107 protein-coding genes, 2 tRNA genes and 1 pseudogene (2 of these 110 running past the window's edge) are annotated in these 111,924 nt (G+C 65.1%); 48 read left to right on the forward strand and 62 right to left on the reverse strand.

The features are described from left to right. Positions 1-688, reverse strand: the start of a protein-coding gene (dnaK, locus tag Q0D31_RS06520; protein ID WP_291847185.1) for a molecular chaperone DnaK. 1,214 nt of this gene lie to the left of the window's left edge; the window shows 688 of its 1,902 coding nt (coding positions 1-688); its start codon is at positions 686-688; its stop codon lies off the left edge, out of view. A gap of 544 nt (positions 689-1,232) precedes the next feature. On the opposite strand from dnaK, the gene Q0D31_RS06525 reads away from it, so the two are divergent. Both Q0D31_RS06525 and pncA read left to right on the forward strand, forming a co-directional pair. Beyond that, a complete protein-coding gene (locus tag Q0D31_RS06525) occupies positions 1,233-2,171 on the forward strand; it encodes a hypothetical protein (protein WP_291847188.1) in 939 nt (312 codons plus the stop codon). Between the two features lie 99 nt (positions 2,172-2,270). Then, on the forward strand, positions 2,271-2,984 hold the full coding sequence (gene pncA / locus Q0D31_RS06530; RefSeq protein WP_291847189.1) for a bifunctional nicotinamidase/pyrazinamidase: 714 nt from the start codon (positions 2,271-2,273) through the stop codon (positions 2,982-2,984). A 30-nt stretch (positions 2,985-3,014) separates the two neighbouring features. On the opposite strand, the gene Q0D31_RS06535 is transcribed toward pncA, so the two are convergent. The 3 genes from Q0D31_RS06535 to hrcA form a co-directional block, all read right to left on the reverse strand. Further along, a complete protein-coding gene (locus tag Q0D31_RS06535) occupies positions 3,015-3,281 on the reverse strand; it encodes a hypothetical protein (protein ID WP_291847191.1) in 267 nt (88 codons plus the stop codon). Positions 3,282-3,360: 79 nt separating this feature from the next. Then, positions 3,361-3,963: a nucleotide exchange factor GrpE gene (gene grpE, locus Q0D31_RS06540; protein WP_291847194.1), complete on the reverse strand. Its 603-nt coding sequence runs from the start codon at positions 3,961-3,963 to the stop codon at positions 3,361-3,363. Positions 3,964-4,140: 177 nt separating this feature from the next. Next, the gene (gene hrcA, locus Q0D31_RS06545) at positions 4,141-5,229 is read right to left on the reverse strand and encodes a heat-inducible transcriptional repressor HrcA (RefSeq protein ID WP_291847197.1); all 1,089 of its coding nucleotides are present in this window, start codon (positions 5,227-5,229) and stop codon (positions 4,141-4,143) included. 158 nt (positions 5,230-5,387) lie between these two features. Here hrcA and rph point away from each other — a divergent pair, with 158 nt between their 5' ends. From rph to hemW, 3 genes are all read left to right on the forward strand, one after another. Further along, entirely contained in the window at positions 5,388-6,101 is a 714-nt protein-coding gene (rph, locus tag Q0D31_RS06550) for a ribonuclease PH (protein ID WP_291847199.1), read from the forward strand. Between the two features lie 121 nt (positions 6,102-6,222). Beyond that, positions 6,223-6,858 carry an RdgB/HAM1 family non-canonical purine NTP pyrophosphatase gene (gene rdgB, locus Q0D31_RS06555; RefSeq protein WP_291847202.1) on the forward strand — a complete coding sequence of 212 codons (636 nt, stop codon included), beginning with the start codon at positions 6,223-6,225 and terminating at the stop codon, positions 6,856-6,858. 94 nt (positions 6,859-6,952) lie between these two features. After that, on the forward strand, positions 6,953-8,074 hold the full coding sequence (gene hemW, locus Q0D31_RS06560; RefSeq protein ID WP_291848137.1) for a radical SAM family heme chaperone HemW: 1,122 nt from the start codon (positions 6,953-6,955) through the stop codon (positions 8,072-8,074). 6 nt (positions 8,075-8,080) lie between these two features. Here the strand turns inward: hemW and Q0D31_RS06565 are convergent, their stop codons facing one another. Next, positions 8,081-9,301, reverse strand: a complete 1,221-nt coding sequence (locus Q0D31_RS06565) for a penicillin-binding protein activator (RefSeq protein ID WP_291847207.1) — start codon at positions 9,299-9,301, stop codon at positions 8,081-8,083. Positions 9,302-9,495: 194 nt separating this feature from the next. Between Q0D31_RS06565 and rsmI the strand changes: the two genes are divergently transcribed. From rsmI to Q0D31_RS06600, 7 genes are all read left to right on the forward strand, one after another. Next, a complete protein-coding gene (rsmI, locus tag Q0D31_RS06570; protein WP_291847210.1) occupies positions 9,496-10,449 on the forward strand; it encodes a 16S rRNA (cytidine(1402)-2'-O)-methyltransferase in 954 nt (317 codons plus the stop codon). Then, positions 10,436-10,849, forward strand: coding sequence for a YraN family protein (locus tag Q0D31_RS06575; protein WP_291847216.1), 414 nt, complete (start codon positions 10,436-10,438; stop codon positions 10,847-10,849). The genes rsmI and Q0D31_RS06575 overlap by 14 nt, the downstream gene beginning before the upstream one ends. A gap of 35 nt (positions 10,850-10,884) precedes the next feature. Next, the gene (gshB, locus tag Q0D31_RS06580; protein ID WP_291847219.1) at positions 10,885-11,832 is read left to right on the forward strand and encodes a glutathione synthase; all 948 of its coding nucleotides are present in this window, start codon (positions 10,885-10,887) and stop codon (positions 11,830-11,832) included. A 143-nt stretch (positions 11,833-11,975) separates the two neighbouring features. After that, positions 11,976-12,971 carry an MBL fold metallo-hydrolase gene (locus Q0D31_RS06585; RefSeq protein ID WP_291847222.1) on the forward strand — a complete coding sequence of 332 codons (996 nt, stop codon included), beginning with the start codon at positions 11,976-11,978 and terminating at the stop codon, positions 12,969-12,971. Between the two features lie 131 nt (positions 12,972-13,102). Beyond that, positions 13,103-13,414, forward strand: a complete 312-nt coding sequence (locus Q0D31_RS06590; protein ID WP_291847225.1) for a hypothetical protein — start codon at positions 13,103-13,105, stop codon at positions 13,412-13,414. A 73-nt stretch (positions 13,415-13,487) separates the two neighbouring features. Then, complete coding sequence (locus Q0D31_RS06595) at positions 13,488-15,026, forward strand: YifB family Mg chelatase-like AAA ATPase (protein ID WP_291847228.1); 1,539 nt, start codon at positions 13,488-13,490, stop codon at positions 15,024-15,026. Positions 15,027-15,219: 193 nt separating this feature from the next. Beyond that, positions 15,220-17,469 (forward strand): PAS domain-containing hybrid sensor histidine kinase/response regulator, encoded by a 2,250-nt coding sequence (locus Q0D31_RS06600; protein ID WP_291847230.1) that lies wholly within the window; start codon positions 15,220-15,222, stop codon positions 17,467-17,469. 73 nt (positions 17,470-17,542) lie between these two features. On the opposite strand, the gene coaA is transcribed toward Q0D31_RS06600, so the two are convergent. The 7 genes from coaA to hisB all read right to left on the reverse strand — a co-directional run bounded on the left by coaA (position 17,543) and on the right by hisB (position 22,244). Beyond that, complete coding sequence (gene coaA, locus Q0D31_RS06605; RefSeq protein WP_291847233.1) at positions 17,543-18,499, reverse strand: type I pantothenate kinase; 957 nt, start codon at positions 18,497-18,499, stop codon at positions 17,543-17,545. 15 nt (positions 18,500-18,514) lie between these two features. Next, the gene (locus Q0D31_RS06610; RefSeq protein ID WP_291847238.1) at positions 18,515-18,838 is read right to left on the reverse strand and encodes a phosphoribosyl-ATP diphosphatase; all 324 of its coding nucleotides are present in this window, start codon (positions 18,836-18,838) and stop codon (positions 18,515-18,517) included. An 80-nt stretch (positions 18,839-18,918) separates the two neighbouring features. After that, positions 18,919-19,695, reverse strand: coding sequence for an imidazole glycerol phosphate synthase subunit HisF (hisF, locus tag Q0D31_RS06615; RefSeq protein ID WP_291847241.1), 777 nt, complete (start codon positions 19,693-19,695; stop codon positions 18,919-18,921). A gap of 10 nt (positions 19,696-19,705) precedes the next feature. Beyond that, entirely contained in the window at positions 19,706-20,455 is a 750-nt protein-coding gene (hisA, locus tag Q0D31_RS06620) for a 1-(5-phosphoribosyl)-5-[(5-phosphoribosylamino)methylideneamino]imidazole-4-carboxamide isomerase (RefSeq protein ID WP_291847244.1), read from the reverse strand. Next, positions 20,443-21,093, reverse strand: coding sequence for an imidazole glycerol phosphate synthase subunit HisH (hisH, locus tag Q0D31_RS06625; protein ID WP_291847247.1), 651 nt, complete (start codon positions 21,091-21,093; stop codon positions 20,443-20,445). The genes hisA and hisH overlap by 13 nt, the downstream gene beginning before the upstream one ends. Continuing rightward, positions 21,090-21,620 (reverse strand): DUF2628 domain-containing protein, encoded by a 531-nt coding sequence (locus Q0D31_RS06630; protein WP_291847250.1) that lies wholly within the window; start codon positions 21,618-21,620, stop codon positions 21,090-21,092. The genes hisH and Q0D31_RS06630 overlap by 4 nt, the downstream gene beginning before the upstream one ends. 30 nt (positions 21,621-21,650) lie before the next feature. Continuing rightward, positions 21,651-22,244, reverse strand: a complete 594-nt coding sequence (gene hisB, locus Q0D31_RS06635) for an imidazoleglycerol-phosphate dehydratase HisB (RefSeq protein ID WP_291847263.1) — start codon at positions 22,242-22,244, stop codon at positions 21,651-21,653. Between the two features lie 190 nt (positions 22,245-22,434). Between hisB and hslV the strand changes: the two genes are divergently transcribed. The 3 genes from hslV (at position 22,435) to Q0D31_RS06650 (ending at position 25,515) form a co-directional block, all read left to right on the forward strand. Continuing rightward, the gene (gene hslV / locus Q0D31_RS06640; RefSeq protein WP_291847270.1) at positions 22,435-22,986 is read left to right on the forward strand and encodes an ATP-dependent protease subunit HslV; all 552 of its coding nucleotides are present in this window, start codon (positions 22,435-22,437) and stop codon (positions 22,984-22,986) included. A gap of 68 nt (positions 22,987-23,054) precedes the next feature. After that, positions 23,055-24,356 (forward strand): ATP-dependent protease ATPase subunit HslU, encoded by a 1,302-nt coding sequence (gene hslU / locus Q0D31_RS06645; RefSeq protein WP_291847273.1) that lies wholly within the window; start codon positions 23,055-23,057, stop codon positions 24,354-24,356. Positions 24,357-24,390: 34 nt separating this feature from the next. Beyond that, a complete protein-coding gene (locus Q0D31_RS06650) occupies positions 24,391-25,515 on the forward strand; it encodes a hypothetical protein (protein WP_291847277.1) in 1,125 nt (374 codons plus the stop codon). Between the two features lie 4 nt (positions 25,516-25,519). Here Q0D31_RS06650 and Q0D31_RS06655 read toward each other — a convergent pair whose 3' ends face one another. The 3 genes from Q0D31_RS06655 to Q0D31_RS06665 form a co-directional block, all read right to left on the reverse strand. After that, entirely contained in the window at positions 25,520-26,110 is a 591-nt protein-coding gene (locus tag Q0D31_RS06655; RefSeq protein ID WP_291847280.1) for a Smr/MutS family protein, read from the reverse strand. Continuing rightward, positions 26,107-27,492, reverse strand: coding sequence for an MltA domain-containing protein (locus tag Q0D31_RS06660; protein WP_366518506.1), 1,386 nt, complete (start codon positions 27,490-27,492; stop codon positions 26,107-26,109). The genes Q0D31_RS06655 and Q0D31_RS06660 overlap by 4 nt, the downstream gene beginning before the upstream one ends. A 127-nt stretch (positions 27,493-27,619) precedes the next feature. Further along, a complete protein-coding gene (locus Q0D31_RS06665) occupies positions 27,620-28,324 on the reverse strand; it encodes a Tim44/TimA family putative adaptor protein (protein ID WP_291847287.1) in 705 nt (234 codons plus the stop codon). 443 nt (positions 28,325-28,767) lie between these two features. Here Q0D31_RS06665 and secB point away from each other — a divergent pair, with 443 nt between their 5' ends. After that, complete coding sequence (gene secB / locus Q0D31_RS06670; RefSeq protein WP_291847289.1) at positions 28,768-29,256, forward strand: protein-export chaperone SecB; 489 nt, start codon at positions 28,768-28,770, stop codon at positions 29,254-29,256. A gap of 35 nt (positions 29,257-29,291) precedes the next feature. Here the strand turns inward: secB and dnaQ are convergent, their stop codons facing one another. Genes dnaQ through Q0D31_RS06690 form a run of 4 tightly spaced genes read right to left on the reverse strand, consistent with a single transcriptional unit; the run spans position 29,292 to position 32,107 of the window. Further along, entirely contained in the window at positions 29,292-29,990 is a 699-nt protein-coding gene (dnaQ, locus tag Q0D31_RS06675) for a DNA polymerase III subunit epsilon (protein ID WP_291847292.1), read from the reverse strand. A gap of 31 nt (positions 29,991-30,021) precedes the next feature. Beyond that, a complete protein-coding gene (coaE, locus tag Q0D31_RS06680) occupies positions 30,022-30,621 on the reverse strand; it encodes a dephospho-CoA kinase (protein WP_291847295.1) in 600 nt (199 codons plus the stop codon). Positions 30,622-30,648: 27 nt separating this feature from the next. After that, on the reverse strand, positions 30,649-31,257 hold the full coding sequence (locus Q0D31_RS06685; protein ID WP_291847298.1) for a Maf family protein: 609 nt from the start codon (positions 31,255-31,257) through the stop codon (positions 30,649-30,651). 10 nt (positions 31,258-31,267) lie between these two features. Beyond that, the gene (locus tag Q0D31_RS06690) at positions 31,268-32,107 is read right to left on the reverse strand and encodes a pyruvate, water dikinase regulatory protein (protein WP_291847301.1); all 840 of its coding nucleotides are present in this window, start codon (positions 32,105-32,107) and stop codon (positions 31,268-31,270) included. Positions 32,108-32,562: 455 nt separating this feature from the next. Here Q0D31_RS06690 and hemJ point away from each other — a divergent pair, with 455 nt between their 5' ends. The 7 genes from hemJ to Q0D31_RS06725 all read left to right on the forward strand — a co-directional run bounded on the left by hemJ (position 32,563) and on the right by Q0D31_RS06725 (position 40,731). Further along, on the forward strand, positions 32,563-33,009 hold the full coding sequence (gene hemJ, locus Q0D31_RS06695) for a protoporphyrinogen oxidase HemJ (RefSeq protein ID WP_291847304.1): 447 nt from the start codon (positions 32,563-32,565) through the stop codon (positions 33,007-33,009). 256 nt (positions 33,010-33,265) lie between these two features. After that, positions 33,266-34,531: a transcription termination factor Rho gene (rho, locus tag Q0D31_RS06700; RefSeq protein WP_291847307.1), complete on the forward strand. Its 1,266-nt coding sequence runs from the start codon at positions 33,266-33,268 to the stop codon at positions 34,529-34,531. A gap of 225 nt (positions 34,532-34,756) precedes the next feature. Beyond that, positions 34,757-36,091, forward strand: a complete 1,335-nt coding sequence (mnmE, locus tag Q0D31_RS06705; protein ID WP_291847312.1) for a tRNA uridine-5-carboxymethylaminomethyl(34) synthesis GTPase MnmE — start codon at positions 34,757-34,759, stop codon at positions 36,089-36,091. A gap of 119 nt (positions 36,092-36,210) precedes the next feature. Next, complete coding sequence (gene mnmG, locus Q0D31_RS06710) at positions 36,211-38,088, forward strand: tRNA uridine-5-carboxymethylaminomethyl(34) synthesis enzyme MnmG (protein ID WP_291847315.1); 1,878 nt, start codon at positions 36,211-36,213, stop codon at positions 38,086-38,088. Positions 38,089-38,119: 31 nt separating this feature from the next. Next, positions 38,120-38,818: a 16S rRNA (guanine(527)-N(7))-methyltransferase RsmG gene (gene rsmG / locus Q0D31_RS06715; RefSeq protein ID WP_291848140.1), complete on the forward strand. Its 699-nt coding sequence runs from the start codon at positions 38,120-38,122 to the stop codon at positions 38,816-38,818. Further along, entirely contained in the window at positions 38,815-39,666 is an 852-nt protein-coding gene (locus Q0D31_RS06720; RefSeq protein ID WP_291847318.1) for a ParA family protein, read from the forward strand. The genes rsmG and Q0D31_RS06720 overlap by 4 nt, the downstream gene beginning before the upstream one ends. Before the next feature lie 183 nt (positions 39,667-39,849). Next, positions 39,850-40,731, forward strand: coding sequence for a ParB/RepB/Spo0J family partition protein (locus tag Q0D31_RS06725; protein ID WP_291847322.1), 882 nt, complete (start codon positions 39,850-39,852; stop codon positions 40,729-40,731). A 60-nt stretch (positions 40,732-40,791) separates the two neighbouring features. Here Q0D31_RS06725 and Q0D31_RS06730 read toward each other — a convergent pair. The 5 genes and pseudogenes from Q0D31_RS06730 to Q0D31_RS06750 form a co-directional block, all read right to left on the reverse strand. Beyond that, positions 40,792-40,884: pseudogene (locus Q0D31_RS06730) on the reverse strand (ADP-ribosylation/crystallin J1); the annotation flags it as partial. 30 nt (positions 40,885-40,914) lie between these two features. Beyond that, positions 40,915-41,943 (reverse strand): DNA polymerase III subunit delta, encoded by a 1,029-nt coding sequence (holA, locus tag Q0D31_RS06735; RefSeq protein WP_291847325.1) that lies wholly within the window; start codon positions 41,941-41,943, stop codon positions 40,915-40,917. Positions 41,944-41,949: 6 nt separating this feature from the next. Next, the gene (gene lptE / locus Q0D31_RS06740) at positions 41,950-42,501 is read right to left on the reverse strand and encodes an LPS assembly lipoprotein LptE (protein ID WP_291847329.1); all 552 of its coding nucleotides are present in this window, start codon (positions 42,499-42,501) and stop codon (positions 41,950-41,952) included. Further along, positions 42,488-45,112, reverse strand: coding sequence for a leucine--tRNA ligase (gene leuS / locus Q0D31_RS06745; RefSeq protein ID WP_291847332.1), 2,625 nt, complete (start codon positions 45,110-45,112; stop codon positions 42,488-42,490). Before leuS ends, lptE begins: the two co-directional genes overlap by 14 nt. A 136-nt stretch (positions 45,113-45,248) precedes the next feature. Next, the gene (locus tag Q0D31_RS06750; RefSeq protein ID WP_291847335.1) at positions 45,249-46,940 is read right to left on the reverse strand and encodes a diguanylate cyclase; all 1,692 of its coding nucleotides are present in this window, start codon (positions 46,938-46,940) and stop codon (positions 45,249-45,251) included. 123 nt (positions 46,941-47,063) lie between these two features. Here Q0D31_RS06750 and Q0D31_RS06755 point away from each other — a divergent pair, with 123 nt between their 5' ends. Beyond that, on the forward strand, positions 47,064-47,741 hold the full coding sequence (locus tag Q0D31_RS06755) for a YggS family pyridoxal phosphate-dependent enzyme (protein WP_291847338.1): 678 nt from the start codon (positions 47,064-47,066) through the stop codon (positions 47,739-47,741). Positions 47,742-47,745: 4 nt separating this feature from the next. On the opposite strand, the gene Q0D31_RS06760 is transcribed toward Q0D31_RS06755, so the two are convergent. Both Q0D31_RS06760 and Q0D31_RS06765 read right to left on the reverse strand, forming a co-directional pair. Beyond that, on the reverse strand, positions 47,746-48,531 hold the full coding sequence (locus Q0D31_RS06760) for a hydratase (RefSeq protein ID WP_291847340.1): 786 nt from the start codon (positions 48,529-48,531) through the stop codon (positions 47,746-47,748). Positions 48,532-48,546: 15 nt separating this feature from the next. Next, the gene (locus Q0D31_RS06765) at positions 48,547-49,116 is read right to left on the reverse strand and encodes a L,D-transpeptidase family protein (protein WP_291847342.1); all 570 of its coding nucleotides are present in this window, start codon (positions 49,114-49,116) and stop codon (positions 48,547-48,549) included. Positions 49,117-49,390: 274 nt separating this feature from the next. Between Q0D31_RS06765 and Q0D31_RS06770 the strand changes: the two genes are divergently transcribed. Together Q0D31_RS06770 and Q0D31_RS06775 are read left to right on the forward strand one after the other, a co-directional pair. Beyond that, positions 49,391-50,077 (forward strand): response regulator transcription factor, encoded by a 687-nt coding sequence (locus Q0D31_RS06770; protein ID WP_291847345.1) that lies wholly within the window; start codon positions 49,391-49,393, stop codon positions 50,075-50,077. Between the two features lie 54 nt (positions 50,078-50,131). Further along, positions 50,132-50,572, forward strand: coding sequence for a cyclic nucleotide-binding domain-containing protein (locus Q0D31_RS06775; RefSeq protein WP_291847348.1), 441 nt, complete (start codon positions 50,132-50,134; stop codon positions 50,570-50,572). Between the two features lie 6 nt (positions 50,573-50,578). Here the strand turns inward: Q0D31_RS06775 and Q0D31_RS06780 are convergent, their stop codons facing one another. From Q0D31_RS06780 to Q0D31_RS06815, 8 genes are all read right to left on the reverse strand, one after another. Next, positions 50,579-51,394: an exodeoxyribonuclease III gene (locus Q0D31_RS06780; protein ID WP_291847351.1), complete on the reverse strand. Its 816-nt coding sequence runs from the start codon at positions 51,392-51,394 to the stop codon at positions 50,579-50,581. A gap of 156 nt (positions 51,395-51,550) precedes the next feature. Further along, positions 51,551-52,360, reverse strand: coding sequence for an outer membrane lipoprotein carrier protein LolA (locus tag Q0D31_RS06785; RefSeq protein WP_291847354.1), 810 nt, complete (start codon positions 52,358-52,360; stop codon positions 51,551-51,553). A 124-nt stretch (positions 52,361-52,484) separates the two neighbouring features. Further along, complete coding sequence (locus Q0D31_RS06790) at positions 52,485-54,926, reverse strand: DNA translocase FtsK (RefSeq protein WP_291847357.1); 2,442 nt, start codon at positions 54,924-54,926, stop codon at positions 52,485-52,487. An 11-nt stretch (positions 54,927-54,937) separates the two neighbouring features. Continuing rightward, positions 54,938-56,164, reverse strand: coding sequence for an aminotransferase class I/II-fold pyridoxal phosphate-dependent enzyme (locus Q0D31_RS06795; RefSeq protein ID WP_291847360.1), 1,227 nt, complete (start codon positions 56,162-56,164; stop codon positions 54,938-54,940). Between the two features lie 316 nt (positions 56,165-56,480). Beyond that, on the reverse strand, positions 56,481-57,923 hold the full coding sequence (locus Q0D31_RS06800; protein ID WP_291847363.1) for an ammonium transporter: 1,443 nt from the start codon (positions 57,921-57,923) through the stop codon (positions 56,481-56,483). 37 nt (positions 57,924-57,960) lie between these two features. Beyond that, a complete protein-coding gene (locus Q0D31_RS06805; RefSeq protein WP_008142813.1) occupies positions 57,961-58,299 on the reverse strand; it encodes a P-II family nitrogen regulator in 339 nt (112 codons plus the stop codon). Between the two features lie 301 nt (positions 58,300-58,600). Then, positions 58,601-59,908 carry an ammonium transporter gene (locus tag Q0D31_RS06810; RefSeq protein ID WP_291847367.1) on the reverse strand — a complete coding sequence of 436 codons (1,308 nt, stop codon included), beginning with the start codon at positions 59,906-59,908 and terminating at the stop codon, positions 58,601-58,603. Between the two features lie 77 nt (positions 59,909-59,985). Continuing rightward, positions 59,986-60,324, reverse strand: a complete 339-nt coding sequence (locus Q0D31_RS06815) for a P-II family nitrogen regulator (RefSeq protein ID WP_291847370.1) — start codon at positions 60,322-60,324, stop codon at positions 59,986-59,988. Positions 60,325-60,576: 252 nt separating this feature from the next. On the opposite strand from Q0D31_RS06815, the gene Q0D31_RS06820 reads away from it, so the two are divergent. Next, entirely contained in the window at positions 60,577-61,452 is an 876-nt protein-coding gene (locus tag Q0D31_RS06820) for a DUF4339 domain-containing protein (protein WP_291847373.1), read from the forward strand. Positions 61,453-61,469: 17 nt separating this feature from the next. On the opposite strand, the gene tesB is transcribed toward Q0D31_RS06820, so the two are convergent. Beyond that, the gene (gene tesB / locus Q0D31_RS06825) at positions 61,470-62,330 is read right to left on the reverse strand and encodes an acyl-CoA thioesterase II (RefSeq protein WP_291847376.1); all 861 of its coding nucleotides are present in this window, start codon (positions 62,328-62,330) and stop codon (positions 61,470-61,472) included. Between the two features lie 215 nt (positions 62,331-62,545). Between tesB and Q0D31_RS06830 the strand changes: the two genes are divergently transcribed. Further along, on the forward strand, positions 62,546-63,766 hold the full coding sequence (locus Q0D31_RS06830) for a ubiquinone biosynthesis hydroxylase (RefSeq protein WP_291847379.1): 1,221 nt from the start codon (positions 62,546-62,548) through the stop codon (positions 63,764-63,766). 108 nt (positions 63,767-63,874) lie between these two features. On the opposite strand, the gene Q0D31_RS06835 is transcribed toward Q0D31_RS06830, so the two are convergent. The 3 genes from Q0D31_RS06835 to trxA form a co-directional block, all read right to left on the reverse strand. Continuing rightward, positions 63,875-64,072 (reverse strand): Trm112 family protein, encoded by a 198-nt coding sequence (locus Q0D31_RS06835; protein WP_291847382.1) that lies wholly within the window; start codon positions 64,070-64,072, stop codon positions 63,875-63,877. 156 nt (positions 64,073-64,228) lie between these two features. Then, complete coding sequence (locus Q0D31_RS06840; protein WP_291847384.1) at positions 64,229-64,903, reverse strand: LON peptidase substrate-binding domain-containing protein; 675 nt, start codon at positions 64,901-64,903, stop codon at positions 64,229-64,231. Between the two features lie 23 nt (positions 64,904-64,926). Next, positions 64,927-65,850, reverse strand: coding sequence for a thioredoxin (trxA, locus tag Q0D31_RS06845; RefSeq protein ID WP_291847387.1), 924 nt, complete (start codon positions 65,848-65,850; stop codon positions 64,927-64,929). A 417-nt stretch (positions 65,851-66,267) separates the two neighbouring features. Between trxA and Q0D31_RS06850 the strand changes: the two genes are divergently transcribed. The 4 genes from Q0D31_RS06850 to Q0D31_RS06865 all read left to right on the forward strand — a co-directional run bounded on the left by Q0D31_RS06850 (position 66,268) and on the right by Q0D31_RS06865 (position 71,037). After that, positions 66,268-66,342, forward strand: a tRNA-Gly gene (locus Q0D31_RS06850). A gap of 170 nt (positions 66,343-66,512) precedes the next feature. Next, on the forward strand, positions 66,513-68,843 hold the full coding sequence (locus Q0D31_RS06855) for a DUF2235 domain-containing protein (RefSeq protein ID WP_291847390.1): 2,331 nt from the start codon (positions 66,513-66,515) through the stop codon (positions 68,841-68,843). A 214-nt stretch (positions 68,844-69,057) separates the two neighbouring features. Then, a complete protein-coding gene (locus Q0D31_RS06860; RefSeq protein ID WP_291847393.1) occupies positions 69,058-70,320 on the forward strand; it encodes a PQQ-dependent sugar dehydrogenase in 1,263 nt (420 codons plus the stop codon). A 132-nt stretch (positions 70,321-70,452) separates the two neighbouring features. Then, entirely contained in the window at positions 70,453-71,037 is a 585-nt protein-coding gene (locus Q0D31_RS06865) for a c-type cytochrome (protein WP_291847396.1), read from the forward strand. A gap of 107 nt (positions 71,038-71,144) precedes the next feature. Here the strand turns inward: Q0D31_RS06865 and panE are convergent, their stop codons facing one another. The 4 genes from panE to Q0D31_RS06885 all read right to left on the reverse strand — a co-directional run bounded on the left by panE (position 71,145) and on the right by Q0D31_RS06885 (position 74,325). After that, positions 71,145-72,071, reverse strand: a complete 927-nt coding sequence (panE, locus tag Q0D31_RS06870; RefSeq protein WP_291847398.1) for a 2-dehydropantoate 2-reductase — start codon at positions 72,069-72,071, stop codon at positions 71,145-71,147. A gap of 83 nt (positions 72,072-72,154) precedes the next feature. Continuing rightward, positions 72,155-72,892, reverse strand: coding sequence for an SDR family oxidoreductase (locus Q0D31_RS06875; protein ID WP_291847399.1), 738 nt, complete (start codon positions 72,890-72,892; stop codon positions 72,155-72,157). 144 nt (positions 72,893-73,036) lie between these two features. Beyond that, positions 73,037-73,642, reverse strand: a complete 606-nt coding sequence (locus Q0D31_RS06880; protein WP_291847402.1) for a 2-hydroxychromene-2-carboxylate isomerase — start codon at positions 73,640-73,642, stop codon at positions 73,037-73,039. 89 nt (positions 73,643-73,731) lie between these two features. Then, positions 73,732-74,325 carry a DUF2239 family protein gene (locus Q0D31_RS06885; protein WP_291847404.1) on the reverse strand — a complete coding sequence of 198 codons (594 nt, stop codon included), beginning with the start codon at positions 74,323-74,325 and terminating at the stop codon, positions 73,732-73,734. Between the two features lie 159 nt (positions 74,326-74,484). On the opposite strand from Q0D31_RS06885, the gene Q0D31_RS06890 reads away from it, so the two are divergent. After that, the gene (locus Q0D31_RS06890) at positions 74,485-75,150 is read left to right on the forward strand and encodes a glutathione S-transferase (protein WP_291847407.1); all 666 of its coding nucleotides are present in this window, start codon (positions 74,485-74,487) and stop codon (positions 75,148-75,150) included. Positions 75,151-75,257: 107 nt separating this feature from the next. Here Q0D31_RS06890 and Q0D31_RS06895 read toward each other — a convergent pair whose 3' ends face one another. Both Q0D31_RS06895 and ggt read right to left on the reverse strand, forming a co-directional pair. Continuing rightward, the gene (locus tag Q0D31_RS06895; RefSeq protein ID WP_291847410.1) at positions 75,258-76,640 is read right to left on the reverse strand and encodes a serine hydrolase; all 1,383 of its coding nucleotides are present in this window, start codon (positions 76,638-76,640) and stop codon (positions 75,258-75,260) included. Between the two features lie 58 nt (positions 76,641-76,698). Beyond that, on the reverse strand, positions 76,699-78,450 hold the full coding sequence (gene ggt / locus Q0D31_RS06900) for a gamma-glutamyltransferase (protein WP_291847413.1): 1,752 nt from the start codon (positions 78,448-78,450) through the stop codon (positions 76,699-76,701). 127 nt (positions 78,451-78,577) lie between these two features. Here ggt and Q0D31_RS06905 point away from each other — a divergent pair, with 127 nt between their 5' ends. Further along, the gene (locus Q0D31_RS06905; RefSeq protein WP_291847416.1) at positions 78,578-79,957 is read left to right on the forward strand and encodes an MFS transporter; all 1,380 of its coding nucleotides are present in this window, start codon (positions 78,578-78,580) and stop codon (positions 79,955-79,957) included. A gap of 132 nt (positions 79,958-80,089) precedes the next feature. On the opposite strand, the gene purH is transcribed toward Q0D31_RS06905, so the two are convergent. The 3 genes from purH to Q0D31_RS06920 all read right to left on the reverse strand — a co-directional run bounded on the left by purH (position 80,090) and on the right by Q0D31_RS06920 (position 85,019). Further along, positions 80,090-81,685, reverse strand: a complete 1,596-nt coding sequence (purH, locus tag Q0D31_RS06910; RefSeq protein ID WP_291847420.1) for a bifunctional phosphoribosylaminoimidazolecarboxamide formyltransferase/IMP cyclohydrolase — start codon at positions 81,683-81,685, stop codon at positions 80,090-80,092. A 109-nt stretch (positions 81,686-81,794) separates the two neighbouring features. Continuing rightward, positions 81,795-83,510: a heparinase II/III family protein gene (locus tag Q0D31_RS06915; RefSeq protein WP_291847423.1), complete on the reverse strand. Its 1,716-nt coding sequence runs from the start codon at positions 83,508-83,510 to the stop codon at positions 81,795-81,797. Between the two features lie 159 nt (positions 83,511-83,669). Beyond that, positions 83,670-85,019 carry an RsmB/NOP family class I SAM-dependent RNA methyltransferase gene (locus Q0D31_RS06920; RefSeq protein ID WP_291847426.1) on the reverse strand — a complete coding sequence of 450 codons (1,350 nt, stop codon included), beginning with the start codon at positions 85,017-85,019 and terminating at the stop codon, positions 83,670-83,672. Between the two features lie 173 nt (positions 85,020-85,192). Between Q0D31_RS06920 and Q0D31_RS06925 the strand changes: the two genes are divergently transcribed. Together Q0D31_RS06925 and Q0D31_RS06930 are read left to right on the forward strand one after the other, a co-directional pair. Continuing rightward, on the forward strand, positions 85,193-85,405 hold the full coding sequence (locus Q0D31_RS06925; RefSeq protein WP_291847430.1) for a DUF1674 domain-containing protein: 213 nt from the start codon (positions 85,193-85,195) through the stop codon (positions 85,403-85,405). A gap of 142 nt (positions 85,406-85,547) precedes the next feature. After that, the gene (locus tag Q0D31_RS06930; protein ID WP_291847433.1) at positions 85,548-86,087 is read left to right on the forward strand and encodes a thermonuclease family protein; all 540 of its coding nucleotides are present in this window, start codon (positions 85,548-85,550) and stop codon (positions 86,085-86,087) included. A 40-nt stretch (positions 86,088-86,127) separates the two neighbouring features. Here Q0D31_RS06930 and Q0D31_RS06935 read toward each other — a convergent pair whose 3' ends face one another. Together Q0D31_RS06935 and acs are read right to left on the reverse strand one after the other, a co-directional pair. Next, the gene (locus Q0D31_RS06935) at positions 86,128-86,640 is read right to left on the reverse strand and encodes a L,D-transpeptidase (protein WP_291847436.1); all 513 of its coding nucleotides are present in this window, start codon (positions 86,638-86,640) and stop codon (positions 86,128-86,130) included. Positions 86,641-86,812: 172 nt separating this feature from the next. Beyond that, complete coding sequence (gene acs / locus Q0D31_RS06940; RefSeq protein WP_291847439.1) at positions 86,813-88,765, reverse strand: acetate--CoA ligase; 1,953 nt, start codon at positions 88,763-88,765, stop codon at positions 86,813-86,815. A 365-nt stretch (positions 88,766-89,130) separates the two neighbouring features. Between acs and Q0D31_RS06945 the strand changes: the two genes are divergently transcribed. Then, positions 89,131-90,282, forward strand: a complete 1,152-nt coding sequence (locus tag Q0D31_RS06945; protein ID WP_291847442.1) for a DNA topoisomerase IB — start codon at positions 89,131-89,133, stop codon at positions 90,280-90,282. A gap of 161 nt (positions 90,283-90,443) precedes the next feature. On the opposite strand, the gene Q0D31_RS06950 is transcribed toward Q0D31_RS06945, so the two are convergent. From Q0D31_RS06950 to tsaD, 3 genes are read right to left on the reverse strand one after another with little or no spacing between them, the layout of a single operon-like run. Further along, the gene (locus tag Q0D31_RS06950; RefSeq protein WP_291847445.1) at positions 90,444-90,857 is read right to left on the reverse strand and encodes an EVE domain-containing protein; all 414 of its coding nucleotides are present in this window, start codon (positions 90,855-90,857) and stop codon (positions 90,444-90,446) included. Between the two features lie 2 nt (positions 90,858-90,859). Beyond that, positions 90,860-91,840, reverse strand: a complete 981-nt coding sequence (locus tag Q0D31_RS06955) for an NAD(P)H-dependent glycerol-3-phosphate dehydrogenase (protein WP_291847448.1) — start codon at positions 91,838-91,840, stop codon at positions 90,860-90,862. 1 nt (position 91,841) lies between these two features. Continuing rightward, on the reverse strand, positions 91,842-92,915 hold the full coding sequence (tsaD, locus tag Q0D31_RS06960) for a tRNA (adenosine(37)-N6)-threonylcarbamoyltransferase complex transferase subunit TsaD (RefSeq protein WP_291848143.1): 1,074 nt from the start codon (positions 92,913-92,915) through the stop codon (positions 91,842-91,844). Between the two features lie 131 nt (positions 92,916-93,046). Here tsaD and Q0D31_RS06965 point away from each other — a divergent pair, with 131 nt between their 5' ends. The 5 genes from Q0D31_RS06965 to Q0D31_RS06985 all read left to right on the forward strand — a co-directional run bounded on the left by Q0D31_RS06965 (position 93,047) and on the right by Q0D31_RS06985 (position 97,577). Then, positions 93,047-93,784, forward strand: coding sequence for a uroporphyrinogen-III synthase (locus Q0D31_RS06965; RefSeq protein WP_291847450.1), 738 nt, complete (start codon positions 93,047-93,049; stop codon positions 93,782-93,784). Between the two features lie 127 nt (positions 93,785-93,911). After that, positions 93,912-95,090: a hypothetical protein gene (locus tag Q0D31_RS06970; protein ID WP_291847452.1), complete on the forward strand. Its 1,179-nt coding sequence runs from the start codon at positions 93,912-93,914 to the stop codon at positions 95,088-95,090. An 8-nt stretch (positions 95,091-95,098) separates the two neighbouring features. Next, positions 95,099-96,865, forward strand: a complete 1,767-nt coding sequence (locus Q0D31_RS06975) for a heme biosynthesis HemY N-terminal domain-containing protein (RefSeq protein WP_291847454.1) — start codon at positions 95,099-95,101, stop codon at positions 96,863-96,865. Positions 96,866-96,958: 93 nt separating this feature from the next. Then, positions 96,959-97,034, forward strand: a tRNA-Thr gene (locus Q0D31_RS06980). A gap of 123 nt (positions 97,035-97,157) precedes the next feature. Then, positions 97,158-97,577 carry a hypothetical protein gene (locus tag Q0D31_RS06985; protein ID WP_291847456.1) on the forward strand — a complete coding sequence of 140 codons (420 nt, stop codon included), beginning with the start codon at positions 97,158-97,160 and terminating at the stop codon, positions 97,575-97,577. 94 nt (positions 97,578-97,671) lie between these two features. On the opposite strand, the gene Q0D31_RS06990 is transcribed toward Q0D31_RS06985, so the two are convergent. Then, on the reverse strand, positions 97,672-98,700 hold the full coding sequence (locus tag Q0D31_RS06990) for a polysaccharide deacetylase family protein (RefSeq protein WP_291847459.1): 1,029 nt from the start codon (positions 98,698-98,700) through the stop codon (positions 97,672-97,674). Positions 98,701-98,920: 220 nt separating this feature from the next. Here Q0D31_RS06990 and Q0D31_RS06995 point away from each other — a divergent pair, with 220 nt between their 5' ends. Beyond that, positions 98,921-99,202, forward strand: coding sequence for a hypothetical protein (locus Q0D31_RS06995; protein ID WP_291847461.1), 282 nt, complete (start codon positions 98,921-98,923; stop codon positions 99,200-99,202). A 277-nt stretch (positions 99,203-99,479) separates the two neighbouring features. After that, positions 99,480-99,689, forward strand: a complete 210-nt coding sequence (locus Q0D31_RS07000) for a hypothetical protein (protein ID WP_291847463.1) — start codon at positions 99,480-99,482, stop codon at positions 99,687-99,689. A 99-nt stretch (positions 99,690-99,788) separates the two neighbouring features. On the opposite strand, the gene Q0D31_RS07005 is transcribed toward Q0D31_RS07000, so the two are convergent. Then, positions 99,789-100,775: a YiiX/YebB-like N1pC/P60 family cysteine hydrolase gene (locus tag Q0D31_RS07005; protein WP_291847465.1), complete on the reverse strand. Its 987-nt coding sequence runs from the start codon at positions 100,773-100,775 to the stop codon at positions 99,789-99,791. A gap of 191 nt (positions 100,776-100,966) precedes the next feature. Between Q0D31_RS07005 and Q0D31_RS07010 the strand changes: the two genes are divergently transcribed. Next, positions 100,967-102,361 carry an FAD-dependent oxidoreductase gene (locus Q0D31_RS07010; protein WP_291847467.1) on the forward strand — a complete coding sequence of 465 codons (1,395 nt, stop codon included), beginning with the start codon at positions 100,967-100,969 and terminating at the stop codon, positions 102,359-102,361. After that, on the forward strand, positions 102,361-103,029 hold the full coding sequence (locus Q0D31_RS07015) for an adenine nucleotide alpha hydrolase (protein WP_291847469.1): 669 nt from the start codon (positions 102,361-102,363) through the stop codon (positions 103,027-103,029). Before Q0D31_RS07010 ends, Q0D31_RS07015 begins: the two co-directional genes overlap by 1 nt. Here the strand turns inward: Q0D31_RS07015 and Q0D31_RS07020 are convergent. The 7 genes from Q0D31_RS07020 to infC form a co-directional block, all read right to left on the reverse strand. Continuing rightward, positions 103,026-103,796 (reverse strand): sulfite exporter TauE/SafE family protein, encoded by a 771-nt coding sequence (locus tag Q0D31_RS07020; RefSeq protein WP_291847471.1) that lies wholly within the window; start codon positions 103,794-103,796, stop codon positions 103,026-103,028. The genes Q0D31_RS07015 and Q0D31_RS07020 overlap by 4 nt on opposite strands. Positions 103,797-104,008: 212 nt before the next feature. After that, a complete protein-coding gene (pheT, locus tag Q0D31_RS07025; RefSeq protein WP_291847473.1) occupies positions 104,009-106,417 on the reverse strand; it encodes a phenylalanine--tRNA ligase subunit beta in 2,409 nt (802 codons plus the stop codon). Next, complete coding sequence (locus Q0D31_RS07030) at positions 106,414-106,848, reverse strand: DUF559 domain-containing protein (protein ID WP_291847474.1); 435 nt, start codon at positions 106,846-106,848, stop codon at positions 106,414-106,416. The genes pheT and Q0D31_RS07030 overlap by 4 nt, the downstream gene beginning before the upstream one ends. A 197-nt stretch (positions 106,849-107,045) precedes the next feature. Beyond that, positions 107,046-108,128 (reverse strand): phenylalanine--tRNA ligase subunit alpha, encoded by a 1,083-nt coding sequence (gene pheS, locus Q0D31_RS07035; RefSeq protein ID WP_291847476.1) that lies wholly within the window; start codon positions 108,126-108,128, stop codon positions 107,046-107,048. A 175-nt stretch (positions 108,129-108,303) separates the two neighbouring features. Then, positions 108,304-108,663, reverse strand: coding sequence for a 50S ribosomal protein L20 (gene rplT, locus Q0D31_RS07040; protein WP_291847478.1), 360 nt, complete (start codon positions 108,661-108,663; stop codon positions 108,304-108,306). Positions 108,664-108,741: 78 nt separating this feature from the next. Then, a complete protein-coding gene (gene rpmI / locus Q0D31_RS07045) occupies positions 108,742-108,942 on the reverse strand; it encodes a 50S ribosomal protein L35 (RefSeq protein ID WP_291710215.1) in 201 nt (66 codons plus the stop codon). 321 nt (positions 108,943-109,263) lie between these two features. After that, positions 109,264-109,803 (reverse strand): translation initiation factor IF-3, encoded by a 540-nt coding sequence (gene infC / locus Q0D31_RS07050; RefSeq protein WP_291848146.1) that lies wholly within the window; start codon positions 109,801-109,803, stop codon positions 109,264-109,266. A gap of 212 nt (positions 109,804-110,015) precedes the next feature. Here infC and Q0D31_RS07055 point away from each other — a divergent pair, with 212 nt between their 5' ends. Further along, entirely contained in the window at positions 110,016-110,810 is a 795-nt protein-coding gene (locus Q0D31_RS07055; protein ID WP_291847480.1) for an alpha/beta hydrolase, read from the forward strand. Between the two features lie 180 nt (positions 110,811-110,990). Then, positions 110,991-111,461 carry a nuclear transport factor 2 family protein gene (locus tag Q0D31_RS07060; protein WP_291847482.1) on the forward strand — a complete coding sequence of 157 codons (471 nt, stop codon included), beginning with the start codon at positions 110,991-110,993 and terminating at the stop codon, positions 111,459-111,461. A gap of 102 nt (positions 111,462-111,563) precedes the next feature. Here Q0D31_RS07060 and Q0D31_RS07065 read toward each other — a convergent pair whose 3' ends face one another. After that, positions 111,564-111,924: the 3' portion of an acyl-CoA thioesterase domain-containing protein gene (locus Q0D31_RS07065; RefSeq protein WP_291847484.1), read on the reverse strand. It continues 446 nt past the right edge of the window; only the last 361 of its 807 coding nucleotides appear in the window; its start codon lies off the right edge, out of view; the stop codon is at positions 111,564-111,566.

The following is a 111,924-nucleotide window of genomic DNA, read 5'->3' on the forward strand; positions in this document are numbered from 1 at the left end:
GCATGTCGAAATCTTCGCCGCCGAGGAAGGTGTCGCCGTTGGTGGACTTCACTTCGAACACGCCGTCGCCGATTTCAAGAATCGAGACGTCGAAGGTGCCGCCGCCGAGGTCGTACACCGCGATCGTGCCTGCCTTGGTCTTGTCGAGACCGTAGGCTAGCGCCGCTGCCGTCGGCTCGTTGATGATGCGCAGCACTTCGAGCCCTGCGATCTTGCCGGCGTCCTTGGTGGCCTGACGCTGGGCGTCGTTGAAATAAGCGGGGACGGTGATGACCGCCTGCTCGACCTTGTGGCCGAGATGGGCTTCCGCGGTCTCCTTCATCTTCTGCAGGATGAAGGCGGAGACCTGCGAGGGCGAATAAGTCTTGCCGTCGGCCTCGACCCAGGCATCGCCATTCGACGCCTTCATGATCTTGTAGGGGACGAGCTTCTTGTCCTTCTCGACCATCGGGTCGTCGTAGCGGCGGCCGATCAGGCGCTTCACCGCGAAGAACGTCCGCTCGGGATTGGTCACCGCCTGACGCTTGGCGGGCTGGCCGACGAGGCGCTCGCCGTCATCGGTGACGGCGACGATCGACGGCGTGGTGCGCATGCCCTCCGCGTTCTCGATGACTTTCGCAGTCTTGCCGTCCATTACGGCCACGCACGAATTCGTGGTGCCGAGATCGATCCCAATGACCTTTCCCATGGTCCTCATATCCTTCTTGTTGCGGCAGGTTGGCCGGGCCCTGAACGGCGCACCTGACCGAACCCCCAACGTTCAAATACTCGCGATATTGCGACGATGAGCCTCATATAGGAGGGGGGGTCGGGCCTGCAAGGACCGGGCGCAACCTTGAGGCCTGAAAAGGCTGACGTTTGAAAGATAGCGTCAGCAGGACGGGGACGGCCGTGCTTGATTCGGCGGCGTTAAGAGATCGGCAAGGGTTGGACGGCGCCAACGCGATCGCGCAGGCCCGCGGCCGGCCGCGGCGCAAAGAGCGAACCGCAACCCCCGAGGCGATTTGGGCAGACGCGGTATTTGGCCGCTGCGCGCGCCTCAAAAAAGCGCGAAGGCCGGGCGCAAATCCCCGGAAACGACGAGGTTTCGGCGCATTACCGGGCGGTCGGCGCTTGCCCCGGCCTGTTGCGCGGACCCTAGAACCGCTAAAAGCCGTCCGGCTGAAACCTCAATAGTTCGCTGCGCCGGCCGATCCGTGAACGGCCGCGATGCAAACCCGGTAGATCCGCAAATGAAGCCAGTTCGATACCTTGCCGCGTTCGCCGTCCTCGTTGCCGCCGCATCTTCCGCGTTCGCGGCCGACCCGGTCTATCCGCCGGGCGCCAGGGTCGGCATGACGCCGCTGGTCGGCCTCAACAAGGCCAAAACTTTCACGGGATTCGAGACCGAGGACCAGGGCGTCAAGGTGCTGGTGACGGACCTGCCCGCCGAGGCCTATGGCGAAGTCGCCAATGCCTTCAAGGGTAACCCCGGCGGGACCGGCGGCATCAAGCCGGAAAGCATCGAGACCGCGGCGGGGCTTGCCTACTACACCGTGGAAAGCGGCAAGGACGGCGCCAACAATGTGCGGCGCTATTCGATGATCCTGCCGGGCCCCAGCTTCTCCGGCTATGTCGCCATGCAGGTGCCGGAAAACGCCGCGCGAATCTATAACGACGAGGCGGTGCGCCGGATGTTCGCATCCGCCGTGGTCCGCAACGAGGTCCCGGTCGAGGAGCAGCTTGGATTGCTGCCGTTCAGGATCGGCGAACTTTCCGGTTTCAAGAACGTCCGCACCCTGGCGCCGGGCGCCGCCCTCATCATCGCCGACGGCGACGAAAAGACCGGGTTCGAGGTCTCGCCATTCATGATCATCGGCCTGATCGGCCAGACCGCGGCCACGCCCGACGACCGCGGCCGCTTCGCCCAGCAGATCGCGGCCACGATTCCCGGCGTGCGCGACGGCCGGATCACGATGTCCGAGCCGATGCGCATCGACGGCCAGCCCGGATACGAGACCCGGATCGACGCCACCAGCGGCAAGGACAATACGCCAGTGACCATCGTGCAGTGGCTGCGGTTCGGCGGCAAGACTTCGCTGCGCATCATCGGCTCTTCGCCGCGCGAGGAATGGCCGAAGGCATTCCCGCGCTTCCGCGCCGTGCGCGACGGGATTGCGCCGCGCTCCTGATCGCCATTTGCCAGGCCACGGCTGTAATTTCGGGCTTTCGCGCCGCCGCCGATGCCATTAGCTTTTCGCCGGTCGGGTTCACCACCGGGGAGATGCACCATGGTTACGCGCAGGCTGGTTCTGACGGGTCTCGGCGGGACGTCGATCGCCGCTTTATTCCCGAATGCAGTATGGGCTGCGCCGATCAAGCCTGATGCGGCGTCGGCGCTGCTGGTCATCGACGTCCAGAACTGTTTTCTGCCGGGCGGCAGCCTTGCCGTCAAAGACGGCGAGCAGGTCGTTCCGCTCATCAACCGCATCGCCAAGGGCTTTGCCAATGTGGTGCTGACGCAGGACTGGCATACGGCCGGCCACGTCTCCTTCGCCTCCTCGCATGCCGGCAAGAAGCCGTTCGAGACCGTCGGCCTGGCTTACGGCCAGCAGGTGCTGTGGCCCGATCACTGCGTGCAGGGCACCGAGGGCGCGGCACTGTCAAAGGATCTTTCGATCCCGCAGGCCGGGCTGATCATCCGCAAGGGTTTCCACAAGGACGTCGACAGCTATTCGGCCTTCACCGAGGCCGACGGCAAGACCACGACCGGGCTCGCCGCCTATCTGAAGGCGCGCAAGGTGAAGCGGCTGTTCCTGGCCGGGCTCGCCACCGACTTCTGCGTCGCCTGGAGCGCGCTCGACGCCCGCAAGGCCGGCTTTGAAACCTATGTGATCGAGGACGCCTGCCGCGGCATCGACACAAAGGGCTCGCTCGCCAAGGCCTGGGCCGACATGACCAAGGCCGGCGTCAAGCGGATCAAGTCGGGGGATATCGCGGTCTAGGGCGCGTTCTCTCCTGCCGGCGTTCCGGAGCTACGCCAGGTTCCTCATCAGTTTTTCGATGTAATTGTTCACGGTATCCGCAAAGCCGAGTTGGGAACCGAAATCGGCTTCTCGCGCGACTGCGTCGCGATCGGCCTGCACGACTGACCGCACGTTGCTTAGGGATTCCTTTTGCCGCGACGCTGGAGTTGCAGCCATTAGCTCATCGATGGCCTTTTCGGCCAACGGGATGCCGTCGGTTTGGCCGTCCGCGATCAGATGCCGCAAAACGGAAGCGCATTTATCGACGTGTTCCATTTCGTCAATATGAGGCTTGAGCAGAACACTTTCCAGCCCCCACGGCGGCTACCATTGAAACGGCGCCGGACAGCCCATCTCAGATTGCCGCGTCTGCCGGCGGCGCCTTCGTGCCGCCCTTGGCGATGCCGACCAGCGCCGGGCGCAGGATGCGATCGCCGATCATGAAGCCGGCCTGCACGACCTGAACCACCGTCCCCGGTGCGACGGACTCATCGGGCACCTCGTACATCGCCTGCTGGAAGTTCGGGTCGAACTTCTCGCCCGAGGGATCGAACTTCCGCACCCCGTTCTTCTCCAGCGTGTTGAGCAGCGAGCGCTCGGTCAGCTCGACGCCCTCGATGAAGGCCTTGATGCCGGGATCGGCGGCCGCCTTGGCCTCGGGTGGAATGGCGTCCAGCGCGCGCTGCAGATTGTCGGCGATATCGAGGATGTCGCGCGCAAAGCCGGTGATGCCGTAGATCTTGGAATCGGCGACCTCGCGCCGCGTGCGCTGGCGCAGGTTCTCCATTTCCGCCAGCGTCCGCAGCATCTTGTCCCGCGTCTCGGCCACCTCCTTGGTCAAGGCCTCCAGCGATCCTTCCTCGGGATCGTCAGGCATGATGTAGGGTTTTGAAACCACGGGCTCGCCGGTCTCGCCCGCTTTCGCCGCGTCGTTGGCCGGCTGGTTCGGATCGGTCATGAGGCTGCCTTCTCAAAAAATATGTCGGGTTCGATGGGGATTTGCTGGGCGGGATATCGTGCTTTGGCGGCCGAAAATCAAGCGCTACATGGCGTTTTCGAGCGAAGCGGGCGGCGGTTCGCGTGAAGAAAACGCGTCAGAACGAGGAGGTCTGGATCAGGCTTGATCGGGGGCCGATCAGCCGCCCAGCATCCGGCTGACGATCCGGGCGGCGTAGTCCACCGTCGGAATCACCCTGGCGTAGTTCAGCCGGGTCGGCCCGATGACGCCGAGAACGCCGACGATGCGGCCGCTGGCGTCGGTGTAGGGGGCGATGATGGTGGAGGAGCCGGACAACGAAAACAGCTTGTTCTCCGAGCCGATGAAGATTCGCACGCCTTCGGCGCGCTCGGCCCGGCCCAACAGATCGATCACGCCGCGCTTGGTTTCGAGGTCGTCGAACAGCGACTTGACGCGCTCGAGATCCTCCAGCGCGTGCAGATCTTCCAGCAGATTGGCGTGGCCGCGCACGATCAGCTGCCGGTCCTCGCTCTCGCCGCCGGACCAGCTGGCGATGCCGGCCGCGATCACCTTCTGCGTCAGCTGGTCGAGCTCGACGCGGCTCTGCGCCAGCGCGGTTTCCAGCTCGAGCCGGGCTTCGGCCAGCGTCCGGCCGCGAATCCGCGCATTGAGGAAATTGCCGGCTTCGGTCAGCGCCGAGGGTGGCACGCCGGGCGGCAGCGGCAACACCCGGTTCTCGACCTGGCCGTCTTCGCCGACCAGCACCACCAGCGCGCGTTCCGGCTCCAGCCGGACGAATTCGATGTGCTTGAGCCGCGAATTGGACTTGGCGGTCAGCACCACGGCGGCGGCGCGGGTCAGGCCGGAAAGCCGCGTCAGCGCCTCGCCAAGCGCCGCCTCGACCGATTGCGCCCGACCGACCGAGGCGAGCTGGGTCTGGATCTGCTCCCGCTCGGGTTCGGTGAGGTCACCGACCTGCATCAGCGCGTCGACAAAAAAGCGCAGTCCGAGTTCGGTGGGCAGCCGCCCGGCCGAGGTGTGCGGGGCGTAGATCAGCCCGAGTTGCTCGAGGTCCGACATCACGTTGCGGACCGAGGCCGGCGACAGCGGCATCGCGATCAGGCGGGAGATGTTGCGCGAACCGACGGGTTCCCCGGTCGTGAGATAGCTCTCGACGATCTGGCGAAAAATGTCGCGCGAGCGCTCGTTGAGTTGGGCCAGCCCGGCATTCGGGGCGATCAGGCCGATTGGATCGTGGTGGGCCACCGATTCCTCCTCGCAACGTCCCTAATCTGTCTATCCGGACCGCCGATGACAAGCGAGCCTTGCCGCCGGCAAATCGGGGCAAAAGCCCTTGCCGCTAGTCATTCCCCCTCCTAAAAGCACCGCAACCGGATTTTTTCCCGATTTCGAAAGGACTTCCCATGCGGCCAAGCCGCCGTGCGCCCGATCAGTTGCGCCCCGTGTCGCTGGAACGCGGCGTCGTCAAATACGCCGAAGGCTCCTGCATGGTTAAGTTTGGCGACACCCATGTGCTGGTCACCGCGACGCTGGAAGAGCGGCTGCCGCCCTGGCTCAAGGGCCAGGGCCGCGGCTGGGTCACGGCCGAATACGGCATGCTGCCGCGCGCCACGCTGGAGCGCACCCGCCGCGAGGCCGCCACCGGCAAGCAGGGCGGCCGAACCGTCGAGATTCAACGGCTGATCGGCCGGTCCTTGCGCGCCGCGGTCGACCTGCAGGCGTTCGGCGAGCGCCAGATCACGGTCGATTGCGACGTGATCCAGGCTGATGGCGGCACCCGCACCGCCGCCATCACCGGCGCCTGGGTGGCGCTGGCCGACTGCATCGGCTGGATGAAGACCCGCAACATGCTGAAGGCCAATGTGCTGCGCGACAACGTCGCGGCGATCTCCTGCGGCATCTACAACGGCACGCCGGTGCTCGACCTCGACTATGCCGAGGATTCCGAGGCCGAGACCGACGCCAATTTCGTCATGACCGGCGATGGCCGTATCATCGAGGTGCAGGGCACCGCCGAGAAGACCCCGTTCTCGGAAGCCGAGTTCCTGGCGCTGATGGCGCTGGCGCGCGCGGGCGTCGCGCGGCTGGTGGATTTGCAGAAGATGGCGGTGGCGTGATTACAGAGGTCGTGCCCGGGCTTGACCCGGGCACCCAGGACTTTCCTGATCTCACGACTTCCTTCATTTCAAGACGTGGATGGCCGGGACAGGCCCGGCCATGTCAGAGCAAGAAATTTCCATGGCTCAGCACCGTCGAATCACAGGCCGGCTGGTGATCGCGACCCACAATCCCGGCAAGCTCGCCGAGATGCGGGAGTTGCTGGCGCCGCACGGGATCGAGGCGATCTCCGCCGGCGAACTCCGCCTCGGCGAACCCGAGGAAACCGGCGACAGCTTTCGCGCCAACGCCGCGATCAAGGCGATCGCGGCGGCGAACGCCGCGCAGCTGCCGGCCTTCGCCGACGATTCCGGCCTCGTGGTCGATGCCCTGGACGGCGCGCCCGGAATCTACTCGGCGCGCTGGGCCGGCGAGGGCAAGGATTTCATGGCTGCGATGAGCCGGATCGAGCGGCTGCTGCAGGAGCGCGGCGCCACCTCGCCCACGCAGCGCAAGGCGCATTTCGTCTCGGCGCTGTGCGTCGCCTGGCCCGACGGCCATATTGAAGAGGTCGAGGCGCGCGCCGACGGAACGCTGGTCTGGCCGCCGCGCGGCAGCGCCGGATTTGGCTACGACCCGGCGTTCCTGCCCGACGGCCACGACAGGACCTTTGGCGAGATGACCTCGATCGAGAAGCACGGCCTGCCGCCGCTCGGGCTTGGCCTGTCGCACCGCGCGCGGGCTTTCGTCAAACTGGCGGAGATCTGCCTTGACTAGTGAAGAGCGCCCCCACCCTAACCTCAAGAGCGAGCTTCGCTCGTCTCGGCCCCCGCGCGCGGGGGAGGGAGAACAACAAGCCTTCGGCGTCTACCTGCACTGGCCGTTCTGCCTGTCGAAATGCCCGTATTGCGATTTCAACAGCCACGTCCGCCATGCGCCGATCGACGAGGAACGCTTCGCCCGCGCCTTTGCCCGCGAGATCGAAACCACGGCGTCGCGCGCGCCGGGCCGAACCGTCACCTCGATCTTTCTCGGCGGCGGCACGCCGTCGCTGATGCAGCCCAAAACCGTCGGCGCCGTCCTGGATGCGATCGGAAAAAACTGGCGCGTCGCCGACAACGCCGAAGTGACGCTGGAGGCCAACCCCACCAGCGTCGAGGCCACCCGGTTTCGCGGCTACCGTACCGCCGGCGTCAACCGCGTCTCGCTCGGCGTGCAGGCGCTGGATGACGGTTCGCTGAAAGCCTTGGGGCGATTGCACAGCGCGCGCGAGGCGCTGGACGCGGTCAAGATCGCGCGCACCGCGTTCGATCGCTATTCGTTCGACCTGATCTACGCCCGCCCCGACCAGACGCCACAAGCATGGGCCGATGAACTCAAGCTCGCGATTTCGGAAGCCGCCGAACATCTGTCGCTCTATCAGCTCACGATCGAGGAAGGCACGCCGTTCTTCGGCCTGCACGCCGCTGGCAGACTGAAGACGCCGGATGAAGCGCTCGCCCGCACGCTCTATGACGTGACGCAGGAAGTCTGCGCGCAGCACGGCCTGCCCGCCTACGAGATTTCCAACCACGCCCGCCCGGGCGCCGAATGCCGGCACAACCTTCTCTACTGGCGCGGCCAGGAATATGCCGGCATCGGCCCCGGCGCGCATGGAAGGCTCGACATCGACGGCACCAGGCACGCGGTCGCAACCGAGAAGCGGCCCGAGGCCTGGCTGATGCGGGTCGAGGCCAACGGCCACGGCGTGATCACCGACGACCGCCTCAACAGCGAGGAGCGCGCCGACGAATTCCTGCTGATGGGGTTGCGGCTCGCCGAGGGTATCGATCCCGACCGCTACGAAGCGCTGTCCGGCCGCGCGCTCGATCCGGAGCGGATCGCCGTGCTGCGCGAGGACGGCGCCATCGTCATCGACGCCGACGGCCGGCTGCGGGTGACGCAGGCCGGCTTTCCCGTGCTCGATGCGGTGGTGGCGGATCTTGCGGCGTAAGAGCCCCTACGCCCCAAAACTCTTCGGCGAACCCGCGACCGGCGTGCTGGCGCCGCTGGCGACCTTCATCACCGCAAGGCCGCGCTCGTTGGTGCCGTCGGCGCGGAAGCGGAACAGGCCGTCGATGCCGGCGAACCCCGAAGGGTTGGTCAGCGTTTCCGCCGCAAAGCGCTGCGCGCCCTGCTGCTTGGAGAGCGCGGCCACCAGCGCCACCGCGTCATAGGCGAGCGTCGCGGTGCGCACCGGCTCGGCGCCGAACTTGGCGCGGTAGCGGCCGGCAAAGCCGCGGTAGCCCGACGGATCCGGCGCGGCGTACATCCCGCCCTGCAGCGCCGGGCTCGCCAGCACCCGCGGATTGTCCCACAGCCCGGTGCCGAGCAGCTGGATGTTGCGCAAATTGGCGCCGGCCGCGGTCAGCGCATCCGCCGCAGCCACCACCGAATCGCCGTCGTCGGCGATGAACAGCGCGTCCGCCGAACCCAGCGCCTGCGCCACCGTCCGCGCCGGCGCGGCGCGATCGGCGCCGTATTTCTCGAAGGCCACGATCCGCCCGCCCTTGCGGCCGACCGCCTGCTTGAAGGCGGCCTCGACGACGTTGCCATAGGCGTTGTCCGGCAGCAGCGCCGCGAACGATCGCTTGCCGATGCCGGCGGAGTAGTCGACGATCCGGTTGACGTCGGATTCCGGCAGGAAGCTCAGGAGATAGACGCCCCGCCCGGCGACGCTGGAATCGGTCGAGAACGCGATCACCGGGACGCCGCGCGCGCGCGTCAGCTGCGCGGTCGCCGGCACCGAGGCCGCAAACAGCGGGCCCAGGATGATCTCGCTGCCTTCGTCGATCGCCTGCTGGGTGGCTGGCGCCGCACCTTGGGCGCTGCCGCCGTCGTCCTTGATCAGGAGCTGGATGTTGGGGTTCTGGAATTCGGCCAGCGCCATCTCAGCCGCGTTCTTCATTGACTGCGCGGCGACCCCGGCGTTGCCGGAGGCCGATAGCGGCAGCATCAACCCGACCTTGACCTGCCCGGTGCCGACCGCAAGCGGCTGCTGCTGCGGGCCGGCCGGCGCATCAGGCTGCGACGAACCGAACGTGTTGGAGAACGACTGCTGCATGCCGGCGCAGGCGCCGAGCAGCGGCGCGCCGAGCATGAGGCCAAGCGCCGACCGCCGGGTCGGCTCTGACGGAAGCCGACCCGCATATCCCGGCTTGCGATTGAACGGGCCTGTCATCTTGTCTCTTCTGTTGGCCGACCGCCGCCGGCCAGGACTTCATCCTGAAAGACCAAAGCCTTAAACCTCAAGGGCGATTTCAGCAAATTGTTGGCGAATAGTTAACCAAACCGATGGTGGCCCGGCCGCTGCGACGCGGGAACATCCTAGCGCCGGATATGGCGCTGGCGCGTCGCTCCCTCTAGATTGGAACGATGCGCGCAAAAGCCAGCTCCAGCTACGGGTCGGAAGGCGAACCGGGTTCACCGCGCCGGACGTTTTCGATCGGCGGCCACGTGATGAACGCCCCGAAGCCGGTTCCCGGCCTCTATCTGGTGGCGACCCCGATCGGTCATCTCGGCGACATCACGCTGCGCGCGCTGGAGACGCTGGCCGGCGTCGACATTGTCGCCTGCGAGGATACCCGCATCACCCGCCGCCTGACCGAGCGCTATGCGATAGCGGCGGAACTGAAGCCCTATCATGAGCACAACGCCGCGCTGGCGCGGCCGAAAATCCTGGAAAAACTGGCGCAGGGCGCCTCCGTCGCGCTGGTGTCGGACGCCGGTACGCCGTTGATCTCCGATCCCGGCTTCAAGCTGGTGCGCGAGGCCTGCGCCGCCGGCCACGCCGTGGTCGCGATTCCAGGCGCGTCATCGGTTCTCTCGGCGCTGGCGGTGGCGGCCCTTCCCACCGACCGGTTCTTCTTCGAGGGATTCCTGCCGCCCCGGCAGGCGGCGCGGCGGGCGCGGCTCACCGAGCTCGCCCGGATCGACGCCACGCTGGTGCTGTTCGAATCCGGTAACCGCGTACAGGACGCCTTGGCCGATCTCGCCGACATCATGGCCGGGCGCGACGCCGCGATCTGCCGCGAGCTGACTAAGATGCACGAACAGATCACGCGCGCGCAGGTCGCGGAACTGGCGGCCGCCGCCACCACGCTGGAAACCCGCGGCGAGTTCGTGCTGGTGATCGGCCCGCCGCGCGCCGATGAGGGGGCCATGACGCAACATGACCTCGATGATCTATTGCGGGCGTCGCTGGCGCGGGACAGCGTCAAGGACAGCGTCGCGCATGCGGTCGAACTTTCGGGGCGGCCGCGGCGCGAAGTCTATGCCCGCGCCCTCGAGCTTGCGAAAGAAAACAGGGGCGGCGATGGCGAAAACTGACGGCGCCTCGCCGCCCGCGACCACCACAAAACCGGCGGCGCCGGCGCGGGTCGCGGCGTTCCGTACCGGAGTTTCGGCCGAGAGCCGCGCCGCCGCCTTTCTGATGGCGAAAGGCTACCGCATTCTCGCCCGGCGCTTCCGCACCCCCCATGGCGAGATCGACCTGGTGGCGAGAAAGCGCAACCTGGTCGCCTTCATCGAGGTCAAGGCCCGCGCCAGCCTCGATGACGCCGCCTATGCGGTGACGCCGCGGCAGCAGGCGCGCATCATCGACGCCGCGCAGGCTTGGCTGATGGTGCATCCCGAGCATGCCGAATTCGAGCTGCGGTTCGACGCCGTCCTGATTGCGCCGCGGCGGCTGCCGCGGCATCTGTTGGCGGCGTTCGACGCCAGCGTATAGGTAGTTTCCTCCAAAGCGAGCCGGGTATGACCACCATGAAATTGAACGTCGCCGTCCAGATGGATCCGATCGCGCGCATCAACATCGCAGGCGATTCGACCTTCGCGCTCTTGCTGGAAGCCCAGCGGCGCGGCCATACGCTTTCCTATTACACGCCGGACAAGCTGTCGCTGCGCGGCGAGGAACTGGTGGCGCCGGTGCAGGCGCTCAGCGTCCGCGACAAGGTCGGCGACCATTTCAGCCTCGGCGAGTCGAAGCGAACCTCGCTTGAGGCCTTCGACGTCATCCTGCTGCGCCAGGACCCGCCCTTCGACCTCGCCTACATCACTTCGACGCATTTGCTGGAGCGCATCCACCCGAAAACGCTCGTCGTGAACAACCCTGCCTCGGTGCGCGACGCGCCGGAAAAACTGTTCGTGATGCATTTTCCGCAGCTGATGCCGCCGACGCTGATCTCGCGCGACCTCGACGAGATCAACGCGTTCCGCCAGCAACACGGCGCGGTGGTGATGAAGCCGCTGCACGGCCATGGCGGCGCGGCGGTGTTTCGCGTCATGCCGCAGGACATGAATTTCGGCTCGCTGTTCGACATGTTCTCGGTCACCTTCCGCGAGCCCTGGGTGATCCAGCGCTTCCTGCCCGAGGTGAAACACGGCGACAAGCGCATCATCCTGGTCGACGGCAAATTCGCCGGCGCCGTCAACCGCGTGCCGGCGGCCGATGATCTGCGCTCCAACATGGTTCGCGGCGGCGCGGCGCAGGCGACCGACCTGTCGGCGCGCGAGCGCGAAATCTGCGCCGCGCTCGGCCCGGCGCTGCGCGAACGCGGGCTGTTGTTCGTCGGGATCGACGTGATCGACGGCAACCTCACCGAGATCAACGTGACGTCGCCGACCGGAATCCGCGCCATCGCCCGGCTCGGCGGGCCCGACGTGGCGGCGAAGGTTTGGGACAGCATCGAAAACAAACGCGGCGGAAACTAGACGCCGCGCACTGCTCACGCGCTTATCGCATTGCTCTGCTGCCGCTTCATCCGCTTGCCAAGTCGGGCGAGCGGGCGCAGTTTCTCGCCTCGGACGAATCCGTCCGGCGACCAACGACAAATCAAAAACACTGGAGGAGAACCATGACGAATGATCTTTCGCGACGGTCCTTGCTTGCGCTCGGCGCAGGGCTTGGTGCGAGTCTTGGCGCAGGTCTTGGCGCATCCACGATGCCCGGCGGCAGCGCGCTGGCCAAGGCGCCGAAGCTCGGCACCCAGACGCCCTACTGGCACCGCTTCGTCCTCGGCGACGCCGAAGTGACCGTGGTTTCCGACGGCCCGCTGCCGCTCGGCCCGCCCAAGGGCACCTTCGTCGGCGTGCCCGATGAGGAAGTGAGGAAGATGCTGACCGACAATTTCCTCAACCCGGACAATGTCGTGCTGGAGCAGAATTCGCCGATCGTCAACACCGGCGACAAGCTCATCCTGTTCGACACCGGCATGGGCACCTCGAAGGCGTTCGGCCCGACCACCGGCCGCCTGCCGAAGAGCATGACCGAGGCCGGCATCAAGGCCGCCGACATCGACGCGGTGGTGTGCTCGCACGCGCATATCGACCACATCGGCGGCCTCGTCGGCGCCGACGACAAGCCACTGTTCCCGAACGCCCAAGTCTACATCACCCAGGCTGATTTCGATTTCTGGACCGATGAAGGCAAGCTCGGCAGCCCGCTGAAGGATTTCGTGATCCACGCCCGCAAGAACCTGCTGCCGGTGCGCGACCGCATCGTCTTCATCAAGGACGGCCAGGAATTCCTCCCCGGCGTGCAGGCGATCGGCGCGGCCGGCCACACCGTCGGTCACACCATCTTCATGGTGACCTCGGCCGGCAAGTCCTTTGCCTTCCTCGGCGACCTTACGCATCACGCCGTGCTGCTGCTGCAGAAACCGCGGATGCAGTTCGCCTATGACAGCGATCCGAAGCAGGCGGCGGACACGCGGGTGAGGCTGCTCGACATGATCGCGGCCAACAAGACTCCGGTCATGTCCTATCACTACGCCTGGCCCGGCTTCGGCAACATCGCCAAGACCAGCGAAGGTTTTCATTACTATCCCGCGCCGATGGTGATGAACCTCTAGCCTGCGTCGTCTGCCAACAAGAACTAGAGCGGGATGACGATTCTAAGAAAAGTCATCCGGCTCTAGGGACGGCTCCCGGTCCGGCGTAAGTCATGACCTGCGAATCAGGACGTCAACCCCGGAGTAGTTCATTGGCCGATCAACTGCCCACCAGCACGACCGACGTCGTCTACGAGGATACCGGCGCTGCGGCCCCGCTGGTCTATTTCGACATCGTCGGCGCCTACGGCACCATGAACGGCGCGGTCGAGATCGAACTGGCGACGCGGATCCTGGTGCCGAAGCCGGACGGATCGACCGACGTCAAATTCCTGTCGTCAGGCCGTATCCGCTGCACCCCCACCGCCGCCGCCAATCTGCGCAACAGCCTCGACGCCGCGCTGAAGATGCTGGAGCAGCCTCAGGCGAATATGACGGCGATCGCGGCGGGGAAATTGAATTAGCCGTCTGTTCCCTAAACGTTCTTGACTTGCCCCCATGTTCCGCTACCCTCGTTTTCGACATGAGGGGGGCAGCATGGTCGCGCGGGTTTCCACCGTCGCCTTTGAGGGGATCGAGGCCCGCGCGGTCGACGTGCAGGTGCAGGTTGCCCCTGGCCTGCCGGCGTTTGCCATCGTCGGCCTGCCGGACAAGGCGGTGTCCGAGGCGCGCGAGCGGGTGCGCTCGGCGCTGATCGCCTCCGGCCTGGCGCTGCCCGCCCGCCGCATCACCGTCAACCTCGCGCCGGCCGACGTGCCCAAGGAAGGCAGCCATTACGATCTGCCGATCGCGCTCGGCCTGATGGCCGCGATCGGCGCGATCCCGCCGGATGCGCTGAATGGCTTCACGGTGCTGGGCGAACTCGGGCTCGACGGCTCGATCGCGGCGGTCGCCGGCGTGCTGCCGGCGGCGATCGGGGCCAATACGCGCGAAGAGGGGCTGATCTGCCCGGCGGCTTGCGGCTCGGAGGCGGCCTGGGCGAGCCCCGATATCCAGATCGTCGCGGCGAAGTCGCTGATCCAGATCGCCAACCATTTCAAGGGCACACAGGTGCTGTCGCGGCCGCAGCCGCGGGTCCATGAGCAGGAAATCTCGCATCTGGATCTGCGCGACATCAAGGGCCAGGAGAGCGCCAAGCGCGCGCTGGAGATCGCCGCCGCCGGCGGGCATCATCTCTTGATGATCGGCTCGCCCGGCGCCGGCAAGTCGATGCTGGCGGCAAGGCTGCCCTCGATCCTGCCGCCGCTGTCGCCGTCGGAACTGCTGGAAGTCTCGATGATCGCCTCGGTCGCCGGCGAAATCCGCGACGGCGCGCTGACGGCGCGGCGGCCGTTCCGCAGCCCGCACCATTCCGCCAGCATGGCGGCGCTGACCGGCGGCGGCATGCGCGCCAGGCCCGGCGAGATTTCGCTGGCGCACCAGGGCGTGCTGTTCCTCGACGAACTGCCGGAGTTCGACGCGCGCGTGCTGGACTCGCTGCGCCAGCCGCTGGAGAACGGCGAGGTCTCGGTGAGCAGAGCCAATCACCGCGTCACCTATCCGGCGCGCTTCATGCTGGTCGCGGCGATGAACCCGTGCCGCTGCGGCCATGCCTTCGAGCCCGGCTATTCCTGCAGGCGCGCGCCGGTCGCCCGCTGCACCTCGGATTACCAGATGCGCATTTCCGGCCCGCTGATGGACCGCATCGACCTGCGCATCGAGGTGCCGGCGGTGACCGCGGCCGACCTGATCCTGCCGCCGCCCTCGGAAGGCTCCGCCGAAGTCGCCGCCCGCGTCGCCGCGGCGCGCGACATCCAGCGCGCGCGCTACGCGGCCGCCGGCATGCCTGAGATCCGCACCAACGCCGAAGCTCCGGCAGCCCTGCTCGAGACCATCGCGCAGCCGGACCCGCAGGGACAGAAACTGCTGCGCGACGCCGCCGAGACCATGAAGCTGACCGCGCGCGGCTATCACCGCGTGCTGCGCGTGGCGCGCACGCTCGCCGACCTCGACGGCGCGGAAGGCATCGGCCGGCTGCATCTGGCGGAGGCGCTGTCCTATCGCGCGCTCGCCGAGGATCTGCGCCGCGCGGCTTAAGCCATGGCGCGTTCGAGCAGAGGGCGCGCCCCGACGCAGCCTCGTCTTAACGCTTTGTTCACCCTGTTTTCATCGCGGTAAACAACCGCTGACCGCCTCAAGCACTTTGCAATCTCGGCGACGCATCGTCGGCTTCAAACATCAGGCGAATCAGGGCGCCTCGGCTCAACCAGCAATCTCGGGATCACTCGCAATGGGACGGACTTTCCGGATCAAGCTCGGCTTACGTCGTTTCGGCCGCCGCCACCCCTGGCTCAGTCTTGTCCTTCGCTACTTCATGGTCTTCTCCGCCACCTTCGGCGGTGGCTATGGCTTCATTGCCGGCATCCGGTCCGAAAGCGCCGAGTACGACCCGCATACCTTTGCGATCGGCGTCGCCTTCCTGTTTGCGATGGCCTGCGTCGCGCTGGTGGCCTTGAGCGTCCGGCTTCGTTTCATGCGCAAGAAGATGCGCAAGATCGCCATGCATAACGAGGTGCTGGCGGACCGGAACTGGGAATTGCAGGAGGCCGAGCAGCGCGCCCGCAGCCTGTTCGAATCACAGGGCGACCTGATCGTGCTGCGCGATGCCGAGGGCCGGATCAGCTACGCCAACGACGCCTATTGCGAACTGGCGCAAGCGCCGCGAAGCGCGCTGATCGGCAGCCGCGCCACGCTCACGGTTCTGGAGCAGGGCGACAGCGCGATCGAATCCAGCGGCACCCGCGTCCACGACCAGCAGGTGGCCGGGCCGCTCGGCCCGCGCTGGATCGCCTGGCGCGAAGGCCTCGTCCGTACCGACGCCGGGGCGGCGGCGGAAATGCAAAGCGTCGGCCGCGACGTCACCGATCGCACCGAGAGCGAGCGCGCGCTGGCCGAGGCCCGCGACCTCGCGGACGCCGCAAGCCGCGCCAAATCGCGCTTCCTGGCGATGGCGAGCCACGAGATCCGCACGCCGCTGAACGGCATCATCGGCATGAGCGGGCTGCTGCTGGATACGCCGCTAACGCCGGAACAGACCACCTATGTCAAGGCGGTGAAGACCTCCGGCGATGCGCTGCTCGCGTTGATCGAGGAACTCCTGGACTATTCCAAGATCGAGGCCGGCAAGATCGACCTCGAGCATCGACCGTTCTCGCTGTCGGGCCTGATCGAGGACATCACCGAACTGCTGGCGCCGCGCGCCCAGGCCAAGCGGATCGAGATCGCCGCCTATGTCGACGACCGGCTGCCGATGCAGGTGATCGGCGACGCGGCGCGCCTGCGCCAGGTGCTGCTCAATCTCGCCGGCAACGCCATCAAGTTCACCTCGAGCGGCGGCGTCGCCCTGATCGTGGAGCCCGGCATCTGGCCCGGCGAAATCAGTTTCCTGGTGCGCGACACCGGCATCGGCATCGCGCCCGAGGCGCAGGCGCGCATCTTCCGCGAATTCGAGCAGGCCGACGCGCGCATCGCGCGCAGCCATGGCGGCACCGGGCTCGGCCTGAGCATCAGCGAGCGCATCGTCAAGCGCATGGGCGGCCGCATCACGCTGCAGAGCCAGCCGGGCGTCGGCTCGACTTTTGAAATGTCGATCCCGCTTGCGGCCGCTGCGGAGGACCAAAAGCCGGCCGCGACGCCTGATCTCGCCGGCCAGTCGATCATGCTGGTCTCGCCCGAGAGCATCGAGGCCACGCTGACGGCGCGGCGGCTGCAGAACTGGGGTGGCCATACCTGCGTGGTGTCGGACGCCGACGTCGCGCTGGCCCTGCTGCCCGAGCGTTCCTGGCATGCCGTCCTGATCGATCACGCGCTGGGGTTGGCCGCGATCGAGCGGCTCGGCGAGGCCGCGCGCCTGCATGCGGCGCAGCGAATCGTGATGTTCACGCCGGCGACGCGGCACGAACTGCAACCGTCTGCCAGTTCCGCCCTCACAGGCTATCTGGTCAAGCCGCTGCGGTCGGCCTCGCTCGCCGCACGGCTTTCGGCTGCGCCGGAAGTGGCCGCGCCGGGTCTTGCCGACGAAACGCCGATCGCGCCGGCCGACGCCGTCGATGCGCCCGCCGCGCCGTCGGCGACGGGCCTGTCGATCCTGGTCGCGGAGGACAATGCGATCAATGCGCTGTTGATGCGCTCGCTGCTGGCGCGACTCGGTCATCACGCCGTGATCACCGGCAACGGCGCCGAGGCGCTGGAATCCTGGCTGTCGGCGAAATCCGCCGGCAGTCCCTACGACCTCGTCCTGATGGACATCCAGATGCCCGGGCTCGACGGCATCGAAACCACAAAGCGGATGCGGGCCCTCGAAGCCGGCCAGCCCGACCGCCCGACCCCGATCCTGGCGCTCACCGCCAACACGCTGGTGGAAGACCGCTACGCCTGCTTCGAGGCCGGCATGGACGGATTCCTGATCAAGCCGCTCGACCGCGAAAAGCTCGCCGAGGCGCTCGCCGACCTCGCCGCATCCAGGCAGATCGCGGCGTGATTTGACTGCGGGCGGCCTATGTCAGACCTCATTCTGGAGGATTTGACATTTGTTACGAAGCCAGACTGAAACACTACAGCCGACGCAACGCCACGGTTTCGACCAGGTGATCGGCGCGCTTCTTCAGGATCAGCGTCGCGCGCGGCCGGGTCGGCAAAATGTTGTCTTCGAGATTGGCGAGGTTGGTGCGCTCCCAGATCGCGATCGCTGTCGCGGTGGCCTCTTCGTCGGACAGCAACGCATAGCGATGGAAGTAGGACTTGGGATCGGTAAACGCCGTGTCGCGCAGCGCCAGGAAGCGCCGCACATACCATTCGCGCAGCACCGGCTCGTCGGCGTCGATATAGACCGAGAAGTCGAAGAAGTCCGACACCACGGGGACGGCCTTGCCGTCGCGGGGCAGCCGGCCGGTCTGCAGGACGTTGACGCCTTCGACGATCAGGATGTCGGGGCGGTCGACCTCGATCGACTGGTTGGGCACGATGTCGTAGACAAGATGCGAATACACCGGCGCGCGCACCTGCCGGCGTCCGGCCTTGATGTCGCTGAGGAAGGCCAGCAGCATCGGCAGATCATAGCTCTCGGGAAAGCCTTTTTTCTGCATCAGCCCCTGCCGCTCGAGCACCGCGTTCGGAAACAGGAATCCGTCCGTGGTCACCAGATCGACCTTGGGCCGCGGCGACCAGCGCGCCAGCAGCGCCTGCAGCACCCGCGCGGTGGTCGATTTTCCGACCGCGACCGAACCGGCGACGCCGATGATGTAGGGCACCTTGCGGTCCCTGATGGCGAGGAACTGGCGCTGCGCCTGGTACAGCCGAAGCGTGGCGTCGACATAGATCGACAGCAGCCGCGACAGCGGCAGGTAGATGTCCTCGACTTCCTTCATGTCGAGCCGGTCGTGCAGGGAGCGCAGCCGCTCGAACTCGCCCGGCTCCAGCGTCATCGGCGTATCGTCGCGCAGCCGCGCCCATTGCGCGCGGGTGAACACCCGGTAGGGATTGTACTGCTGTTCCGTCGCCCGCATATCCATGACGCGCCTCTTGAACTACTCGCGCTTGCGCGACGCCTTCTCTTCGAGCCCGGACATGATGGTGCGCTGCGCCAGCGCGGCCTCGACCTCTTCGAACCTCACCCCGCGCGATTTCAGCAGCACCAGCAGGTGAAACACCAGATCAGCGCTTTCGGCGACCAGCTTGCCGCGGTCGTTCTCGATCGCCGCGATCACGGTCTCGACCGCTTCCTCGCCCAGTTTCTTGGCGCAATGCTCCGCGCCCTTGTCGAGCAGCTTGCGGGTATAGGACGCTTCGCCCCCCGATGCGGCCCTTGCATCGATGGTGGCGGCCAGATCGTGAACCGTGAAACGGGACATCAAGTCAACTCAGCACATGCGACCGGCCGGAGGCCGACGCCATTCCGGACAGGACTTAGCACTTTTGTGACGGTGAGTCGTCAGGGATCGAGCCGCATCGGCAGCCCGGCGCGCACCATGTGCTCTTTGGCTTGCCGAATGGTAAATTCGCCGAAATGGAATATCGAGGCCGCCAGCACCGCGGTGGCGTGGCCCTGGCGGATGCCGTCGACCAGATGGTCGAGATGACCGACGCCGCCGGAGGCGATGACCGGCACGGCAACACTGTCGGCCACGGCCTGGGTCAACGGCAGGTCGAACCCCTGCCTGGTGCCGTCGCGGTCCATCGAGGTCAGCAGGATTTCCCCGGCCCCGAGCGCGACCACTTCCTGGGCGTATTCGATGGCGTCGATCCCGGTGGAATTGCGCCCGCCATGGGTGAAGATTTCCCAGCGCTCGCCACCGCCGCCGCGCTTGACCCGCTTGGCGTCGATCGCGACCACGATGCATTGGTCGCCGAACTTTTCGGCCGCCTGCTTGACGAATTCGCGGTTGGACACCGCCGCCGAATTGATCGAAACCTTGTCGGCGCCATACCGCAGCAGCGTCTTGATGTCCTCGATCGTGCGCACCCCGCCGCCGACCGTCAGCGGCATGAAGCAGGCCTCGGCGGTGCGCCGCACCACGTCGAGCATGGTGCCGCGGTTTTCGTGGGTGGCGGTGATGTCGAGGAAGCACAGCTCGTCGGCGCCGGCCGCATCATACGCGATCGCGGCTTCGACCGGATCGCCGGCGTCGCGAAGGTCGACGAAGTTGACGCCCTTGACCACCCTTCCATCCTTGACGTCGAGACAGGGGATCACGCGGACCTTGAACATACGAATTCTCCTACGCCGCGGCGCGGGCGTTGCGGATCAGCGTCAGCGCGGCGGCGGGATCGAGCCGGCCGTCATAAAGCGCGCGGCCGGCGATGGCGCCGGCGAGCTTTTTTGCGCGCGGCTCCAACAGCGCCTTGACGTCGTCGATCGAGGCGAAGCCGCCGGAAGCGATCACGGGAATCGCGATGCGCTCGGCCAGCGCGATGGTGGCATCGAGATTGAGGCCCTTGAGCAGGCCGTCGCGGGCGATGTCGGTGAAGATGATGGCGGCGACGCCTGCGTCCTCGAAACGCATCGCGATTTCGAGCGCGGTCACCTGCGAGGTCTCGGCCCAGCCTTCGACGGCGACCTTGCCGTCACGGGCGTCGAGCCCGACCGCGACGCGGCCGGGGAATTTCCTTGCCGCGTCCTTCACCAGCGCGGGATCGCGCACCGCCGCGGTGCCGATGATCACGCGGGCAATCCCCTTGTCGAGCCAGGCTTCGATCGTCCTGAGATCGCGAATCCCGCCGCCGAGCTGCACCGGCATGGTGACGGCCTTGAGCATCGCCTCGACCGCGCGCGCGTTTATCGGCTTGCCGGCAAAGGCGCCATCGAGATCGACGACGTGCAGATATTCAAAGCCCTGTTCGGCAAAGGCGCGCGCCTGGCCTGCGGGATCGAGGTTGAACACGGTCGCGCGCGCCATGTCGCCCTGCTCGAGGCGCACGCACTGGCCGTTCTTCAGGTCGATGGCGGGAAACAGGATCACGGCTTCCACTTCAGGAAATTAGAGATCAAAGCGAGCCCGAAGCGCTGGCTTTTCTCCGGGTGGAATTGGGTGCCGATCGCGGTGTCCTTGCCGACAATGGCCGTGACCGGCCCGCCATAATCGGCGCGGGCCAGCACGTCGGCCTCGTTGGCGGCGTTGAGGTGATAGGAATGCACGAAATAGGCATGAAGGCCCTTCGGCCCGAGCGGCAACCGCTCCAGCACGGCGTGCTCGCGCACCATGTCGAGCGTGTTCCAGCCCATGTGGGGAATTTTCAGGTTCTCCTCGCGCGGCGCGATTTTCTCCACGTCGCCCGCGATCCAGTTGAAGCCGTCGGTGACGACGTGCTCCTTGCCGCGGGTCGCCATCAACTGCATGCCGACGCAGATGCCGAAGAAGGGCCGCGCCCTGACCCGCACCGCTTCGGTCATCGCCTCCAGCATGCCGTCGAGCGCGTCGAGGCCGCGGCGGCAATCGGCAAAGGCGCCGACGCCGGGCAGCACGATGCGATCGGCGCGGTACACGGTTTCAGGGTCGCGCGTCACCGTGATCTGCTGCGGATCCTGCATACGCCGAGAGGCGAACTCGAACGCCTTCGCCGCCGAGTGCAGATTGCCGGAACCGTAATCGATGATCGCGACGCTCACCGCGAGCCTCCCGGCTCGGGAAACAGGCCGATGATCCCGCCCTGCGGCATCGGCGGGGGCTTGGAGAACGGCTGGCCCGGGACGTGGCGGGTGGGCGGCGGCGCGCCGCGATCAACCGCCGATCGGTCGCTGCCGTTGCCGCGCTGCCTGGCGGTCCAGCGATCGAAGAAACGTCGCTCGGCCGCCTCCGCGTCATCGGCGACGACCACGTCGAGCTGTCGCCATTTGCGGCGCGACAGCGTCCAGCGCTGCAGGCTGGCCGCCTCGAAACCCATCAGGAGGGCGACCAGGATATCGACGGCGAAGATCGCGCTGCCGCTGGCGCCAAGCGCCGAGAGCCCGAACTGGATCGCAACCATCAGGACGATCCAGCCGGTCAGCGCCAGCCACAGCCGGTGCCAGACCAGCCAGATAACGCCGGCGATCGCCGCCCAGAAATGAAAGCCGTCACGGACAAAGACGAACTTGTCGGCCGCCGCGAGATCGGCGCCATTTCCCACGGGGGCGTGCACTGTATAAACCGGCATCGTCTCTCTCCGCCCGAACGGGAACAGCAATCAGCCGCCGAGCTGACCCTTGGTGGAAGGCACTTCGCCTGCGGCGCGCGGATCGATCGCAACCGCCGCCCGCAGCGCTCTCGCCAGACCCTTGAAACAGGATTCGGCGATATGATGGCTGTTCTCGCCATAGAGGGTTTCGACGTGCAGCGTCACGCCGGCGTTGATGGCGAAGGCGTTGAACCATTCCCGCACCAGTTCGGTGTCGAAGGTGCCGACCTTGTCGCGCGGAAACTCGACCTTGAACACCAGCACCGGCCGGCCCGAAATGTCGATCACGACGCGCGACAGCGTCTCGTCCATCGGCATGTGGATCGAGGCATAGCGGGTGATGCCGGCCATGGCGCCGAGCGCCTGCTTCACGGCCTGGCCGAGCGCGATCCCGACATCCTCGGTGGTGTGGTGGTGGTCGACATGGAGGTCGCCGTCGGCCTTCACCGTGATATCGATGCGCGAATGCCGGGCCAGCAGATCGAGCATGTGGTCGAAAAAGCCGATCCCGGTCGAAACCCTGGACACGCCGGTGCCGTCGAGGTTCACCGCGACCTCGATGTCGGTTTCCTTGGTCTTGCGCTTGATGGACGCCGTGCGCATGAAAGCTGCTTCCCTCTGGCCCCCGAGGGCCGAAAACGCGGCCCTTTTAACAGGCCGATGTCGCCTTCGCTACTGCGGGATGGTGCCGGGAGGGTCGAACTTCCGCCTATGGTGACCGGAATACGAGCGAAAGCGCGTGATTGTAACCGGGCGCCACAGCCCCTAGATCTGACGGGAACGAGGGCAATTCATGCACGCATCCGAGAACAGGCCGCCGGTCTGGCACGGCACCACGATTCTCACGGTCCGCAAGGGCGGCAAGGTCGTGATCGGCGGCGATGGCCAGGTTTCGATCGGCCAGACCGTCATCAAGGCCAACGCCAAGAAGGTCCGCAAGATCGGCAAGGGCGACGTCATCGGCGGCTTTGCCGGGGCCACGGCCGACGCCTTCACCCTGTTCGAGCGGCTGGAAAGCAAGCTCGAGCAATATCCGGGGCAGTTGACCCGAGCGGCGGTCGAACTCGCCAAGGACTGGCGGACCGACCGCTATTTGCGCCGGCTGGAGGCGATGATGATCGTCGCCGACAAGGATGTGTCGCTGGTCCTGACCGGCACCGGCGACGTGCTGGAGCCGGAGACCGGGGTGATGGCGATCGGCTCCGGCGGCAATTACGCGCTGGCCGCGGCCCGCGCGCTGGTCGATACCGACAAGGACGCCGAGACCATCGTGCGCCGCGCGCTCGACATCGCCGCCGACATCTGCGTCTACACCAACCGCAACGTCACCATCGAAACGCTGTGAGGGAGCCGCCGGTCGTCGGCGCCCATGCACGGCTTGCTCTCGCGATACTGGAGCCCTACCTAGGACGCATGACCGACTTTTCCCCCCGTGAAATCGTCTCCGAACTCGACCGCTTCATCGTCGGCCAGAACGACGCCAAGCGTGCGGTATCGATCGCCTTGCGCAATCGCTGGCGGCGGCTGCAGCTCACCGGCTCGTTGCGCGAGGAAGTGCTGCCGAAAAACATCCTGATGATCGGCCCGACCGGCGTCGGCAAGACCGAGATAGCGCGACGGCTGGCCAAGCTTGCCGGCGCGCCCTTCATCAAGGTCGAGGCCACCAAGTTCACCGAAGTCGGCTATGTCGGCCGCGACGTCGAGCAGATCATCCGCGATCTCGTCGAGGTCGCGATCGCCCAGGTCCGCGAACGCAAGCGCAAGGACGTGCAGGCCCGCGCGCAGCAGGCGGCTGAAGAGCGCGTGCTCGACGCGCTGGTCGGACCGGCCTCCAGCCCGGCAACCCGCGAATCCTTCCGCAGGAAGCTGCGCGCCGGCGAGCTCAACGACAAGGAAATCGAGGTCGAGACGCAGTCCTCCGGCGGCATGCCGATGTTCGAAATTCCGGGCATGCCGGGCGCCCAGCTGGGCGCGCTCTCGATCGGCGACATCTTCGGCAAGCTGGGCGGACGGAGCAAGACCCGCCGCCTCACCGTCGAGAACTCGCACGAGATTCTCATCAACGAAGAGTCCGACAAGCTGCTCGACAGCGACCAGCTGGTGCAGGAAGCCATCAACGCGGTCGAGAACAACGGCATCGTGTTCCTCGACGAGATCGACAAGATCTGCGTGCGCGACGGCCGCTCGGGCGGCGACGTCTCGCGCGAAGGCGTGCAGCGCGACCTGCTGCCGCTGATCGAAGGCACCACGGTCTCGACCAAGCACGGCGCGGTCAAGACCGACCACATCCTGTTCATTGCGTCCGGCGCGTTTCACATCGCCAAGCCCTCGGACCTGTTGCCGGAGTTGCAGGGCCGGCTTCCGATCCGGGTCGAGCTGGAAGCGCTGACCCGCGATGATCTGCGCCGCATCCTGACCGAACCCGAGGCTTCCCTGATCAAGCAGTATGTTGCGCTGATGCAGACCGAGGGCGTGACGCTCGACATCACCGATGGCGCCATCGATGCGCTGGCGGACGTCGCGGTCGCCGTCAATTCGACCGTGGAGAACATCGGCGCGCGACGGCTGCAGACGGTGATGGAGCGCGTGCTCGACGAGATTTCCTTTGCCGCACCGGACCGCCACGGCGAGACCATCAGGATCGACGCCGACTATGTCCAGAAGCACGTCGGCGACCTCGCCAGGAATGCCGATCTGAGCCGGTTTATCCTGTAACCGGCGGCAGCCGCCATAGCCCGGATGGTGCGGAATGAAGCTGCGGGCGTGGCGAAATCCCTGGCGCGTGATGCTGGCCGTCAACGCCGCCGTGCTTGCAGGGGTATTGCTGCACAAGGTCGCGCTGCCGCCCTACGTCCCCTACATCCACCTTCTGGTCGATTATCACTTCGGCTTCAGCAAGCGCGCGCTGATTGGTGCGATCGTCTCGCTGTTCGACACGACGGTGCCGGTATGGCTGGTGTTCGCGCTTGGCGGCGCGGTCTGGCTGGTTACGGCCGGGCTGTTCGTACTCCTGTTCCGGCGTATCTTCGGCTTTGAAGAGAAACATCTTCCGCTATTTGTGTTCATGGCGGGTTCGCCGTTCTTTCTGAAAAACTTCATGCACACGCTCGGGCATTTCGACATCTACGGATGCCTGTTCGCGATCTGCCTGCTGCTGCTTCCGGCGCGGTCGCTGGTCTATGTACTGCTCGCGGCGGTGCTCTCGGCCATTCTCCTCCTGATCCACCACATTCATGTCCTGATGTATGTGCCGACCATCGCCGTTATCGTGGTGCTGCGACATTACCTGAAGCAGCGCGTCACCCTGCAGAACGCCGCATTTGGCGTCGCATCGCTGGCGGCCATCGGCGCCCTCTTCGTGGCGGCGCAATTCTACGGCACCATGTCGGTTCCTGAGGCGGAGTTCGTCGCCTATCTGAGAGGCCGGATGGCCGATCCGTCGCGGGCAACCCTGCTGAGCTTTAGCCATATCTGGTACCAGCCGCTATCACAGGAAATCCTGGATACTTGGCAGCGCCTGCCGCACAATTTGCTCGGCATCCCCGTGTTCGCGCTCCTGATCTGGTTTCACGCGCCGCTATGGCGGTATCTTCGCGACCTGCGCGCTGCGCTTAGATTCGACGGGCATCGCCGCATCGTCACGGCGGCGCTCGTGATCGTCAGCCTCGGCTACCTCGTCATGTTCGCGATCGTATTCGATTATTCCCGGTGGATTTCAAACTGGGCGGTGTGCCTGTTCCTGATCCTGCACGCCATCAAGGAGCTACCGGCGTCGCAGGCCGTGCCCATGGTATCGACGGATGATCGCAAGACCCTGGCATTCGGCTGGATCGCGACGCTGATCCCGCGCGTGGGGATCGTGCGCCCGTTTTGAGAACTCAGGGTCGCGCCCGTCGCATGCGGACATAGAGCGCGCCCTCGCCGCCATGGCCGACATGGGCCTCCTCGAAGCCGACCACCAGCGAGCGGAATTCGGGCAGTTCAAGCCATTGCGGCACCTGACGGCGCAACACCCCGCGTTCGGACCCGGTTCCCACCTTGCCCTTGCCGGTGATGATCAGCACGAAGGTCAGCCCGTCCTCATGCGCGCGCCGCAGAAAACCGAACAGGGCCCGGTGCGCCCTCGTCTGCGTCATGCCGTGCAGGTCGAACCGGGCGTCGATCGGCTTGCGGCCGCGCGCCAGATGCGATCGCTCGCGGCGGCCGATCGGCGCCAGCGCCGGCGGTTCGGGGGTTGACGGAACAACGACCCGCGGCGGCGGCGCGGGCTTTGGCAAGGCGGCCGGCTTCGACGCAGCCTTGGTTTCCTGATCCGGCGACGCGGCAGGCGGCTTGGCGGCGCGTTGCCGCTTGCGCAGTGGCTTGAGCTGGCTGGCGACGCCATCCCACAGCGCGCGTTCTTCCTCGCTCAGGCCGCGCTTGCGCCGCGGCAGCATCGTTAATTCAGGGATCGAGGACCGTCGCTTCATCTGGCGCGGCGATCGCGGCGGGGCTGGGGTTTTTCAGGAGATGCTCTGATAACCGGGCGCGGTTCGGGAAGCGGAACCGGCTGGGCGACCGCGGCCTGCGAGACCGACGTTTGCGACACCCCGGCTGTTTCCGCGCTCGCGCCGCTCCTGATTTCCTTGGATCGATCCTTCAACGGATCTGTTTGCGGAAACAGCCTGGCGATTTTCTCCGACGGCCGCGCGTCCGGCACCGGCATCCTGCGGGCCCGCGCCGCCGGATCGAGGCTCTTCGGCACCAACATGACGAAACGTGCATTGTGGCGCAGGCGTCCGGAAACTTTTCCGGCGTCGACGCCGGCGCCGAAATAGAGATCGGCGCGTGCCGGCCCGACAATGGCGGAGCCGGTGTCCTGGGCGATCATGAGGCGGCGGAACGGCGTCTTTGACCGCTCCGATTCGATCGGCAGTTCGCCCTCGATGAAAAACGGCGTGCCGTAGACGTGCAACGCCTTGTCGACCGCGATCGAGCGGCCCGCCGTCAGCGGCACGCCCTGCGCACCGACCGCTTCATCCTTGTCGGAAAGCTGCACCTCGCGGAAGAACACATACGACTTGTTCTGCCGCCGCAATTCGTTGGCGCCATCCGGGTTCTGCTCCATCCAGTCCCGGATCTTCTGCATCGACATCTGGTCCTTCGGTACGATATTGCGATCGATCAGGATGCGGCCGACCGGCGTATAGGGATAGCCATTGTGGGCGTCGTAGTTGATGCGAAGGGTCGAACCATCCTCCATGCGGACCCGCGCCGAGCCCTGGATTTGCGAGAACAAGAGGTCGGTCTGGTTCTTGACCCAGCAGATTTCGAGCCCTCGGCCGGCAATGGCGCCGTCCTCGATCTCGGCACGATCGTAATACGGCACCAGTTTGCGGCGGCCGACCTTGCGGAACACCTGGCCCTTGTTGGGCAATCCGGCCGAGCTTTGCCGGGCGCCGCGAACGAACAGGTTCGACGGCCGGCGATAGACCGGCACGCTGTAGATGTCGGTCTGGGTGCGGGAGCCGTCGATGATCGGCTCGTAATAGCCGGTGACAAAGCCTTCGCCTTCACCGAGCCGCGAGATCCGCAGCGGCAGGAAATGCTGTTCGAAGAACGCCCTCGCCTTCGCACCATCGGATATTTCCTGGCCCCTGGCGATGCGGCAGGGGTCGCGCAGCGAGGCGCCCAGCGCCTTCGAATCCGAAGGCGGCTTTCGCTGCGCGGCTATCGGTTTGCAGCTCACGCGAAACGCCTGGTAGCCGGCGAGATGGTCGTCGTCGCTCCAGCCGGCGATATCCGACCAGGCGAGCGGCGCATACTGGCTGCCCTCGATCTGGAGCGGCCATTCCAGCCGCGGATAGGGCAAATGGCGGGACGGGGGGCTATGCGGGTGCTTGTGCGGGCGCTCCTTGCGCGCTGCAAGGGCATCTGCTGGCGCAAGCGACAACGCCAAAGCGATCACGCCAAGCACGAGCCCCGCAAGGCGTCGCGTCTCAGGCCGCGCTTCCGGTGCCAACCAGCTTCCAGTTCGGATCGCGAGAACTCGTGTCGCGGGCGAATGTCCAGACATCGGTGATATCGACGACCTTATCAGGATTGCCATCGACAATGGCGCCGGTCTTGTCGCGGGTGACCGAGATCATCTGCGACACGAAGCAAACCGTCAGCTGCGCCGCCCGGTCGCGGGCTTCCGCGCTCACCAGATCGGCCTTGTCGATCGACACGAATCGCGTTTCGGTCTTCTGCTCGTGCTTCTCGCGATCCTTGATCACGGCATCGAAGCTGTCATAGACCTCGCCGGACAGTAGATCCTTTAACGCGCGGCGATCGCCATTGGCGAAGGCCAGCACGATCATTTCGTAGGCGCTGCGGGCGCCCGACAGAAAGTGCCGGGGATCAAACGAGGAGTCATTCGCGACAATGGCATCGAGGCCCGCGGCAAGTGGCGTTCCCTCCTCGGCAATGCCTTTCCAGCGGTCCTGGGGCGCAACGTCTGCGGTCGGCGCCAGCGGCGCCTGATCGATCACCGCGCCCGGCAGCGGGACCACGTTGTTATTGTCCTGCGTCCGCTGCAAGACGTTCGGCGCGGCGCGATCGTAGGGCGGCCGCTCGCTCCCGGTGCGTTGACCGAGCACACTGCGCAGGCGCAGGAAAATGAATACCGCCAACGCCAGGAAGATGATGGTGTAAATGTCCACGTCGGATTCGCTTTCTGGTTCTAACGCCGGCAACGGGCCCGGCGGTCGAGCGTTCCCTGGAGAGCGGCATCCTGACGGATTTTCGCTGGGAACGGCAGAGATTATATCGTCGATTGAGTCATGAGCATGTAGGCATGAAACCGCGCACGGCCAATGGCGCGTTTTGGTGTGGGAGATTGTAGCGCATTTTGGTGGCGAGGGGAAACCGGATCATGTCCGGAAATCCCGCATATTCAATCATTTAACGTGCAAGATCGGCCTCCCGCGCAACCCTGTCGGGCAGAATCATCGTATTCTGGCGCCGGGCCTGTCCGCCAACCGGCCATCCACCTTGTGGGATAAGGCGGGCCTATGATAGCCACTCGCCGGAAACGACATTCCCGCCCATCGAGCGATTTCAGACCAAATCGGGCTCCGCTCGCCAGAGCTTCAGGAGAGAGTTCATGACCAACGGCAACGGCGCGCCCCCCGAGCAGTCCCCTCCCCAGCTTAACGTGCTGGCGCAGTACACCAAGGACCTGTCGTTCGAAAACCCGAACGCGCCTTCCTCGCTGGCGCCGCAGCAGCAGCAGCCGGCCATCAATATCCAGATCAATGTTTCAGCCAACAATCTTGCTGAAAATGAATTTGAAGTGACGCTTTCGGTCGAGGGCAAGGCTGAGAACCTCGGCAAGGTGATGTTCAGCTTCGATCTCGCCTATGCCGGCGTGTTCCGCATCGTCAACGTGCCGAAGGAAAACCTTCATCCGCTCGTGATGATCGAGTGCCCGCGACTGTTGTTCCCGTTTGCCCGCGAGATCATTGCAACCGCGGTGCGCGACGGCGGGTTCCCGCCGCTGATGCTTGATCCCGTGGATTTCGTCGGTCTGTACCGCCAGAACATGGAGCGGCAGGCGGCGGCGCAGGCCGTTTCTGGCGCCAAGCCGAGCTGAGTGGCCGACTTCTAGCTTCACTGGCCTACCGCCGGCTAGACCGTACCCAGAAATTCGTTCCAGATCGGCTTGTCGCCGAGCGTGGCGACAAAGGCGCGATGCGCTTCGCGATCGGCGTCGGTAAGCCGGGGCGCAAGCGGCGCCTCGCGCTGCCGACGCGGGGTTTCGCCAAACCCGCCGGTCGGCGTGGCGCGGAGCTCCGAGGCCAAGACCAGTTGCGACTGCCGCGCCCCGATCAGGTCGATATAGACTTCGGCGAGCAACTCGGCGTCGAGCAGCGCGCCGTGCTTGGTGCGCCGGGAATTGTCGATCGCGTAGCGCGAGCAGAGATCGTCGAGCTTGTTGGAAACGCCCGGATGCTTGCGGCGGGCCAGCAGCAGCGTATCGACCAGCCGTTCGCGTGAGATCGGCTGCCGCTTGATCCGGTCAAGCTCGGCATTGATGAAGCTGATGTCGAACGAGGCGTTGTGGATCACGAGCGGCGCCTCGCCGATGAAGGCAAGGAATTCGTCGACCACTTCAAGGAATAGCGGCTTGCTGGCGAGAAACGCGCTGGACAGCCCGTGGACGGCAAACGCTTCCGCCGGCATGTCGCGCTCGGGGTTGATGTAGCGGTGGAAGCTCTGCCCGGTCGGCATGCGGTTGTAGATCTCGATGCAGCCGATCTCGACCAGCCGGTCGCCGCGCAGCGGATCGAGGCCCGTGGTTTCGGTATCAAGAACGATTTCGCGCATGGAGTTCCGCAGCCGCTGCAGCTTCGGCGAATCAGGTCCGCCGCCGCGGCATCTTAACGACCTCGGCCAGAATGTCGCGGATGGCGGCGCGCACCGGCTCCAGCCCGTGCGAGGTGTCCACCACGAAATCGGCGCGCTTGCGCTTTTCGGCGTCGGGCAATTGCCGCGCCAGGATGGCGTCGAGCGCCTCCGGCGACATCGTTCCCCGCGCCATGATGCGCTGGCGCTGGGTCGCCGAATCGGTGCTGACCACGACGACGGCGTCGACGCGCTTTTCGCCGCCGGTTTCATAAAGCAGCGGAATGTCCATCACGACCACCGGTGTGCCCGAGCGTTCGGCCTCATCGAGAAATCTCTTGCGGGAGGCCCCGAGCATCGGATGAACGATCTGCTCCAGCCGCTTGATGGCGGCGGGATCATGCACCACCCTGGCGGACAGTTTGGCGCGATCGACGCGCCCATCGACGGTCGTGCCGGGAAACGCGGCTTCGATCGCCGGCGCGGCCTCGCCTTCGTAAATCTTGTGGACCGCCGCGTCGGCATCATAAACCGGCACGCCGGCCTCGCCGAATAACTTAGCGGTGGTGGATTTCCCCATCCCGATCGAGCCGGTCAATCCGAGGATCCGCATTTTGGCGCCGTTTGCTGAGGGATGATTCTAGGCGTTTAGCAGATTTTCGCCGCGCAGGAACGCGAGCAGCGGCAGCAGCGGAAGCCCCATAATGGTGAAATGGTCGCCCTCGATGCGATCGAACAGATGCACCCCGAGCCCTTCAAGCTGATAGGCGCCGACGCTCGTCGTTACCGCCTCCCCGGCCTGATCCAGGTAATCCTCGATCGCATCATCGCCCAAACGGCGCATGCTCATTCGCGCAACGCCGACATCGGCGAACACTACCTTGCCATCACGGGCAACGGCAACGGCGGCGTGCAGTTCATGCGTATTGCCGGCAAGCAGCCGCAGCTGCGCCGCAGCCTCGGCGCGGCCCGACGGCTTGTTGAACAGCCGCGATCCAAGCGCAAGGGTCTGATCGGCGCCTAGCACGTAGCGGCCGGGGTGGTTCGACGATACCAGCGACGCCTTCGCGCGCGCCAGCAAGGTCGCGATCTCGCCGGGCGCCGAAAGGCCGGAGTTTTCCTGCACGGCGCGTTCATCGATCTCCGCGGGGACGGCGTCGAAGGGAATGCTGGCATTGGCGAGCAGCGTCTGGCGTGCCCGGCTCTGCGAGGCCAGGATCAGCGGATGTTTTCCACGCCACATGGTCATCGCACCCACATCATTCGGGAAGCCGCTGGCGCTGGCGATCGGTGTACAGCTTCATCACGGCCGCCGCCGTCTCCTCGATCGAGCGCCGCGTCACGTCAAGTTGCGCCCAGCTGAATTTGGCGCTCAACCGCCGCGCATGGGCGACTTCGTCGGCAACGGCCTGCCGGTCGATGTAATCATCATTGGAGGAATCGGCGCCCATGCTCAACAGCCGGTTCTGCCGGACCTGAATCAGGCGCTCCGGCGTCGCATGAAGGCTGACGACCAACGGCTTTTTCAGCGTCTCCAATTGGTGCGGCAATGGAATGCCCGGCACCAGCGGCACATTCGCGGTCCGGATGCCGCGGTTGGCAAGATAGATCGAGGTCGGTGTCTTTGAGGTGCGGGATACACCGACCAGGACCACGTCGGCATCTTCGAGGCCTTCGACGTGCTGCCCGTCATCGTGGATCATGGTGTAGTTCAAGGCATCGATCCGCTTGAAATACTCCGCATTCAAAACGTGCTGGGCGCCGACGCGGCCGGTCGTGGCGGCGCCGAGATAGGCCTCGAACAATTGCATCACCGGGCCGATGATGGACAGGCTTGGAATATTGATAGCCTTGCACTTGGCCTCCAGCCGGCCGACCAGATCCTTCTCCAGCAAGGTGAAAAGGACGATGCCAGGCGCCTCCTCGATCTCGTCGAGTACACGGTCGAGCTGCTTCTGGCTGCGCACCAGCGGATAGACATGCTCGACCGCCGACACGTTGGCGTACTGCGCAGCCACCGCGCGCGCCACCGTGATCAGCGTCTCGCCGGTCGAATCGGACACCAGGTGAAGATGAAAATAGTTGCCGGTCGTGGGCACCTGGACCCCTGTGTAACCTGTGAATCTCTGGGGAGCTTAGCCGAGATAATCGGCCCTGGGTCGCGACCTCCGGGATAACCCGTCGTTTTCTTCACAGGGCCGGGCGAGAGGAAAAGTCCGCCAGCCGTCGACGATGATAGTGAGAAGATGTGGACTTGTCTCTTGATAAGCTGACCACGAAAAGTCGCAAGGGATTGAGGCCGATGAGGTTATCTGGAAAGTGTGATGTCTCGACGGGCCATGCGACGGATGTGGACAAGCGGCGCAAAGATGCTGGTTAATTTTGTGTGAGTCCTAATCACCGCTACTTAGACTCAAACCTAAGATTCTAAAATTATAGTTTAGAGAAGCGGGGCATTGAGGATATGTCTCCGTCCCCGACCAACGCAGGCTAGCTTTGCAACGTCGGGATGGTCTGAACGTTCCAGCGACGAGCACAGGGTCGGACGGTTGCAATGTACGAGTGGATCACGATCACGGCGTATCCGTGGATCAAGGCGCTGCATGTGATCGCGGTCATTTCGTGGATGGCCGGCATGCTCTACCTGCCCCGGCTGTTCGTCTACCACGCCGAGGTCGAGGTCGGATCCAGCCAGTCCGAAACCTTCAAGGTGATGGAACGGCGATTGCTGAAGGCGATCATCAATCCCGCCATGATCGTAACCTGGGTAGCGGGGCTTTACCTGGCCTGGGGCGGCCATTGGCTCACCTCCGGCTGGTTTCATGGCAAATTGCTGTTGGTGCTGATCCTGTCAGCCGTGCACGGCTTTTTCTCACGTTGGGTCAGGGAATTTGCCGCCGACCGCAATAGCCGGAGTCAAAAATTCTATCGTGTTATCAACGAGGTTCCGACGGTCCTGATGGTCCTGATCGTGATCCTGGTGATCGTCAAGCCATTCTAGCCGGCGGCTTCGTCAACCATCCGGCGTAGCTCACGCTTGCGAAGCGCCGGACTATTTTCTATATTGAGAAAATCCCACCCCACGCAGGCGGATGTGGTCGCGTTCCGGTCTCTTCGTTGGACCGGCCGTCGCATCAGGTTTGAAGCCTCACCGGCGCTTTCCTCGCTTAGACCTGCGGACCATCCAATTTTCGCGTCCGCTTTCTGCTCGAGCCACCTTGCATCCCCTCCCCACGACACTCCACAGGACCACCCCCATGCGGGAAATGAAACTTCAGGACCTCAAGTCGAAAACGCCGGCCGAGCTGGTCTCGTTCGCCGAGGAGAACGGGGTCGAGAATGCCAGCACCATGCGCAAGCAGGAGCTGATGTTTGCTATTCTCAAGCAGCTCGCGATCCAGGAAATCGACATTATCGGCGAAGGCGTCGTCGAGGTTCTCTCCGACGGCTTCGGTTTTCTTCGCTCGCCTGACGCCAACTACCTGCCCGGCCCGGACGATATCTACGTATCGCCCTCGCAGATCCGCCGCTTCGGCCTTCGTACCGGCGATACCATCGAAGGCCACATTCGCAGTCCGAAGGAAGGCGAACGCTATTTTGCGCTGCTGAAGGTCAACACGCTCAATTTCGAAGATCCGGAAAAGTCCAAGCACAAGGTCAATTTCGACAATCTGACGCCGCTGTTTCCGGATCAGCGGTTCCGCCTCGAACTCGAGGATCCGACGCGAAAAGACCTTTCCGCAAGGGTTATCGATATCGTCGCACCGATTGGCAAGGGCCAGCGCGCGCTGATCGTAGCCCCGCCGCGCACTGGCAAGACGGTGCTGATGCAGAACATCGCGCACTCCATCACCGCCAATCATCCCGAATGCTACCTGATCGTGCTTCTGATCGACGAACGCCCGGAAGAAGTCACCGACATGCAGCGCTCGGTGAAAGGCGAAGTGGTGTCGTCCACATTCGACGAACCGGCGGTGCGCCACGTCCAGGTCGCCGAGATGGTGATCGAGAAAGCCAAACGGCTGGTCGAGCACGGACGCGACGTGGTGATCCTGCTGGACTCGATCACGCGTCTGGGTCGCGCCTACAACACCGTGGTGCCGTCATCGGGCAAGGTGCTGACCGGCGGCGTCGATGCCAACGCGCTGCAACGGCCGAAACGATTCTTCGGCGCGGCGCGCAACATCGAGGAGGGCGGTTCGCTGACGATCATCGCCACCGCGCTGGTCGATACCGGCAGTCGCATGGACGAAGTGATCTTCGAGGAATTCAAGGGTACCGGCAATTCCGAACTGATTCTCGACCGCAAGGTCTCCGACAAGCGGACGTTCCCGGCGATCGACATTTCGCGATCCGGCACCCGCAAAGAGGAGCTGATCACCGATCCGCAGCTCCTGAAGAAAATGTACGTGCTGCGGCGGATCCTCAATCCGATGGGCACGATGGATGCGATCGATTTCCTGCTCGACAAGCTCCGCAGCACCAAGAACAACTCGGAGTTCTTCGATTCGATGAACACCTGAGCCGCGAAGCCAGGGTGGAGGAGGGCGCTTTGCAGCAGCAAGGCGCCTTTCTCACGCTTGGGTCATTCGGACACGGCGTTGCCTGGTTATCCGATAAGATATTGATTATATTTGGTATTATGTGATATCGCGGCTTTCGAACACGAGGCTTCTCGACCTCGCTGTAGCGTAAACCGCTCGATCGGAATTGCGTTGCCTTTACGAGGGCGGCTGCACAAATAGGCGATGCATCCGCGCGACCAGACCATCTTTGCGCTGTCATCCGGCCGGCTCCCCAGTGCGATCGCCCTGGTGCGGGTGTCCGGCCCTCAGGCCGGCAACGTGATCGCGACGCTCGCCGGCAAGGCGCCGGCGCCGCGGCTGGCTACCCGCGCATTGCTGAGGGATGTCGGCCAGCGGCCGATCGACGACGCCGTGGTGTTGTGGTTTCCCGCACCCGCCAGCGCCACCGGCGAGGACGTCGCGGAATTCCACGTCCATGGCGGGCGCGCGGTGCTCGCCGCCTTGTTTGCCGCGCTCGCCGCCTTCGACGATGTTCGTCCGGCGGAGCCCGGGGAATTCACCCGCCGGGCATTTGAGAATGGCAAGCTCGACCTGACCGAAGCCGAGGGTCTCGACGATCTCATTCACGCCGACACCGATCGTCAGCGCCGCCAGGCGCTGCGGCAGTTGAAGGGCTTGCTCGGTGACCGCGCGCGCGACTGGCGGGCGAGGGTGATTGAAGCGTCCGCGCTGATCGAGGCCGGCATCGATTTTTCGGACGAGGGCGACGTGCCGGCGGAGTTGATCGCGCCGGCGCTGACGCGGATCAAGGCGCTGCTGGGCGAAGTCCGGGAAGTGCTGGCTGCGGAGGGGCGAAGCGAGCGGCTCCGCGATGGTGTGGTGGTGGCGATCGCCGGGCCGCCGAATGTCGGGAAATCCACCTTGATGAATCAACTGGCGCGCCGCGAGGTTGCGATCGTGTCGCCGCATGCCGGCACCACGCGCGATGTCATCGAAGCGCAGCTCGATCTCGACGGCTATCCGGTGACCATGATCGACACCGCGGGGATTCGCGAGACGGACGATCCGGTGGAGCAGGAGGGGGTCCGCCGGGCCCGCGCGCGGGCCGCGGATGCCGACCTCGTGCTTTGGCTGACGGATGCATCGCTTGCTGAAGCCCCTCAGGCTGGACCCGCGCCGGTCTGGCTGGTGCGTAACAAGATCGATCTGGACGGGGGGGCAGGTCGGCCATTGGCCGAGGCGTCAGGGCGACGCGCGTTTCTGGTTTCCGCCAGCCATGGCGACGGACTGCCGGACCTGGTCGCGGCCCTGGTTGGGTTTGCGCAAACCTATTTCGGCGGCAGCGAGGGCGGCGCGATCGGCCGGGCGCGGCATCGAAAAATCCTGGAGGAGGTGGCCGCGTCACTGGCGCGAAGCGTCGAGGTCGCCGCGGATGGTGAGGAACTTGCGGCGGAAGAGTTGCGCGCGGCGGCCCGCTCGCTCGGCCGGCTGCTGGGAAGGGTGGATGTCGAGGATGTCCTTGATGTCATTTTTGGTCAGTTCTGCGTAGGTAAGTGAGCCTTACCGATTGGAACTGTTTCACGTGAAACGCTCGAGCTAGGGTGTTTCACGTGAAACGCCGCGTTTCACCAAACTTCCGCTTTCGGCGCTGCTAACTCGACGCTAGAAGGGGCGTCATGATCTCCCGAGCAGACAGCTTCGACGTCATCGTCATCGGCGGCGGCCACGCCGGCTGCGAGGCCGCTAGCGCTTCGGCTCGGATGGGGGCAAGGACGGCCCTGGTGACCCATCGTTTCGCGACGGTCGGAGCGATGTCCTGCAATCCCGCGATCGGAGGTCTGGGCAAGGGTCATCTCGTCCGCGAAGTCGATGCACTCGATGGCTTGATGGGCCGGGTGGCCGACGCCGGCGGAATCCAGTTTCGGATGTTGAACCGCCGCAAGGGTCCGGCGGTTCGGGGACCGCGCGCCCAGGCCGATCGCAAGCTCTACGCGACGGCCATGCAGGCGGCGATCCGGCATACCGCCAATCTCAGCGTGGTCGAAGGCGAGGCGGAGGACCTGATCGTTTCGGACGGCCGGGTTATCGGCATCCGTCTGGGCGAGGACCGGGAGCTTTCGGCCGGTGCCGTGGTCGTTACGACCGGCACGTTCCTGAGAGGCCTCATCCATCTCGGCGAAAAGAGCTGGCCGGCGGGCCGCGTCGGCGAGGCGCCGGCGACGGGGCTTTCGATCTCGTTCGAGCGCGCCGGCTTTAAGCTTGGACGCTTGAAGACCGGCACACCGCCGCGGCTGGACGGCGCGACCATCGATTGGCCCGCGGTTGAGATGCAGCCCGGTGACGATCCCCCCGAACCGTTCTCGGTCATGACCGACCGGATCACGACGCCGCAGATTCAGTGCGGCATCACCCGGACGACGACCGCCACCCATGACGTGATCCGGGCCAATGTGCATCGATCGCCGATGTATTCCGGCCAGATCCAGAGCAGCGGCCCGCGCTATTGTCCGTCGATCGAGGACAAGATCGTCCGCTTCGGCGACCGCGACGGCCACCAGATTTTTCTAGAACCGGAAGGGCTCGACGACTCCACCGTCTATCCCAACGGCATTTCGACATCGCTGCCGGAGGAGGTCCAGCTCGCGATGCTCGCGACCATTCCAGGTCTTGAGCGGGTGCGGATGGTCCGGCCAGGCTATGCCATCGAGTACGATCATATAGACCCCCGCGAACTGGAGCCGACCCTGCAAACCCGGCGGCTGCGGGGCTTGTTCCTGGCCGGGCAGATCAACGGCACCACCGGCTATGAGGAGGCCGCGGCCCAGGGGATTGTCGCGGGCCTGAACGCGGCACTGACGGCCGGCGGCGGCGATGCTGTCGTGTTCGACCGCGCGGATGGATATCTCGGCGTGATGATCGACGATCTCGTGACCCGCGGGATCACCGAACCGTATCGGATGTTCACCTCGCGGGCTGAGTACCGCTTGACCTTGCGGGCCGACAACGCCGATCAGCGGTTGACGGACAAGGGGATTGCTTTGGGTTGCGTAGGGCAGGCGCGCTCGCGACGACATCACGACAAGATGGCGGCGCTCGATGCGGCCAAGGCTTTGGCGAAGTCGCTGGCGATCACCCCCAATGAAGCAGGTCGGCATGGCCTCACACTCAACCGGGACGGCCAGCGGCGCTCGGCCTTCGAGCTGTTGGCCTATCCCGAGATGGAATGGAAAACCTTGCGCGGCATCTGGCCGGAGCTCTCCGCCATTGAACCATCGATCGCTACCCACCTTGAGATCGACGCCAAATACGATGTCTATCTCAAGCGTCAGACCGCGGATGTCGACGCCTTCCGGCGTGACGAAGGTTTGGTCCTGACCGACATCGATTACGCCGATGTGCCGGGACTTTCCAACGAGGCGCGCGCCAGGCTCGAGGCGGCGCGGCCGCGAACAGTGGGGCAGGCGGGTCGTCTGGACGGGTTGACGCCGGCGGCACTTGGAATCCTCGCGGCCTATCTGCGACGCGAAGCGCGGCGGAAAGTAGCGACCGCTTGAAATCGTTTCACGTGAAACGCTGGGGCGCATGATGGCAGGTGCGGCTACATTGGGTGCGTCACCGATCCTCGCCTCGGACAAGGCGGCAGCTTTGGCGCTGACGCCTGTTTCACATGAAACGGAAGCGAGGCTGGAGCGCTATGTCGATCTCCTGCTGACATGGCAGGCGAAGACGAACCTCGTGTCGCCCTCGACGCTTCCAACTCTCTGGACCCGGCATATCGCCGATTCGTTGCAGCTCTTGCGCCTGGCTCCGACGGCGAAGATCTGGGTTGATCTGGGGAGCGGCGGGGGTTTTCCAGGCGTGGTGCTGGCTTGCGCATTGGCGGACAGGCCGGGCGCTCAAATCCATCTGATCGAGCGCAACGCCAAGAAAGCGGCCTTTCTGCGGGAAGCGGTCCGCATTACTTCCGCCGCGGCGCGCGTGCATTTGGCCGACATCCGGGATATTGTGGAAAGAATCGAAGCGCCCGCAGATTGCGTCACTGCACGAGCCTTGGCTCCGTTACATCAGCTGATCGGTTTCGCCGAACCCTTGGTTCGAAAGGGAGCAAAGGCGTTGTTTCCAAAGGGTCAAGATGTAGAGTCCGAATTGACCGAAGCTACCAGATATTGGAATATCGAATCGCGACTCCACTCCAGCCTGACGGGCGGAAACGGCTGGATCGTCGAACTCGACCGAATCGAGCGGCGCACTCTCCCCGCATTGGCGAATGGCGATCGGGTATGACTGAATTAGATGAGCTATATCAAGCGGATAGGGAGAAAACCCCACCGCCCCATCCGCGTATCCTGTCGCTCGCCAACCAGAAGGGCGGCGTCGGCAAGACCACTACCGCGATAAATCTGGGTACCGCGCTCGCCGCGATCGGGGAGCGGGTCCTGATCGTCGATCTCGACCCGCAGGGCAATGCCTCGACCGGTCTTGGCATTGATCGCCGCACCCGCAACTGCTCGACCTACGACGTTCTGATCGGTGAAGCCCCGCTGCGCGAGGCGGTGGTGCCCACCGCGGTGCCGCGGCTGCATATCGCTTCGTCGACCATGGATCTGTCGGGTCTCGAACTCGAACTCGGAACCACGCCGGGCCGCGCGTTCCGCCTGCGCGATGCGATCGCGGCGCTGAACAATAATGCGACGCCGGAGACCGAATACACCTATGTGCTGATCGATTGCCCGCCGTCGCTCAACCTTCTGACCGTCAACGCGATGGCCGCATCGGACGCGATCCTGGTGCCGCTGCAGTGTGAGTTCTTCGCGCTCGAGGGCCTGTCGCAATTGCTGCAGACGGTGGAGCAGGTGCGCTCGACACTCAACCCGAACCTGTCGATTCACGGCATCGTGCTGACCATGTTCGACTCGCGCAACAATCTGTCCAACCAGGTTGTCGCCGACGTACGTCAGTTCATGGGCGGCAAGGTCTACAACACCATGATCCCGCGCAACGTGCGCATCTCCGAGGCGCCGTCCTACGGCAAGCCGGTGCTGGTCTATGATCTCAAATGCGTCGGCAGCGAAGCCTATCTCAAGCTCGCGACCGAAGTGATCCAGCGCGAGCGCGAGCTGAGGACGCATTAGTGTACGCGACGTCATTCCGGACAATCCGCGCGAGCGGATTGATCCGGAATCTCGATGTGGCGAAGCTGCTCTGACTTCGAGATTCCGGGTTCGCGTCTTACGACGCGCCCCGGAATGACGGCAAAATCATCAACCGAATTCTGTTTCCGGAGTAGCTGAGTGAATCCGAGGGAGTTAGCGTCGATGGCCGATGAGGCGCGTTCGCGACTGGGCCGAGGCCTGGCAAGTTTGATCGGGGATGTCGGCGGCGAGGCCGCGCATGTCGACCGGCCGCGCAACCAGCGCAAGGTGCCGATCGAATTTCTAAGACCAAATCCGCGCAACCCGCGCCAGACCTTTGCCGATGCCGAACTCGGCGAGCTCGCCAGTTCCGTCAAGCAGCACGGCGTGATCCAGCCGATCGTCGTGCGGCCGGTGAAAGGCGCCCAGGACCGCTACGAGATCATCGCCGGCGAGCGCCGCTGGCGCGCCGCGCAGCTTGCGGGGCTACATGAAGTGCCGATCGTCCCGGTCGATGTCGGCGATTCTGCCGCGCTTGAGATCATGATTATCGAGAACGTGCAGCGCGAGGATCTCAACGCCATGGAGGAGGCGCAGGGCTATCACGCCCTGGCCAACGAGTTCAAACGCAGCCAGGAAGAGATCGCAAAAGACGTCGGCAAGAGCCGCAGCCATGTCGCCAACATGATGCGGCTGACCAAATTGCCGGTGGAGGTGCAGGCCTATATCGCCAAGGGCGAATTGTCCGCCGGCCACGCCCGTGCGCTGATCGGCGTCCCCGACCCGCTGGCTGCGGCAAAGCGCATCGTCGCCGAGGGTCTCAACGTGCGCCAGACCGAGGCGCTGGCCCATGAAGAAGGTGTGCCGGAGCGCAAGCCGCACAAGGCGCGCGGCGGCGGCAAGTCCAAGGATGCCGACACCGTTGCGCTGGAAAAACGCGTCAGCGACGCGCTCGGCCTTTCGGTCACCGTCAGCCACCGCGAGCCGGGCGGCACCGTCCAGATCGCCTACCGCAACCTTGAACAGCTCGACGAGGTCATTCGAAGGCTGATGAAGGTAAGGTGACGGGGGCGTCCCTACTTTGCATGGGGTTGTTTTCACGATTTTGTTTTCGACCCGCTGGGCGAAGCGCGTGACATAGCCGGAGCCGCTGGCCGGGACGTTCCGGTTGCGTGCAATTTTCACGGCATATTCTTCTGAGAGCACCCGATAAAAGATAGGTTGTTCGGGAAGCCTGGCCGGGCATCCTCACCCCCGCCGCTTCGCGTTCGCCGCGATCGATAGCAGCGTGCGTTGCGCGATCGGCGAGGCCAGCGCAGCCTGTTTGCGCATGTCGAGCGCCGCGGTCGCGAGCTGCTCGATGATTCCGGCCAGCCGCGCCGCACTGAAGTTGCGCAGCGCGATTTCGACAGCGCTCTTGCGCGAGAAATGCAGGCGCGGATATCCGCTCTCCAGCAAGGTTGAGACCGGCGTGCCGTCGGCGACGGCGAGCGCCGATTTGTGCAGCCAGGCCGCCTGGCGCTGCGCGGCGGAGATGATCACGCCGGGGTAGGTACCGGCGATCATGGCCTTGGCGAATTCGGATTCGACCAGTCCCGGCTTGCCGGCGAACGCGCCGTCGACGATCGGATCGACCTTGAGTTCGGAGGCGTCGGCGACCACGGCCATCACGTCGTCGAGCGTGACCTCGCGCGCGCCGTGGGCGTAGAGCGCGAGCTTCCTCAATTCATTGCGCGAAGCCTGGCGGTCGCCGCCCAGCAACGACGTCAGCACCGCGCGGGCGTCGGCGGCGATGCTCAGATTTGAAACCCGCAGCTCGGCATCGATCAATCCCGCGAGTTGTCTGGCGTCGTCGGCGTAGCAGGCAATCGCAACCGCGGTCTTGGCGCGTTCGCAAGCCTTGCGCAGCGGCGATTCCGGCCGCAGTTCGCCGGCCTCGATCACGACACGGCAATCCTTCAGCGCGGAGTCCGCTAGCGTATCGACGCCGCTGGCAAAACTGCGCGCGCCTGCGCGGACGCGGATGGCGCGGCGGCCGCCGAACATTGGTATGGTCATGGCCTCATCGACCAGCCGCGAGGGTTCGGCCGACAGTTCGTCGCCATCCAGCCGCACCAGCGAAAACGGATCGTTGGGATCGTCCACCGCGGAGGCGATCAGCGCGTCGGCGCGCTCGCGCACCAGGCCGGCATCGGGGCCGTATAGCAGGATGATGGGTCGGCCGGGATCAGGCCGGGCGAGAAACGCGTCGATATCTTTTCCGCGGAGTGCGACCACGGGCGGTCAGGTGCCGGCGACGAAGAACGAAGCCAGCCGGGTCTGGATGTTTTCCGCGATTTCCTGGGCGGCGCGATCCTCGGCGTCGCGGAAGGCGCGGGCGCGGGCGAAGCGCTGCAACTGACCGGGAATGTCGTAGGACACGCGGGAGAAGGTCGAGCCTGTCATCACCGACTTGTTGGTGGCAAGGTCGATCAGATTGTACTGGGCGTCGATGCCGTAATTCTCGCTTGACGGCAGCGCGGTGTTCGGGTCGAGGATCAGCGAAGAGCGGGTATTGCTGAACCGCAGCACCAGCCGATGGGTCGGCGGCATGCCGGTGGCATTGCCGTAGAGCTTGAATGCCAGCGCGTTGCGAATCTCCACCTGGATCCGGGCTTCCCGCGATGCGTTGGGCTTGTCCACCGGCGGGATTTCCACGCCCATCAGCTTTTCGCGCAAGCCGGGCCTGCCGTCGGCGCGCTCGGCGTACATCGGCTGGAAGCAGCCGGCCGTGAACGCCGCCAGCGTGGCGACGGCGAGCAGCCGGGCAGCGATCCGGTAGTTAGCCAACGACATTCACGATCCTCATGGGAACCACGATTACCTTGCGGACGGGCTTGCCGCCGAGAGCGACTTTTACCGCATCGAGCGCCAAAACGGCAGCCTCAATTTCCGGATTTTGGGCGTCCCGTGGCACGGTAACATCACCCCGTTTCTTGCCGTTGACCTGGACCACCAGCGTGACGCGGTCTTCAACCAGCAAATCGCGTTCGATTTGCGGCCAACTGGCCTCGGAAATCAACCCTTCCCGTCCCAGAACCACCCAGCACTCCTCGGCCAAATGCGGCATCATCGGCGCGAACAGCTGAACCAGCATGATAGTGGCCTCCCGGACTGACCAGACCAGGTCCGGCGTCGGCTCGCCGTCCCGTCCCAGCACCTCGGCCAGCGCATTGGCCAGCTCGCGGATATGGGCGAGGCAGACGTTGAAATGCAGCCGTTCGATCCCGGAGGACACCTTGTCCAGCGCGCCATGGGCGGCCTTGCGCAAGCCGAGCGCGTCGGCGCCGAAGGTCGCCGGCCGCGCTGCAGGCGCTGACTTCGCCAGTTCGGCGGCTTCGTTCACCAGACGCCACAGCCGCTGCACCAGACGCGAGGCGCCCTGTACGCGTTCGTCGCTCCAGATCACATCGCGATCGGGCGGGGAGTCCGAGAGCATGAACCAGCGGGCGACGTCGGCGCCGTAGGTCGCGATGATGTCGTCGGGGTCGACGGTGTTCTTCTTCGACTTCGACATCTTCTCGATCGCGCCGATCGTGACCGCTTCGCCGCTGTCGAGCAGCGTGGCACGTCGATCGCTTCCGATCGCCTCAACCTTCACCTCGGCCGGCGTGACGTAGAACCCATCGGCCTTCTGGTAGGTCTCATGCACCACCATGCCCTGGGTGAACATGCCGGCGAACGGTTCGTCCATCCCGATATGGCCGGTCGCCCTCATCGCGCGGGTGAAGAAGCGGCTGTACAGCAGATGCAGGATCGCGTGCTCGACGCCGCCGATATATTGGTCGACCGGCATCATGCGGTTGGCGACCGCAGGCGTGGTCGGGGTCTTCTCGTTCCAGGGATCGGTAAAGCGCGCAAAATACCAGGACGAATCCACGAAGGTATCCATGGTGTCGGTTTCGCGCTGCGCCCTGCCTCCGCAATTGGGGCAGGCGACGTGCTTCCAGGTCGGATGATGGTCGAGCGCGTTGCCGGGCTTGTCGAAGGTCACGTCCTCCGGCAGGACAACCGGCAGATCGCTGTCGGGCACCGGCACGACGTCGCATTTCGGGCAGTGGATGACAGGGATCGGGCAGCCCCAGTAGCGCTGGCGTGAAATGCCCCAGTCGCGCAGGCGGAAGTTCACCTGTCGCTCGGCGATCGGCGCATTTCCGCGGACCTCGGTTTCCAGCCGCTTCGCCACTTCTTCCTTCGCCTGCTCGATGGTCATGCCATCGAGGAAGCGGGAATTGATCATGCGGCCGTCGCCGTCAAAGGCTGCATCGGTAATGACGAAGCCGTTCGGATCGGCGTCCGGCGGGCAGACCACCGGGATATTGCCCAGATTGTATTTGTTGACGAAATCGAGGTCGCGCTGGTCATGCGCCGGGCAGCCGAAGATGGCGCCGGTGCCGTATTCCATCAGCACGAAGTTGGCGACATAGACCGGCAGTTTCCAGCTCGGGTCGAACGGATGGACGGCCTTGATACCGGTGTCAAACCCCTGCTTCTCGGCGGTGTCGATGATTTCCTGCGCGGTGCCGATGCGCTTCACCTCCGCGATGAATTCGGCGAGCTTCGGATTCTTTGCCGCCGCGGCCTGCGCCAGCGGATGATCGGCCGCGATCGCCATGAATTTTGCGCCGAACAGCGTGTCGGGCCGTGTCGTGAAAATCTTCAGCTCGGTTTCGCCGGATGGCGTCGTCGCCGGATCGAGCGCGAAGCGCAGCAGCAGGCCTTCGGAGCGGCCGATCCAGTTGCGCTGCATCAGCCGGACCTTGTCGGGCCAGCGGTCCAGACCGTCCAACGCGTCCAGCAGTTCCTGCGCGTATTTCGTGATCTTGAAGACCCACTGGTTCATCTCGCGCTGCTCGACGACGGCGCCCGATCGCCAGCCACGGCCGTCGATCACCTGCTCGTTGGCGAGCACGGTCATGTCGACCGGGTCCCAGTTGATCTTGCGCTTTTCGCGTTCGGCCAGGCCAGCACGCAGGAAGTCGAGGAACATCTTCTGCTGATGCTTGTAGTAGCTGGGGTCGCAGGTGGCGAATTCGCGCGACCAGTCCAGCGACAGCCCGATCGACCGCAGCTGCTTCTTCATCGCGGCGATGTTGTCGTAGGTCCAGGCCTTGGGCGCGACCTTGCGCTCAATCGCGGCGTTTTCGGCCGGCAGTCCGAAGGCGTCCCAGCCCATCGGGTGCAGCACGTTAAAGCCCTTGGCCCGCATGAAGCGCGCCAGCACGTCGCCCAGCGTGTAGTTGCGGACATGCCCGATATGGATGCGCCCCGACGGATACGGGAACATCTCGAGCACGTAGTATTTCGGCCGGGGATCGTCGTTCTTCGAGGCGAAGATCGCCTTGTCGTCCCACCGGCGCTGCCAGCGCGGCTCGGATTCACGGGCGTTGTAACGTTCGGAGGTCATGGAATCGCGCGGGCTTTTTTGGCTTCGGGGTCTGCGTCGGGGACGGCGGACTAGGCCACAGAAGCGGCAGCGGGGTCAACGGCTTGGGAGGCGGGCAGGGCTTGGCTGTGGCGGCGGCCCGGAGGTGGGCTTCGAATCACCCGGTGATCGCGACGCCGGTGTCGTCCACCCGCCGGACAAAGCCATGTTCCACAACGGTATTGCGACCGCGGCGCTTGGCGGCATAGAGCGCGGCGTCAGCCGCCTCGGTCAGGTCGCCGGGCCGCTGAGCTTCGTTCGGAACCGTCGCGGCGACGCCGACGCTCACGGTGACGGTCTCGTGGCTGGAGGCAGTATGGGGCAGCCCGATGCCCTGAATTTCGGCACGGAACCTCTCGCCGATCTCCAACGCCTCTAGCGCTCCGGTGTTCGGCAACAGCAGGCAGAACTCCTCGCCGCCATAGCGGCCGGCAAAGCCCAGGGTGGCGTTGGCAACGCCCGCCAGCGCCTCGCCTAGCCGGGTGAGGCAAGCGTCGCCTTCCGGGTGGCCGTAGGTGTCATTGTAGAGCTTGAAGTGGTCGACATCGATCATCAACAGCGACAGCTCGCTGCCGGATTGCTGCGCCTTCGCCCATTCGAAGTCGAGGCGGCTCTGGAAGCCGCGCCGGTTGGCTAGTCCCGAGAGCATATCGATGGAGGCCATGACGGTCAGGCGGTTGTTGGTGGCGACCAGTTCGCGCTCGCGCTGGCTGAGTTGGGCCGCCATCGCATTAAAGGCGCGGGCGAGCGGCATGAATTCCGAAGGCAGATCACTTCCGGCGACGCGGGCCGAGGAGTCGCCCGCGCCAAATCGCCTGGCTGCACCGGTCATGAGCTTGATCGGCTCGATGATGAGTTTTTCCGCGCCGATCAGCGCGCCGATCAGAACGAACAGGCAGACCAGTCCCAGTTCCAGATAGGCGGTCCGGATTTCGCCATTGATCGCCTCGGTGACCGTGGCTTCGTCGATGCTGACGATCAGCCGTGATTGCGTCCCGGATATGCGCGCGAAACTGACCGTCCGCCTGGAACCGTCGGCGTACGTAAAGGGAATCGAGCCTTTCTCCGAGTTGGAACTCAGCGCCTTGTAGGCGATGGCCGTCAGCAGCGGTACGTTGCCGAATGGCCAGCCGATCAGGTCGGCCTGGTCCGGTGGCGCGGCCAGCACCACGCCGGCGCGATCGATCAGCAGCGCGGAGATTCCTGGCCGTCCGCCCAGATTGGCCATGATTTTCGACAGCCAGTCCAGATTGATGCCGGCAACCACCACCGAATCCTCGTCCGGATTGATCGCCGCCACCGGGTAGGCCGCCATCAGCGTTGGACGGTTGTTGGACACGGAGAACTGGTAATCGCTGAAAACGAAGTCGCCGGTTTCTTGCGCCTTGATGAAATAATCGCTGGCGCCGAAGTTCATCCCGACTATATCGTTCTGCGTCGAACACTGCACCGTGCCTTCCTTGCTGGCGATCATGATGCTCAGAATCCACGGCAGGCTTGTGGGCAGGCTGGCGCGCAGGATTTCGCAGCTGCGGCCGACACCGCTGGAAGCGCGGATATAGGCCGCCGACCTCAGCATCGTTTCGACCGAGGAGATCACCTCGCGCTGGGTATCGGCGCTTTGCCGGGTGGTGTTGGCGTACTCTTCCGCGGCCAGCGCGATCTGTTTGGCGCGGGTGGCTTCCAGCGAACGGGCGCGCTCGAACATCAAGGGCGCCACCAGGATCAACGCCAGCAGCGCAAGCCGCGCCCGGATGCCCAGAAGCTTCTTGAGTTTGAGTCGATTGCGGTTGAAAGTGACGCTCGGCATCCGTGCTACCTTCCCGCTTCGAAAGGTAAAGCGAAGGTTTCAAGAAGCCTTTCCCCAACTTGGTATAATTCGACACAATATTTATCTTGGAATGCGCGCCCCGCAGCCGACATGAAACCAGAGATGACGACGTCGTTGACCGAGCTTTCACCAAGCGGCCTTGCGGCTGTCGAGCAGGAGATCGCGCGGGCATGCAGGCAAGCCCGGCGTGATCGCGGCTCTGTGACGCTGATCGCGGTCTCGAAGACGTTCGACGCTGCGGCCATTGTGCCCGTCATCGGTGCCGGACAGCGCGTATTCGGCGAGAATCGCGTGCAGGAAGCCAAGGCCAAATGGCCGGAACTGATTTCGGCGTACCCTGGGATCGCGTTGCACCTGATCGGGCCGCTGCAATCCAACAAGGCCAGGGAGGCGGTGGCGCTGTTCGACGCCGTGCACTCGGTCGACCGCCCGAGTATTTGCGAAGCGTTAGCCAAGGAAATCAATTCGCAGAAAAAGTGGCCGGAATTGTTCGTTCAGCTCAACACCGGCGAGGAGCCGCAGAAGGCCGGCGTCCCGCCGGCGGAAGCGGACGCGTTCATCGCGGCCTGCCGCGAGAGATATGGCCTGGCGATTTCCGGCCTGATGTGCATCCCGCCGGTCGACGAGGCGCCGGCGCCGCATTTCGCGCTGACAGCCAAGATTGCGGCGCGCAACGGTCTGGAGAAACTGTCGATGGGGATGAGCGCCGATTTCGCCATCGCGATCCAATTGGGCGCCACACATGTCCGCGTGGGCTCGGCGATCTTCGGCAAGCGCTAAGATCTCATGCGAAGCCGACCGACACTTTTCCAATCGCGCCGAAATCGGCGGTGAGAAAATCGCCGGACTGGATCGGCAATGGTGCGTGGCAGGTGCCGGTGGTGACGATTTGGCCGGCTTTCAGCGTCACGCCGAGCTGACGCAATTCGTTGACGAGCCAGGTCAGCGCGATCCGGGGGTCGCCGAGCACGTTCTTGCCGTGACCGAGGAACTGGCGGTCGCGCAGCGTGATGACCGGCCTTTCCTCGACGAGATCGCGGGTGCGCCAATCCGCGGCGGTGGGCGGCCCAAGGACGAACCGATGGGCGCAGGCGTTATCGGCAATGATCTGTGCGGCGCCGGCGCTGACGAAATCCTCATACCGCGAATCCGGGATCTCGATCGCGGGGTGCAGCGTGTCGACCGCGTCAAGCACCTGCGGAACTGCGTAGGGCGTGGCGCGCGGCGGCAGGTCCACGCGCATCCGAAAGGCGAATTCCGGCTCGGCGACGCGCATTGCGTTGCCCGCCATCGATGCCGTGCCACCGTCGGGGACCAAGGTCTCGGCCAGGATGCGTCCAGCCATCGGGCCATCGACATTGATATGCTTTTGCCCGGCCTCGCTGGTGGCCGCGATCTTCCAGCCGAACAGGCTTTCCGACGAGTATCCTTCAATCCTGGCCTGGATCGCGTAGGCTTCCGCTCGGTCGTGCGGTCGTAGCGTCGAGTCGAGGCCGGCCAGTTTGGTTCCCGCGCGCCAGTGGTCGTGCAGGATTCGTGAGGCGGCTTCGATCACGTTGTTGTCCAGCATTGCTCTACCTCCCGGTCAGCCGATCATGATTTTTGTCCGCGGGCTCAACCGCCGCAGCAACCGTAGCATGGCGGATTTGGTCATTGATACGCAGCCTGCCGTCGGCGAGAAGTCGTTGCGGGCCAAGTGCAGGAACACGGCGCTGCCGCGGCCGGCGATCCGCGGCGCGGCGTTATGGTCGAGCTCGACGACAAAATCGTAGAGATGATCCTCCCGCATCAGCCGGTCTCCCGCCTGGTCGCGGACCAGGCGGATCGGCTGATTGTAGTGGCGGTCCCGCGGATCCTCGCACCAGGCGTCTTCGGGTCGGATCGGTCGGATCGGCAGAAAGGTGCGCGGCATGGCGTGGCGGTCGGCGCGCCACCACAGCCGCAAAGGATGGAAGGTGCCCCTCGGAGTTCCGCCATCGCCTTCGCGCTTGTTGGCGAGGATGCCGCCGCGACCAAGTGCCACCGGTACCGACCAGCCATCGGCCGTCAGCCAGCCTCGGCGCGGATCGCCGGCGGCGGCCCGAACTCTGATGGCGGAGAGCGTCATATCCAGGGCGGCTGTCGCATAAACGGTTGAAAAGTGGTTGCTTTCCATGTCCTCGCCAAAATCTGCGGTTACCTGCTCTGGGAGCAACTGATCTATTTGCCCTCATTGCCGGACATTCATCCAAGGGCCGCTGAAAATTGGGATAGGCTGCAGCCCGCCTTGTGAATCTGTAACAATCCCTTACTTGAATCGGGATTGCTGCGCGACGGCCCGATCCGCTTTCGGCGCCTCCGCGCGAATCAGGTCCGTCATCTACTTTTGCCTGGCCCGATATGCTACTTGCACGTGTGTCCGCCGCCTGCCCCTTAGAGGATCATACAGTATGCCCAATGCCCGCAAGATCCTGATCGTAGAGGACGATACCGATCTGCGCGACACGCTGGTCGAGCAACTTTCGCTACACGAGGAGTTCGAAGCCTCGGCGGTCGATACCGGCGCCAAGGGCGCCAGCGCCGCCAAGGCCAATTCCCCCGACCTGGTGCTGATGGATGTCGGGCTGCCCGATACCGACGGCAGAGAGGTGGTTCGCAGCTTGCGCAAGGGCGGTTTCAAGGCGCCGATCATCATGCTGACCGGCCACGACACTGATTCGGACACCATTCTCGGGCTCGAATCGGGCGCCAACGACTATGTGGCCAAGCCGTTTCGGTTCGCCGTGCTGCTCGCCCGGATCAGGGCGCAGCTGCGCCAGCACGAGGCCAGCGAGGACGCGGTCTTTACTGTGGGTCCCTATAGTTTCCGGCCTGGCTCGAAAATGCTGACGGGCGCCAATGCCCGGAAGGTGCGGTTGACCGAAAAAGAAACCGCCATCCTGCGCTTCCTCTATCGCGCCGGGCAGCTGTCGGTGTCGCGCGAAACGCTGCTGCAGGAAGTCTGGGGCTACAATTCGGGCGTCACCACCCATACGCTGGAAACCCATATCTACCGGCTCAGGCAGAAGATCGAAAAGGATGCTGCCAATCCGGAGATTCTGGTGACGGAAGCTGGTGGTTACAAGCTGGTGCCGTGATACGGTTCAAAACCATTATGTGTTGTTTCTCGCGTATCCCGGTTATCGGTTCTTATGTCGATCGAAGATGATGTAGACCTGCTCGATCGGGTTCCGACCTTGCGTCTGCTGGGAATACCGGCGCTGCGCATGCTGGCGATCGGCTCTGAGCAGCGCGACTATTCGAGCGGCGACTATTTATTCAACGCCGGCGACGATGCGGACGCCGGTTACGTCGTTCGGCGCGGCGCATTTCGCGTCGAAGACGGTGGTGCCGAAGTCATCGCCGGGCCCGGCGACCTGATTGGCGAGTTGGCGCTGATCGTCGCAATGCAGCGACCATCCAGCGCGGTCGCGCTCGCACATTCGTCGGTCATCAGGCTGGCGCGCAGCCTGTTCCAGCGCGTCCTCGAAAGCGATCCTGCCGCTGCGCGACGCTTGCGCGACGAACTGGCCGCCCGCACCAGCCAGATCGCCAGCGATATCCTGATCGCCGGCGCAAAGCTGAACATCTGAACCACTCTAGACTTCCAGCGTCACCGTCACCGGCACGTGGTCGGACGGGCGTTCCCAGCCGCGTGCATTGCGAGTGATGTTGAAATCGCTGACGCCATCCTTTAGCGCGCGCGAAACCCAGATGTGATCGAGCCTGCGGCCGCGATCGCCCACGGTCCAGTCCGCAGCGCGATAACTCCACCACGTGTAAACCTTTTCCGACAACGGGATGCGCTCGCGCGCGACGTCGTACCACTCTCCATGGGTCTGCGCCGCCAGCAGCTTCTCGCATTCGATCGGAGTGTGCGAGACGACCTTCAGGAGCTGCTTGTGCGACCAGACATCGTTTTCATGGGGCGCGACGTTGAGATCGCCGACCAGGATATGCCGGTCGTCGCCGCGCGGATGCAGCGCCTCGCACGCCCTCATCTCGTCCAGAAACTTCAGCTTGTGATCGAACTTCGGATTGACCGCGGGATCAGGAACGTCGCCGCCGGCAGGGACGTAAAAATTATGCAGCACCAGCGGTCTCGCAAGCTGGGCCTTCTCCCCGAACGCCACCGAGATATGGCGTGAATCAATCTTGTCGCAGAAAGTCCTGATGTCAATGGCCTCGAACGGCAGTTTCGAGACGATGGCGACGCCGTGATAGCCCTTCTGCCCATTCAGCGCGACGTGTTCGTAGCCGAGGCGCTTGAAACGCTTCAGCGGAAATGCGTCATCAATGCACTTGGTTTCCTGCAAACACAGCACGTCCGGGCGCGCCGACTTCAAAAATCTGGCGACGATCTCGATACGCAGGCGCACCGAGTTGATATTCCAGGTGGTCAGGGAGAAGCGCATTCTCAGGGATGTAGCAGAACTTTCCCCGATATCGCCAGCCGCGGCGGGGGGCGTCGAGAGCCATTTCCGTTTCGATGGAATCGAAACGGGGCTCCCGATTCCTGATTTGACGCGTTTTCTTGACGCGAACCGGTTTCCACTTCGCTGGAAAACGCTTCAGCCGGGCGGCGTCGAATAATTGGTGAAATCGATCTTGAACAGGCCCGGATCGACCTTCCTGGACGAATCAAGATTGTAGATCGCTACCGTGGTGTCATAGCCCTGCGGGTCGGTCACCGTCCACTGCTTGAGCTGGCCGTCCTTGGCGCCGATCATCAACATCAGGCGGCTGGTGCCGATCAGGGCCTGCTTCTCCTCGATCGTGATGCTGATGAAAACATCGTCGGCGGTGACGTTGACGACATTGGTGTCCTTCAACAGGTCGATCCGGTCCGACAGCAGGAAACGCAGCGGCGTCTGTGACAACGGATAGATATCCTGGGTCGCGAGCCTGCGGTCGCGCACGGCCACTGACGAACCGTCGGCGATGATCGCGATCGGGCTCGGGGGCTCGTATTCAAATCGTACCTTACCAGGCTTCTGGATATAGAAATCGCCCTTGGTCTTGCTGCCGTCGGGCCCGACCTGGACGAAATTCCCGACCAGCGTCTGCAGCGACGAGAGGTAGGTGCTCACCCGGGCCGCCTGCGCCTTCTGGCTGGCGTCGAAGGTCGCGAAAACATTGGCGGGGACGTTGCGGTTCGGGTCGGGAATCACCGGGTTCGGCGGCGCCTGCGATACCCCTGTCGTCGGCGGCGAAGTCTTTTCCTGTGCGGTCATTTGCAAGCCGCCGTCACGGGCTTTCGGCGCCGGCTTTGGCACCGGCACGTTCTGCGGCCACGCAGGCGCAGACATGCTTGCGAAAGATGCCGCCGTCAACAGCGCGAGCCCGCAACGAAGCCCGCGATAGGTGAATGGATGTGCCATCAGTTACTTCAGGTCTCTCATACAGCGAGCCGCCCCGCCTGCTGCTATTTTATCGCGATTTGGACCACAGCAGGTATCGTTTTTGCGTGAAGGCAATCTGAACAGGGTGGATCGCAAGCGGAACCTAGAATCCGCTTTCCTCCTCCTCAATCAGAATTTCGCGCTTGCCGGCGTGGTTTGCTGGCCCGACGATGCCCTCGAGTTCCATCCGCTCCATCAAAGATGCCGCCCGGTTGTAGCCGATCTGGAGCCGGCGCTGAATATAGGAGGTCGAGGCCTTGCGGTCGCGCTTGACAATCGCCACCGCCTGCGAAAACAGGTCGCCGCCGCCGTCGCCGCCCATGCCGGTGGAATCGAATACCGCGCCGTCCTCGTCGGTCGGCTCTTCCGCGGTGACGGCTTCCAGATATTCCGGCTGGCCCTGCGTCTTGAGATGGCGCACCACCTTCTCGACTTCCTCGTCGGAGACAAACGGCCCATGGACGCGGCTGATGCGTCCGCCGCCTGCCATGTAGAGCATGTCGCCTTGCCCGAGCAGTTGCTCGGCGCCCATTTCGCCGAGGATGGTACGGCTGTCGATCCTGGAGGTGACCTGAAACGAAATGCGGGTCGGGAAGTTGGCCTTGATGGTGCCGGTGATGACGTCGACCGACGGTCGTTGCGTTGCCAGGATCACGTGCAGACCGGCGGCGCGCGCCATCTGCGCCAGGCGCTGCACCGCCCCTTCGATATCCTTGCCGGCCACCATCATCAGGTCGGCCATTTCGTCGACGATGATCACGATATAGGGCAGGGGATCGAGATCGAGCTTCTCCTCCTCGTAGATTGCCTTGCCGGTTTCCTTGTCGAAGCCGGTATGCACGGTGCGCGTCAGTTCCTCGCCCTTGCCCCTGGCTTCGGCAAGGCGTTGATTGTAGCCATCGATATTGCGTACGCCGAGTTTGGACATCTTCTTGTAGCGCTCTTCCATCTCGCGCACGGCCCATTTCAGCGCCACCACCGCCTTCTTCGGATCGGTGACCACAGGCGTCAGCAGGTGCGGTATGCCGTCATAGACGGATAGCTCCAGCATCTTGGGATCGACCATGATCAGGCGACACTGATCGGGCCGCAAGCGGTAGACCAGGCTAAGGATCATGGTGTTGATGGCGACCGACTTGCCGGAACCGGTGGTGCCGGCGATCAGCATGTGTGGCGTGCGGGCGAGATCGATGATGATGGATTCGCCGCCGATATTCTTGCCGAGGCAAAGCGGGAGTTTCGCGTGCGACTCGTCCTTCACCGACAGCAACTCGCGAAGGTAAACCTTTTCGCGATGCGCGTTCGGCAGTTCGATGCCGATGGCGTTACGGCCGGCCACGACGGCGACGCGGGCCGAGAGAGCGCTCATTGATCGCGCGATATCGTCGGCGAGGCCAATGACGCGCGAGGATTTGATGCCGGGCGCGGGCTCGAGCTCGTAAAGCGTCACCACGGGACCCGGATTGGCCTTGACGATTTCGCCGCGGACGCCGAAATCTGCAAGTACGCCTTCCAGCGCCCGCGAATTCGCCTCCAGTTCGCTCTTGTTGAGCGGCTGCCGATCGGATGCCCGCGGCGCCGTCAACACCGAAACCGAGGGCAATTCGAACTTGTCCGAGGTCCTGCGGGCCGATGCGCGGGCGGCGGCCTTCTTGCGCCGCGCGCGGGCCGAGGCGTCCTCTTCTTCCTCCTCTTCTTCCTCTTCTTCCTCGAATTCCTCTTCCTGCGGCGCCAGCGACGGCGCCGCGCGGCCGCTGAGACTCGGCTCCAGACGTTCGAAGGAAGCGGTTTTGGGCTGATGCGAACTGGAAACCAGCGATCGGTATGCCGTGATCAGCAACCAGGCCAGCCGCGCCTTTGCGCTCATCAGCGCATGATACACCCATCCGAGCGAGACCGAGCTGCGGTCTTCCACCTCGACGAAGGGCGCGTCATCGTCCTCGATCGAGGTCAGCTCTTCGTCTTCCGGGCGCGATCCCCAGCCGCTGGCAAACAGGAAGGCGGCACACATCGCCGCCAACAGCATGACGCCGAGTACGAGGCGGTAGGTGAAGCCCGGCGGGCCGAACACCACGGCGGGCGTTCGCACCAACGCGTCGCCGACCACCCCGCCAAGCCCGGTTGGCAACGGCCACTTGCCGCCATGCGGCCAGCAGCTCGCAAAGCCCGCCGCGATCGTCGCGCACAGGATCCAGCATCCGATGCGAAGCGCTTGGCGGTCGAAGGTACGATGGGTCAGCATGCGCCAGCCCCACACCGCAACCGGCAGGATCAGCATGATGGCGCCGAGACCGAGGATCTGCATCAGGAGGTCGGCGCTGATCGCGCCGGGATAGCCGACAATATTGCGGATCGGACGCGATGTCGCGTGGCTCAGGCTGGGGTCCTGCACCGACCATGTCATCAAGGCGGCAGCCGCCACGCCTGACAGCGCGATCAGGCCGAGGCCAGCGAGCTCGCGCAGGCGTCGCGCCAGCGCGTCGCGGATCGAGGCCGGCAGATGCCCAACCAGAGGTATGACACGTTCGATCGCTGGCATGCTCATGGGCCCTGCGATTAATCCAGAGTTTCGACCAGCCGGTGCAATGCCTCGGCCGTTGATTCACCGTCGGACACCAGCGCGAGGCGAATGAAGCCAGCGCCGGGGTTGAAGCCGTCACTCTGCGGTCGCGACAGATAACTTCCGGGGATCACGCGGACGCCCGCGTCGCGATACAGCTTCACCGCCGCCGCTTCGTCACCGCCGCGGTCGGAGACGTCGAGCCAGACGCAGAAGCCGCCGGCGGGCCGGACATAGCCATAGCGGCTGCCGAGAATCTTGTCGGCGAGATCGAACTTGATGCGGTAAAGCCGGCGGTTCTCCTCGACATGGGTTTCGTCAGAATAGGCGGCGACCGCGACATGCTGCAGCGGTACCGGCACCTGGGGAGCTGCGACATTGCGCAACTCGTGAAAGGCGGCGAGAAACTTGCTGTCGCCGGCCGCGAAGCCGACGCGCATGCCGGGCAGGTTCGAGCGCTTGGAAAGCGACTGGAACGCGACGACGTTGGTGAAGTCGGGCCCGGCACACTCCAGCGCGCTGCCCGGCGGCTGCCGGGTGTAGATTTCCGAATAGCACTCGTCGCTGAGGATCATGAACCCATGGCGGTCGGCGAGTTTCTTCAACCGCGTAAAGTAGTCGGGCGAAGCGACCGCGCCTTGCGGATTGGCGGGCGAGGCGATGAAGATCGCGACGGTTCGCGCCAGCGTCGCCTCGTCGAGCGCGTCGAGATCGGGCAGGAATCCGTTAGCCAGCGTGGTCGGAAGATAGATGGTCTCGCAGCCCGCCGCGCGGGCTCCGGCGCCGTAGGCCGGATAGAACGGGTTGGGCACCAGGATCGCGGGTTTTCCCCGGCGGGGGCTGGCGTAGCGGGCGGCGGTGATGGCGGCGAAAAACAGCCCCTCGCGGCTGCCGTTGAGGACCAGGACCTCGCTCTCGGGATCGACAGGCCGTGGCAGCTGGAACCGGTTCGCAAGCCAGTTCGCGGCGGCCTGCCGGAACGGCTCGATGCCCCTGGCGAGGGGATAGCGGCCGAAATCGGCGATGTGCTGCGCCAGCACCGGGCCGACGAAGCCGGGCACGGGGTGCTGCGGCTCGCCCAAGGACAGTGTTATCAAGGGCTTGCCCGGCTGGTAGGGTGCCAGGAGTTCCGCAGTCCGCGCAAACGGGGAACGCTCGGCCTGACCGGCAGCATCTGGGTTGCCGGCGCCGTGCGCCACGCCGGAAGAGGCGGTCATTGCCATGTCTGAAACGCCAGCACTTTCAAAAGCGGTCGAGCGCCTGCCCGATCTCCGAAAACCGGATCAAACCACCATAGATACGGCGAGGTTAAGACGCGATTAACCATCGGTACCAGCATCGATTTTCCTGCCGCCATAGCGGATGGGCTCTCGCCTGATGATTGACCCTGATTCGCAGTCTCGACACGATCGGGTCGCCCCCCAAGCAAAAAGAAGGGGCTCCAACTTGCGCTGGAGCCCCTCAACGGTAAGGGCATTGCCGGGTATTTGCCCCAACCGGAGTTGTGGGGTGGCCCATGAGGCCGCCCCCCGGGAGAACCTACATGTTGTAAGCGCGCTCGGTGTGCTCGGTGACGTCGAGGCCCTCACGCTCGGTCTCGACATTGACGCGCAGGCCGACGACGACGTCGATAACCTTGAACAGGATGGCCGAACCGATGCCCGACCATACCAGCGTGGTCAGGACGCCCCAGAGCTGCGAGGTCATTTGAGCGGCGAAGTTGTATTCGGCGATCTTGCCGACCGCATAGTCCATGACGCCGGTACCGCCGAGGGCCGGGTTGACCAGGATGCCGGTGCCGAGCGCGCCGACGATGCCGCCGACGCAATGGACGCCGAACACGTCCAGCGAGTCGTCGTAGCCCATCGCGTTCTTCACCACGGTGCAGAAGAACAGGCAGACGATACCGACCACGAGGCCGAGCACGATCGCACCCATCGGGCCGGCGAAGCCGGCCGCGGGCGTGACCGCGACAAGACCCGCCACCGCGCCAGATAATGCGCCGAGCACGGAGGGATGGCCCTTGACGATCCATTCCGCGAACATCCAGGCGAGTGCCGCCGCCGCCGTCGCCACGAACGAGTTGGTCATGGCGAGCGCCGCACCGCCGGAGGCCTCGAGGTTCGATCCGGCGTTGAAGCCGAACCAGCCGACCCAGAGCAACGAAGCGCCGATCATGCTCATGGTCAGCGAGTGGGGAGCCATCAACTCCTTGCCGTAACCGACGCGCTTGCCGATCAGCAGCGCGCCGACGAGGCCGGCGATTCCGGCGTTGATATGCACCACGGTGCCGCCGGCGAAGTCGAGCGCGCCCTTCTTGAAGATCCAGCCGGCATCGGCATTGATCTCGTCGAGCTTGGCCTGAGCCGCGGTTTTCGCAGCGCCGTCGGCCGCCGCGGCCAGCGCCTTGGCGGCATCCGCGATCGCGTCCGGCCCGGGCCAGTACCAGACCATGTGCGCGATCGGCAGGTATATCAGCGTGACCCAGAGCGGCACGAACAGCGCAACCGCCGCGAACTTCATGCGTTCGGCGAAGGCGCCGACGATGAGTGCGGGGGTGATGGCCGCAAAGGTCATCTGGAAGCAGATGTAGATGAGTTCGGAGATGTTGGCGTCGACGCTGAACGTCGCCACTTTCGAGTCGGTCGTCACGCCCATCAGGAAGGCCTTGGAGAAGCCGCCGATGAAGTCGGAACCGCCGGTGAACGCGAGGCTGTAGCCGTAGAGCACCCAGAGCACGGCGACGATGCAGACGGTGTAGAAAACCTGCATCAGCACCGAGAGCATGTTCTTGGAGCGGACGAGGCCGCCATAGAACAGCGCGAGGCCCGGGATGGTCATTAACAACACCAGCACTGTCGACGTCAGCATCCAGGCGTTGTCGCCCTTGTTGACGGTCGGCTCGGCATAGGCAGCGGTCGCGGCGAACAGGCCGAGCGCAAGGGCTGCCAGTCCCGCGCCATGGGGACGTTTGAACGTCATTTGGTTATTCTCCTGATTGGGATGGTTGAACGCGAAATCAAAGGGCGGCGGCATCGGCCTCGCCGGTGCGGATGCGAACCGCATGGTCGAGGTTGATGACGAAGATCTTGCCGTCGCCGATCTGGCCGGTCTTGGCGGCCGAGGTGATGGCGTCGATGGTCTTGTCGACCTGATCCGAGGCCACCGCGACCTCGATCTTGATCTTGGGCAGGAAGCTCACGGCATATTCGGCGCCGCGGTAGATCTCCGTATGCCCCTTCTGCCGGCCATAGCCTTTGACTTCCGTCACCGTCAGACCGTGAACGCCAATGGCGGTCAGGGCGTCCCGAACTTCTTCGAGCTTGAATGGCTTTATGATCGCCATAACGATTTTCATGGGCCTAGTCCCCCGCTTGGGCCCGGCGCAGGTGAGCCGGGCGTCCTCGACTGAGAGCCACCACGCGGAGAGGTTCACTACGCGGGCACAGTCACCACGGTTAGAATCAAATGCCGTGCCAGATCGCGCGGGCTCCCTAACAGGTTATGAACGCGCCCCTTTTGGCCTTGGGCGCGGGATGCCTGATTCTGCGTCATGCGACCGCGCCCAAGACATAACCATGTCTGCCTGAAAGATAGGCGTGACAGAGTCCGGACACATTCGTGCCTAGTGACGTGGCAGGAGAGCGGCGAGAGAGGGTCTATTGCAGCGCTTCGCCGTGCTGGGAAATATCGAGGCCTTCCAGTTCCTGTTGCAGCGACACGCGCAGCGGCACGAAGACGCTCACCAGTTTCAGCAGCACAAGCGTGACGCCACCCGACCAAACCAGCGTCGCCAGGACGCCGTAGAACTGGATCAGCACCTGCTGCGGATTACCTTCGATCAGGCCGGCGGTCCCGCCGATCGCGCTCACCGCAAAGACGCCGGCCAGCAGCGTGCCGGTCATGCCGCCGATGCCATGGACGCCGAACACGTCGAGCGAGTCGTCGTACTTGAAACGATGCTTGAGCCAGGTGCACGCCCAGAAACAAAGGCCGCCCGCGACCACGCCGATGATGACGCCGTGCCAGGGCGCGACGAATCCCGAGGCCGGCGTGATGGTTCCGAGGCCGGCGACTGCCCCTGAGATCATGCCGAGCACCGAGGGTTTGCGGCGGGTCGCCCATTCGAGCGCGCCCCAGGTCAGCGCGCCGCCGCAGGCCGCAAGATGGGTCGCGACGATCGCCATGACGGCGCGCGAGTTTGCTGCCAGCGCCGATCCGCCATTGAAGCCGAACCAGCCGACCCACAGCAGTCCGGTGCCCATCACCGCAAGCGAGAGGTCGAACGGCGAGAGATTGTCGCTGCCATAGCCGTGGCGCGGGCCCATCACCCGCGCGGCAACCAGGCCGCCGATGCCGGCCGACAGATGCACGACGAGGCCGCCGGCGAAATCCAGCACGCCCATGGCGGCGAGGAAGCCGCCGCCCCACACCCAGTGCGCCAGCGGCACATACACCAGCATGAACCAGCCGACGGAGAACAGCAGATAGGCCGAGAACCGCATGCGGTCGGCCACGGCGCCCGACACCAGCGCCACCGTGATGATCGCAAAGGTCATCTGGTAGAGCATGAACAGCGCTTCCGGGATGGTCTTGGCCGCGGGGTTGACGCTGTCCATGGTCATCCCGGTCAGGAACCAGCGATCGAGCGTGCCGATAAATGGCCCGTCGCCAACAAACGCCAGCGAATAGCCGAAAGCCACCCAGAGGATCGAGATCACGGCTACAGCAGCGAGGCTTTGCGCCATGGTCGCCAGAACGTTCTTCTTGCGCACCATGCCCGAATAAAACAGCGCCAGGCCCGGTATCGTCATCATCAGCACCAGCGCGGTGGCCACCATCATCCAGGCGGTGTCGGCGGCGTTGATGGCGGACGTCTGCGCCAAAGCAGGCGTTGTCAGCAAGAAGTTCGCTGCAAGAATGCCGCACGCAGCGTTCGACGCTGCGCGATACGATAGTGCCCCCATTGAATTTCCCCGGCCTGTTGTCGTTTCTTGGCTTGCGCGTCGGGCGTCTTGCCCTGACGGATCGAATGGCTGACGTCTCAAAGCGCGTCGGTGTCGGTCTCGCCAGTGCGGATGCGCAACGCGTGATCGAGCGGCGTGACGAAGATCTTGCCATCGCCGATCTGCCCGGTGCGCGCGCTGGAGGTAATGACGCCGACCGCCTTGTCGGCGAGGTCGGAAGCGACCGCGATCTCGATTCGAAGCTTGGGCAGGAAGTTCACGACATACTCGGCGCCGCGATAGATTTCGGTGTGGCCCTTCTGGCGGCCATAGCCCTTGACCTCGGTCACCGTCATGCCGTGGACGCCGATGGCGGTCAGCGCCTGACGCACCTCGTCAAGCTTGAAAGGTTTGATGATTGCGACGACGAGTTTCATGGTGAGGCCTTCATGTTCCTTTGGGTCTCGCGTCATGCGCCCTTGGCTGCCTGATCGCCAGGCGACGGCGCCGCCGATCCAAATTTGGCATCTTTCCGGGCGAATGGCACAAAAAAGTTGCAGGTTAAAGGGGAAAACATCTGGAGCCCGTGTTGCCCGTCATTGTACAGCCGATACCATCCTCCGACACAATGCTGCCTCACGGCCAACCGCCCCGCCGACCCCCTCATTTCCACGGCGCAAGGGATCAATATGTCAAATCGATCGTGGTTTTATGCATCCAACGGCCAGCAACAGGGGCCCTTCCCCGAGGCTCAGCTGCGGGACCTCATCATCCGGGGCACGGTCGGGGCGGATACGCTGGTCTGGACCGAGGGGATGTCAGGCTGGCAGCGGGCCGGGGAAATTCCCGGCATGATGCCCGGCGGATCGAGCCGGCCGTCCGGGCCGCAACCCGACGACCGGCCACCGGTGGCCCTCAGCGGTCATGGCGGCGGGGCGCTGTCGATCGATCTCGACCTTTGGCAGCTCCTCGGGCGAAGCCTGCTCTTCATCCTTGGAATCTTGCTGGTGATTCCGGCGCCCTGGATCGCGACCAGCTTCTACCGCTGGATGGCCTCCCGGCTCTACGTCCCCGAGCGTCCTGATATCGCCTTCACCGGCCAGGTCGGCGATATCTGGTACGTCTTCATTGCGATCGGCATCATCACCTGGGCCGGGGCATCCGACCTCTACTACCTGCAATACATTTCAATCCCGATTCAGGCCGTTCTGTCCTGGATGGTCATCAAGTGGATTGCCGCCAATCTCAGCTCGAACGGACAGCCGCTGCCGATCGCCTTCAACGGAAGCGTGCTGGGGTATGTCGGCTGGCAAGTGCTGCTGTATATCTCCATCATCACCATTGTCGGCTGGGCCTGGGTGATCACGGCGTGGATGCGCTGGATCTGCAGCAATATCGACGGCACCCATCGGGAAGTCATCTTCAACGCGTCGGGACTGGAAATGCTGTGGCGAACCATCGTGTTTGCGATCGGCTGTGCCTTCATCATTCCCATTCCATGGGTGTTGCGCTGGTACGCACGATGGTACGTTTCGCAATTCGCGCTGGTTGAACGCGCCGCCTAACCGCATCGGCCGCGCCATCACCTGCGCTGGCGCACCGAACCTTCCTGCGCCACTGAGGCCACCAGCGTGCCGTCGGGCTTGAAGATCAGGCCGCGGGTCAGGCCGCGGCCGCCCTGGGCGCTCGGCGAGTCCTGCGCGTAGAGCAGCCATTCGTCGGCGCGGAACGGCCGGTGAAACCACATCGCATGGTCGAGGCTGGCCGGCATCATCCGCTTGTCGAACAGCGTTCGGCCGTAGCGCGCCATGATGGCGTCGAGCAGCGAAAAATCCGAAGCGTAGGCCAGCGCGCACATATGCAGCGCCGGATCGTCGGGCAGTTTCGCGGCGGTGCGGATCCAGACATTGATGCGGCCGTCGTCGATCTTCTGGCCGAAATAGCGGCCGAGTTCCACCGGCCGCAGTTCGATCGGCCGGTCGGACTCGTAGTAACGGCGGATGAATTCCGGCATCTCCTTGAACATCGGCTGCTTGGCGACTTCCTCGGCCGTAAGCTTCTCCGGTGGCGGCACGTCAGGCATCTTGTCCTGATGGTCGAATGCCCCCTCCTCCTCGGCGTGGAACGACACCATGATGGAGAAGATCGCCTGGCCGTGCTGGATCGCGGTGACGCGTCGGGTCGAATAACTGCGGCCGTCGCGCAACCGCTCGACCTCGTAGATGATCGGAATCTGGGGATCGCCGGGCAGGATGAAGTAGCAATGCAGCGAGTGCGGCAGCCGGCCCTCGACGGTGCGGCACGCCGCCACCATGGCCTGTCCGATCACCTGCCCGCCGAACACCCGCTGCCAGCTCGTCTTCGGGCTGTTGCCCCGGAACATGTTCACCTCGATCGGCTCCAGATCGAGGATCGAGATCAGGTCAATCAGGCCTTTGGACATGTGGGTGCGGCTCTCCTGGTCATTCCGGGGCGATGCGGAGCATCGAACTATGGTGCGCAATTGCGCACCTGAGAATCTCGAGATTCCGGGTTCGACACTACGTGTCGCCCCGGAATGACGATCATGACGGTTAAGTACCTTGTTTCTCGCCCCTGTTTCGCCCAGCTAATATCAGGTAGCAAGGGCGTCTGACGCAGTAACCGAGTAAGGATCGCATGCCGGCACAGCGAAGCATTGTCATCTGCGGCGGCGCGTTTGCGGGGCTGGCGCTGGCCCTGGCATTCCGCCAGGGCCTCGGGCCCGACATCCCCGTGATCGTCGCCGATCCGGCGCTATCGGTGCGGCCGAGCCGGGATCCGCGCGCCACCGCCATCGTGGCCGCCTGCCGGCGGCTGTTCGAGGCGCTGGGCGTGTGGGATCAGGTGTCCGCCGATTCGCAGCCGATCACCGACATGGTCGTCACCGATTCCAGCCTGGAAGACGCCATCCGTCCGGTGTTCCTGACCTTTGCGGGCGACGTCGAGCCCGGCGAACCTTTCGCCCACATGGTGGAAAACCGCCGCCTGATCGACGCGCTGGTCGCGCGCGCCGAAGCCGACGGGATCGATCTTCGCGCCATCGCGGTCTCGACCTATGATTCGCGCGCCGAGGGCGTCACCGTCACCCTCGCCGACGGCGCTGTCATCGACGCAAGCCTGTTGGTGGCGGCCGACGGCGCGCGCTCGAAACTGCGCGAGCAGGCCGGGATCGCCACCCATGGCTGGGAGTACGATCAATCCGGCATCGTCGTCACCGTCGGTCATGAGCGCGACCATCACGGCCGCGCCGAGGAACATTTCCTGCCGGCGGGCCCGTTCGCGATCCTGCCGCTGACCGGCAGGCGCTCGTCGCTGGTGTGGACGGAGAGCCGCACGGAGGCCGCGCGCCTCACCGCGCTCGGCGACGATGAATTCCACGGCGAACTGGAACGGCGTTTCGGCCTGCGCCTCGGCGAGGTCAAGGCGCTGGACACGCCGCGGGCGTTTCCGCTCGGCTATTTCGTTGCGCGCTCCTTCATCGCCGAACGGCTGGCGCTGGTCGGCGACGCTGCGCATGTGATTCATCCGATCGCAGGCCAAGGCCTCAACATGGGCCTGAAGGACGTCGCGGCGCTGGCCGAGGTCGTGGTCGATGCGGCGCGGCTTGGCATCGATATCGGGCAGGCCGACGTGCTCGACCGCTACCAGCGCTGGCGGCGCTTCGACACCATGGCGATGGGACTTGCCACCAATTCGCTGAACCTTCTTTTCTCGAACCAATCGCGGCTGCTGCGCACCGTGCGCGATATCGGCCTCGGCCTGGTCGATCGCGCGCCGCCGCTGAAAAGCCTGTTCATCCGCCAGGCCGCCGGCCTGTCGGGCGAGGTGCCGCGGCTGTTGAAGGGCGAGGCGTTATAGGGGCGAGTAGGGCCGTAGGATGGGTAGAGCGCAGCGAAACCCATCAACGGTCGTCGACGGCGTGAATGATGGGTTTCGCTGCGCTCTACCCATCCTACGGAGATGACATCACTCGATCTTCCTTGCCTCTTCCGGCAGCATGATCGGGATGCCGTCACGGATCGGATAGGCGAGTTTCGCCGAGCGCGAGATCAGCTCCTGCCGTGCGGAGTCGAATTCGAGCGGCCCCTTGGTCACCGGACAGACCAGGATCTCCAGCAGCTTGGGATCGACGGTGCCTTCGAGGCGTTCAGGCGAGGCGTTCATGAAAGTCTCCGGCTGGACGGCAGTCTTTGCGCGCATTCAGCGAAATGCAGCCCAGTCACGTAGCACACGGAAACGGCGCCTGTAACCGGCAGATGGGGCCGAATCGCGCGGTCACTCGCGCCAGCGCGGGGGCGCTTCCGGCAACGGAATCGGAAGTCACTGCAATCCGGTATCGCCGCTGGTGCGCTTCCGGGCGAGGTCCATCTGGGTCACCGCGATCAGGATTTCCGCGCGGGTCTTCAGGTCGGGGGCCTCCAGCATCGCTTGCTTCTCCGCCGGCCCGTAGGGCGACATCATCGCCAGCGCATTGACCAGCGCTTCGTTCGGCGCAGTTTCGACACCTTCCCAATCCACTTTCAGATTGTTGGCCTTGAGAAAGTCGGTCAGCACCTCCAGCAAGGCGGCGCGATCGACGTCCTCTTCGCCCTTGCGCGCGACAAAATCGTCGACATAGGGGAAGAAATCCACCTTGCACTGGCGGTACGCGGTCAAGGCCCTGACTTCCTCGATCACCCTGAAGCGGGCAATGCCGGTCAGTTCGAGGATGTAGCGGCCGTCGCCGGATTCGGCGAACTGGGTGATGCGGCCGACGCAGCCGACGCGGAACAGCGCCGGCCTCGCCTCATCTTTGCTCTGCGAACGATCCGGCTGGATCATCCCGATCAGCCGGTGACCGTCGCGCAGCGCGTCGTCCACCATCGCCAGATAGCGCGGCTCGAAGATATTGAGCGGCATCTGGCCGCGCGGCAAGAGCAGCGCGCCGGGCAGCGGAAACACCGGAATGATTTCGGGAAGCTCGCCGGGTCCGCGGTATTCGGCATTGATCGGCATCTGCGGCCCCGATTGCAGTGAGCCTACGAGAAAAGGATGGTTGACAGCCGCCTGCGCCCGTCGACGGTGGCCTCGTCGGCGCCGCCCCACGCCTCGAAGAACTGCACCAGCTGCTTGCGCGCGCCGTCGTCGTTCCACTTGCGATCGCGCCTGACGATTTCGAGCAGATGATTGGTCGCATCGGCGCGCTTGCCCTGGGCGTTCAGCGCGGTGGCGAGGTCGAACCGCGCCTGATGGTCCAGCGGGTTTGCGGCGACCTTCTGCTCAAGCTCGGTCACCGGCCCGACCGCCTCGGCCTGCTCGGCGAGGTCGATCGAGGCCTGCACCGCCTTGACCGCGGCGTCGTTGCGCTTGGATTCCGGGACCATCGCCAGCGTCTGTCTGGCCTGCTCGAGCGCGCCTGTTGTCACGTAGCATTTCGCCAGCCCGGCAAGCGCCGGGATATGGGTGGCGTCGTGGCCGAGCACTTCCGCGTAGATCTGGGCGGCGCCGGCGGCATCGCCTTCCGCCAGCACGGCCTCGGCCTCCTGCAGGATCTCCGCGATGTTGGGCTCGCCCGGCGCGGCCACGCCCTTGGTGAGCTTGTCGATGAAGGCGTTGACCTGGCTTTCCGGCACCGCGCCCATGAACCCGTCGGCGGGCTGGCCGCCCACGAACGCGATCACGGCCGGGATCGATTGGATTCCCATCTGGCCGGGAATGGCGGGATGCTCGTCAATGTTCATCTTGACCAGCTTGACCTTGCCCTTGGCGGCGCGAACGGCCTTTTCCAGCACCGGCGTCAGCTGGCGGCAGGGCCCGCACCACGGCGCCCAGAAGTCGATCAGCACCGGCTGGCGCTTCGATTCCTCGATCACGTCCTTGACGAAGGACTGGGTGGTGGTCTCCTTGATCAGATCGGGGGCTGCCTGCGGCGCCGGTCCGCCGCCCTGCTCTACTATCGTCACGGTATCCTCGCCTGATATTTCGAGAAATGCACTGGGTACGGGACGTTTCTAGCACGATCCATCGCGAAATCCTTGTTCGCTAGATGGCGGCTGGGCCGCAAAATTCAATCCACCCCGCCGGATCCGTTGACCGCCTGAAACCGCCGCGGCCGACCGGGCGCGCCTCGGGACCGCACGGCGGATCGCCGGGCCGAATCGCTCGGTCGCGTGGCGTCAAAGGCTCCCGGTTCCCGCCAGGGCCGGTCAGGGAAGGGAGTCAAACCGCGTTTGGGCATTGTTTCGGACTGATTCGCGCCGGTTTGCTGGATAAAACCGATCATCAGGAAGACCGCGAACCCCCGTGCGGGCTGTTGCATTCACGGTCTGCATTTGGCATAGCTCTGCCGTTGACGGCAGATGATCGCCGCCATCTCGGATGCGGGTGTAGCTCAGTGGTAGAGCACGACCTTGCCAAGGTCGGGGTCGAGGGTTCGAGCCCCTTCGCCCGCTCCAGATTTTCTCAATCGGCAAAGCACCGGATCAAGCGATAGGCCGCCTTCCCTGGCGGCCTTCGGCTATTCATCGCCCGGTGGTGATCCATCTCTCTTTTCGTTCGCTGGGATCGTGCCATGATCCGGAAACAGCGACCGTAGAGTCGTTCGATCACTCGGCAGGGCGAATTCATGGGCCGAAAAATCATTCTGCTGTCCGACGGCACCGGCAATTCCGCGGCCAAGGTCTGGCGCACCAATGTCTGGCGGACCTTCGAGGCGCTGGACCTTTCGAACAATGACCATGTCGCGTTCTACGACGACGGCGTCGGCACCTCGTCGTTCAAGCCGATGGCGATTCTCGGCGGCGCGTTTGGGCTTGGCCTGCGACGCAACGTCATCGCGCTCTACAAATTCGCCTGCCGCAACTACCGCGACGACGACGACGAGCTGTTCGGCTTCGGATTTAGCCGCGGCGCGTTCACGATCCGGATCGTGATGGGGCTGATCGACAGCCAGGGCCTGCTCAAGGCCGACAATGAAGCCGAACTCCACAGCCTGGCGAGCGCGGCCTACCGCGCCTACCGCAGGGACCGCTACCGGAACCTCAAATTCGAGGCGCCCTACCAGTGGCTCCGCAACAAGTTCGGCCCGGACTATCCTCCAAGAGAAGTTCGCCGCAACGCCAGGATCAGGTTCGTCGGCGTTTGGGACACGGTTGCCGCCTACGGCATGCCGGTCGACGAAATGACCCGCGGCATTCACAAATATCTCTGGCCGATCGAGCTGCCGAACAACCGCCTGTCCGCCAGCGTCATGCGGGCGTGCCAGGCGCTGGCGCTCGACGAGGAGCGCACCACCTTCCATCCCCATCTCTGGGATGAGAGCGCCGGCGCCAACGGCAACGCCGCCGCGCCCGATGCCGAAGGACGGCGCTTCATCTGGGATGAGCGCATCAGCCAGGTCTGGTTCGCCGGCGTCCACGCCAATGTCGGCGGCGGCTATCCCGACGACGCGCTGGCCCATATCCCGTTTGTCTGGATGATCACCGAGGCCAGGCGATGCGGCCTCAGATTCAAGTCGGATCATGCCGGCGCGCCGCCCGATCCCGATCGCATGATTGCCGATCCCGACACCTTCAAGAACGCCATTTCGAAGCGGGACAAGGACGGACGGCTTTACGATCCGCGCAAAGGCCTCGGCGGCTATTACCGCTACGGGCCGCGCAAGCTCGTCCCGTTTCTCTATCCGGAGATCAAGAAGGAGGAGGAAGACGAAGTCGGCGTCGGAACCGCCAAAATCCACGAAAGCGTCTTCCGGCGCATCGAAAACCACGCGCATGCCTATGCGCCGCTCGGCCTGCCGCCCTATTATCGCGTCGTCCGGGACGACGGCGAAATCATTTCGCCCGACAAGTTCGTGATCGCGCCCGCCACGACGCCGTTCGAAACCAGTGCGGCCGCCGCGCAACGCTCGCGGGCGCAGGAGCATGTCTGGAACGAAGTCTGGAAGCGCCGCATCGTCTATTTCGCCATCGTCGGCGCGACATTGTGGCTGCTGCTGTTTCCGCTTCTCAGCGGCGCCGAACGCGCCGACGAGTTCACCAGCCCGATCCGCTGGGTGTCCGACCTCGTTCGTTTCGTCGGCGCGTTCCTTCCAGACTTTGCATCGACATGGATCAACGGCTATGCGCGGGCGCCGGGCTGGTTCCTGTTCCTGGTTCTTCTCGTCACGGCCCTGCTCTATCTGTCGTCGCAGATCGCCTCGCGCACCTCGACCCTGATGGCATCGATCTGGCGGAGGACGCCGGCGGCCCCGTCGGGATTTCCGGACAACTGGATCTATCGGTTACGCGGCAACAAGGCCTACATTGCCTTCCACGAAGGCCTGAAACGCCAGCTCGCCCCGGCCTTCTTCGCCGTCCTGTTCCTGTATCTGGGCCTGTCGGCGCTCAGCCATGTTGCCTTCAATGTGCTGGATGTGGCCGGACAGACCTGCATCGATCACGTCAAGGATCCATCGGTCCCTGCCGCTACCAAACTCAAGGTCGGCGACCAGAGAGTCATCCCCTTCGAAATTTCCAGCCTCTGCACGGCAACGGGCATCGAACTGGAAACCGGCGGCGCACGCTATTACGTCCGGGTCGATCCCCCGGCCGGTGTCGAGGCCGGCAAGTGGAAGTGGGACAACGGCGTCTTCACGATTCCGGTCGGCGGGCCTTCGACCAAGGAGCCGGTGGCCTGGTATCAGCGGCTCTACCTGACGATGCTGATGCCGCTGCGGCGTGAGCTGTTCCAGGACTGGTTTCGGATCGTGCTGCGTTACGGCCGGGTCGGCGGCGAGGAGAGCACGTTCCTGCCCGATCCGACCGACCCGCTGATCCAGGACAACATCAAGCCGACGCGTCCCGGCGAACTGTTCATCTTTGTCAACAACGCGGTGATTGGCGTGCCCGGACTATATGGCTGGCTGCAAGGCTTCAGCCGCGGTGCGGGTCAGCTGACGGTGCGGCGGACGCGATGACGCGCTGCGGTGCAGTGCGTTCGTCGCAAAAAAGTCTCAAACAAAAACGGACGAAGAAACGTTTTCGACGCGTTTTGGTCGGTGCCGCGCATCGCACGCTTCTCTCCCGCGCGGGATGTGTTATCATTTTTAACTCTGCTCCATCTTACCAGTCTCTCGAACATTCAGCACAAGAACAAATGGCAGCCGCCAGGCTGCATAGGGGAGTGACGCGATGAAATCGGCTTTCAATCGATCCATGCTTGCGCTCGCAGCCATCCTCGTCGTCGCGGGGGCGGGCCAGGCCAACGCGCAGCAGAAGGCGCTGAAGAAGTACGATTCCGGCACCAAGGAATTCTGGACCAACCCGCCGCCGGACTGGTTCCTCGGCGACGAGACCGAAGCCCAGAAGGGTCAGGCGCCGCCGTCCGGCCCGCCGACTGGCGCTTCGGAAGCCGAACTGGCGGCGATGATGAAAAAGATCAAGTTGCCGCCGGGGTTCAAGATCGAAGTCTACGCCTCCAGCGTGCTGGCCGCGCGGCAGATGGCCTGGGGCGACAAGGGAACGATGTTCGTCGGCTCCTTCGGCCTCGGCAACGTCTATGCGATCAAGGACAATGGCGGCAAGCGGGAGGTCAAGACCATCCTCAAGGGCCTCAACATGCCGACCGGCCTCGCCTTCCGCGACGGCGCGCTCTACGTCATCGCGGTCGACAAGCTGATCAAGTACGAGAACGCCGAGGCCAATCTCGACAACCTCGGCACCGGCAAGGTGGTGTATGACGACATGCCGTCCTACGCCGCGCATGGCTGGAAATACATCGCCGTCGACAAGGAAGGCTGGTTCTATCTGCCGTTCGGGCCGCCCTTCAACATCGGCATACCCCCGACCAGCGTCTCGCAGATCCGTCGCGTCGATCCCAAGACCGGCAACGCCGAGATCTACGCGCTTGGCGTCCGCAACAGCGTGGGCGGCGACGTCGATCCGCGCACCGGGCGATACTGGTTCACCGAGAACGCCCGCGATTGGATGAGCGACGACATCCCGAGCGACAAGCTGAACATGATCACCAGGATCGGCGAGCATTTCGGCTATCCCTATTGCCACCAGGGCAACCTGCCGGATCCAAAATTCGCGATGGGTCACAAATGCTCGGAGTTCACTCCGCCGGTGCTCAATCTCGGCGCACACGTGGCACCGCTCGGCATGAAGTTCTATACCGGCGATCAATTCCCGGCCGAGTACAAGAACAACATCTTCATCGCAGAGCACGGCTCCTGGAACCGGCGCAAGTACCAGGGTGCCCGGATCAAGCGGGTCATCGTCGGCCCCGACGGCAAGAATGCCAAGCAGGAGATCTTCGCCTCCGGCTGGCTTGAAGGGGACACGGGCTATCTCGGCCGTCCGGCCGACATCTTGCTGGGTAAGGACGGCTCGATGTTCGTGGCCGACGACTGGGCCGGTGCGATCTATCGGATCAGCTACAGCAAGAAGTAGGCGCGTGGCGGTTCCAAGCGATACCGGTTGGCGTGAAGAATACGCGGCAACGTGAAAAGGCGACAGTCAGGGGCTGCGGGGGCTCGGGAACGGGCGGCCGCAGCCCTTGTTGTCTGGTGTAGAGGAATTCGGATGCGAACGGCACTGACCGGGATCATACTGGCGGCGGTCATCGCCTGCGGCTCGCTCGCCAACGCCGCGGATATCGCCGCAGGCAAGGCCAAGGCCGAGCTGTGTGTCGGCTGTCATGGCGAGAACGGAATTTCGCATATCGAAAACACCCCCTCGCTCGCCGCGCAGCCCGACCTGTTCACCCAATGGCAGCTCGTATTCTTCCGCGCCGGCGCGCGCAAGAACGAGCAGATGCAGCCGATCGTCGAGCAGCTCAGCAATGAGGACATTCGCAATCTCGGCGCCTATTACGCCTCGCTGGCGCCGCCAAAGGCGTCCAAGCCCGACGACGACCCCGAACTCTCAAGAAAGGGAGCGCAGGCCGCCGCCGGCCGCCGCTGCGCCTCATGCCATACCGACAGCTACGCCGGCACCAAGGGAGTGGCCCGCGTCGCCGGCCAGCGGGAGGAATACCTGGTCAAGGCGCTGCGCGACTACAAGTCCGGCGTGCGCTCCGGCGGCGCCATGGCGACGATGGCGAATCTGGCCTTTTCGCTCAGCGAGGAAGAGATCGAGGCGCTCGCGCATTATCTGGCGCATCTTTAAAGCGTTTTCCAGCGAAGTGGAAACCGGTTCGCGTCAAGAAAACGCGTCAAATCAGGAATCTAGAGCCCCGTTTCGATTCCATCGAAACGGGGCTCTAGAACCGGGCTTCACCTCACCCCCCGCTGCTTCTCATACGCCTTGAGGTGGGTGTAGGCGATCCGCAGCTTCGGCGCCGGAATCTTGGCGGCATCGGCGCGCGCGACGAGATCGCCGATCACGTGGTCGGCTTCCACCGGCAGTCCGGCCCTGACATCGCGGAACATCGAGGCCGTCATCGGCGAACCCGCGGTGGTCAGCAGGCCGCGGGTGCGCTGCAGGAACGGTGCGCCGGGCGGGTAGCCCTCCGCGGTCGCAATCGCGCTGCATTCGTCGAGCATGCCGAGCAGGAAGTCCTCGCCGCCGGCCACCGCCACGATGTTGCCGACCGCGGTTCGCATCAGACAGGTGGAAGCTGCCAGCGAAGCCAGGAACACCCACTTCTCCCACATGTCCTGCAGGATGTGCGCGCTTGCCGCCGCGCCGAACTTGCCGCTGTCGAAAATGCCGGCGATCGCCCGCACCCGCTCCGACATCGCGCCGTCGCGTTCGCCGAAAGTCAGCGATTGCATCGGCGCCAGTTGAACCACTTCGCGCGCCTCGTTCAGCGTCACGGCGATCGCGCAAAGGCCGCCGAGCACGCGCGAAGGACCGAATTTGCGGTCGAGCATGTCGAGGTGCAGCATGCCGTTGAGCAGCGGAATGATCGCGGTGTTCGGTCCCACGGCCGGCGCAAAGGATTTGATGGCGTCGTCGAGGTCGAACGCCTTGCAGCTCAGCAGCACCAGGTCGAAGGTCTCGGCGAGCCTGTCGGCCTGGACCGTCGGCGGGTTCTTCAGGGTCACGTCGCCGGCGGCGCTGCGGATGACGAGGCCGGCGTGCGCCAGTTCCGCGGCGCGCCGGGGGCGGACCAGAAACGTCACGTCGCGCCCGGCCTGCAACAGCCGGCCGCCGAAATATCCGCCGATGGCGCCGGCGCCGACCACGAGAACGCGCATGGCGAGAGTTCCTTGTTGTTCCTCAGGGGCGAATAGTGCGTTGCCTATAGCGGACTGGGAAGGGCTATTCGCCATTCGCCTTCCTACCACTTCTCCCCGAACGGCCTGATCTCCATCTCGAACGTCCAGGCGCTGCGCGGCTGCTGGTAAAGCTGCCAGTAGGACGCGGCAACCGAGGCCGGTGGCATCAGCGCGTCCGGATCGTTGTGCGCCGCCTTGCCCAGGAGATGCTCGCGGCGCTGGCGCACCCAGGCGGTATCGACGCCGGAATCGATGACCAGATGGGCGACGTGGATGTTTTTGGGGCCGAGTTCGCGCGCCATCGACTGCGCCACCGCGCGCAGCCCGAATTTGGCGCTGGCAAAGGCGGCATAGCCGTTGCCGCCGCGTAGCGAGGCGGTCGCGCCGGTGAAGAAGATGTTGCCCTGGCCGCGCGGCAGCATCAGGCGCGCGGATTCCCGTCCGGCCAGGAAGCCGGCCCAGCAGGCCATTTCCCAGACCTTGCGGAACACCCGGTCGGTCGTCTCCAGAATCGGGAAGTTGACGTTGGCGCCGACATTGAAGATGCAGACTTCCAGCGGCGCGTGCGCGTCGGCGTCCTCGAGAAACGCCGCGACCTGATCCTCCTTTCGCGCATCGAGCGTGCGCGCCACCATCGACCCGCCCGCGGCCTCGATCTCCCTGGCCAGCGGCTCCAGCTTGGCGCCGTCGCGCCGGCCGGCGAATACCGTAAACCCCTCAGCGGCAAATTTTTTGGCGATTTCGGCGCCGATGTAGTCGCCGGTGCCGATCACCGCACAGGTCGCGTTGCGTTTTTTCATGTTCCTGTTCCTTGGCCCCGTCATTGCTAGGAGCAAAGCGAAGCAATCTATCGGACCACAAGGGATGTAAGAATGGACTGCTTCGCGGAGCCTGTCATCGGGCGGGCATTCGCCCGACCCGTTGGATCGCAATGACGGCAGTCGCTATTTCCCCGAGACCATTTCCTCGACTTCGCGCAACTGCTCTTTGCCGAAGAACATTTCCTTGCCGACGAAGAAGGTCGGCGAGCCGAACGCGCCGCGCTCGACGGCGGATTGGGTATTCTCGATCAGTTTCGCCTTCACGTCGGCGTCCTGGGCCCGGGCGAAGAGTTTGGCCGCGTCCAGTCCGGATGCGGCCAGCGCCTTGGCCGCGACATCAGGATCGTCCATCTTCTTCGGCTCCACCCACATATGGTGGAAGGCGGCCTCGACATATTTCTCGAACACGCCTTCCAACTGGGCCGCCACCGCCGCGCGCATCAGGTTAAGCGTGTTGACCGGAAAGAATGGATTCCAGTTGTAGGGCTTGACGGCGAAGCGCTTCAGGAAGCGTTCGGTTTCCAGCGCGTGAAACTCGCGTTTGTTCTTGATGCCGGCAAACGCCTCGGCGGGCGAGCGGTTGTTGGTGGCCTTGAAGATGCCGCCGAGCAGAATCGGCACATATTCGAACTTCGCGCCGGTGCGCTTTTCGATCGCCGGGATCGCCTCGTGACTGAGGAAGGCGTTCGGGCTGCCGAAATCGAACAGGAATTGCGGCTTGGCACTCACTGGCGGTCTCCCTGATGCTTTGTTCCATAGTGACCGAAGGCGCGCGATGCGTCCACAATATTATGATGACCATAATACTCCAGATGGGGCTACGGTTGCTTGGCGCGGTCGCTGAAAGCGAGCTTGACGACGTGGTCGCGGATATCGTCGGGCCAGCCGGCGATGAGAGCCACCAATCGCCGGCGGTCGCCGGCGAACAGCGCCCGCGAGGCTTCCTCGAAGCCCGCCAGATTGCCAGCCATGGCAGACATGAAATGGTAGGCGGCGTCGCGGCTGGCGCGGGCGCGATCGCCGCTGGTGCGGCGCGCCTCGTCGACCAGCTTGCGTAGCGCGACCGACGCGCCACCCGGTTGCGCACCGAGCCATTCCCAGTGTTGCGGCAACAACGTCACCTCGCGCGCGACGACGCCGAGCCTGGGCCGCCCACGTCCGCGCGGCAGGGCTGCCGCCGCGCCGTCGTTGGCAGGTGCACCATCGGCGGCGGGTTGCTGCACCCGCGCAAGGATGTCGCGCTCGGTGCCACGGAGGTCCAGATCGACCGGGCGTCCGGTGGCGTCGTCAAAGATGATGATCGGCGGGGCCGCAGGCCGTCGCGAGATTTCCATGACCGCCCGCGCGACCTCAGCGAGCGGCCCCGCCGCAAGGCGTTCAAGCCCCATGAAGGCAGTAAAATGGGAGGGCATTTCCTTGGCTCGTCGGAAGCTCGGGATTTCCTGGGTTCGTTAGATTTACCCGGATAAATTTTGAGAGCAATACTATCCGGGTAATAAATCGGGCCGGCCAGGCTATCTCGACTTTCCTGGAGCCGACTGGCACCAACGCGCCATCATTGGAGGGCGGCCATGCTGACGGTTCATCATCTTAACAACTCGCGCTCGCAGCGGGTGTTGTGGCTGCTCGAGGAGCTTGGCATTCCCTATCAAGTGGTCCGCTACCAGCGCCAGCCGGACATGCGGGCGCCGGCAGAACTGCGCGCCGTCCATCCGCTCGGCAAGTCGCCGGTCATCACCGATAACGGCAACACCATCGCGGAGTCGGGCGCGATCTGCGAATACATCATCGGCGCCTATGGCGACGGCCGCCTGATTCCGCCGCCGAACACGCCCGAGCGCCTGCGCTACACCTATTGGCTGCACTATGCGGAAGGTTCGGCGATGTCGCCGCTGTTGCTGAAGCTGCTGTTCACGCTGATGCCGAAGCGTGCGCCTGCCCTGCTGCGGCCGCTGGTGCGAAAAGTCTGCAACCAGGCGCTGACAACGTTGGTCAATCCGCAACTGAAACAGCACATGACCTACTGGGAGAACGAACTCGGGAAAAGCCAGTGGTTCGCTGGCAACGAGTTCACCGGCGCCGACATCCAGATGAGCTTTCCGTTGGAAGCGGCGGCGGCGCGCGGCGGCCTGGAGCAGGGCCACCCCAGGGCGATGGCGTTTCTGGAGCGTATCCACGCCCGGCCGGCCTATGCGCGCGCGCTGGAAAAGGGCGGCCCGTACGCGGTGGGGCGGTGACCGGGCCTGGAGCGAGATGACGTTTCTTCGAATCGTCATCTCGCTCCAGTTCTTTGTTTGAGCATGATCTTCTCGGAAAACCGCAACACACTTTTCCGGATCATGCTCTACGGCCCAACCGCCGCGATCACCTCCCTGACCAGCCGGCCGAGCCCGTCCATGTCGCCGGTCGGATCGGCGCTGTCGCCGAGGCGAACCACGATCAGGCGCTGCGACGGCACGATCACGACGCGCTGGCCGAGATCGCCGGAGGCGAAGAACGCGTCGCGGGGAATGCCGAGTTGCACGCGCCGCCTGGCGTTGGGATGCTCGCTGCGATTGGTCCAGAAGCCGGCGGCGTAGTCCGTGTCGAGGGTCGCGGCGGCGCAGAAATCCACCCAATCCTCATGCAGGATGCGCTTGTCCCCGATCTCGCCGCCATGGAGGTAGAGAAGGCCGAACCTCGCCCAATCCCGCGCGCTCGCCAGCATGTGGCTGGCGCCCTGCAGCGTTCCTGCGCCGTCGAACTCCAGCGTGACGTTGCGCATGCCGAGCGGATTGAACAGCTCGCGCCAGGCGAACGCCAGCGACTGCTCCGGCCCGCCGACCGCGTCGCGAATGATGCGCGCCAGGATCTGCGTCGTCGGGCTTGAGTAATGCCATCGCTCGCCCGGCGGCGCCATCAGCCTGGCGCGCACGGCGTAGGCCGCCGTATCGTCCTGCAGGAACATGCGGCTGGACTGATCGAAGCCGGAATTGGTCTCGTCCAGGTCGAGGCCGCTGGTCATCCGCATCAGGTGCTCGACCTCGATCTCGCGCCGCGGATCGTCGGCGCCGCGCCATTCCGGTATCGGCGCCGGCATCGAGGGCGTGACCAGGCCCTGTTGCGTGAGGATTCCGATCAGCGCGTTGATCACCGACTTGGTCATGGAAAAGCCGGGCAACGGCGTATCGACGCCGACGCCCGCGGCATAGCGTTCCGCGATCACCCGGCCGTCACGGACCACGACGACCGCTTTGGTCCGCCGCAGCAGCGCCGCTTCCGGCTCCGCAAAGGCGTGATCGAGCGCGGCCTTCAAGGCGGGATCGGCGGGCTCGACCACATCAGGCCCGGCAATCTCGGGCAGCAGCGCGGGCGTTCTCGCCTTCAAGGCCGCGACATCGTTCTTCAGGAGATACGGCTCGTCCGGCCCATGCCGTTCGACGCAGCCCAATCCGTCGCGAAACACCGCGCGGGCGCCGAACAGTCCCAGGGCCGACGCTTCGACGGTCCCGGCGGTGCGGTCGAACTGAAAGCGGAGCGCGTGGCGCAGCAGCCGAATCCCGGCGCGGTCGGAAACCTCGATGAAGACCGCCTGGGGTTCGAAGCCCGAAACAAACGTCTTGCTGCAGATGTTGTGGGCGACGAAGCTGGTGGCGACGCGGATGGCGCGATCTGGCCGGAAGTAGGCGCTCGTAGCCGCAATTGCGGCGATGACGATGGCGACAGCAAGGATGGCCCATCTTCGCAAGTTCAATGGCCCTGGGCGGGAGCGAACGATCTCAATCCCATCGCCCCTGGTCATTGCCTCATTGTCCGGCCGCTGTCGCGCCGCGGCTGCGCGGATCGGCTGCGCCGAGCAACCCTGCGGGCGTGACCGCGATCGAATTGGCCGAGGTCTGGCCAAGCGGCTCGATCACCTGATGGCCCATTGCCCGCAGCGCATCCAGCGTTTCGGCCGGGAATCCGCGCTCGACGCGTACCGCGTCGGGCATCCACTGATGATGCACGCGCGGCGCGGCCACGGCGGCGGCGACGCCCATCCCATAGTCAAGCGCGTTGACCACGATCTGCAGCACCGCCGAGATGATCCGGCTGCCGCCGGGCGTCCCCGTCACCAGCACCGGCTTGCCGTCCTTCAGCACGATGGTCGGCGACATCGACGACAATGGTCGTTTGCCGGGGCCGGGAAGGTTGGCCTCGAAACCGACCAGACCAAACGCGTTCGACGCGCCGGGGGCGGCGGTGAAATCGTCGAGTTCGTTGTTGAGCAGCACCCCGGTGCCGTCGGCGACCAGCCCGACGCCGTAGGAAAAGTTCAGCGTGTAGGTGTTGCTGACGGCGTTGCCGCTGGAATCGACCACGGAGTAATGCGTGGTGTTGCTGCCCTCGCGCGGCGGGGCAAGCGACAGGATATCGGCGGACGGCGTTGCGCGGGCAAGGTCGATGCCAGCCCGCTGCCTGGTGGCGTAATCCTTGGTGATCAGAATATCCGCCGGGGCGTTGACGAAGGCGGAATCGCCGAGATGGCGGGCGCGGTCGGCGTAAGCGCGCTTCATCGCCTCGATCATGAGATGCAGGGAGGCAGCCGAGCCCTGTCTCATGTCCGCCATTGCGAAACCTTCGAGAATGTTCAGCGCCTGCACCAACACCGTGCCGCCGGACGAGGGTAGCGGCATCGAGACGATGTCGTATCCGCGATAGCTGCCGCGCACGGGATTGCGGATGAGGGCCTGGTACGATCGCAGATCGTCGGCGGTTATGACGCCGCCAGCATCGGCAACGGCCTTTGCCAGCCGTTCGGCGATCGGCCCGTCATAGAAGGCGCGGGGTCCCTGTTCCGCAATCGTCGACAGCGTCGCGGCAAGATCGGACTGGACCAGCCGGTCGCCTTCCTGCAGCGGCGCGCCGTCGCTCCGCGAAAATATCCTGGCGGAGTTCGGCCAGCGCGCCATCCGGCGATACATGTCCGGCAACGTGTCGGCCATGTCGTCGGCGACGACGAACCCGTCGCGCGCCAGTTCGATGGCGGGCTTGAGGATCTGTCCGAGCGTGAAGCGGCCGGAGCCGTATTTTTCCAGCGCCAGCGCCAGTCCGGCAACGGTGCCGGGCACCCCGATGCCAAGCGCGGAATTGCGCGATTTGTCCGCATCGGGCTTGCCGTCCGGCCCAAGAAAGACGTCGCGCGTGATCGCCGCGGGCGCAGTCTCGCGATAGTCGATGGCGACCTGCTCGTGGCGTTCGGCCGAATGGATCACCATGAACCCGCCGCCGCCGATGTTACCGGCGCGCGGATAGGTCACGGCGAGCGCAAAGCCGGTCGCGACCGCGGCATCCACCGCATTGCCGCCCTGCCGCAGGATGTCGGCGCCGACTTGCGCGGCGAGCCTTTCCTGCGCGACCACCATGCCGCGATCCGAGGCGATGGCACGAACCTGGGAGGGATCCGGCGGCGAGTAGTCGCGCCGCTGCTGCTGCCCGACCGCTGGGGCCGCGCAGGCCAACGTCAGTGCAATGACGGCGAACGTCGCTCGGCGCCACAAGTTTGGAAACGTCGTCATCGAGAAACCGCCGCCATTGGAGCCGGTGCGACGCCTGGCGACCGCGCCAGCGTCGGCAATGCATGCTATAGGCAATTGGATTCGGCTGGCAAAGCGCTTCGCATGATTCGTGACGGAACCCCCTGGCATGGCTGTGATCGCTTCCGAGGCTAGTGACGCCGAGCCGGAATATCCGCGCCGCGCCGCCGTCGTCAGCTGGATCCTGTTCGATTGGGCCGCGCAGCCCTATTTCACCTTGATCACCACCTTCGTGTTCGCGCCCTACTTTGCGAACTTTGTGGCGCCGGATCCGGCGACAGGGCAGGCATTGTGGGGATTCGCCACTGCGGCCGCCGGGCTGACGATCGCCCTGCTGTCACCGGTTCTGGGCGCCATTGCCGACGCCAGCGGCCGGCGCAAGCCGTGGATCATCGGATTCGGCGCGCTGCTGGTGGTCGGGTCCTGCCTGATGTGGTTCGGAAGACCGGGCGATCCCGGCGTGATTGTGCCGCTGCTGGTCGCTTACGCCCTGGCGAGCGTCGGGATCGAATTTGCGACCGTCTTCAACAATGCGATGATGCCGAGTTTGGTGCCGCCGGAAAAGATCGGGCGGCTGTCCGGCAACGGATGGGCGACCGGCTATATCGGCGGGATTCTCAGTCTCGTGCTTGTGCTTGGCTTTCTTGCGGCAAGCCCTTCAACCGGGCGAACGCTGTTCGGCCTGGCACCGCTGTTTGGCCTCGACCCGATCAGCCACCAGGGCGACCGCATCACCGGCCCGCTGACTGCCATCTGGTTCATCATTTTCGTGCTGCCGATGCTGCTGCTGACGCCGGATTACCCGGCCAGGCGCCCGATCGGCGCGGCGGTGCGCGAAGGATTGCACGGATTGCGGCGAACGCTCGGCGAATTGCCGCGGCAGAAATCGCTGGGCAAGTTCCTGCTCGCCAACATGATCTACACCGACGGCCTGGTGTCGCTGTTTGCCTTTGGCGGCATCTACGCGGCCGGTACCTTCGGCTGGCGGACGATCCAGATCGGCAGTTTCGGAATCCTGCTGGCGATCGCCGGCACGTTCGGGGCCTGGCTCGGCGGCAAGCTCGACGACAGGGTGGGACCCCGGCGCGTTATCGCCGGCAGCCTGATGACCCTGCTGCTCGCCATTGTTGCGATCTTGCTGGTTGACAAGGATTCGATTCTGTTCATGCCGGTGGCGCCGCCTGCGGCGGATGGCGCGCTGTTTTCCGGCGCCGCCGAGCGCGCCTATCTCGTGCTGGGATGCCTGATCGGCGCCGCCGGCGGTCCGCTGCAGGCGGCGTCACGCTCGCTGCTGATTCGCCTCGCGCCAAAGGATCGCATCGCCCAGTATTTCGGATTGTTCGCGCTGACCGGAAAGGTCACTTCGTTCATCGGGCCGCTGCTGATCGGCGTGATCACGGCCTATACCGCGAGCCAGAAAGCCGGCATGGCGGTGCTGGTGCTGTTCTTCGTCGGGGGGCTGGCGCTGCTGGCGCGGGTGCGGGAGTAGTTCCAACGTCGTCATTCCGGGGCGCGCGTTAGCGCGAACTACGATGTGCAATTGCACATCGTGAGAATCTCGAGCCTCATCTCCGGATTCCGGGTTCATCGCTGCGCGATGCCCCGGAATGACGAGGGTGCATCAATGCCTGAAATGCCTGACGCCGGTGAACACCATGGCGATGCCGTGGTCGTCGGCGGCCTTGATGACTTCGTCGTCGCGCACCGAGCCGCCGGGCTGAATGACGGCGGTCGCGCCGGCCTCGATGCAGGCCAGCATGCCGTCGGCGAACGGGAAGAAGGCGTCGGATGCCACGACGGAACCCTTGGTGAGGGGTTCGGTTAATTTCAGTTCGGCGGCGGCGTCCAGCGCCTTGCGCGCGGCAATGCGGGCGGAATCGATCCGGCTCATCTGGCCGGCGCCGATGCCGACGGTCGCGAGATCCCTGGCATAGATGATGGTGTTCGACTTGACGTGCTTGGCGACACGGAACGCGAATTTGAGATCCCGCAGTTCGGCTTCCGAAGGCGCGCGACTGGTCACGACCTTCAGCGTCATGTCGTCGACCACGGCGTTGTCGCGGCTCTGCACCAGCATCCCGCCGGCGACGGTCTTGGCGGTCAGGCCCAGGCTGCGCGGATCAGGCAGGCCGCCTGCCAGCAACAGCCGTAGGTTCTTCTTCGCGGCGACGATCCTGATGGCTTCGTCGGTCGCATCCGGCGCGATGATCACCTCGGTAAAGATTTCGGTGATGGCGCGGGCGGACTCCGCGTCGAGCGTGCGGTTCAGCGCGACGATGCCGCCAAAGGCGGACGTCTGGTCGCAGGCCAGCGCCTTGCGGTAGGCAGTGAGCAGATCGGCGCCCTCGGCGACGCCGCAGGGATTGGCGTGCTTGACGATGACGCAGGCGGCGGTGCGTTTGGCGTCGAACTCGCCGATGCATTCATAGGCGGCGTCGGTATCGTTGATGTTGTTGTAGGACAGCTCCTTGCCCTGCAACTGCCGTGCGGTGGCGACGCCGGGGCGCCGGCCGGGCGTCGCATAGAACGCCGCCTTCTGGTGCGGGTTCTCGCCATAACGCAAGGACTGGATCAGGCGGCCGCCGAAGGCGCGGAAACCCGGGGCGTCGTTTTCCAGCACGCCGGCAAACCAGTTCGAGATTGCGGCATCGTAGGCGGCGGTGCGGGCGTAGGCCTTTGCCGCCAGCCGCCTTCGCAGCTTCAAAGTCGTTGCCCCCTCGTTGGCGGCGAGTTCGTCGAGCACGCCCTGATAGTCCTGCGCCTCGACGACCACGGCGACGTCATCGTGGTTTTTCGCGGCGGCGCGGATCATCGCCGGTCCGCCAATGTCGATGTTCTCGATGCAGTCATCAAAATCCGCGCCCTGATCGACGGTGGCCTCGAACGGGTAGAGATTGACGACGAGCAGATCAATCGGCGCGATGCCGTGCGCGTTCATCGCCTCGGCATGTTGCGGGTTGTTACGGATCGCGAGCAGGCCGCCATGCACCTTCGGATGCAGCGTCTTGACCCGGCCATCCATCATCTCTGGAAAGCCGGTGAGCTCAGAGACATCCCTGACCTTGAGCCCCGCCGCGGCGATGGCTTTCGCGGTGCCGCCGGTCGAGACGAGTTCGACGCCGTGGCCTGCCAGCGCCTTGGCAAACTCGATCAGGCCGGTCTTGTCGGAAACGGACAACAGGGCGCGGGCTACGCGGCGCGGATGATGATCGGTCATGGGTGGTTCCTGGGCCTGGCAGGTCAGCCGGTAGCATGGTTTTGCCGGTCATGAAACCAACAGGAAATCTGCCAGCGCCGCGTGTGGAAATCTCCCGGCCGGAGCGGTTCTAGAGCGGCAATTCCGGCTCGCGCTTGACGGCGGCCCGGGCGCCCGGCGCGGCGGCCAGCATCTTTGAACGCACGAAACTCCAGCGGATCGAGGTGGCGTTGCGCAAATCCTGCCGGATCACGATCTGGGACGTGCGGCGGGGTCCGTCATTGCCGGCCAGAAAAGCGCTGTCCTCGAGCTCGGCCTTGTCGTCGCGGGCCTCGAACGTCCAGACGTCGCGATTGGGCAATACCAGCATGATGCCGCGGCCATCGCTCAGCCGGCTCGCCTTCACCTGCGGGTGCAGATGAAACCGCACGGCAAAGTCGGTATCGACGTCCCTGCTTCGTGCGCCCTGTGCCTGCGCCACTGAGTCCTCGCCGTCCAGCCTGTTTCCGTCGCGGGCGATCATCAGCACCCGCCGGTGTACCACCCCGAACCGCGCCAGATAGCCGTCATGCGAGGTGGTCAGCAGTTCGCCGTTGGCCAGCGTTTCACGATGGCATTCCACATTCGCCGGACCGCTCACGACCGGCGAGCCCTGCAGCAGCCGCTTCATCGCCGACAGCTCGACAAACTGGCAGGAAGACGCGTCGTGATAGGTCAGGGTCGAGTGCGCCGCGGTGCTTCGCGCGAAGGCGCGCCAATTGTCGCGGCCTGTCGAAGGCATTCCACAATTGATGACGATCCGGCTCGACCCGGACGACAGCTCGAAGGCCAGACAGCCGGCGTGCGCCTCCTGGCTGACGCTCGGCGGTGGCGGTGGCCCCGTGTCCATGATGACGGTCGTGGCGCCGGCGTCGAGGCGCTGGAAGCCGGAGTGCGGCATGCTCGACATCGGCACGCCATGGGTGTCGTCATAGGCGAGCAGCGTCGCCACCAGATCCGACGGCGCGCTGCTCATGCCGTTGAACAGCGCAAAGCTGCCGTCGCCGTGACGGAAGAAGCGCAGCATCGGCATCATGCGGTCGATCGCGTTGAGCAGCGCCGGGGGCGGGGCGATGTTGCGGGCGGCAAAGGTCTGGCGCAGCGGCAGCATGTCGCTGAGCAATTCGACCAGCGCGCCCGGATTGCGCGAGATATGCCCGCCGTCGGGCATAATCTGCCGCTGCAGTTCGTCGGAAAGCCGCCGCGTCGCGAAGCGGATGTGACGTGCCTGGTTGGCAAGGCACAGCGCGGCGTAGCAGAGCGCGATCAGGACCTGCAGTCGCGGCACCCCGTCGGCGATGTCGAGCATGGTGTAGCGCAGGTAACGGATCTCACGGGTCAGCCCGCGCAGATACTTCCGGTAGAACTTGCCGTCGGTGTCGCCGAGCACCAGCGGCGCCTGCGACAACAGCGAGATCACGCGGCGCGCCAGCACGTCGGCGCGGCGTTCGGTCGAGCGCCGGCGGGTCGGGTTCGAGAGCCAGTCGTCGACCAGCGATCGGGCATTGGCACGGGTGAGCGCGGTGTCGGCCGCGCGAAGGTGCCGCAGCCATCCAAAGCCGAGCAGCGCCGCTTCCCAGTCCTGAGAAGGCGCCTCAAGATCGAAGATCGATCGGCCGTGGCAGGTCACGATCTTGCCCGCAAACACGAAACGGCCGGCATAGATTTCAGCCGCGCGGGTGGCGTCGGCGGTCCGGAGGTCGTGCGGCGCGATGATCAGACGGTCGGCGCGGCCGGGCCAAAGCCACGATGCCGCCACGGTTCCCCCGCTTGCGCGCGCAGCGATGCCCCGCGCAAAGCGGCTCATCATAAGCGTCGAGATGCGTCTGCGTTGAGCGACCGACACGCCGTGCCTTGCGATGGAGGGAGGGGTTTTTCTGGCGAATCCTTTTAATCCGGAAACGCCGACATGACACCACTTGAAAACCGGCGAATCACCCGAACCTCAGGAAATTCCGTTTTGGAATCAACATTTAACCAGACGTGCCGCGTAAAATCCATCCAGTCCGCCGAGCCGGGGGTCATCGTGCGGCAAATGGCAGGGCAGGGTGCGCAGATCGCCATTGAGGGTGACGATTTCGCTGAGGCCGGCAACCTCGCTTGCATCGACCGGGACGCGGCGAACGCCGGCTTCGGTGGCCAGCAGCGACGCAATCGCCTGCTCGCCTTCTTCCGGTTCCAGCGAACAGGTGCAATAGACCAGCGTCCCCCCTGGCTTCAGCAGCGCCACCGCCCGCTGCAGCAACCGCCTCTGCAGCGCCGCCAGCGCCGCGATATCGCCCTCCTGTCGCAACCAGGCCACGTCGGGGTGACGGCGGATGGTCCCGGTGGAACTGCACGGCGCGTCCACCAGCACGCCGTCATACTCTCCTTTGCCGCCGCCGGGCCATTCGGCGGCGTCGGTCACCACGTGGTCGGCCGGCAGCGCCAGCCGCGCCAGGTTGTCGCGCAGCCGCGCCATGCGCGTCGGCGAGCGATCGAGCGCGGTGACGCGCGCGCCGGCTTGCGCCAGCTGCGCGGTCTTGCCGCCGGGTGCGGCACAGAGATCCACGATGGCTTTTCCGCTGACGTCGCCGAACAGCCGCGCCGGCAGCGCCGCCGCCGCGTCCTGCACCCACCATTGTCCTTCGATGAAACCGGGGAGCATGGTCACCGAACCCTGCAGCAGGGTGCGGACGGTTCCGGTCGGCAACACTTCTCCATGCAGACGGGCCGCCCAATGCGTTGCGTCGGCCTTGACGGTGATGTCGAGCGACGGTTCATGGCCGATGGCTGTCGCCATCTCGCGTGCGGTGGTTTCGCCATAGGCGCCGATCCAGCGCGCCAGCAGCCATGGCGGAATGTCCAGGTTCTGCGATCGGACTTCGTCGATGAGCGGCTGGCCCTCCCTGGCGCAGCGGCGCAGCACCGCGTTGACGAGGCCGGCATATTTCGCGGCGCGGCGGTCTGACTGCACCAGCCGCACCGAAAGATCGACGGCGGCATGATCCGGCACGTCCATCCAGAGAATCTGCGCCGCGCCGATCAGGAGCGCGCTTTGCGCGCGGGGCGCATCGGTCGGGATGCCGCGATCAAGCAGCCGTGACAACACATGGCCGAGCGTGCCCAGGCGCCGCAGGATGGTCGCCACCAATCGCCGCATCAGCGCGCGGTCGCGGTCGGCCAGCGTCTTCAGTCCGGGATGCGCGCCGGCGCCGTCGAGCTGGTCGTCCAGGGTGCGTTGCTTGTGCAGAACGCCGTCGAGAATGTCGGCTGCGATGCGACGCGCCGCCAGACCCGGCACTTCGGAAGGTACTGCGAATCTTGAAGGAGGCATGGAGCGGCAATGTCCGGGAAGGAGGAAAGGTTCTGGCTCATGCCATGAAATGCAGGACTCCCTTGGCATGCGAATATGCCAAATGTAAGAATCGCCGCTGACGATTTCGGGATTGTGATCTCATGGCTGTATTCGATGCATGCTATCCCACGCGCGGTTCGGGAAAGTCATAAATGACCGACGATCCTTCTCCGCCCGCCGCGCCGGACGCGGAACACAAGAAGCTGACGCCCGCCGCGCGGCGCGCGCTGGCTGAGGCCGAGGCGCGCCGGAAGGCCGCTGCGGACCGCGCTTCGCCGCAGGCCAAGGAGTTCCAGGGTCCGAAGGGCCCGGAACCGACGCGGTATGGCGACTGGGAACGCAAAGGCATCGCTTCCGATTTCTGAGGCCCGATCTCCCGGATTCAAGGGAATGGCTTTGGGCTTTGCTGTTGGACCCGACTCAGGCCTAGTTCGGGTCATGTCCCGATTCGGCAGAATGAATGCCTACAGGCCCCCGCACCGAAACCGCTGGCGCCGCGGCGTAGCTATGGCTTTGCCGTGGGTGTTCATACTCTGCGTGGCGGCGGGGACGATGTTGCCGGTACGGCAATGGATGCACGAGCTATTCCCTGGCTGGACCGATTCGCCGCCAGCCATCGACAGCCAGGCGGCGCGCGATGCCGAGACGGTCTGGAGGCGGGCCGGAAGTCCCGAATTGCGTCACCCCGTCGATGTCATCCGGACCGTTGACGGCGATACCTTCGAGGGCCGCGTTCATTTGTCGCCGGACTTGAATTTGACCACCCGGATTCGTTTGCGCGGTATCGACGCGCCCGAGTTGAAGGCGTCTTGCCCGCAGGAGCTGAGCATGGCCGAAGCTGCGACGGCAGCGCTGCGCACATTGCTCGGCGAAGGCGATGTCAGGGTATTCAACATCGGGCCGGACAAATATCCCGGACGGGTCGTGGCCGACGTCACCACGAGGCGGAGCGGAAGTGCTGCGACGGCAATGATCGCGACAGGTCACGCGCGCAGCTATTCGGGCGGCCATCGCAGCGGCTGGTGCGCGAACGCAATTGCGAAGTAGAAGCCGTGAGATCGGGCGGAGCGCCGTCCCCTTCGCTGTTTCAGCGCGTGACGGTCACCTGGGTGCCAACAGGGACGCGCTGGTAAAGGTCCTTGATATCCTCATTAAGCATGCGGATGCAGCCGTAGGATACGAAGCCGCCGATCGAACCGGGAACGTTGGTGCCGTGAATGGCATAGGCGCCGCCGGCAAGCGTTAGCGCGGCGACGCCCATCGGGTTGCGCGGCGAGCCACCGGGAATGACTTCGGGCAAATTTGGCTTGTCGCGCCTTACTTCGTCCGGCGGCGACCATGCCGGGTTGAGATATTTGCCGTCGATCCGCGTGGTGCCGGACCACTGCCTGCCCGCCCTGCCGACCCCGACCGGATAGCGCATGGCACGTCCGGAATCCAGGATGAGGTAAAGGCGGCGTTCGCTGGTCTTCACCACGATTGTTCCCGGCGTGTAGCCGCCGTCGATCTCGACAACTTCCGGCCGCGCCTGCGCGGTTGTCGAAACGACGGCTGCCGCCCCGGCGAGAGCGGCCACGGCCAACGCAATCTTCAGCGACATATCAGCCCCATTTCGGTCCGCCTTGAACGCGACACAAGCCTCGCCGGCTTTCCATCTCGCCCACACGCGCAACTTAACCGCACCGTTGCTTTCAAAGGTCGGGACCATGGAAATGTTCCCAACAAGGTAAAGGATCTGAAAACAAAGGTACGAGGCGCCGACGGCGGGCGTGTTACGCCGAGGCCCCCTTCTTGTTTCGCCGGTTCTGCACGAGGTCTTCGACGACGGCCGGATCGGCCAAGGTCGAGGTATCGCCGAGGCTCGACGGCTCGTCCTCGGCGATCTTGCGCAGGATGCGGCGCATGATCTTGCCGGAACGTGTTTTCGGCAGGCCCGGCGCGAACTGGATCTGGTCGGGCGAGGCGATCGGACCGATATCCTTGCGCACCCATGCCACCAGTTCCTTGCGCAACTCCTCGCTGGGTTCAGAACCGGCCATCAGCGTCACATAGGCATAGATGCCCTGACCCTTGATGTCGTGGGGATAGCCGACCACGGCGGCTTCCGACACCTTGGCATGCGCCACCAGCGAACTCTCGACCTCGGCCGTGCCCATGCGATGGCCGGAGACGTTGATGACGTCATCGACGCGGCCGGTGATCCAGTAGTAGCCATCGGCGTCCCTGCGGCAGCCGTCGCCGGTGAAGTACTTGCCCTTGTAGGTCGAGAAATAGGTCTGCTCGAACCGGGCGTGGTCGCCATAGACGGTGCGCATCTGACCCGGCCATGACCTGGCGATGCAGAGGTTGCCGGTGCATTCGCCTTCCAGCACCTTGCCGTCGGCGTCGACGATCTCCGGCACCACGCCGAAAAACGGCCGCGTCGCCGAGCCGGGCTTCAATCTGGTGGCGCCGGGCAGCGGCGTGATCAAGATGCCGCCGGTCTCGGTCTGCCACCAGGTATCGACGATCGGGCAGCGACCGTCGCCGACCACGCGGTGATACCATTCCCAGGCTTCCGGATTGATCGGTTCGCCGACCGAACCCAGCAGGCGCAGGCTCTTGCGCGAGGTTTTCTGCACCGGCGCGTCGCCGCTCTGCATCAGCGCGCGGATCGCGGTCGGCGCGGTGTAGAAGATATTGACCTTGTGCTTGTCGATCACGTTCCAGAACCGCGAATTGTCAGGGTAGTTCGGCACGCCCTCGAACATCAGCGTGGTCGCGCCGTTCGCCAGCGGACCATAGAGGATATAGCTGTGGCCGGTGACCCAGCCGACGTCGGCGGTACACCAGTAGATGTCGCCATCGTGATAGTCGAACACGTATTGATGCGTCATCGACGCGAATACGAGATAGCCGCCCGAGGTGTGCAGCACGCCCTTGGGCTGGCCGGTCGAACCCGATGTGTAGAGAATGAACAGCGGGTCTTCCGCCTTCATGTGCTCGACCGGGCACTCCGTCGTCACCATCTCGGCGGCTTCGTGGTACCAGAAATCGCGCGTCGGATTCATGTCGACGGGCGCGCCGGTCCGCTTGACGACCACGACCCAGTCGACCCCGCCTGCTTTCTCGACCGCGGCATCGACATTGGCTTTCAGCGGCACCTTCTTGCCGCCGCGCAGTCCCTCGTCGGCGGTGATGATGATCTTGGACTGGCAATCGGTGATGCGCTGGGCGAGGCTGTCCGGCGAGAAGCCGGCGAATACCACGGAATGAATGGCGCCGATCCGCGCACAGGCCAGCATCGCGTAGGCCGCTTCCGGAATCATCGGCAGGTAGATGGTGACACGGTCGCCCTTCGCGACATTCCGGGTGCGCAGGATGTTGGCCATCTTGCAGACTTCGTCGTGCAGCTGGCGATAGGTGATGTGTTTGGATTGCGAGGGATCGTCGCCCTCCCAGATGATGGCGGTCTGGTCGCCGCGCTTGTCGAGATGCCGGTCGATGCAGTTCCAGGCGACGTTCAGAACGCCATCCTCGAACCATTTGATCGAGATGTTGCCGGGGGCATACGAGACGTTCTCGACCTTGGTAAAGGGCTTCATCCAGTCGACGCGCCCGGCCTGTTCGGCCCAGAAGCCGTTGGGGTCCGAAACCGAGCGGGCGTACATTTCACGGTACCTGGCGTCATCGACCCAGGCGCGTTTTTGCCAATCCGCGGACACCTCGTAGATCTTTTCGGACATCTTTCCCTCCACTCGTTGCGGCGCCGCATTTCGCTGGCTGCAAACGCTCTTGATGGCGGCGATGATTATGCGTCGCGGGATGACGCGCGGACAAGGCGGAAGCGCCCGCTACCTTGGTAGGCGTCCCGTCAGCGACCCCGGCGACCGCGGCTGGCCCGCCCCGCCCCCGCTCGGGACGCAAAAAATCAACGCTGTTGCCGGATAGGTTTTCGAAGACGGTATCAATATACCGTTCGTCACATAATCGGGACTCGCAATGTAAAGGGTTACCCCCTAAATGGCCTGCCCGGGGTCGGACGGCCCCTGGGAACCAAGTCCTGACCGGGGCATTCCCCGCAGGCAACCGGAGTTGGACCACAACGGCTATGATGGATCAGAGTTTCGAGGCTGCGCGGCCCGTTTCCGCCGATCCTGCCGTTGCGTTGGCGGAAGCGCTCGGGCAATTGCCGAAAAAGAGCGCCAAGACGTCCGCCGCCCAGGCCGCTCCCGCCAAGACCTCGGTGGAGGACTTGGCCGAGGAGCACGGCCTCAAGCTCGGCGACCAGAACGGCCTGACTATCCGTCGCATCAAGCGCGGCAAGGGTTATTCATTCATTCGCGCCAACGGAACCGCGATCCGTCACGCCGGCACCATCCGGCGGCTGCATTCGATGGCGGTGCCGCCGGCCTACCGCGATGTCCGCTATTCGGCCGATCCGACCTCGCATCTGCAGGCCGTCGGCCTCGATGCGGCAGGGAGGCTGCAATACCGCTACCACGCCGATTGGGAGAAGGTGCGCGAGCAGCGCAAGGCCCATCGGCTGGCGCGGCTGGTGGCGGCGCTGCCGAAAATCCGCCGCAACGTGTCGGCGCATCTGTCCGGCGACCAGCCGACCCGCGAATTTGCGCTGTCGGCCGTGATCGAGCTGATCGCGCGCACCGCGATCCGGCCGGGCAACGAATCCTACGCCCGCCTCAACGGCACCCGCGGCGCCACCACCCTGCTGAAGTCCAACGTCGTGCTGGAAGACGACAGCGTGGTCCTGACCTTCAAGGCCAAGGGCGGCAAGGCTGTGCGCAAGGAATGCGACGCCGCCAAGCTGGTGCGCGCGATCGGCATCCTGCGCAACCTGCCGGGCAAGCGCATGTTCCAGTACCGCGACAATTCAGGCACGGTGCGCACCGTCTCGACCGCCACCGTCAACACCTTCCTGCGCGAGATCGCCGGCATCAGGATTTCGCTGAAGGATTTCCGCACCCTGATGGCGTCCGCCGTGGTGCTGGAATCGCTGTCGCGGGTGTCGCCGGCGGCCAGCGCCAACGGGCGCAAGAAGCAGGTGCTGGATGCGGTGCGCGCCGCCGCCGACGAACTGTCGAACACGCCCGCGATCTGCCGCAGGAGCTATGTCCACGACACCATCGTCACCGCGTTCGAAGACGGCATCCTCGAGCGCTTTGCCGCGACGTTGAAGGGCTATCGCACCCAGGCCAAGCGCGAGGCGCTGCTGGCGCAGGTGGTGACGGCGGCGGGGGCTTGACCTTTCTTCCTTCTCCCCTTGTGGGAGAAGGTGGCGCGAAGCGCCGGATGAGGGGTTCTCTCGACTGAGGTGCTCGCAGAGCGAACCCCTCACCCGTCTCGCCGCCGCTCCGCGACGGCGATCCACCCTCTCCCACAAGGGGAGAGGCAAAGAGAAGGGCACTACAGCCCGCCCATCTTGCAGACCATCTTCCACTCTTTCGCGGTCACCGGCTGCACCGACAGCCGCGAATATTTCACCAGCGCCATGTCCGCCAGCTTCTTGTCGGCTTTGATCGCGGCCATCGTCACCGGCGTCTTCAGGGGCTTGTCCGCCTTGATATCGACGCAGACGAATTTGCCTGATGCGTCGGTCGGGTCGGGATAAGCCTCCTTGATGATCTCCGCGATGCCGACGATCTCCTTGCCCTCGTTGGAATGATAGAAGAAGGCGCGGTCGCCCTTCTTCATCGCGACGAGATTCTGCCGCGCGGTGAAGTTGCGTACGCCGGTCCAGGCCTCGCCTTTGGCGCCCTTGGCGACCTGCTGGTCCCACGACCACACCGAGGGTTCGGATTTCACCAGCCAGTACGCCATCGTCACTCCTCCGCCCTGAACGGCCGCGTCAGCAGCGCTTCGATCGCGGCGTCGATCGTCGCCCTGCCGCTCAGGACGGCGGCCACCGCGCTTGATACCGGCATCTCGACATTCGCCGAGGCCGCGAGTTCGACCAGTACCGGCGCGGTGAATTCACCCTCGGCGAGCTTGCCGCGGTCCGGCGGCTCGCCGCGTGCCAGCGCGATACCCAGCGCAAAATTGCGCGACTGCGGGCTGGAGCAACTGAGAATCAGATCGCCGAGGCCGGAAAGCCCGGCCAGGGTTTCGCTGCGGGCGCCGCAGGCCCGCCCGAGGCGGGCGAGTTCGCTGAAGCCGCGCGTGGTCAGTGCGGCCAGCGCCGAGGCGCCGAGCGTGCGGCCCTCGACGATGCCGGCCGCGATCGCCAGCACGTTCTTGGCCGCGCCGCCGATCTCGACGCCGCGGACGTCAGTGGTGTGATAAGGGCGGAAGGTTGCCGAACCCAGCGCCTGCACCAGCGCGCCGGCGAGCTTTTCGTCGTTCGTCGCGAGGGTGACGGCGGTCGGCAGCCCGCGCGCCACGTCGTCGGCGAAACTCGGCCCCGAGAGCATCGCCGGCGTCGCCTGCGGCGCGGCTTCCGCGATCACTTCGGTCATGAATTTATGGGTGCCGCGCTCGATGCCCTTGGCGGTCGCGATCACGGGCGTGGCCCTCTTCAGGTGCGGCGCCAGCGCTTTGACGGCGTCACGCAGATACTGCGCCGGCGTCGCGATCAGAACGATGTCCGCGCGCGCGGCGGCCGCAATGTCGGCAGCGATCCGGATGCGGCCGTCGATGCGTACACCGGGCAGGCGCGGATTGCTGCGGGTCGATTGCATTTGCGCGGCGGCTTCAGCGCTACGCGCGCAAAGCGTGACGTCGCGCCCGGCCCGCGCGGCAACGTCGGCAAGCGCGGTGCCCCACGCTCCCGCGCCGATGACCGCGACCGACTGAAAGGATCCCATATCAAAATCCCGCGCGGGTATTGCTGTAACCATCAGGTGCCGTGGCGTCGGCATCGAGCCGCCAGCGGGCGCGCGGCGGCGCGTCCATCGTGTCGGTCAGTCCGAGCGCCAATCGTTCCGCGCCGGCCCATGCGATCATCGCGCCATTGTCGGTACACAGCAGCGGCGGCGGAATGATCAGCGTGGTCTGCGCCTTGGTCGCGACCTCCTGCAATGCGTCGCGGATGGCGTTGTTGGCGGCAACGCCGCCGGCGGCGACCAGCGCGCGCGGCGGGCCGAACCGCTCGTGAAACAATCTCAGGCCCACGCTCAACCGGTCCGCGGTCGATTCCAGCACCGCGGCCTGAAAGCCGGCGCAGAGATCGTTGATGTCCTGCGGCGCGAGCGGCGCGATCCGGCTGGCCTCGTTGCGAACCGCGGTCTTCAGTCCCGACAGCGAGAAATTGGCATCCGGCCGCCCGAGCATCGGCCGCGGAAAGGCGAACCGCTTGGCGTCGCCGCCTGCGGCCCTGCGTTCGACCTCCGGCCCGCCGGGATAGGGCAGCGACAGCATCTTGGCGACCTTGTCGAAGGCTTCGCCCATCGCGTCGTCGACGGTGGTGCCGAGCCGCACATAGTCGCCGACCCCGAGCACGGCGACGATCTGGGTATGGCCGCCGGAAGCAAGGAACAGGCAGTAGGGGAAGGCGAGCGCGCAGGTCAGCCGCGGCGTCAGCGCATGGGCTTCGAGATGATTGACCGCAATCAGCGGTGTATCATGCACCATCGCGATCGCCTTCGCGGTGGTGAGGCCGACGATGACCCCGCCGATCAGCCCCGGACCTGCGGCGGCGGCGACCGCGGACAGCTCGGCAAAGCCGGTGTTCGCTTCCTTCATGGCCTGGCCTATGATGCCGTCGAGCAGGTCGACATGGGCGCGTGCCGCGATTTCCGGCACCACGCCGCCGAACCGGGCGTGCTCGGCGGTTTGCGAGTGCACGATATTGGACAGGATCCTGCCGCTGCCGTCGGCCCGGCGTTCGACCACGGCGGCCGCGGTTTCATCGCAGGTGGTCTCGATCCCCAGCACCAGCATCGGCGTGTCGTTGTCCAATTTGAGCCCGTGCGCTATCGCCGGCAGAAACGCTTCCGTAACCGGGTAGCATTACGAGGTTACAGCGTGCAATCGTCGGCAATGTCGAAATCGCTCCCCCGGAGATATGATCCATGGCCGTTCTGGTGACGCGCCCGCATCCGGACGATGAGGCGACGGCCAGGGCGCTGCGCGCGCGGGGGTTCGATGTCTTGCGCGCCCCGATGCTCCGGTTCGAGCCGGTCCCGTTCCAGGACGACGCCGACGCCCGCTACGGCGCCGTCATCGTCACCAGCGCCAATGCGTTGCGCGCCATCGCGTCCCATCTCGCGGGCAGCCGGCTGCTGAAGCTGCCGCTGTTCGCCGTCGGCGACCACACCGCCGCCGCGGCCCGCGATGCCGGATTTGGCGAGGTGATCGCCTCCGGCGGCGATGCCGGCGCCTTGCGCGATCTGGTGCTGGCCGCCGTGAAGTCGAAGCGACTGCAGAAGGCCAGTCCGCTCCTGTATCTCGCGGGAGCCGATCTCGCGCGCGACCTTGCGGGGGAACTCGGCCAGAAGGGCTTTACGGTGGTGACGCAGACGACCTACCGGATGGTCCCGGCGTCCGGCCTGCCACGCGAAATTTGCGACGCTTTCCTGGCCAACCGGATCGAGGCGGTACTGCATTACTCACGCCGCAGCGCCCGCGCATTTCTCGAGGCGGCCCGCTCGGCGGGGGTGGAAATATCGGCATTGGCGCTGCCGCAATACTGCATTTCCGCCGCCGTCGCCGCCATCCTGCGGGATGCCGGCGCCACCCAAGTCACGGCAGCAATTTCGCCGGACGAAAACGCCCTGCTCGATTCCCTCGGCCGTTCCCTGCGGCCCTGATGAAGACTCTAGGCTTTTAGTCTGAGCATGATCTTGCCGGAAAATCGGTGCCTCGATATCCGGATCATGCTCTAACAAACCCGATCCTGCCGATGTCCGGCACCTGAACGTTTAGGGAACTGCGGTAATGGTCGATGAAAGGCCCGACGAGAAGGGATCACCGACGGGTTCGGACCGGCCCCGGCGGGCGCCGCCCACCATCGATCTGGAGGCGACCGAGGTTTCGACCGCGGCGGAAGGCGCCGGCGATGCGCCAGATCCGCCTGCGCCCGAGTTCCCACCGAAGTCGCCGGTGACGGAGCCGGCACCGCGGCCGGTTTCCCCCTGGATCATTGCCCCCGTCGCCGGCGCGTCCGCCGCGGCGCTGGTGATCGGCGTCGGCTGGATGCTGGGATGGCCTCCGATCCAGCCCGCCTCCGCGCCGCAGCCTCATTCCGCCGCCGTCGAGGGTCTTTCGGCCCGGATCACCGGGCTGGAATCGAAAATCAGCAAGCCCGCCACCGATCCGGCCGCGTCTGCGCGCGCCGAGGCCGCTGAAAAGGCCGTCGCGGCTCTGCGTGGGGAACTCGCCGCCGCCCGCGCCCAAAGCGAGCAACTCGCCTCCGTCGTCAACGAACTGAAATCAGCGCCGCGCGGTGACGGCGCGGCGTCGCCGGATCTGTCTGCCATCGGCGCACGCCTCGCCAGGCTGGAGAGTGAGGTCAAGGCGCAAGGCGCCGAAATCGCGGTGCAAGCCGGCAAGATCGCCGATGCCGGGGCGGCAAATGCCAAACCCGCCGACGATGTGCCGCTGCGCCGCGTGGTGGCGTCGGCGCTGCTCGACGTGCTGGTGCGCGGCGGCGATCCCTACAAGGCGGCGCTTTCGGCTGCGAAATCGTTGGCGGCCGCTCCCGACGCCTTGAAGCCGCTCGATCCATTCGCGGACACGGGCGTGCCGAACGCCGGCAAGCTCAGCGCCGAATTGCTGGCGCTGGCGCCGAAGCTGTTGCCGGCCACGCAACAGGATACGGCCACGGCAGGCTCCGGCATCGTCGATCGGCTGCAGGCGGGCGCGGCCAGGCTGGTCAAGATCGAGCGCACCGACACCGCCGGCAACGACCGCGCCGCATTGGTCGCGCGGATCACCGCGGCGGCGCAGCGCAACGATTCCAACGAAGCGCGGCGGGAGTTGAAGACGCTGGCGCCGGCCGATCGCGCCGCCGCGCAAGCCTGGCTCGACAAGGCCGACGCGCGCGACGCCGCGCTCGCCGCATCCCGTCAATTCGCCGCTGACGCCATGGCCACGCTGGGCAAACCGGCGCAATAGGGATTTCGATGCTCCGGATCATCCTGTTTCTGCTGTTGATTGCGCTCGGTGCGGCCGGCGCGGCCTGGATCGCCGAACAGACCGGCGATGTCATGCTGTCGTGGGGCGGCTGGCGCATCCAGACCACGCTGCCGGTGTTCGTGCTGGCGCTCGGCATCGTCGTGGTCGCTGCCATGATGCTGTGGGCGATCCTGCGCGGCCTGTGGCGCGCGCCGGCGCGGCTGCGGCGCAGCCGCCGCGAACGGCGTCAGGCCCGCGGCCGGCAGGCGATCACGCAAGGGCTGCTGGCGATCGGGCACGGCGATTCCGCCGCCGCCCGCGCCCATGCCGAGACCGCGCGCAGGCATGCCGCGCAGGATCCGCTGGCGCTGCTGCTGCATGCGCAATCGGCGCAGCTCGACGGCGACCGCGAAGCCGCGCGGCGCGTCTTCCGCGCCATGGCCGAGCGCGAGGACACGCGGCTGTTGGGCCTGCGCGGCCTGTTCATCGAGGCGCAGCGCGCCGACGATCCGGTCGCCGCCGTCATGGTGGCCGAGGAAGCGTTGAAGCTGTCGCCGTCGTCGCCATGGGCGTCGCACGCGGTGCTGGGCTTCTGCTGCGCCAAGGGCGACTGGGCCGGGGCGCTGAATATCCTCGACCAGAATCAATCCGCCGGGCTGATCGACAAGGCGACCTATCGCCGGCAGCGCGGCGTGCTGCTGACGGCGCGGGCGATCGAACTGGAAAAGGTCGATCGCGACCTGTCGCGCGAGAGCGTGATGGAAGCGGTCAAGCTGGCGCCGACGCTGGTGCCGGCCGCGGTGCTGGCCAGCAAGTTCGAAAGCGAGGCGCACCAGGTGCGGCGCGCGATGCGGCTGGTCGAGACCGCGTGGCTGGCGCAGCCGCACCCTGATCTCGCCGACGCCTATGCACATGTGAAGCTCGGCGATTCCGCCCGCCAGCGGCTGGTGCGGGTCGAGACGCTCGCCGCCAAGGCGCCCGGCCATATCGAGGGCGCGCTGGCGATTGCGCGCGCGGCGATCGACGCCGCCGAGTTCGCCAAAGCGCGCGAGGCGCTGGCCCCCTTCATCGCAGCACCAACCCAGCGGGTCGCGCTGCTGATGGCCGAACTGGAGCGCACCGAGCATGGTGATTCCGGCCGCGCCCGGGCGTGGACCTTGCGCGCGGTGCGCGCGCGGCACGATCCGGCCTGGACGGCGGACGGCTATGTCAGCGAGAGCTGGCGGCCGGTCTCGCCGGTATCGGGGCGGCTCGACGCCTTCCAGTGGCAGACGCCGGTCGCGGCCCTTCCCTCCGACAAGGGCGACGCGCTCGAATCCTCCGCCTTCGAGGAGGCCATGCTGGCGACGCCGCGCCGGGCGGTGGTGATCGAGCCGCCGCGGTCCGGTGAAGCTGAGGAGGCTGCGCTCGCGCCGGCGCCGCTGCCGTCCGCGGCCGCGCAGGACAATGCGCCGGCGGCCGAAGCCGAGCCGGTTGCTTCCGAACCCGCGCCCGCCGAAGCCCGGCCCTTGGCCGCCGCCACCGCAGCGACGGCGCCCTCACCCGCACCGGCCAGCCCGGCGCCTGTTGCGCCCGCTCCGCTGTTCCGCGCCCGCCGGGATATCCCGAAGGCGGTTCCGGCCCCGATTCCCGCCGTGATTCCCATCATCCGCGCGCCCGACGATCCCGGCGTCGACGACGACGCCGCGCCCGACGAATTCGCCGACCAGATCGGCCCGCCCAAGGCCCAGGCCGGCGGCTGGCGCGGATTCCTGTCCCGGTTGGGCGGCAACTGACGGCGCGATGCCAGCGTTTTTCTTGCCAACCGGGGCGGTGCCCGATATCAGGTGCGGGCGTTTCGGCTCAGCCGCCGAACGCCGCTTCGGTCCGCCGCAATAGCTCAGTTGGTAGAGCACGTCATTCGTAATGACGGGGTCACAGGTTCGAGTCCTGTTTGCGGCACCACGTTTTGCGACCTCCAAACATACGAGGGCACGTCGCTCGCTTGCAGTAGTTGCGTGATCTATCTCACATAACAAAACGTCCACCCGAAATAATTTCCCCTCGCACCTCAAGGGGAGATTCATCATGCGTAAACTCATTCTGATCGCAGGGTTCGTTTTCGCTTCCGCCGCCGCGCAGGCGGGCGACCGCGGCCTCTCGATGGCCGGGAGCGAGACCACGGCCGTGACCGCGCCGGCCAGGGTAACCGACGCGCAAAAAACCGCCGAGGCGCCGCTGGCGGTGGAAGCGCCCAAAGAAGCACCCAAGGCGGAAGCCCCGAGATACATCGAGCGGCCGGCGGTCGTCGAGCCCCGGCTCGAAACCAACAAGCCCGACGCGATCAAGGCCCCGGCGGCCAAGGTCGAGCAGCCCGTCGCCGAGCCCGCCAAGCCGGTCGCGAAGAAAGCGTCGTCGTCGTCGCGGAGCGCGAAACCGCGCAGCAGCCGCTACTGGACTGAAGCCCGCATCATTCGCGAGCTGAACCGGCACGGCATCTTTTGGTAATAAGCCAAGCAAAACGCGCCCTTCGGGTTTGAATCCGAAGGGCGCGTTTGGCATTCGACAAGGCCGAAGCCGATATCGGCCTGCCGCAAAATCCCTATTGCGAAACCGTCTGCACCACGCTGCTGATTGGGCGGCTGGCGACGGCCGGAGTTTTCTGGTCTTTCGCCAGCATGGCGTCATACTCGGGCAGGGTTTCGAGCGGCTCTTTGGCCTTCATCTGCACGACCTTGTAGCCGCCGGCCTTGAGGCGGCGCAGCAGCGCCGGCAGGGCCAGCGCGGTGTTCTTCTGCAGATCGTGCATCAGGATGACGCCCTTGCCCTGCCTGTCCAGCTTGGTCATGACGGTCTGGATCACCTGGTCCGGGCCTGACGATTTGAAGTCGTTGGAATCGACGTCGCAGGAAAACATCGCGATGTTGCGGGTGCCGAGATAGCCCATTGCAGCCTGGGTATGGGCGAGCGCGGGGAAACGGAAGAACGGCGCCGGCGCCGAACCGATCGCCATCTTCACGGCGCTGAAACCCTTCTCGATCTCCTCCCTCACCTGCGGCTCCGTCAGCTTCTTGCTGTCGAGATGCGCGTGCGACCAGGTGTGCGATCCCACGGTGTGGCCGGCCGCGGCGACCTGGCGAAGGATCTCGGGGTGATAGGTCGTGTGCTTGCCGACGGGAAAGAAGATCGCCTTGGTGCATTCGTCGGCCAGCGCCTTCAGCACCGCGGGCGTGGTCGGCCAGGGACCGTCGTCGAAGGTCAGCACCACCTCCTTGTCGGTCAGGAAGTCGAACTGCTTGTATTGCAGGAAGCCGAAGCCCGGCCCGCCCGTGGTGTTGATCACCACCGTGCGGCTGACGCCAAGCGCATCGGGATTGGCGCAGGTCGATTTCGCGCCCTGGGGCGAGATTGCGGGTGCGGGGGCCGGCGCCGGCTTCAGCAGTGAAGCCGTAACCTCGAGATCATCCCTCGGCGCGGTCCTGGCCGCGGCTGGCGCCGGGGCGGCCTTGCCGGTGGCGATGGTCTGGGAGGGTTTTGCGGCGGCGCGCGGCGGGGAAGTCCAGAACCAGAAACCGGCGATGGCCACCGACGATACAACACTGGCCAGCATCAGGCCCAACGCACTACGCATCGCTACGCTTTCCTTTACTCGGGGCACACACAGGCAACGCCCCATTAATGCGAACGATGTCTTAACGCCCCACCAACGGCGGCCGGGTCAGGTCGGGAAAAACAGGATTTTAAACCGGGATTTACCCTGAGTGACATCTGTCACAGTCGAGTTCCCGGTTTCGGCGCATGCTGTGACCATCAACAACGGGCCCGCATGGCCGGACCAAAGGGAGCCGACAATGACCACTCTGTTTACCAGCACCGTTCGCAAGGTCAGTCTAGCGCTGGCTTTGGTTGCCTCGTTCTCCGCTGTCGCCTCGACCAGCAGCTTTGCCTTCAGTTCGGAAGCGCAGCAGCAGTGCACCGGCGACGCGTTCCGCCTCTGCAGTTCGGAAATCCCCAACATTCCGAAGATCACCGCCTGCATGGTGAAGCATCGCGCGGATCTCAGCGCCGGTTGCCGCGGCGTGATGGATCGCGATATGGCCGCCCAGAAGTCCGGCAAGCTCGCCGCCCAGTAACGCCGGCGACCCCAAGTCCTCGAAAAACGCTTGCGCGATCAGACGCAGGCGTTTTTTCGTTTCCGGCGGCCTGCAGAGACGGACGTCGGCCGAGTTGGCCCTCCCACAAATGCGTTGCGGCCCGAATTGGCGCGATCTATAGCGTCCCGATGCAAACAGCTGCCGGTTCGCGCCAGAAAGGCCCGTCGAAGCGGGAATCCAGGGCTTCGGTTCCGATTCGATCAGAACCGGGTGCAGCGCGCCATTGGCGCTTCCGGAGAATGCCGAGGCCTCGCCCATGACCAAGATTCTTTTCATCATTCCGCTGGTTCTGATGGCGACGGCTGCGCCGGCCCAGCAGGGACATGACGCCTGCGCGCGCGACGTCTCGCGGTTTTGCCGGGCGCAGATGCAGGAGGGTGACCAGATCATCCTGGCCTGCCTGAAACAGAATCGCGCCCGCCTCAGCAAGGCCTGCCAGCAGATGCTGGCCAGCCACGGACAGTAGAAAGCCGCTGCGGCGTCGGAGCCTTTCCCGTTTCGATGGATTGCCGGCTTCTTGATAAGTGGGCGCGCCCCGGTCCTGCCGCATCGAGTGGCCGGCAGCTCAGGCCGCGTGTACCGATGCTTTGTAGCGCGGCCTTGCGCGGCGCTCCGGCGGCCGAACTTCGACATATTCGACGGCAAGGAAATGCTCGGTCACGGTCACCCGTTCGACGATCGCCACTTCCATGCCCGACAAGGTTACTTCTGGAAGCGGCGCTTCCTGGTCAGTCGCCTCAGGAACGAGCGCCGGCGATTCGATCCGTGGAAACACGGCGAACTCGCCCGCCACCTCCGGGAGCGGCTTCTGCTTGTCTGCCCAGTGCAGGGCGGTGTAGTCGAAGCCATGCACGATGGTAGGTTTGACGATTTCGAAATAGGGCGAGATGTCGAAATCGCGCGGCATGTAGAGCGAGGAATCGCGGATGTGCAGGATCTCGCGCCGGGCCTTGCGGGAGGCCGCGCGGGTGATCTTGGGCAGGATCGGATAGCGCACCGCGTCGAACGCCTGTGCGATCAGCGCCGAGCAGATGATCTTGGTGGGATCGCCGGAGCCGAACGCGATGATGCGCCGCCGCCAGCGCTGCGGCACCGGCAACGGGATCAGATAGCGCATCAGGTCGACGATGTTCTTGGTGTCGTAGCCAAAGCCGATCCGGTTGATGGCGTAACGGCACACCGTGGTGCGGTCCTCGAACGACAGGCCGATCGGACGGCAGACGCGGGTGTGGTACGGATAGTATTTCGACAACGGCGCCGAGGTCACGCCTTCGCCGATATTGGCCTCGATCAGGACATGCGGCTCGCCGTCGGGTTCGGCCGCGCCGTCGATCGGGCCGACATAGAGCGCGGCATGCGACCAGGTGGATTGCGTGAGGTATTTGATGATGCCGGAAATCCGGTTGTTGCCTTCGACCAGCAGCACGTCGCCGGGCGCGATGACGCCGCGCAGATGCTCGGGATCGCTGGGCGTGAACGGCTCATAGCCGGGGATTTCCTTCTGCAGGTAGCCCGCGATCACCTTGCCGACGGTATCGAGCATCACGCCCATCAAACTATCCCCGTAGCGGCTCTCTGTCCGCTTTTCTTGCACCCTTTATCATGGTCGCAAGGCGTTTCAATTTAGTTCCTGCCTTAGACGGTTCAATCATGATTGATTCACCATGAGTGTTGCCGCGTATGATGAGATGCTGCAGAGTTCGCGGGCTGTTCTGTTTCCTTCAAGGCTTCGGAAACCATGACATGACAATGACCCGCCGCCGCTTCCTGTCGGCGTCCGCGGCGCTGGCGGCAACTCCGGCTTTTTCCGGCGCGCGCGCCGGCGCCGCGCCGCTGCCGCGCGAGGCCGACATCGTCGTGATCGGCGCGGGTGCTGCCGGCATTGCGGCGGCGCGGCGGGTGATGGCGGCGAACCGCAAGGTGATCGTGGTGGAGGCGGCGAACCAGGTCGGTGGACGATGCCAGACCGACGCTTCGACATTCGACCTGCCGTTCGATCGCGGCGCGCGCTGGATGTATAATCCCGAGACCAATCCGATGATCAAGCTGGCGCGGTCGGCCGGGTTCGAGATCACGACGGCGCCGTCCGGCCAGAAGATCCGCATCGGACGCCGCTACGCGCGCGCCGGCGAAACCGAGGAGATGCTCGCAGCGCTGGTGCGCGCCAACCGCGCCATCGATGAAGCCTCGCGCCGGCTGGATGTTTCGTGCGCCTCTGTCCTGCCGAAGGATCTCGGCGACTGGGCCGGCGCGGCGGAGTTCGTGCTCGGCGCCGGCTTCTCGGGCAAGGACCTGAAGGATCATTCCACCGGCGACAAGGCCCGTGCCCAGGACCGCAACACCGCGATCGGCTGCCGTCAGGGACTGGGCACGCTGGTCGCCAGGCTCGGCGAGCCGGTGCCGCTGGCGCTGTCGACGCCGGCCAATCGTATTGCCTGGAGCAATCGCGAGGTCTTTGTCGAAACGCCGGCCGGCAGGATCGCGGCGCGCGCCGCCGTGATCACGGTGTCGAGCAACGTGCTAGTCGCCGGAAATATCAGGTTCGCGCCGGAACTCCCGAAGCGTTCACTCGATGCGATCTCAAGGCTCAGCCTCGGCAGCTATGACCGGATCGCGCTGCAATTGTCCGGAAATCCGCTGGGGCTTGCGCGCGACGAAGTTGTCATCGAGCAGAGCAGCTCAACAAGGACGGCGCTGATGCATGCCAATATCGGCGGATCCTCGCTCTGTACGATCGACGTCGGCGGCGCGTTCGGCCGCGACCTCTCCGCGCAGGGCGAGGCGGCCATGGTCGCGTTTGCGAGGGAATGGCTGATGAAACTGTACGGCAGCGATATCGCTTCCGCGGTGAAGAAATCCGGCGCGACGCGCTGGAATGCCGCGCCGTTCGTGCTCGGTGCGATGTCGGCCGCCAGTTCCGGCGGGCAATCGTCGCGAAAGGTGCTGAGCGAGCCGATCGGCTGCATGTATCTTGCCGGCGAGGCCACCCATGAGACGCTGTGGGGAACGGTCGACGGCGCCTGGGAGAGCGGCGAGCGCGCCGCCGAAGCCGCCTTGCGACGGATCGGCGCGCTGAGGGATCAGGAGCCCGCGCGGCCCGCCAAGCCGCGGCGTGCGCCGGCTTCCCCGACAAACTGATGCCCCGTCCGAAAGCGTTGATCTCCTGGTCGAGCGGCAAGGACTCGGCGTTTGCGCTGCATGAAGTGATGCGCGCGGGCGCGTTCGAGGTGGTCGGCGCGCTGACGACGGTAACCGAAACCTTCGGCCGGGTTTCGATCCATGGCGTGCGGCAGGATATCTTGCAGGCGCAGTGCGAAGCCGCCGGCCTGCCGCAGCGGATCGTGCCGATTCCCTATCCCTGCCCGAACGAGGTCTACGAGGCGCGGCTGGGCGAGGCGGTCGCAAACGCGGTTGCCGACGGCGTCACCCACATGATCTTCGGCGATCTGTTCCTTCAGGATATCCGCGCCTATCGCGAACAGAAACTCTCAGGCAGCGGAATCACGCCGGTGTTTCCGCTCTGGGACCGGCCGACGCCGGCGCTGGCTCGGGCCATGATCGCAAGTGGCCTTGAGGCCCATCTCGCCACGGTCGATCTCAAAAAGTTGCCGGCGGCATTCGCCGGCCGCAAATTCGACGCGAGCCTGCTGGCCGACCTGCCCTTGGGCGTCGACGCTTGCGGCGAGAACGGCGAGTTCCACACCTGCGTGGTGGCGGGGCCGATGTTCTCGCGGCGGATCGCGGTCATGGCAGGCGAGCGCGTCGAGCGCGACGGTTATGCGTATTGCGATCTGGTGCTGGCTTAACGCAGCACGCCGTCCAGCGCCGGCAATCCGATAACCACCGAGGCGGCGATCAGCGCGTATGAGATCCCGCGGAATAGTGCCTCAGAGGCTCTGCCGAACAGCGACGCACCGAACCAGATGCCGATGGCATAGAACGGGCCGACCACGAACGCGAACTTGATCGAAGCGGTCGTGATCAATCCGGCGGTTGTATAGCTGATGCTGGAAAGGATGGCCGAGGCGCCGAAGTACAGCACGATGTTGGCCCGCGCGATGGCGGAAGCGATCGGGCGGCCGAGCCAGTAGGCGACGATCGGCGGCCCGCCGGTCTGGGCCAGTCCGCTGCAGAAACCGGCGAGGCTGCCAATGCCGACCGTGATCGCCGCATGATCCTTGCCGCGATAGCGCCAGCCCGAGAGCAGCAGAAGCAACAGCGCGAAAACGAAGGTCGAAATGATCCAGCGCGTGGTGACGGGTTCGAGCCGGCTCAGGAAATAGGTTCCGATCGGCACGCCGATCAGGGCGCCGCAGACCATGATCGCAGTCGCCTTGCGGTCCGCTTGCTTCCAGGCATTCGGAAGCAGCGGCGCGGCGGCGACGAAATCGATGAGCAGAAGCAACGGGGCGACCAGCCGCGGATCCGCGATAGAACTCGCCAGCGGCATGAAGATCAAGGCCGCGCCGAAGCCCGAAAACCCGCGCGCCGTTCCCGCGACGAAGGCGATGGCGCAAATCGCGATCGCCGCGTTGCTGCCGATCTCGGCCGGAATGAGGTCCGAAAGACTCATGCTTTCCCGCGTGGTGAGAAGAGGTCGAAACGCAGCCACGCCGCAGCTGCGCTCCTTCTCCCGCTTGCGGGGGAAGGCCGGGATGGGGGTGCCGCCACAAGCGACACTGTTTGCGTGGAGAGAGTTTCCCCCACCCGCATCGCATCTCCGATGCGATGCGACCTCCCCCGCAAGCGGGAGAGGTTGCAGCGAACCGCGTGGTCACCACGATGTCACGCGCGCAGCGCGCCGCCGGTCTTCTTGGTCACCTCGGCCACGATCCTGGCCGCCACCGCGTCGATCTCCTGGTCCGTCAGCGTCTTTTCGCGCGGCTGCATCGTCACGGCGATGGCGACGGACTTCTTGCCGGGGTCGATGCCCTTGCCTTCGTAGACGTCGAACACGGTGACCTCGGTGATCAGCTTTTTGTCGACGCCCTGCGCGGCGCGCACGATGTCGCCGGCCTTCACAGTGCCATCGACGATAAAGGCGAAGTCGCGCGACACGGGCTGGAACGCGGAGAGTTCGAGCAAAGGCTTGGCGCGGGTCGGCTTCTTCCTGGCGTCGGGTATCCGGTCGAGGATCACCTCGAAGCCGATCAGCGGGCCGTCGGCGCCGAGCCGCTCCAGCGTGCGCGGGTGCAACTCGCCGAAGTAACCCAGCACGTTCTGCGGCCCGATCTGGATGGTGCCGGAACGCCCCGGGTGCAGCCAGCCGGCGCCGCCCGGCACGATTTGCAGCGCCGGCATCGGCGCCCCGGCGGCCGCCAGCACCGCGAACGCATCGGCCTTGGCGTCAAGCGCGTCCGCGATCGCCGCGCCGGACCAGTGCCGGCCGATGCCTTGCGAGGACGCAAAGCCGCGCCGCACGCCCGATGCCGCGACGAACTGGTCCTCGGGCCTGTCGCCCCTGAACACCTGGCCGACTTCGAACAGCGCGACATCGGAGGTGCCGCGGTTGGCGTTGGCCTGTACGGCGGCGACGAGGCCCGGCAGCAGGCTCGGCCGCATGTCCGACAGGTCGGCGGCAATCGGGTTGGCGAGCGCGAGTTCGGCCTGTCCGCCGCCGAACAGTTCGGCATGGGGCTTTGCGATGAACGACCACGTCACCGCCTCGACCATGCCGCGCGCCGCCAGCGCGCGCTTGGCGCGGCGGGTGCGGGTCTGGATCATGGTCAGCACCGGCTTGCGGGCGTCGTCGCCGCGTTCGAACGGCGTCATCGGCACCCTGTCGAGGCCGATGATACGCACGATCTCCTCGACGATATCGGCCTTGCCGTGGACGTCGCTGCGCCAGGAGGGGACGGCGACTTTCACCACCGGGCCGCTGCCCGCCAGCATGAAACCGAGATGGCCGAGGATACGCCGGGTTTCCGGAAACGGCACCTCGATTCCGGCCAGTCGCTTGACCTCATGCAGCGGAAAATCGATCACGCGGTCGTCGCCGAAAGCGTTGCCGACGACGACATTCTCCGACGGCGTGCCGCCGCACATCTCCATCACCAGCCTGGTCGCAAGTTCGAGCCCCGGCACCATGAAGGCCGGATCGACGCCGCGCTCGAAGCGGTAGCGCGCGTCGGAATTGATGCCGAGCCGGCGGCCGGTCTGGGCGATGTTGATCTCGTTCCACAGCGCCGATTCGATCAGGACGTCGGTGGTGCCGGCGCCACAGCCGGAGGCCTCGCCGCCCATGATGCCGGCAAGCGATTCGACGCCGTGGTCGTCCGCGATCACGCAGATGCCGGGATCGAGCGTGTAGCTGCGGCCGTCGAGCGCCTTGAGGGTCTCGCCGTTCTTCGCGCGACGCACGGTTAGGTTTCCCTTCACCTTGCTGGCGTCGAACACATGCAGCGGCCGGGCGCGGTCGTAGGTCATGAAATTGGTGATGTCGACCAGCGCGTTGATCGGCCGCAGGCCGATCGAGGTCAGGCGCTTCTGCAGCCATTCCGGCGACGGGCCGTTCCTGACGCCGCGCACCAGCCGCAGCGCAAAGCCCGGGCAGAGCGCCGGGTCTTCCACCGTGACCTTCACCGGGCAGGGAAATTCGCCATTGATCGGCTTGATCGCGGGATCCCTGAACTTGCCCATGTCGGCGGCGGCAAGATCGCGCGCGATGCCGTGGACACCGGTGCAGTCCTGCCGGTTCGGCGTCAGGTTGATCTCGATCACGGGATCGCCAAGGCCGGCCCATTGTGCGTAGCCATGGCCGACCGGCGCATCCGCCGGCAATTCCATGATGCCGTCATGGTCGTCGGAAATCTGCAACTCGGCCGCCGAGCACAGCATGCCGCGGCTTTCGACGCCTCTGATGGTGCCGATTCCGAGCGTGATGTTCTTGCCGGGAATGAAGGTGCCGGGCGGGGAGAACACGCTGACGAGGCCGGCGCGGGCGTTCGGCGCGCCGCACACCACCTGCACCGGCGCCGCGCCGTTGCCGGTATCGACCATGCAGACGCGCAGGCGGTCGGCATTCGGATGCGGCTCGGCCGAGATCACCCGCGCGATCGAGAACGGCGAAAGCTGCTTCGCCTTGTCCTCGATGCTCTCGACCTCGAGCCCGATCATGGTGAGCTTGTCGGCGAGCGCCTGCAGCGGCTCGTCGGTATCGAGATGTTCCTTCAGCCAGGAGAGCGTGAATTTCATGATCGCTGCTTCTCTTCCCCCCTCTCCCGCTTGCGGGGGAGGGCCGGGGTGGGGGCTTTCTCCGCGACGGCGGAGGCAATTGTTTCGACGACGCCAGCGCGATTGGTCATCACGTCCTGATTGCTGAAGCGAAGGACCTTGAAGCCTTGCGCCTCGATGACCGCCGATCGCGTGGCGTCTCTTTTCTCGGCTCGGTCGGAAAAATGCTGCCCGCCGTCGAGTTCGACCACGAGCTTCGCCGCATGACACACGAAATCGGCGATGAAGTTCTGGATGGGGACCTGGCGCCGGAAGCTGGCGCCGTTTAGCCGATGATCCCGCAGAGCGGCCCAGAGCAGCCGTTCAGCGTCGGTAGAGTTTTTTCGGAGTGCGCGCGCGTTCGAGCGGAGTTTGGAGGACACTCTCCAGCTTGGAGGGTTTTCATCAACCATTGAAACCTCCGATGCTGAGACACCCCCACCCCAACCCTCCCCCGCAAGCGGGAGAGGGAGTCTGACCGACGGCTGGACTGAGAGGTTCGTATCCGTTTCACAAAAGCTATTTACCGCAATGAAAGTCCGTTCCCTCTCCCGATTGCGGGGGAGGGTTAGGCTGGGGGCTCTCTCCGCGAGGGAAGTTTCGACGAGGCTCACGTGCTCAACCCCCCCGCCAGCGTCGGGATGTCCAGCGGCTTGAAGCCGTAATGGTTGAGCCAGCGCACGTCGCTGTCGAACAGCTGGCGCAGGTCGGACATGCCGTATTTCAGCATCGCGATGCGGTCGATGCCCATGCCCCAGGCAAAGCCCTGGTAGACGTCGGGATCGATGCCACAGGCGCGCAGCACGTTCGGATGCACCATGCCGCAGCCGAGAATTTCCAGCCAGTCCTCGCCCTCGCCGAAACGAATCTCGCCGTTGCCGCGGCGGCACTGGATATCGACCTCGAGCGAGGGTTCGGTGAACGGGAAGAACGATGGCCGGAATCGCATGTTGATGTGGTCGACCTCGAAGAACGCCTTGCAGAACTCGTGCAGGATCCATTTGAGGTGGCCGAGATGCGAGCCCTTGTCGATGACGAGGCCCTCGACCTGGTGGAACTGCGGCGTGTGCGTCGCATCCGAATCGATGCGGTAGGTGCGCCCGGGGCAGACCACGCGGATCGGCGGCTTCTGGCCGAGCATGGTGCGGACCTGCACCGGCGAGGTGTGGGTGCGCAACAGCATGCGCGAGCCGTCTTGCTTCGGGTTGAAGAAGAAGGTGTCGTGCATCTCCCGCGCCGGATGGCCCTCGGGAAAGTTCAGTTTGGTGAAGTTGTAATCGTCGGTCTCGATATCAGGGCCTTCGGCGATCGAAAATCCCATGTCGGCGAAAATGACATTGACCTCTTCGAAGACCTGGCTGAGGGGATGGATGCGGCCCTGTTCGGCAGGGCTTTCACGCAAGGGCAGCGTGACGTCGATGGTCTCTGATGCAAGTCGGGCGTCGAGCGCCGCCGACTTCAGGACGTCGCGGCGGGCCGCCAGCGCCTGCGTGACCTTGTCCTTGGCAAGGTTGATCGCCGCGCCGTGCGTCTTGCGCTCCTCCGGCGACATCTTGCCGAGGGTGGCGAGCAGCGCGGAGATCGAACCTTTCTTGCCCAGCGCTGCGACGCGCACGGCTTCAAGCGCGGCTTCGTCGCCGGCGGCGGCGATATCGCCAAGGATGCGGGATTCGAGTTGGGCAAGGTCGGTCATGGCGAGGGGTGCCTTTTTTGGCGACGCGCTCGCAGTCCAACCGGGACCGTCATCATCCGCGAAGGCGGATGATCCAGTAACCCCCGGGGTCAAGATGTCGATCGGTGGTTACTGGATGCCCCGCTTGCGCGGGGCATGACACCGGGAATTGCAAGACGCCGCGGCGGTTTGCGGATCAGGCCGCCAGCGCGGCCTTGGCCTTCTCGGCGATCGCCTGGAACGCCGCCGGCTCGGTGATGGCGAGATCCGACAGCACCTTGCGGTCGACCGTGATGCCCGACTTCGAGAGGCCGTTGATGAAGACGCTGTAGGTCATGCCGAACGGCCGCACCGCGGCGTTGAGGCGCTGGATCCAGAGCGCGCGGAAGGTGCGCTTCTTGCGCTTGCGGTCGCGGAAGGCGTACTGCCCGGCCTTCTCGACCGCGGCCTTGGCGGCGCGGATCGTATTCTTGCGGCGGCCGCGGAAACCCTTGGCGGCCTTGTAGACTTTCTTGTGCTTGGCGTGAGAGGTCACACCGCGTTTGACGCGAGACATGACTGTGATCCTTGAGTCTGAAATCGGTGACGGAACGCCGCGCGTGCGCGGCCGGCGTAAGCGTGGATGCGAGCGCGATCAGGCGTTCGGCAAGAAGAATTTCTTGACGTTGTCGCCGTCGGTCTTGAACAGCACGCGGGTGCCGCGGAGCTGACGAATCTGCTTCTTGGTCCGCTTGATCATGCCGTGGCGCTTGCCGCGCTGGGCGTGCATCACCTTGCCGGTGGCAGTCACCTTGAAGCGCTTTTTGGCGCCTGACTTGGTCTTCAGCTTGGGCATTTGGCTCTCCTGTGGCCGCAGAAAAAAGCGCCCAAAGGGGCGCATTTGCGGCTTGAATGCTCGTTAGAGCGTTGAAAGTGCTCAGGTTATTTCGAAAACGAAACAGCCCGCACGGACATCGACACGGCAGCCCTTGATCAGCCGGGCGATGAAGGATGGGCTTATGGCAGAGCAAGCCGGAATTGGCAACGACGAACCGCGTCCGCCAAAGCGGCGAACCGATGGGCCGGCTCTGCCGGACCGGCCCGTTACCCCAGCAAAAAAGAAAGCGGCCCGCCGGTGATCCGAACGGGCCGCCTGGTCCGATCCGCCAATTCAGACTCAGCGCGGCGCCAGCACCATGACGACCTGGCGGCCCTCGAACCGGGCGTCCTGCTCGACCTTGGCAAATTCGGCCACGTCGGCCTTGACCTTGTCCAAGAGCTTGGTGCCGATCTCCTGGTGCGCCATCTCGCGGCCACGGTAGCGCAAGGTGATCTTGACCTTGTCGCCCTCCTCGAAGAACCGCTGCATCGCCCGCATCTTCACGTCGTAATCGTGATCGTCGATCATCGGCCGCAGCTTGATCTCCTTGATCTCGACGACCTTCTGTTTCTTGCGGGCCTCGGCGGCCTTTTTCTGCGCGGAATACTTGAACTTCCCGTAGTCCATGATCTTGCAAACGGGAGGATTGTTGTTCGGCGAAATCTCGACAAGATCCATGCCCGCTTCAAGGGCCATCTTGACGGCCAGCACGGTCTCGACCGTGCCATGGTTGGTGCCGTTCTGATCGATCAGCTGGATCTGCGCGTTGCGGATTTCATCATTGGTGCGCGGCCCGTCTTTGGTTGCGGCGGGCGGGGCTCTGTTGGGACGGCGAATGGGTAGCTCTCCAAAGTTGTGAAGGAAGACTGCATTTTGAAGCAAGACGCGGTGCGGAGCAAGCGAACTCGTTATCTGCGCCGGAAAACCGTCAAATGCGAGGCATTTCGACCGAGCTCGACAAATATAACGCGGCCGGCGGGACCATTTGGCCCTGCTTGACCAGACCGGCGCGCTCGCGGACAACGCCGACTGGCGAGGGTACCGAATCAATGACCAATTCAGCCGCAATCGACCGTGAACCGGGCTTTATCGAGGTGGGAGAGGGCGCCGGTCGCCGCCGGATCGCCGTGCGCGCCCGCGCAGGCGGCGGACCGGGGCTGTTCTGGCTTGGCGGTTTCAATTCCGACATGAAAGGCACCAAGGCGCTGGCGCTCGATGGCTGGGCCGCCGAACAGGGCCGTGCCTGTATCAGGTTCGACTATTCCGGCCATGGCGAGTCCGGCGGGGCCTTCATCGACGGCACCATCGGGCGCTGGCTGGAAGAGAGCGTGGCGGTGTTCGAGCAGTTCTGCCGCGGGCCGCAGGTGGTTATCGGCTCGTCGATGGGCGGCTGGATGGCGCTGCTGCTGGCGCGCGCCATTGCCGGCCGCAACGCGGCAGATGCGACGCTGGCCGGGCTGGTGCTGATCGCGCCGGCGCCCGACTTCACCGAGCAGTTGATGTGGAACGGGTTCTCCGACGAGGTTCGCGAGCAGATCCGGAGCGAGGGCGTCTGGATGCGGCCGTCGGAATATGGCGACGGCGCGCCCTATCCGATCACCCGCGCGCTGATCGAGGAGGGCCGCAACCATCTGCTGCTCGGCAGCGCCATCAACGTCGGGTGTCCAGTTCGCATCCTGCAGGGCGCGCAGGACCCCGATGTGCCCTGGCAGCACGCCTTTGCGCTGGCGCACCGGTTGCCGGCCGAGGACGTGGTGCTGACCATGATCCAGGACGGCGACCATCGCCTGTCGCGGCCGCAGGACATAGCCCGGATGCTGGCGGCGGTGGCGGAGATCGGGTGAGTTTTTCTCGTCTTCCTTCTCCCCTTGTGGGAGAAGGTGCCTTCGCGAAGGCGAAGGCGGATGAGGGGTCTCTATCCGTGGAGGCAGACCCCTCACCCGTCTCGAATGAGCTACGCTCATTCGATCCACCCTCTCCCACAAGGGGAGAGGGGGAAGAAAAAGCGAGAGGGAGGCACCGCCATGAACCCGTCAACGATGCTGCGCGCCTTCTGCGACGCCGTCGAGCAACACAACGGCAAGGCGTTTGCGGACCTGTTCACCGAGGACGGCGTCTATCATGACGTGTTCTACGGCCCGTTTGCCGGCCGGACGAAAATCGCCGCCATGATCGACGACTGGTTCTACCGCACCGCCACCGATTTTCGCTGGGACATGCACGAGCCGGTCAGCGACGGCCGCACCCTCTATGCGCGATACACGTTCAGCTATCGCTCGACGCTGCCGGAGGCCGAAGGTGCGCGCGCCATGTTTGAAGGCGTCGCGATCATGAAGCTGCGCGAGGGCAGAATCTCAGAATATCACGAGGTCGCCAACACCGCGCCGGCCTTCGTCGATATCAGGTTCGCGCCCGAGCGCATTGCGAAAATCGTTGCCAGGCAGGGCGCGGCGCTGAAGGCGCGGCCGGAGATGAAGCGGCATCTGGCGGAGTGAACGCTCTCCTCCGTCATTCCGGGGCGATGCAAAGCATCGAACCCGGAATCTCGAGATTCCGGGTTCATCGCTGGCGCGATGCCCCGGAATGACGGATCGGCCTTACGGCGGCGGCACGTCGGTCATCGGCTTGCGCTGCGCCAGCGCCGCCACCGTGGACGTCCCGATCGGCCCCTTCTCGTCATAAAGCCAGCACTCGCCGATCGCGATGCCGTCGGTGGCGTGATGGTTGACGACGTCGAAGCCGACCCATGGCGTCACCGGCAGCCGGTGCAGATAGAGCGTGACATCGCTGTTGATGTAACCTAGCCCCTGGTCGCCGGCATTGGCGAACGGGCTGGCGAAATCCGCGCCTGTCGCGACATGGACGAACGGCGACATCGGCACGCCTCCGACCAGCTCGCGCACCTCGCTCATCCACAGCCGCCGCGGCCCGAGCGAGCCCATCTGGCCCACGATCGGC

This window comes from Bradyrhizobium sp. (assembly GCF_022844465.1).
Lineage (GTDB): Bacteria > Pseudomonadota > Alphaproteobacteria > Rhizobiales > Xanthobacteraceae > Bradyrhizobium.

Bases quoted from the DNA above. Each gene is read 5' to 3' on its own strand.
- Q0D31_RS06905 (WP_291847416.1), top strand. From the start codon at position 78,578: ATGGCTGTGATCGCTTCCGAGGCTAGTGACGCCGAGCCGGAATATCCG.
- Q0D31_RS06965 (WP_291847450.1), top strand. From the start codon at position 93,047: ATGGCCGTTCTGGTGACGCGCCCGCATCCGGACGATGAGGCGACGGCC.
- Q0D31_RS06995 (WP_291847461.1), top strand. From the start codon at position 98,921: ATGACCACTCTGTTTACCAGCACCGTTCGCAAGGTCAGTCTAGCGCTG.
- pheT (WP_291847473.1), bottom strand. From the start codon at position 106,417: ATGAAATTCACGCTCTCCTGGCTGAAGGAACATCTCGATACCGACGAG.
- Q0D31_RS06595 (WP_291847228.1), top strand. From the start codon at position 13,488: ATGGTCGCGCGGGTTTCCACCGTCGCCTTTGAGGGGATCGAGGCCCGC.
- Q0D31_RS06915 (WP_291847423.1), bottom strand. From the start codon at position 83,510: ATGAGCCGCTTTGCGCGGGGCATCGCTGCGCGCGCAAGCGGGGGAACC.
- rho (WP_291847307.1), top strand. From the start codon at position 33,266: ATGCGGGAAATGAAACTTCAGGACCTCAAGTCGAAAACGCCGGCCGAG.
- lptE (WP_291847329.1), bottom strand. From the start codon at position 42,501: ATGTCGTTGGCTAACTACCGGATCGCTGCCCGGCTGCTCGCCGTCGCC.
- Q0D31_RS06815 (WP_291847370.1), bottom strand. From the start codon at position 60,324: ATGAAACTCGTCGTCGCAATCATCAAACCTTTCAAGCTTGACGAGGTG.
- hisB (WP_291847263.1), bottom strand. From the start codon at position 22,244: ATGCGCACGGCGTCCATCAAGCGCAAGACCAAGGAAACCGACATCGAG.
- acs (WP_291847439.1), bottom strand. From the start codon at position 88,765: ATGTCCGAAAAGATCTACGAGGTGTCCGCGGATTGGCAAAAACGCGCC.
- ggt (WP_291847413.1), bottom strand. From the start codon at position 78,450: ATGACGACGTTTCCAAACTTGTGGCGCCGAGCGACGTTCGCCGTCATT.
- Q0D31_RS06865 (WP_291847396.1), top strand. From the start codon at position 70,453: ATGCGAACGGCACTGACCGGGATCATACTGGCGGCGGTCATCGCCTGC.
- Q0D31_RS06805 (WP_008142813.1), bottom strand. From the start codon at position 58,299: ATGAAAATCGTTATGGCGATCATAAAGCCATTCAAGCTCGAAGAAGTT.
- Q0D31_RS06575 (WP_291847216.1), top strand. From the start codon at position 10,436: ATGGCGAAAACTGACGGCGCCTCGCCGCCCGCGACCACCACAAAACCG.
- tsaD (WP_291848143.1), bottom strand. From the start codon at position 92,915: ATGCTGGTGCTGGGGATCGAGACCACCTGCGATGAAACCGCGGCCGCC.
- Q0D31_RS07010 (WP_291847467.1), top strand. From the start codon at position 100,967: ATGACAATGACCCGCCGCCGCTTCCTGTCGGCGTCCGCGGCGCTGGCG.
- Q0D31_RS06990 (WP_291847459.1), bottom strand. From the start codon at position 98,700: ATGCGTAGTGCGTTGGGCCTGATGCTGGCCAGTGTTGTATCGTCGGTG.
- Q0D31_RS06925 (WP_291847430.1), top strand. From the start codon at position 85,193: ATGACCGACGATCCTTCTCCGCCCGCCGCGCCGGACGCGGAACACAAG.
- Q0D31_RS07020 (WP_291847471.1), bottom strand. From the start codon at position 103,796: ATGAGTCTTTCGGACCTCATTCCGGCCGAGATCGGCAGCAACGCGGCG.
- pncA (WP_291847189.1), top strand. From the start codon at position 2,271: ATGGTTACGCGCAGGCTGGTTCTGACGGGTCTCGGCGGGACGTCGATC.
- Q0D31_RS06785 (WP_291847354.1), bottom strand. From the start codon at position 52,360: ATGGCACATCCATTCACCTATCGCGGGCTTCGTTGCGGGCTCGCGCTG.
- Q0D31_RS06565 (WP_291847207.1), bottom strand. From the start codon at position 9,301: ATGACAGGCCCGTTCAATCGCAAGCCGGGATATGCGGGTCGGCTTCCG.
- rdgB (WP_291847202.1), top strand. From the start codon at position 6,223: ATGGCTCAGCACCGTCGAATCACAGGCCGGCTGGTGATCGCGACCCAC.
- Q0D31_RS07055 (WP_291847480.1), top strand. From the start codon at position 110,016: ATGACCAATTCAGCCGCAATCGACCGTGAACCGGGCTTTATCGAGGTG.
- Q0D31_RS06750 (WP_291847335.1), bottom strand. From the start codon at position 46,940: ATGCCGAGCGTCACTTTCAACCGCAATCGACTCAAACTCAAGAAGCTT.
- Q0D31_RS06770 (WP_291847345.1), top strand. From the start codon at position 49,391: ATGCCCAATGCCCGCAAGATCCTGATCGTAGAGGACGATACCGATCTG.
- Q0D31_RS06685 (WP_291847298.1), bottom strand. From the start codon at position 31,257: ATGACCATGTGGCGTGGAAAACATCCGCTGATCCTGGCCTCGCAGAGC.
- hslV (WP_291847270.1), top strand. From the start codon at position 22,435: ATGCACGCATCCGAGAACAGGCCGCCGGTCTGGCACGGCACCACGATT.
- panE (WP_291847398.1), bottom strand. From the start codon at position 72,071: ATGCGCGTTCTCGTGGTCGGCGCCGGCGCCATCGGCGGATATTTCGGC.
- Q0D31_RS06610 (WP_291847238.1), bottom strand. From the start codon at position 18,838: ATGTCCCGTTTCACGGTTCACGATCTGGCCGCCACCATCGATGCAAGG.
- Q0D31_RS06945 (WP_291847442.1), top strand. From the start codon at position 89,131: ATGATGGATCAGAGTTTCGAGGCTGCGCGGCCCGTTTCCGCCGATCCT.
- leuS (WP_291847332.1), bottom strand. From the start codon at position 45,112: ATGACCTCCGAACGTTACAACGCCCGTGAATCCGAGCCGCGCTGGCAG.
- Q0D31_RS07060 (WP_291847482.1), top strand. From the start codon at position 110,991: ATGAACCCGTCAACGATGCTGCGCGCCTTCTGCGACGCCGTCGAGCAA.
- Q0D31_RS06855 (WP_291847390.1), top strand. From the start codon at position 66,513: ATGGGCCGAAAAATCATTCTGCTGTCCGACGGCACCGGCAATTCCGCG.
- Q0D31_RS06760 (WP_291847340.1), bottom strand. From the start codon at position 48,531: ATGCTGGACAACAACGTGATCGAAGCCGCCTCACGAATCCTGCACGAC.
- Q0D31_RS06860 (WP_291847393.1), top strand. From the start codon at position 69,058: ATGAAATCGGCTTTCAATCGATCCATGCTTGCGCTCGCAGCCATCCTC.
- tesB (WP_291847376.1), bottom strand. From the start codon at position 62,330: ATGTCCAAAGGCCTGATTGACCTGATCTCGATCCTCGATCTGGAGCCG.
- Q0D31_RS06765 (WP_291847342.1), bottom strand. From the start codon at position 49,116: ATGGAAAGCAACCACTTTTCAACCGTTTATGCGACAGCCGCCCTGGAT.
- coaE (WP_291847295.1), bottom strand. From the start codon at position 30,621: ATGCGGATCCTCGGATTGACCGGCTCGATCGGGATGGGGAAATCCACC.
- Q0D31_RS06835 (WP_291847382.1), bottom strand. From the start codon at position 64,072: ATGAACGCCTCGCCTGAACGCCTCGAAGGCACCGTCGATCCCAAGCTG.
- Q0D31_RS06755 (WP_291847338.1), top strand. From the start codon at position 47,064: ATGACGACGTCGTTGACCGAGCTTTCACCAAGCGGCCTTGCGGCTGTC.
- Q0D31_RS06655 (WP_291847280.1), bottom strand. From the start codon at position 26,110: ATGAAGCGACGGTCCTCGATCCCTGAATTAACGATGCTGCCGCGGCGC.
- Q0D31_RS06830 (WP_291847379.1), top strand. From the start codon at position 62,546: ATGCCGGCACAGCGAAGCATTGTCATCTGCGGCGGCGCGTTTGCGGGG.
- Q0D31_RS06885 (WP_291847404.1), bottom strand. From the start codon at position 74,325: ATGCCCTCCCATTTTACTGCCTTCATGGGGCTTGAACGCCTTGCGGCG.
- grpE (WP_291847194.1), bottom strand. From the start codon at position 3,963: ATGACCGATCCGAACCAGCCGGCCAACGACGCGGCGAAAGCGGGCGAG.
- Q0D31_RS06525 (WP_291847188.1), top strand. From the start codon at position 1,233: ATGAAGCCAGTTCGATACCTTGCCGCGTTCGCCGTCCTCGTTGCCGCC.
- hisF (WP_291847241.1), bottom strand. From the start codon at position 19,695: ATGTTCAAGGTCCGCGTGATCCCCTGTCTCGACGTCAAGGATGGAAGG.
- Q0D31_RS06630 (WP_291847250.1), bottom strand. From the start codon at position 21,620: ATGCCGGTTTATACAGTGCACGCCCCCGTGGGAAATGGCGCCGATCTC.
- Q0D31_RS06790 (WP_291847357.1), bottom strand. From the start codon at position 54,926: ATGAGCATGCCAGCGATCGAACGTGTCATACCTCTGGTTGGGCATCTG.
- secB (WP_291847289.1), top strand. From the start codon at position 28,768: ATGACCAACGGCAACGGCGCGCCCCCCGAGCAGTCCCCTCCCCAGCTT.
- gshB (WP_291847219.1), top strand. From the start codon at position 10,885: ATGAAATTGAACGTCGCCGTCCAGATGGATCCGATCGCGCGCATCAAC.
- Q0D31_RS07015 (WP_291847469.1), top strand. From the start codon at position 102,361: ATGCCCCGTCCGAAAGCGTTGATCTCCTGGTCGAGCGGCAAGGACTCG.
- Q0D31_RS06720 (WP_291847318.1), top strand. From the start codon at position 38,815: ATGACTGAATTAGATGAGCTATATCAAGCGGATAGGGAGAAAACCCCA.
- Q0D31_RS07000 (WP_291847463.1), top strand. From the start codon at position 99,480: ATGACCAAGATTCTTTTCATCATTCCGCTGGTTCTGATGGCGACGGCT.
- rph (WP_291847199.1), top strand. From the start codon at position 5,388: ATGCGGCCAAGCCGCCGTGCGCCCGATCAGTTGCGCCCCGTGTCGCTG.
- Q0D31_RS06935 (WP_291847436.1), bottom strand. From the start codon at position 86,640: ATGTCGCTGAAGATTGCGTTGGCCGTGGCCGCTCTCGCCGGGGCGGCA.
- purH (WP_291847420.1), bottom strand. From the start codon at position 81,685: ATGACCGATCATCATCCGCGCCGCGTAGCCCGCGCCCTGTTGTCCGTT.
- rsmI (WP_291847210.1), top strand. From the start codon at position 9,496: ATGCGCGCAAAAGCCAGCTCCAGCTACGGGTCGGAAGGCGAACCGGGT.
- Q0D31_RS06875 (WP_291847399.1), bottom strand. From the start codon at position 72,892: ATGAAAAAACGCAACGCGACCTGTGCGGTGATCGGCACCGGCGACTAC.
- Q0D31_RS06820 (WP_291847373.1), top strand. From the start codon at position 60,577: ATGTCAAATCGATCGTGGTTTTATGCATCCAACGGCCAGCAACAGGGG.
- Q0D31_RS06975 (WP_291847454.1), top strand. From the start codon at position 95,099: ATGCTCCGGATCATCCTGTTTCTGCTGTTGATTGCGCTCGGTGCGGCC.
- Q0D31_RS06930 (WP_291847433.1), top strand. From the start codon at position 85,548: ATGGCTTTGCCGTGGGTGTTCATACTCTGCGTGGCGGCGGGGACGATG.
- pheS (WP_291847476.1), bottom strand. From the start codon at position 108,128: ATGACCGACCTTGCCCAACTCGAATCCCGCATCCTTGGCGATATCGCC.
- Q0D31_RS06775 (WP_291847348.1), top strand. From the start codon at position 50,132: ATGTCGATCGAAGATGATGTAGACCTGCTCGATCGGGTTCCGACCTTG.
- dnaQ (WP_291847292.1), bottom strand. From the start codon at position 29,990: ATGCGCGAAATCGTTCTTGATACCGAAACCACGGGCCTCGATCCGCTG.
- Q0D31_RS06985 (WP_291847456.1), top strand. From the start codon at position 97,158: ATGCGTAAACTCATTCTGATCGCAGGGTTCGTTTTCGCTTCCGCCGCC.
- hslU (WP_291847273.1), top strand. From the start codon at position 23,055: ATGACCGACTTTTCCCCCCGTGAAATCGTCTCCGAACTCGACCGCTTC.
- Q0D31_RS06920 (WP_291847426.1), bottom strand. From the start codon at position 85,019: ATGCCTCCTTCAAGATTCGCAGTACCTTCCGAAGTGCCGGGTCTGGCG.
- rsmG (WP_291848140.1), top strand. From the start codon at position 38,120: ATGGCAGGTGCGGCTACATTGGGTGCGTCACCGATCCTCGCCTCGGAC.
- Q0D31_RS06970 (WP_291847452.1), top strand. From the start codon at position 93,912: ATGGTCGATGAAAGGCCCGACGAGAAGGGATCACCGACGGGTTCGGAC.
- Q0D31_RS06725 (WP_291847322.1), top strand. From the start codon at position 39,850: ATGGCCGATGAGGCGCGTTCGCGACTGGGCCGAGGCCTGGCAAGTTTG.
- mnmE (WP_291847312.1), top strand. From the start codon at position 34,757: ATGCATCCGCGCGACCAGACCATCTTTGCGCTGTCATCCGGCCGGCTC.
- coaA (WP_291847233.1), bottom strand. From the start codon at position 18,499: ATGGATATGCGGGCGACGGAACAGCAGTACAATCCCTACCGGGTGTTC.
- hemJ (WP_291847304.1), top strand. From the start codon at position 32,563: ATGTACGAGTGGATCACGATCACGGCGTATCCGTGGATCAAGGCGCTG.
- Q0D31_RS06800 (WP_291847363.1), bottom strand. From the start codon at position 57,923: ATGACGTTCAAACGTCCCCATGGCGCGGGACTGGCAGCCCTTGCGCTC.
- Q0D31_RS06795 (WP_291847360.1), bottom strand. From the start codon at position 56,164: ATGGCAATGACCGCCTCTTCCGGCGTGGCGCACGGCGCCGGCAACCCA.
- Q0D31_RS06650 (WP_291847277.1), top strand. From the start codon at position 24,391: ATGAAGCTGCGGGCGTGGCGAAATCCCTGGCGCGTGATGCTGGCCGTC.
- mnmG (WP_291847315.1), top strand. From the start codon at position 36,211: ATGATCTCCCGAGCAGACAGCTTCGACGTCATCGTCATCGGCGGCGGC.
- Q0D31_RS07005 (WP_291847465.1), bottom strand. From the start codon at position 100,775: ATGGGCGTGATGCTCGATACCGTCGGCAAGGTGATCGCGGGCTACCTG.
- Q0D31_RS06600 (WP_291847230.1), top strand. From the start codon at position 15,220: ATGGGACGGACTTTCCGGATCAAGCTCGGCTTACGTCGTTTCGGCCGC.
- rpmI (WP_291710215.1), bottom strand. From the start codon at position 108,942: ATGCCCAAGCTGAAGACCAAGTCAGGCGCCAAAAAGCGCTTCAAGGTG.
- Q0D31_RS06950 (WP_291847445.1), bottom strand. From the start codon at position 90,857: ATGGCGTACTGGCTGGTGAAATCCGAACCCTCGGTGTGGTCGTGGGAC.
- Q0D31_RS07030 (WP_291847474.1), bottom strand. From the start codon at position 106,848: ATGGTTGATGAAAACCCTCCAAGCTGGAGAGTGTCCTCCAAACTCCGC.
- rplT (WP_291847478.1), bottom strand. From the start codon at position 108,663: ATGTCTCGCGTCAAACGCGGTGTGACCTCTCACGCCAAGCACAAGAAA.
- Q0D31_RS06585 (WP_291847222.1), top strand. From the start codon at position 11,976: ATGACGAATGATCTTTCGCGACGGTCCTTGCTTGCGCTCGGCGCAGGG.
- Q0D31_RS06535 (WP_291847191.1), bottom strand. From the start codon at position 3,281: ATGGAACACGTCGATAAATGCGCTTCCGTTTTGCGGCATCTGATCGCG.
- Q0D31_RS06890 (WP_291847407.1), top strand. From the start codon at position 74,485: ATGCTGACGGTTCATCATCTTAACAACTCGCGCTCGCAGCGGGTGTTG.
- Q0D31_RS06780 (WP_291847351.1), bottom strand. From the start codon at position 51,394: ATGCGCTTCTCCCTGACCACCTGGAATATCAACTCGGTGCGCCTGCGT.
- Q0D31_RS06840 (WP_291847384.1), bottom strand. From the start codon at position 64,903: ATGCCGATCAATGCCGAATACCGCGGACCCGGCGAGCTTCCCGAAATC.
- Q0D31_RS06955 (WP_291847448.1), bottom strand. From the start codon at position 91,840: ATGGGATCCTTTCAGTCGGTCGCGGTCATCGGCGCGGGAGCGTGGGGC.
- Q0D31_RS06810 (WP_291847367.1), bottom strand. From the start codon at position 59,908: ATGGGGGCACTATCGTATCGCGCAGCGTCGAACGCTGCGTGCGGCATT.